We start from the raw sequence: 115343 nt of genomic DNA, 5'->3' as shown, positions 1-115343 counted from the left end.
AGATCCAAAGTTTATTATCTGGTTAGCAGAATCGCCTCGATGATCGGAAAATTAACATAACCGATTAACATTTTGATAGTCACATTGTGTGTTTAACTATTGAATATTATCGGTGCGAAAAATCTGATTACAAAATTATTTGTCAACAATATCAAGAAAGCCATTCAAATTCTTGTCATAATATTGTTTCATCTTGAAGTTTAAAAGATAATGAAAATTATTTTTACGCTCCTTAGATTAGCAGAGATTAATTGAGTGGCCTTTAATTTACCCAGACGTAAATTCAAAGTACACCTAAATTGGTCTGACAATCATTGGCAAAAAATTTTAAAGGGGAATCCACAATGATTAATCAATTGACACAAAACGCGCTAACATCAATTTCTTCAATGTTCACATCAAGCCGTTTAAGCAACTCCAAATCATCTCGGCTCGCCCGAAATCTATCAATGGCCTCACTGGTGTTGGTGATCGCTGCTTGTACTCCGGCAAAGCTCAATTATCTAATCGACCCTGAAATAACAACGGCGGAACAATTACACAGCCATGCTTCACTGGTGTCAGTGCAAGTGTTGGATAAGCGAAAGCAACTTCCCTCTCAAAAAGACAAACAAGTCGTCACCTCTGCTGCCGACAATGAAGCATTTATGCTAAAAGAAAAATTAGTTGATAACCTGAAACATCACAAATTTAAGATAATTTCCAAACCATTACTTGCCGACATTGCACTAGAATTCCACATTGAACAACTTTCAGCAACCGTTGCATCTGAACTTTTTAAGTCAAATGTCGAAGTCATTAGCCACCTCCGTCTGAAAGCTAAAAGTAAAGGTCGCACATTTGAAAAACTGTACAAAATGTCTCGAAGCCAGGAAGTTGCCAATCCAGCAAACCAAAACGATGTCACCGGTGTTGTTAACCAATTACTGAGTAAACAGCTATCAGGCATGTTCAGTGATCCAGCCCTCATTGAACTCGCTAGAGGTCAAGGTTAGTTAATAACCAAAATATGGGAGACAAATGTAATTCTGTGACATTTTACTCCCTTTTTTTCTTATCATGGTCCATAATTAGCCCGTACTGACAATTAAGAGAGAAAATCATGAAAAAAGTATTAGGAGCCTTGGCCATTGCTTCAGTAACTCTAGCACCTGCAGCCTATGCGGATATCGCTGGTTTTGAAGTTGGGGCATACCAGTGGACACCAGATTATACAGGAACTATCAGTTCTGACTCAGGTTCTGTATTAGGTAGCTCAATTGATATTCAGAATGACCTTGGCTTTGATGACGACTCCCATAATGTTATCTGGGCATCGCTAGAACATCCAGTGCCGTTTTTGCCTAATATCAAAGTTGTCTCATCAGATCTGGATAATGCGGCAAGTTCAACGCTAACTCGAGAAATTGTATTCGGTGGCGAAACTTATAGCGTTAATGAGGCGGTAAGCACAACATTCGACACAAGTAATACAGAATTCACCTTTTACTACGAAATTCTCGATAATTGGATTAATCTCGATCTCGGATTAACTCTTCGCAAATATGACGGAGAAGTCAGATTGGTGACACCAGCAACAGGTTCAAATCTGAACGAATTTGAAGAGCTAGACTTTACCCTGCCACTGCTTTACGCATCTGGCCGTATCGACCTCCCCTTTACCGGCTTTTTTATTGACGGACAGCTCAATATTATCAGCTATGACGACGACTCAGTTTCAGACACCTCGATTGCTTTTGGATATGAATCTGATTGGGGCCTGGGTGCAAAAGCTGGATATCGTATGTTCGACCTCGATGTTGAAGAAGACTCTTTTAAAGGCGATCTAGAATTTGATGGTGCCTACATTAGCGTTTTCTACCACTTCTAAGTCAATTCTCTCAATCAGCTCTGTTACCATTCTTAAGCAGAGCTGACGACCAGATTCAAAACTCGATTGTCAGAGGTTTCCAAATCAAATTTATGGAAACCTCTGAAAAGATTCTTTTCTTTTACTACGCCAACCCTTAAAATCCTCCGATGGCTGATTTACTTCAAATTAAAAACCTGTCCAAACATTACTCGGAAACTGTTGCAGTAGACAACATCAGCTTCAATGTTCCCGAGGGTTGCTGTTTCGGATTGCTCGGCCCAAACGGCGCCGGAAAAACCACCACCATCGAAATGATGGAAGGGATCTTAAAACCAACTAGTGGCGAAATTTTATTCGAAGGCAAACCGCTCGATAAAAATTACTATCAAGGCGTTGGCATTCAATTTCAACATACAGCCATTCAAGACTTTCTTACGGTGAAAGAAACGCTAAAGCTATTCGCCAACTTTTACCATAAATCATTGCCCATTGATGAGTTGATCGAGCTATGTGCACTTGAAGAAATTATCAGTCGGGACACACGCAAGCTTTCTGGCGGACAACGCCAAAGATTGTTGCTTGCGTTAGCGATGCTCAATGATCCCAAGATTATTTTTCTGGATGAGCCCACGACCGGATTAGATCCGCAATCCCGCAGAAATTTTTGGCAACTGATTAACAACATCAAATCACAGAAAAAAACTATTTTGTTAACCACTCACTACATGGATGAAGCTGAATCACTCTGCGATGAAATCGTGATCGTTGACCAGGGACATATCATTCATCAAGGAACACCAACTCAAATGCTCAAAGAACATTTTGATGGTGTGATTATTAGTTTGCCTGGAGAAATAAAAGGCGCACTGACAAATAACCAGATCGATTTCGAAACAAAAAACCATCGGGTCGAAATCTTGTCAGAAAATATCGATTCAAGTATTAAGTTTTTATTGGAACACGATATCTCCCTCGACGGCTTGCAAGTTCGTTCTCCGAACCTTGAAGATCTCTTTATTAAACTAACCGGACACCAGTTAAGAGGCTAAGTTGATGAAAAAGTTTTTAGCTATCCTTAGCGCAAGAAACAAAGAGTTCTTCCGTGATCGAGCTGCCCTCTCCTGGAACTTTATGTTCCCAGTTTTACTTTTATTCGCTTTTGGCTTTATGTTTTCAGATGAAAGCAATAGCTTGTATAAAGTTGGATTGATAAAGACTTCTTCAGAGTCAACTCAACTCCAGGCGCAAGTGTCAGAAAACAAGAAAGCATTTGAAAGTTTAAAGTTTATCGACTTTGTGGCTTATCAAGATGTTGATAAAGCGATTCAAAAAGTTGATCAACACAAAATTGATCTGTTAGTTGATTTTGCTCAACAACAATACTGGGTCAATGAAACCTCTTCTAAAGGTTATATCGTTGAACAACTGTTAATCGGTCAACACCCAAACATGCAACGCTCGCAAACTGATGGTCGCGCCATTCGTTATGTCGATTGGGTTATGCCTGGCATTTTGGGTATGAATATGATGTTCAGCTGTTTATTTGGTGTCGGCTACGTCATAGTTCGCTATCGTAAAAATGGCGTGTTAAAACGATTTCAAGCGACGCCGTTAACCGCTTTCGAGTTCTTATCTGCACAAATTGTGTCACGACTTTTAATTGTCATAGCGGTCACCAGTATTTTATTTATTGGCTGTAATTTTTTGCTCGACTTTTATGTTTTAGGCTCTGTGCTCGATTTGTTAATTGTGGCCATTCTAGGTGCCAGTAGCATGATAGCTTTGAGTTTACTCATCGCTTCTAAATCAAGCAGCGAAGAGTTTACCGGTGGTTTATTAAATTTTGCTTCCTGGCCGATGATGTTACTTTCAGGTGTATGGTTTTCACTTGAAGGAGCCCACCCAATCGTGCAAAAATTTTCTCAAATATTTCCGTTGACCCATATTTTAAATGCGTCGCGAGATATCATGACCGATGGTGCGAGTTTATATGATGTCCAATATAACTTGTTAGTTCTCGCAGCAATGACATTAATATTTTTGGCGCTCGGTAGCTGGATGTTTAATTGGGGTTCTGAGAGAACCTAACCCCATATCTTTCAGCCAGTATCTTCCCCCGATTGCAATTGCCGCGTATCGATAAAACTATTCGTCATCTCGCTTCCCATTCCAGGGAGCAACTTTGAGTAGTAATAACATGCCAGGAATGGCGCAGCAAAAACAGATAACGAAAAACGAAAAGTATCCTACAGCCTCAATAATAAATCCCGTTGTCGCACCAGCAAATGTTCGTGGAATTGTCGCGATACTGCTCAACAAAGCAAATTGAGTCGCCGTAAACTTCCGACTGGTTAATTTAGACATATAGGATAAAACGCCCACAGTCCCTAATCCAACCCCTAAATATTCCATACTAACAGCTGCAAATAAAACCCAGATATTGTTGCCAACCTGTGCCAAAACAGCATAGCCAAGAATGGTCCCAATCTGGAAAAAACCGAATATCCAAAGTGCTTTATTGATGCCCAGCCGAATCATGATAATTCCGCCTATCGCGGTTCCAATAATCGAGGCCCATAACTTGGATAATTTAGCAACGGTCCCTATTTCAGTCCCGTTAAACCCCATATCGAAAAAGAACGGGGTTTCAAGCGCAACAGCCATGTTATCACCCAACTTATACAAAACCAGAAAAAGTAATACCAGTGCAGCTTCTCGCCAACCATTTCGATTAAAGAACTCTTTAAACGGGTCAATCACCGCTTCCTGAATTGTGACGGGCTGGTAACCAGACTTGGGGAGCTCATTAATGATTAAGGTGGTAATCAGACCAACAAAAAGAAAAATCACCGCGGTCCCGATGGCCCACTCCCATGAAAACCAATCAGCAATAATGAGTGATAATCCGCCAGGAATTAGCGAGGAAAATTTATAGGCGTTAACGAATATCGAAGTTCCCATCCCCATTTCATCGTCTGTTAACAACTCCCTGCGGTAAGCATCTAATACAATATCCTGACTCGCGCTAAAAAAACCAATCGCCCCCACAACCATTGCGATCAATCCAATCTGACTTGAAGGTTGTAAAACAATAAGCAGTGACGTTAACGCTATCAGGGGAACTTGCGTCAAAATCATCCAGCCTTTTCGCTTACCCAAAAACGGTGGCGTGTATCGCTCCATTAAGGGCGACCAGACGAACTTCCAATTATAAGAAAAAAGAATAATGCCAAATAAACCAATGGTCGATAGATCAACCCCATTATTCCTTAACCAACCAGGAACTAACTGAATGAGGAGATAAAGTGGCAAACCAGATGCGAACCCGGTAAATAAGCAAACCACCATTTTTTTATTTAAAATAACTTCTCTAAAACTGACTTTATTTTTATTATCTTGCAAACTAAGCCCCTTAAGATAGTTTGATTTGGTAAATGCCCATCCTTTAAACTGTTGTCCATCTTATACATTTGTTAATTCAAATAATACTTGTTCATGAAAAAACTCAGTTTTAACATCATCGGTGCTGGCGCTATCGGCCATTTGTGGACGAGCTTTCTCATCAATCATGGTCATAAAGCGACTTTGTATTCGCGCTCGCCACGTTCGCCACAATTTCTTCAAATCCAGTCTCCTCTTGGTAATTTCGAACAAAAAATCAACTACCAAACTATCGAAGACTGGAAAGATGCAGATATTATTCTAATCTGTGTAAAGGCGCATCAGCTGGAGAAACTCTGTCAACAGTTAAGTCAAATTATGACAAAACCCTGTCATATCATACTCATGATGAATGGCATGGGCCTACTTGAAATTGTTGAACAATACCTTCCACAGATGGCGGTCATTCACGCGTCGATTATCCATGGCGCCTACATACAGGAAAACGAACTAGTCCATACCGGGAACGGAAAAACAGTTATCGGCAATATCAACTCCAACTACTCAGAACAAGAATATCAGACACTAATTCAACAGCTTAACGAAAGTTTACCTTGTGTTAGCTGGAATAACGCTCATCGCCAGGCGATGAACTTAAAGTTAGTCATTAACGCAATAATTAACCCGCTAACGGCCATTAATGGACAACTAAATTCGAGCGTTCTTTCTGATGGAAAGTTAAACGCTCAAGCTGAATCTTTGCTTAAAGAATTAACCCCAATATTGAAACTCATTTTGCCCAAGATGTCTTTTCATGAAATCAAGGAACAAGTAGAACTAGTCGCCCACAACACCCGCAATAATCAGTCTTCTATGCTCCAGGATATTCGCGCCAACAAGACGACAGAAATCGATTTTATTAATGGATACTTGATTGACTGTGCAAAAAAGCAGCAAATCGAATTATCTCAGCACGTTGAAATCATCAAAAAAATCAAAGCATTAGAAAATTAGAATATAAACAGCAAATTATCTCTTAATGTCGGGCTAATAGATGTTTTGATATTCTGCTAAACTCACATGAGGTAATTGATCACAATTCTGATCACAAACTGAGTAGAAACATTAATCTTCTGATAGGCTTATGGCCAATAATAACCATAAGAATATTTAAATAGGCGAGCTAACCTGGTATGACTCCATCTAGAATTTCGATATTAGTGACGCTGTTGATAGGCACAATTTTCACCGCCTTATTGGTGATAACTCAATCGAGCGTTTCGACCACTCCGCACAGCGATTCTGGTGCAGCAAAACTGGGCGCGGAACAGCTCGCCAACCAGATAGAACAAAATCTAACCTCACTGCAAGAATCTCTCGAATCTTTATCTTTTAATTCGTTTTGGCAATCCAATCCAGCATCTGAGTGGTCGTACTGGTTAGACTCCCAAAAAACACTATTCAATGCTGCAGGGTTGTCTCTGGTTGGTGCTCATGCCCGCAGCAATAATGTACTTTACTTTGAAAAACCTTCTCGCGCAGGACAGCTTTCAGAGTTGAAAAACCCACTTGAAAGATTATACAAAAACAAGAAAACAATCACGCTATTGCGTGAATTCAGAAATGCGCCCGCAACGATTATTCTCGTGCCAATTAAAAACGTGGAAAACGAAATAATCGGAACATTAATCGGCATTAAATACTTCGATGCAAAAACACTAAAACAGTTCCATCATTTTACCCAAATACCGGTTGCAGTAACCAAAAACAATCTCATTCAAACCGTCAGTATTGATACCTCTCCAAGCTTGCAAAATTATGATCTGGTTGAAGTTGAATGGCCTAAATCGATTAGCTCAACCATCTGGAAGTTGGTCCTTTTAGTTTCGCCACCAGCGGCCTTTTCCAGCAGTATGCTTTTTTTGGTTGTTGGCATTGTACTAACAATTATTCTCGTGATAATGGTATTAAAACAGGTTAATGCATCCAGAAAAAATGCACAGCTACTCGGTGATACATTAGACATCAACTTACCAATCGCTGAACAAATAAACCGCCTGACCACACTTCAAAACCTGACCCATGATGTAGATATCGCAGATACAATACGCTCAATACGCACAAGGTTTGAACAGCTCGTACAACAAAAGAAAACTCTCACCCTGGAAATTCGAAAATTGCAGGAGAGCGAAAAACGGTTGCGCCAAACCACCTCTTCTTTAACGAGCGAAAGGGACAGCGCAGTTGCCGCACCGAGAAGAAAATCCGAATTTCTATCGCGTATGGGCGATGAGATTACAACTCCCATGAAGTCTGTTGTGAGTATGCTCAGGCTTTTATCTGAATATGAATTTGAGTCTGAACCCAAGCAATTACTCAGCATCGCCAAACGCTCAACCAGAACGCTGGTAGATAATCTGAACAATATTCTGGATTTCTCTAAGTTAGACGCGAATATGCTGAAACTCAACCCATCTACTTTTAGCGTGCGTCAACTTATCGACGATTTGTCTTCTGAACTTTCCCACTACGCAAACGAGAAAGGTCTATCGCTTCAAGCCAGCAGCGATCCAGACATTCCGACAGAGGTGGTGGCGGATGTGACTCGAATAAAACAAATATTGCGCAACCTGCTCGGTAACGCGATTCGTTTCACCAAACAAGGTGATGTGAACTTGTTTGTCAATGCGTTTCAAGACGGTGACAAACAGCTATTGAAATTTACCGTAAAAGATTCAGGTGTAGGCATCCCACAAGATGCGCAAGATGGACTTTTCGACTCTTTGGAACAACAAACCAAGCTCACCAATAGCAGCTTCGCTGGACGGCTCAGGTTAATTGTATCTAAATACCTCGCCGAACTAATGGGAGGAGAAATTGGTGTCATCAGCGAACCAGGAAAAGGCAGCCAGTTCTGGTTTACCGTTGAACTTCAATAAGCTGTAATTGAAGTCTTAGGCTGTTGAAAGTGAAATAGAGCAGCCGACTCCCTGTTTTTAGGGTATCCAGCTTGCTGACATCAGCTAATTTCTGCAGAAATAGCAGAATCGGTTCAGATTTGAGCAGGTCTAGTTTGAGCTTCTGGAGTACATCCAGGGGTTTGAACTTCTAGAGCGAAGCTAAGCAATATGGGAAAAGTGCTTTTAATTAACGGATTCAGACAACAGCGACTGGATTTCCTGCCGCAACTCGCCTAGCGGCATAGGTTTACTAAAAACCTTGTCAGCGCCCATTCCGCTAGCAAATTCAAGGTAGCTTTCAGGATCAGAGGAGCCGCCGCCGGAATAGGCAATTATTTTGATACCAGGGAATTTTTCGCGAACTTCAGAGATTAATTCTAACCCCTCTTTATTTGGCATTAGAATATCGGTAATCATCAGATCAGGCAATTGATGTTCAAAATATTCGATTGCCAACGCGCCATCCTGCGCTAGAAGCACATCATGCTTATCGAGCTCAACCACATCAGTCAGAAGGCGTAACATCTGTGGATCGTCGTCAACGATCAATACCAATGCCATAACTACAACTCCCTAAAATTCCTTGTATGCCCTTTTTGAGCATGTCCCGAAAACCGCATCCTATATTCTCATTATTATTTAAATTTTTCAGATTTCAAGTTTATTCAACCAACTGGATTATATCCGAATCACCAAACAAATTAAATCCACTGAGATTATATTTATTGTTAAAATGGGACAGATTAATAATAATAACAATGAATTACAGTTAAAAAATCTCAATAATTCAACAATAGGAAGAGGCTTGCTTTATCGCATAGCCAAAATAAAATTAGTTTAAAAAATATTTATTCTTATGAGTAAAAATCTCTGAATGAAAATGATAATAAGCTCGGTGTTTTCCCTGCCCGGCCCCACTCATATCAGGCAACTCAAGATGAGAAAGCCCGCTCATTCGTTAATTTTTATTCATTCAAAAATAAATGGCTTCGTATATTTCCAGGAAAATACAAAGTTATTTATTTCACTAAGAGATAGTTTACCAAATAGCAGGTGAAATAAAGTGATAGACATCAACATTGTCTACAAAAACCCAGACTTTCTAATTGTTAGCAAACCAGCCAATATCTCAATTCAAGATAACGACGATAACATTGGCTTTTTCAATCAGCTAAAACGTCAGCTAGAAACTGAGCTTTGGCCGGTCCATCGTTTAGATCAGATGACATCGGGTTTGCTAATTTTAGCCAAAAATAAAACGTCAGCGAACCACTTCGGCCAACTGTTTGGGCAACGAAAAATCGACAAGGTTTACATTGCATTGAGTGATAAAAAGCCCAAAAAGAAACAAGGGAAAATTAAAGGTGATATGCAAAAAAGCCGCGATGGGAGTTGGAAGCTAAGCCAGTCATTAAACAATCCAGCATTAACCCAATTCTATACTCGCTCCCTGCTTCCGGGCCAACGCTTTTTCTGGGTCAAACCGCAGACTGGAAAAACCCACCAAATCAGAGTTGCATTAAAATCTCTAGGCGCTCCCATTTTGGGAGATCAAAGGTACGGCGGTACTCAATCTGACAGAGGTTATCTTCATGCCTACCAACTAAGTTTTACCTGGAAAGGCGAACTTATTAATTGTCGCTGTGCGCCTGACACAGGTCAATTTTATCTTGTGCCAGAGCTTAACGATTGTATCGATTATTTTGACCAATTATTTTAAAGTCAGGAATAGTAATTTATCACTGCGTAATCAAGTGCGAATACCGATTCCTTTCGATAGCAAATAATAGGCAAGTGAGAGCAAGCCAACAATAAACAGACTGATCAATATCAAAGCGTTAGTTATATTAATGTCAGAAAAACCGAGGAAGCCGTATCGAAAAGCATTCACCATATATAAAATGGGATTAGCGAGCGATACGGTTTGCCAGAATTCAGGCAGTAATTTAATCGAATAAAAAACGCCACCAAGGTAAGTTAATGGCGTCAAAATAAAAGTCGGCACAATGGAAATGTCATCGAACTTTTTCGCGAAAATCGCATTCACTAAACCACCGGTTGCAAACAACATAGAAGTCAGCGTAACCACGAAAATAACCACTGGCCAACTGTTTACCTGAAAGCTGACAAATTGAGAAGCGACAATAGTGACAATAACGCCTGTTAATAATCCGCGGCTGACACCGCCAAAAATATACCCCAGCAAAATGTATACGGTTGGTACGGGGGAAACTAACATCTCTTCTATCGAGCGCTGAAACTTGGCACTAAAAAATGAAGATACTACATTGGAGTAAGAGTTAGTGATCACCGACATCATGATAATTCCAGGCGCAATATATTCCATATAACTCACACCGCCCATTTGACCAACCCGCTGACCAATTAGCTGACCAAAAATAACAAAATACAATGTCATTGTGATAGCCGGTGGCAGCAACGTTTGTACCCAAATTCGAAAATAGCGAGTGATTTCTTTAATGCAAATACTTTGCAATGCTATAAGGGATTCTCGGTTAAACATGACTAGTTCTCATTATTCTTTTCTGTTAATTGAACAAACAATTCTTCCAGACGGTTCGATTTGTTACGCATACTCAAAACTTTTATTTCCTGCTTCGTCAACCACTCAAAAACATTATTTAACGCCGCAGATTTAGGAACATCAATTTCTATGCTCGAATCATCCCTATGCCGGAAACAAACTTCGTCAATACAAGGAAATTCTTGCGGCGTTTTGTCAACATCGAGAACAAAAGTCTCCCGATCAAGTCGCGAGATCAAATCTTTCATAGTCGTATTCTCGATAATTTCACCATGATTAATAATCGCAATATTACGGCACAATTGTTCGGCTTCTTCCAGGTAATGCGTGGTTAAAACAATGGTTGTTCCCTGTTTGTTTATTTTAGTGAGAAACTCCCACATCGAGCGGCGAATTTCTATATCAACGCCAGCAGTCGGCTCATCTAGAATGAGAACTTTTGGTTCGTGCATGAGTGCACGAGCAATCATTAGACGCCGCTTCATTCCGCCCGAGAGCTCTCGAGCCTGAGTGTCACGTTTTTCCCACAATGCCAGTTGCTTTAATATTTTTTCCGCGCGTTCATTGGCAACAGCTCTGGTGACTCCATAGTAACCAGCCTGGGTTACGACAATCTGGCGGCACGTTTCAAACTGTGAAAAATTAAACTCCTGTGGCACTAGACCAATGCAGCGTTTAGCTGCCTCTAACTCAGAGTCAATCGAATGGCCAAACACTTTAACCGTTCCCGAAGATTTATTAACCAGCGAACAAATAACGCCGATGGTCGTTGATTTACCTGCTCCATTTGGTCCTAACAGCGCAATAAAATCCCCTTTTTCTACACTAAATGAGATCCCTTTCAGGGCTTCAACCCGATTGGCATATTTTTTCTTCAAATCGATTATTTCAATGGCTTTTTCTGTCATAGATTATTCCGAAGGAGCAACGAGTTCTTATTGATGATATTTTGATTTGGACTAACGTTTGTAGCCCCAGGCGTGGCCGAGCTGGTTGTCAATGCCTAAATGATTCAATACACGTGCCGAGACAAAATCAGCAAGGTCGTCGATACTTTCTGGTTGACCATAAAGTCCCGGTGCAGCAGGCATAATGGTAACGCCAGCTTCACTAAGCGTTAACAGATTTCTGAGGTGAATGGTAGAAAACGGCATTTCTCTCGGTAATAAAATTAATTGTCCTTGTTCCTTAATCACAACATCTGCCGCGCGCTCTAACAAGGTATTACTCGCACCGGTGGCTATCGCAGAGACGCACCCCATACTCGCTGGACAAACCACCATTTGCTTAGGCGCGGCCGAACCGCTAGCAACCGGTGAATACCAATTTTCTTTTGAATAGACTTTTATAACATCACTGGAGCACTCACAAAGCTCAGTTAGTAATTGTTGAATTTTTTGCGGTGCTTCAGGAAGCTTAAGATCGATTTCCGTTGCCATAACAATTCTCGCGGCATCGGAAATCATCAAGTGGACTTCTTGATAATGAACCGTCAGATTTTTCAATAAATTAACGGCATAAATAGCACCTGACGCGCCGGTAATACCTAAAGTAATTCTCTTTTCCTGACTCAAACAATTTACTCCACGTCGCCGGCTAATACTTTTAGTAATCGATCATGAATACCGCCGAAACCACCATTACTCATAATCAAAACACTATCGCCCGGTTGAACTAATTTGCGCAGCTTTTCAATAATGAGTTCAGGAGACTCAAGAGCGATAATATTATCAATATTTTCAAAATTAAACTTCCAGTCAAAACTTTTAGGCATATGAAATAAAGAGACATCAGCTGATGACACAGCGTCAACTAGCGTATTCTTATGAAATCCCATTTTCATCGTGTTTGAACGCGGATCGACAACAGCAATAATTCGTCTTTTTCCGACTTTATCGCGCAGCCCTTGTAACGTCGTTTTGATCGCCGTAGGATGATGAGCAAAATCATCATACACCGTAATATCATTCACACAACCTTTCACTTCCATGCGGCGTTTTACATTCTTAAAACTGGCTAAAGATTTAATCGCATGCTCCGGCAAAATCCCTACATGATGAGCCGCACTAATTGCAGCAAGAGCATTACTCACATTATGATCACCAATTAACTCCCAGCGAAGCTCACCCACATTTTCTCCCTTAAAATAAATTTCACAATGGCTTCCATCTTGTGAAACTTTTTTCGCACTCCATTCGCTTGTTGTATTACCTTTTGACAACGCAAAAGAATGTACCGGAGACCAGCATCCTTTTTCGATGACTCGGTCAAGTGACTCTGAAACAAAAGGTCTGATAATCAACCCATTTCCAGAGACTGTACGCACAAGATGATGAAACTGAGTTTCGATAGCTTCTAAATCTTTAAAAATATCCGCATGGTCAAATTCAAGATTATTTAAAATGCAGGTTCTAGCGCGATAGTGAACAAACTTTGAGCGTTTATCAAAAAACGCTGTGTCATATTCATCGGCTTCAACGACAAAAAACGGCGAATCCGTTAGTCTGGCTGAAACGCCAAAATTCTCCATCACCCCACCAATCAAGAATCCTGGGTTATATCCATTGGCCTCAAGAATCCAAGTGATCATGCTTGCAGTGGAAGTTTTGCCGTGAGTACCAGCGGCGGCGATAACCCACTTGTCATGAAGAATATTTTCGTTTAGCCACTGTGGACCGGAGCGATAGCGCTGATTGGAATCTAGCAACGCTTCAATGACCTCGACACCTCGCGACATCGAATTGCCAACCACCACACAATCAGGTTCACTTTTCAACTGGTTTGCGTCATACCCTTCGTGCAGTGTTATTCCCAACAATTCAAGTTGATCACTCATTGGCGGATAACAGTTGCGGTCAGAGCCTGTCACTTTAAAACCTTTCTCAACCGCAAGACGCGCAATACCGCCCATAAAAGTACCGCAAATACCAAGAATATGGATGTGCATGAAGAATTGCTCGCTATTAACTGTTTAATATCAGATTTTGGGGGGAATTGTAGCACGGAAATATTACCGGGCTAACCGATGTAAACCAATTAATAGAAAGTCATAGAAATCTACAATCAATAATCAAATTTTAGCGGTATAACCAATTTAACCCGAGTCAATCTGGTTGGACACTCCTTAGTATTTTCTTCTAACCCGAAAAATACGCCTTAGGTCACATAATTGGCTATTTAGTGGCACAGGCTAGCGAGCATTGATATTATCAAAGTAGGCATTTGTTCAATCAATAGGCATTCACATACCCTATTACCTAGAGGACAAGCATGATTTTCGATAGTTTGATCATTAGAAATTTAATCTGTAACGTATTGACATTTAAGAACAAATGTTCCAAAGCGCGAAAATCACTCCACTTCTCTCTTTTATCTATTCAAAAAATAAAAACCAGTCTCAGAGGTCACTATGAAGCCATTATTTAAGACAGCAGCACTGACAAACAATAATTTTAAGCAATTTATTGCGAACATCGCTTTCATCATAGGTTTGCTCCACCTGGCATTTTCCGCACACGCCCGGCAATCGCTGGAAGCGGAAGAAAATAAGCATTACTTTCTGCTTGAAAAAACCTACATCGTCCAGTTAGATGCTTCGCCACTGGCGAGTTATAACGGCGAAATTAACGGATTGCCCGCAACCAACCTGCAAAACAATTCAGTTTCAAAAGTTGGACTTCCGGGAAAAAAGCTTGATGTTAACAGCAAAGCGAGTCAAACCTATATTCGCTACTTAAAACAACAGCAACAAGATATCATGTCAAATGCTGCCCAACACCTGAAACAGGATCTCAATATCGGCTTTACTTTCCAGCATGTATTGAACGGATTCACTGTGAACATCACTTCCAGCCAGGCGGCGCTCCTACGCTCATTACCTGGTATCAAGTCAGTTATTCTGGCCCCGAAAATCAAAGCCGAGACTGATCGTGGACCATTATTAATAAACGCACCTGCTGCTTGGGACGCTTCAGCAACAGGAGTTGCGGCACAGGGCGAAGGTATTGTTGTGGCCGTCATAGACAGCGGCATCAGACACGATCACCCTTCTTTTGCACAGGTTGACCCAACCGACGGTTACATCCATGTAAACCCATTAGGTAACGGTGTCTTCCTTGGACATTGCGCTACCAACGCAGGATATTGCAATAATAAACTAATTGGCGCATATAACTTTGCTGACGGTGTGAACGACCCTGAAGACTCAGACGGTCATGGGACTCATGTTGCTTCCACCGCAGTTGGCAATCGGCTTTCTTTTGACTTAGGCGGAGGGAATTCACTCGACTTATCTGGCGTAGCGCCTCGCGCCAATCTTATAGCCTATCGCATATCTGGCGATGACGGAATTGCATCGGGCGGCGCATCGGTGGCGGCCATTAATCAGGCAGTCGCTGATGGCGTTGATGTGATTAACTATTCTTTTGGTGGTTCCGCGTTTAATCCCTGGTCTGCGTCAGATTCGCTGGCCTATCGCAACGCCAGAGCAGCCGGTATTATCGCCATTACATCTGCTGGAAATGATGGCCCCAATCCAGAAACTGTAGGCTCTCCCGGCGATGCGCCCTGGATAACATCGGTGGCCGCCAGTACGCATGATCGTGGTGCATTCCCAACCAAAACACTCTCTAACATGAGCGGTGGTTCTACAACCCCGCCAGGCACAATTAGTGGTCGTAGTTTAACAGCTTCGATAACAGCCCCCATCGTCTATGCCGGTAACTTTTCAAACGGCGACACTAACCCGGAACAATGCCTTAACCCGTTTCCACAAGGCACATTTAGCGGACAAATTGTTGTTTGCGATCGCGGCGAAATTGCCCGAGTACTAAAAGCCCAACATGTCGCTGCGGGTGGTGCTGGCGGATTTATTCTGGCCAATATACAAGGCGGCAGTAATTTTTTAGCCGATGATATTTATGTGGTTCCTGGTATCCATATTAATGCTAACAACGGCGATACCTTAAGAACCTGGTTAGCATCGGGCTCCAATCATATGGGGACAATCAACGGCACCAACGGCGCTGTAGGTGTTGACCCTTCAGCCGCAGATATAACAGCAGCCTTTAGCTCTCGTGGCCCTAACCCGACGGCAAATGGCGTGATAACCCCCTCGGTTGCCGCACCAGGCGTTAGTATCTTTGCCGCAGGAATTGGTGATGTTGATTATGCCTTCCTTCAAGGTACCTCAATGGCAAGCCCTCACGTGGCAGGTGCTGCCGCGTTAATTAAACAATTGAAACCTACCTGGACTGCAGGCCAAATTCATTCAGCCTTGATGTCGACAGCGGTGACCAGTTTAGTCAAAGAAGACGGAACCACACCTGCTGACGCCTTCGATATAGGTGGTGGAAGAATTGATATTCAAGCTGCAGCAAACGCTGGTTTGCTGATGGACGAAACTATCAATAATTTTACCGCAGCCGATCCCTCAAACGGTGGCGATCCGCGGACCCTTAACTTACCAGGAATGACCGATCCTGAATGTAATGTATCTTGTAGTTGGACGCGAACAGTTTCCGCTGCAACGGCAGGAACCTGGAATGCCAGTTTTGTCACTGACACAGGACTAACTTTAGGTGTCACACCAGATAACTTTACGCTCGCTCAAGGGGCGACGCAAAATTTGTCAATCACAGCTGATATTAACGGTGTTGACGGAGACTGGTTATTCGGTAGATTAGTGCTAACTCCCACCAACAATTCTATTTCCACAACCCAATTTCCAGTTGCCGTTAAAGTCAATAATAGCAATATGCCTGAAGCCTTTACCCACTCCTCGCAACGAAATTCAGGCCAGCATACGCTTCAAAATATCGTCACGATTACATCACCGACGCTAGAAGCGGCAGGCTTTATGGTAGAAAGTACGCCGGTACAAAAATCACTGGCCGCAGACTCGGATAATAGTTCGGCATTTGATGACCTCACCGATGGTGTAACTTTTGAGCTCATTACCGTCGCTGCAGGCAGTACGCAATTATTTGCCCAGACTTCCAATTCAACGGCAGCCGACCTTGATCTCTTTATCGGCAGAGATACCAATGGTGACGGGCAACCGCAGGAGTCAGAAACGTTAGCCTCAAGTACTTCATCTGGCGCAGATGAGCGAATCCAACTCAACAAACCCGTCGCAGGGAACTACTGGATTCTGGTTCAAAACTGGAGCGGCGCAGCTTCAGGAAACGACACATTTACCTCCATTAGCGGCGTAATTGGAAATAGCCCAAGCCAGAACCTGACAATCGATGCACCAACATCTTCAGATGGAACGACTCCCTTTAACCTGGGATTAAACTACTCTGCCCTCAATACAAACGGCGCGCAATATTTCGGCGTGGTAGCACTGAGTCGCGGTTCAAACATCGGCGATATTGGTACTGGCTCATTTGTCCTAAGCCGCGACAATAATGATGTGTCGATTAGCACATCTGCGAGTAGCGTTGTTGTTGGTAGTAATCTTCAAGTTACTGTTACGGTATCACCAAGCTCCAACGAGCAACGTCAATATACAACGACAATTACACTGCCTTCCGGCATCACCGCAGACGCAACGAGTTTGACTAACGGTGCAACAATGAGTGGTAGCACTATTAGCTGGAACACAACTGTCAGCGGCAGCAACGCAAGTTTTCAGTTTAACTTACAGGCTGATGCCTCTGTTGCGGGACAAACCGTCAATCTATCCGTTGATCATAATGTGGATTTACCTAATGCTCAGTTAGAAAGCGCGACAACCTCGTTTAGCGTTCAAGCTCAAAGTAGCGGCGGCGGAAACACCGGAGGAAGTAGCAGTTCAGGTGGTGGTGGCGCGAGCTTGTGGTTGATGTTAATTATTGCCATTTGTGCAGGTAGATCGAAATCCCTTCGATTTCTGCGAGGCTTACGTTAAAGCCACCCATTAGCTATTATCAAAAAAATAAAGAGAGTGCTGTTCAGCACTCTCTTTTTATATTTCATACCTCTTACTCTTTCATAAAAAAATACTTCTCACCGCTTGCCGAATTGATTGAGAGTTGAGTCGATAAAAACTGACATAAGGAGTTATTGCAGGCCGATTAGGCGCTCATTGCAGCGTATAGTAGGCCTGTGGGCATAATGGGCGACCACATCAGACATTGAAATAGCCGATTTTATACTGTCATTTTATATTGATTCGGCTCTATAATACGCCAACAAAAATTTTCAATCTCAGGAGCTCTTTCATGGCTGCCAAAAAGCAAAATGCTTTTTATGCTCAATCAGGTGGTGTTACATCGGTAATCAATGCGTCGGCTTGCGGCGTTATTGAAACAGCCCGTCAACACAAAAAGGTAATCGGTAAAGTCTACGCGGGGCGCAATGGTATTATCGGCGCTTTAACCGAAGATTTGATTGATACTAGTAAAGAATCTAAAAAAGATATCGCAGCTTTAAAACACACTCCATCCGGTGCATTTGGTTCTTGTCGTTATAAACTAAAAAGTATTGAAGAAAATCGTGCTGAATATGAAAGACTTATTGAAGTTTTTAAAGCGCATGATATCGGGTACTTTTTCTATAACGGCGGTGGCGACTCAATGGACACGGCACACAAGGTTTCTCAATTAAGCGAAACGATGGGTTACCCCATGACTTGTATCGGTATTCCTAAAACAGTCGACAATGATTTACCGATTACTGACAACTGCCCAGGTTTTGGTAGCGTGGCAAAATATGTCGCGGTTTCAATTCGAGAAGCCGGGTTTGACGTGGCGTCAATGGCGAAAACTTCAACCAAAGTTTTTGTCATGGAAGTAATGGGACGACATGCAGGTTGGATTGCTGCAGCAGGCGGTCTGGCGGCAGAGAAAGAAGGTGACTCACCACACATTATCTTATTTCCTGAAATTGCATTTAATAAAGAAAAATTTCTCAAGAAAGTGAACCGATGTGTAAAGAAATTTGGGTACTGTGCAATTGTCGTTTCTGAGGGTGCCAAGTATAAAGATGGCACTTTCCTGGCAGATGCAGGTACCGTTGATGCATTCGGTCATAAGCAACTTGGTGGCGTCGCACCCGTTGTAGCGCAAATGGTTAAAGCGGAACTAGGCTTTAAATACCACTGGGCAGTTTCGGATTATCTTCAACGTGCAGCACGTCATATCGCCTCAGCAACCGATGTGGAACAGGCCTACGCAATGGGACAAGCAGCGGTCGAATTTGCAGTCGCAGGCAAAAATTCCGTCATGCCTACTATCGTTCGAAAAAATACTAAATCTTACAAATGGAGCATCGGTGAAGCACCATTATCTGCGGTAGCAAATGTCGAAAAAATGATGCCGAGAAAATATATTTCTGCCGATGGAATGCACATCACTGACGCGTGTCGTGACTATATGTTGCCATTGATTAAAGGCGAATCTTATCCTCCATACAAAAATGGTTTACCGCAATACGTCACCCTTAAAAATGAACCAGTAAAAAAGAAACTTCGTAAAAAGTTCGAAATATAATTTTCTAAACATAAAAAAACTCCGCTCACCTGAGCGGAGTTTTTTTCCTGCAGACGAAGGATTACCTTCATTTTTTTCTTTCGCGTTTACTCGCCAGCTAATTTAAATTCTAGTGTCACGCTCTGATTAAAAGTTGAAACCGCTGCACCATCTTTTTTCTCAGGAGTGTACTTCCATTTACGTAACGCTTTGCGTGCACTCTTTTCAAAGTATCCTTTTGGTTTTGCTTCAACAACCTTAATATTTACCGGGTCACCATGGGGATTAACATCAAAGGATAACGTGACATAGCCTTCAATATTATCTGCTGCGGCTTTCATTGGATAACTCGGTTCAACTCTGACTTTAGGCGCTAAACCACCATCACCATTAACAGCCGAACCGACTCCCATAGCATCACCAACAAGTCCAGGTTTAAAGGAAGCCTTAAAACCTTTGATTCCGCCTGTTGAGAATGCTACCTTCATCGGTGTTGCCTTCTCGGGCTTCGATTCGCGTACAGTTTTTGTTAGTTTTTTTACCGGCTTTAATTCTGGCGGTTTTTTAGGAGGTCGTCGCGTTATAACTTCAACGGGAGTATCCTTAGGAACTGAAATGATATCTATCGGAACCGGTGGTTCTGAGTCAATGGCATGTGCTTCCTGATCAATCAAGCTACTCATCAAACCGAAAAGAAAAAAAGAAAATACTACAGCTACTCCAAACGCAAATATTTTTTTCATAAACCACTCCTGATATTTTGTTAGCATTTGTTACAAACGCGATACGTCAAAATAGGGGTTTTAATTTATGAATTTTTATTTTTTTATTTTTTGTGAAGAAGTTTTTACCACATCTGTGTAGTCAGGTACTCGCTTTTTACGAGATTATTAAAACGCTCAATAAGACGCGCTTTGAATCGAGTATCCTTTTGCGCATTGATTGCTTTGACTGCAGTAAACAGAGATTGTTTGTATCCCTGTTGTCTATTTTGCAGCACAATAAAAGTAAATTCAAAAGCGAGCCCGATGACTTGAGCGGCGGGCAAGATTTTGTCATTGCTTAACCCTAAAGGTAATCCGGTCCCGTCGTGACGTTCTGAAGACTGTAATACAAGTTCCGCGGCCACGCTCCAACCGGACATTCTGGAAAGCAAACCTGATGCAAAAAATACTTGCTCAATAGTTAATTGGCCTGGTTCCTTTTCCACCGCGATTAACCGAGACAATCCTAAAAAAATAACCGCGGCGCTTAGCTGGTCCTCATCAACACGACGTCCAAGTTTTTCATTAAGTTTGAGTGCTAACGTGTTACAGATAGACATAAATTGTTCGTGTAGTGGATCGGCGTGAGCCTGTCTATCCGAAATAAATTCGAAAAACTCTGAGTCGGTCGCGTCAAGAAAACTAAAAGCCCGGCCATGCTCTTCATTGATGGCAACCAGATCTAAGTTAAAGTGACCGTCTTGAACTGCGATAATCGCTTTTTCTGTGATAGCAAGACGTTGACCTGATTGGTTGTTCTCGATTTGATCAATAATTTGTTCAAGACGCTCTAAAACATTTTCGTCGACTTCAGCTTTTTGAACTAACGAATCCAATTGCTTTTCAATTTCACTGACAGCTACTACCGCAAACTGTCCATAAATATCATCATAATCGATTGTTCCGCTTCGAATATCTGAAAATAAATCTTCCAGTTTGTGGCTTGCATCTACAAACCTTTCGAGGAACACCATATTGCAATTGCCTTTCACCGTGTGCAAGGCACGAAACATTCTGTCAATCACACCAGCATCTGCGCCAGACTCTAAAATTGTCGCGCATTCATTAATGTCCTTTATGGCTGCTTTAACGTCCTCATAAAACTCTTGTTTGACTTCGTCTTCTAGCTCATTGAAGGATTCATAACTCATCAGATTTACTCAAATTTCTACCCGGTATTTTTTATATTTATTCACTTCCTACCCAAACTATTTAGGCATATACCCGTACGACCCGAAACTCGGCTTGTTGTCTCATGTTAATGAGTTGAGCACAAAATCAAATTGCACTCTCTCAAAGTATGGCAAAAATAAAGAAAAAATGTGAGTTATTAATGACATAGCAACAAAAAAGGGCTCGTTCGAGCCCTTTTGTACAGCCGGGAGTGACCCCAGGAATAGCAACTATGAAAGTAACGGTGCGATCACCAGACTAACAATCGCCATCACGTTAATCAGTATATTCATCGCAGGACCCGAGGTATCTTTGAACGGATCGCCGACGGTATCACCAACCACCGCCGCTTTATGAACATCAGATCCCTTGCCGCCAAAATTCCCTTTCTCAACATACTTCTTGGCATTATCCCAGGCGCCACCGGCATTGGCCATCGTTAACGCTAACAGCACACAAGTAATCAACGCTCCCGCTAACATTCCGCCCAGTGCTTGAGCGCCCAATCCAAATCCGATCACTGCTGGCGCAGACACAGCGAGCGCCCCAGGGATTATCATCTTTTTTAGTGCCGCTTGAGTCGCGATATCCACGCACTTGGCATTATCCGGCTCGGCATTACCTTCAAGAAGGCCCGGAATTTCCTTAAACTGCCGACGTATTTCTTTGATCATATCAAATGCCGCGCTTCCGACTGCTCTCATTGTGATCGCAGAAACCAGGAATGGAAAAATGCCGCCGATAAACATGCCCATCAATACTAACGGATCGTTTACTTCTAATTTAAATCCATCAATATTTTTCGAAACAGTCTCAATGTATGCGGCGATGATAGCCAAAGCAGCAAGACCGGCAGCACCAATAGCGAATCCTTTACCGATTGCAGCGGTGGTGTTCCCTACTTCGTCTAACCCATCAGTAATCTCTCGAACGTCTTCGCCGAGCTCAGCCATTTCTGCTATTCCACCGGCGTTATCAGCAACCGGGCCATAGGCATCAATGGCCATCGTTATACCAACTGTTGCTAACATTCCAACGGCACCGATTCCAACACCGTAAACACCGGCACCTTCAAGTAACTCCGCGCTGGCAAAAATAATTCCGGCAATAGTCAACACAGGAATAACCACAGATTCCATGCCAACAGCTAACCCGGCAATCATGACCGTTGCCGGTCCTGTTTCACCTTCACGGGCTAACTCTTGAACCGGCTTACCGCCAGTATAATATTCTGTGACCAGGCCAATCACACTACCGCCGACAGCACCGCAAATGACGCAATACCAGATATTGACGGAAAGTCCCAACCAGTCGATTAACACGTACGCAGCGGCAATTAAAAGTAAGGTTGCGCCAAGTGTCCCCGTTCGAAGCGCTTTTGCTGGTTCGGCATTTGAGGCTAACTTGACGATGACAATGCCAATGATCGAACAAATCAGCCCTACTGACGCAAGCGCTAATGGAAGAAACATCAAGGCCTCTCTATTGTCACCCCCCGTCAATGCAGCCACAGTTGTCCCGGCCATTGTTGACGCAATGGCAATTGACGCAATCATGGAGCCACAGTACGACTCAAAAATATCGGAGCCCATGCCTGCCACATCACCGACATTGTCACCGACATTGTCAGCTATTACCCCAGGATTTCGAGGGTCATCTTCAGGTATGCCTGCTTCTATTTTTCCAACCAGATCAGCCCCGACATCCGCGCTTTTGGTGAAAATTCCACCGCCTACTCGGGAAAATAGCGCAACCACTGAAGCCCCCATACCGAATCCGTGAATCGCTTCCGCATGTTCTGGGTTTCCACCGAAAACATAATACATACTGCCCAAACCAAGCAGTCCCATTGATGCCACAGCTAACCCCATCACGGAGCCACCATAGAATGCGACGGTCAAAGCTGAGGCCGCCCCCTTTTCCGATGCTGCGACAGTGGTTCTGACATTTGCACTAGTCGCGGTGTACATACCGATATACCCGGCAATAGCAGAACTTAATGCACCAACCACAAACGCGGTGGGTGTATGCCATGAGCCAAAACCAATAAATAATAAAACAGTTAGAACAACTAGAAACCCACCGAGAATGGTATATTCGCGACGCATAAACACCATCGCACCATCATGAATTGCTGCGGCAATTTTTGCTGTTTTGCCTTCACCACCAGAATACTTTTGAATAAAAAGGTAAATCACAAAGGCTGCAACCAGCCCTACCACGCCTAATACTGGCGGTAATTGAACAAGATCCATACTTCCCCCAAACAGTTAAGATGATATTTCCGAGCCAACTTTCTTTAACTTTGGTTTAACTCTAATCTCTTATCATTGACCTCAAAACAGTCTGGTGACGACTTGAAGCCATTGGCCGCAGTAAGAAAAGTTAGCAAGACAAATATTGTTGTTTACAGGTATCAGCGATACCCCACTACTTACGGGCGAACCAACTGCATGACAGGGATCGTTAGATACGGTGCCTCCTAAAAATCAACAACCGTATCTCTCGGTAGCCCATCTGCCATAGGTAAAAGTTTTATAAATCAGTATTGTTCGACTGAATCAGGAAAAAACTCCTGCTTCTGTATAACAGTAATTAAACGAGAGGTAAATAAGCGAATAGTCGTTATTTTAAGTTATTGATTAATAAGCTGTTTAAATAATTTTCGCTAAGAGTTTATTTTGCGGTGCAGTATCGCTATAATACGCGCCAAAATTTTATCTTCAAAAACAAGTACACCAAAATGAGCCTGAACAAAGTACCCGCTGGTAACGATTTACCGGAAGAAATTAATGTAATTATCGAGATCCCAGCACACGCAGATCCAGTTAAGTATGAAGTAGACAAGGACTCAGGGGCGATTTTCGTTGACCGTTTTATGGCCACCTGTATGCACTACCCAACTAACTATGGTTATGTGCCACACACATTATCTGAAGATGGCGACCCGGTTGACGTTTTAGTACCGACACCTTTCCCGCTTTTAGCTGGTTCGGTTATCAAGTGTCGTCCAGTCGGCGTATTAAAAATGACTGATGAATCAGGTACTGATGCAAAAATATTAGCTGTTCCGGTTCGCAAGTTAACGCCTGTTTACCAGAATGTAAAAGAGCACTCTGACTTACCTGAGCTTCTACTCAACCAAATTCAGCATTTCTTTGAGCACTACAAAGATCTTGAGTCTGGAAAATGGGTTAGAATTGAAGGTTGGGGTGACGCAGCACAAGCGAAAGCAGAAATTACCGATAGCGTTAATCGTTACGAAGAAGCACCTGAAAAACCCGCTTTCTAATAATAGAAAATCAATAAAAAAGGCGATTATCTAATCGCCTTTTTTATTGCCTAAATTTTAGTCGAAAAATTATAGCATCACTTACTAGTTACCACTTTCACTCGTCGGTTGGTTCATGACCAACTTACCATATTGTGATTCGATATTATTTTGCATTAACTTCATACGAATCTTAAACTCACTTTTAATCGTTGAGAACATTGGGTCTTGTCTGGCAGTATCAAACGAAGGATCGGCATCAGCCCACCAAAAGTCTACAAAACCTTCTTGGACCGATTGCCTTAACAAGGCTAACGCGTTTCTCTGCTCACCCTTTAACGCAGCCAACGCAGACTGTAAATATCGAATCGATTGCGAATCAAAACCTTCTGCTTTTAATTGCTGAACTTCACTATCAACCACGCTGAGATAATGCTCTGACTTAAGTTGATTTCCAAGCGCTTTATAGGTTCGGGCTAAAAATAGTTGAATGCGAATTGTATCTTCATCAACGCGCTCCGGGTTCTTGGCACGGGCTAACGCTAATGACTCAGCTAAATCTTCAAGTGCAAGTTTCCACTTTTCCTGCTTCATCAAAGCTAAGCCTCGCCACAATCGCTGTCCCCAATCTTGGGTCGATTCCTCAAAACTCTCAACCCAATTGTAATAAGCTGGCATGTCGTCGCTAGCAATCCAGATAAACGCTTGCAACCAGTCAAATTTGTTACCGAAATCATGCTTACCCATTTCCAATTTTTTCAACTGATCGATATTTTGCTGGGCCAACTGGAATTCTCCGAGCGGGATAAATATTCGACTAGAATTGATTAACCAGGACATTTCATTATCACCCAATTGGGCAAATCGACTGTACATGCTGTAGGCTTGATCCAATTGGCCAACATTGTAACTCACCTCGCCGGCAATACTGTATGCGGCAGGATAGTTAGGATTGTTTCTCACAACAGTATTAAACACGTCCATGGCATCTTTATAATCCCCATATCGAACCAGGTCTTTAGCCCTGTTATATCCAACGACTGCAGCGCGTGGGTCAATTTCATAAGCTTTTTTCCGCAGTTTTGCGCCATCGGAAAAATTCCCTTCTTCTTGTAATATCGAGCCATACCACATATAGGCTTCGGCAATCGAGGGGTTGATATCAATAGCCCTCAGCAAATGGACTTTCGCAATTTCGAGCTCTTCTTTTTTGCCTTCCTTCTTTTTCGAATTTGCCATTTGCCAGTACATAAGCCCTTTAACTGCATGCGCCGCGCCTAGTTTAGGATTTAACTGTAATGCCTTTTCAACAAGCGGCTTCGCTTTCTCAACCCCTTCATCTTTTTTGATATATCCGTAGCTGACTTTTAACAAATGGACTTCCGCTAACATTGCCATCGCTTCCGCATAATTAGGGTCAATTTCCAGTGCTTTTTCAAAGTCTTTAATCGCGTTTTCAAAATCCGTTTTTCCACGATTGCGTAAAAAAGCCAAACCACGGGAATACTCGGCAAACGCAGCAATATTCTGGGTGCCAATTTCAGATGTCTCAGGCTCGGTTTCCCCAAGTAGACTCACTTTTAATTCATTGAGCACTGACTGTGCGATTTCATCTTGCACTTTAAAAACGTTACTTGTGGTACGGTCCCAGGATTTTGAAAAGACATGAACATCTTCGTCCGCTTTAATCAACTGAGCAGTTACTCTAATGAGGTCACCAGAACGTCTGACACTCCCCTCCAGCACATATTGAACGCCTAGTTCATGAGCGATTGTCTTAATATTAATATTGGTTTTTTTGTACTGAAACGATGATGTTCTTGCGGCAACCCGCAGCTTTTTATTTCTCGCCAATACATTGAGCAATTCTTCAGACAAACCGTCGGCAAAAAACTCGTCTTCGTTTGAGTCGCTAAAGTTAGCAAAAGGTAGAACCGCAATGGTTTTTTGATCTTTTTGCGGCGCGATCATTTTCTGCAAATTTCCAGGTTCAGCAATACTCGCTTGCGCTGGTTCACTTGCACTGTTGTAGTAAAGGAAGGCCGCTCCAATTCCAAAGAGCGTAATTACCGCAAGCTCAGCGAACCTGGCTCGATAATTCGCGGCAGTGAATTCACCATCCGCATCTCCCCTTTCAACACTGGCAACACGCTTACGCTCAATTCGAATATCAAGCATCCACCCAGCAATTAATGCGACGGGAAAACCGGCAAATGCCATCAATACCATCGACGACATAACCCAATCAGCTATACCCAGAACGGGCAGCAGAATATCGGCTATTTGGATAATACCCCATGCAATAGCAGCGTAGAAGGTCGCTGCCTTAAAGATCTTTCGAGTTTTTACTTCTTCCCAAATACCCGGCATGAGAATTCCTGACCATAAAGCTCATAAGAGTCTGATTTATCTATCATAACCTAAAGGACGACAAGTTCAACGAAATTGGCGGATTTTTGCCACTAACAATCCCATTTTTATTTCGCGTTAACGAAAATAATGAATTCCGCGCTCTCTTAGGCATTTTCGATTCAATACTATCAGATTCAAGGTTGTATAATGTTTTTGTACTATCTTTTTGTTTCTAATATTAATACTTAATTAGTCTGACTAATTCAAAGAATTAATTAGTTTTCAGCCCGATATTGCCGCTCACCGTTGACATGCGAATGACACCACTACCGTTACCGGCGGTAAAACGTAAATTATGTGAGTTGATAAAGGTACTCTTGGGCCTATCTTCAGAATATTCGTTGACGATATCACCACCAGGTGCAGTCTCCATAGAAATTCTGGCATTCAAGCCACCTTTGACGTAATAAAAAGCTTCGCCTGAAACGCTACTGAGTTTAAGTTCGCCTTCTTCCAGCAAACTGCCATATATTCTTGTGTCTCCAGAAACCGTTGAAACACTCGCAGATTCGATTTGTTCTGATTTAACTACCAAATCTGCGGACACGCCGCTAATACTTAGCTTCTTGCAACTTACTTTAGCATCGAGATCGCCGCTAACAGTAGACACCTCAAGACTGCCGTCAATATCATCCAGTTCCAACTCACCGCTGACACTATTAATATAAGTTCTGCCCTGCGTGTTCTTTACTTTAATATCACCGCTCACTGAATTAATATCGACTCCACCATTAATTTCTGCGACGTTAACATCAGTCGCGACGCCGGAGAATATCAGCTTTGAACCGACTGGGATCATAATTTTTAGCTTTGAACCTTCACGACTTCTTGAGCCAGAATTTCTTGGCAGTTTTACTTTAATAAAAGTGTGCCCACCTTCAGACTTAAACACAAACTTCTCTGTTAAATCGTCCAAAGTACCAGAAACTTTAACCTGGTTTTGCTGCCAACCTCGTATTTTTATGTCACCACGTACATTGTGAACTTCAACAATGCCTTCGGCCTCAACATCAAGACTTTTATCAACTTTGTCGCCGGCCATCGCCAGTGAACAGAAACCGAAGAAAAATAACGGGACAAATAGTGGAGCCAACTTCTTCATATTTTTTCCTCACTAAACACATCTTGATTTAATTTCGCCAGCTGGGACAACACTGTCAACTCCTGTTGATAGGTCGCCTTTAACAACTTTGGCAGTCCGGGATTGTCAGGCTGCTTTACAATCGCCGCTTTCAATTCTTTAGTCGCTTGTTCAATAATCAACAAATGGCTTTTTACTTCAGAGAGCAGATCAGAGTTTGTGTGTGACGAATTTAAACCAATCTGCGTAATAAGCGCCGACTTTGCTAAACCGTACTCAAGCTCCATTGCTTTAATCTGTAGCGGAATCACCTGCTTCGCCGATAACACTCTCTGACTATCGGCATAAACCCGCTGCGCAGTCTGTAGATTTTTCCAACTATAAAATGCCGAACTAAAACTAATCGCTAGGGTAGCTGCAATTGACCAGGGTATCCAGCGCGGAGTGTAAACTTTTGTGTCCTGTTTTGGCAACCTGGCTGCAATTTCAGGCCAAAGATCCCTTGAAGATTCCGTTTGTTGTGGCAACTGTTTGATCGCTGCCGCCAACTCTCGTTCTTTTTTCAGGTCGACTGTGGGTTCGTCTTCCATTTTCGGTCTCCTGCGTTAAAACACTTACGACTATTCATTGAGTACTGGTTAATTGAGTACTGGTCGCAAGGGACATTCACTAACCGGCATTTTTGATATAGCTGAATCAATATGACCAGGCCTTTATTAACGGCTAACGTATTGATTTCGCAATAACGTGCGGGCTCTGGATAGCTGAGCTTTGGATGTTCCTTCCGCAATACCCAGCATTAACCCAATTTCACGATGCCCGTAGCCTTCAACATCGTGCAACACAAAAACATTCCTGGCGCCATCAGGTAATTTTGTAATTAATCGGTCCAAATCCATTTTATGCTCAGCACCTAATTGGCTAAAAATAGTGCTGTCATCAAACTCTACCGCTTTTTGCCAGACTTTCTCACTTTTTAAACGTAACCTGTCGATCACCAGACGAGAAGCAATCTTTCTTAGCCAGGTGTAAAAACCACTTTCCTGCCGAAATTCAGGCAATGCTAACCAAGCCTTCACATAACTTTCTTGTAGAATTTCCTCTGCAATTTCAGTTGAACCAGTCATACGACGGCAAAACATCAATAGGCGTTGATAAAACTCCCGATACAGTTGCTCGAATGCACGAACATTGCCTGCTTTTGATTCTATAACCCAGTTGGAAACTTGCTCCAGCCGATTAATTTCGCGGTTTTCTATTTCCTGCTTTTTCGCCTGCAATGAATGTGCTCGCTTGTCACTTTTATCATATTTACTCAACGCTATTACTCTAATTGACGACAAAAACAAGCGAATGGTTTATATCAATTTTCAAAAAAGCTGAATAAATCAACAATCTGACTTATCCTCTAGATAAGAGTTCACGTAAATCAATTAACCCGGCATTGGCTCTACTAATATAAGAAGCCATTACTAGTGAATGATTGGCGACAAAGCCAAAACCATCGCCATTTAATATAATTGGACTCCACACAGTCTCTTGCGTAGATTCTAATTCGCGAATAATCTGCGCAAAACTTGCCTTAGCATTTTTCTTTTCTAACACCGGCGCAAAATCAACCTCGATAGCTTTCAGAAGATGAATGAGTGCCCAACAGGCGCCACGAGCTTCATAAAAAGTATCATCAATTTCTAGCCAGGGGGTTTTAACTGAAAGGTTCGATGCGCTTTCTGTTGATTGCGATGCAGCTGTGTCGCCAGATAGATCAGTGTTGATTCTTTCCTGACCAACTGATGCAGACAATCGCTGTGATAAACCACCAAGCCTTTTTTCAACCAGGGTTAACCAAGCTCTCAGATTATCAGCCCGGGCGTAAAATTGTGCATCGGGATTATCAAGCTTGCCAAGCTCCTCTCGATAAGCAGCCAATTGCGCGATTCCTTTCTCATATTTACTCTCTGCCGCTGGCCATATCCATAGCGTATGATCATTATTTAACAATGGCTCTGCTTCTTTAAGCAATGAATTTTCTAATGATTGCGATTGAGAACGGCTAATATGGTTTCTCAACGCTGACACCATATCTCTCACCTGAACCAATACGCCAAACTCCCAATTAGGAATATTATCAAGAAAAACTGATGGCGGGAGGACATCATTACTAAGAAAACCACCGGGTTTGTTCAGTAGTGTGTTTGCAATCTTTTCTGTTGTAATAACAGTAGTATGACCGACAATCAGTTGCTTATCCTGGCCATTAGTCCGGTAGGCACCGGCGTCATTAACACTGAATTGATCAGGTTCTGAGCTCCAGTACATTCCAAGTAGGTAAAATAAAATAAAAACCAACAAGACACTGTAGCTGATTAACCTCGTCAAAGAAGCAGTTTCCTGATCGCTTTGAGAATCTTGGACGACTTCTTCCTCGCTAACTGCGGCTTTCTTATTCCAAAATTTCAACATGGCTTATTTCCTTGGTCTGTCAATAATTTTTGTGGAGCAAACGTATCGAGTTTTAATTCATTCGATGCTTTCAATCTGGTGCTATGGCGTTACCGTAAAACTCTCTTTAATATCTTGTTCAAAGGTAAGGTGAACTTCAAACGGTTTAGTGATCAGCCCTTTGTCAATTCCCATTAACATTATATGGTATCCACCGGGGACAAATTTCAAGGATTTTCCGGACTCTATTTCCAACTTGTCGACATGCTTCATTTTTGCCACGCCATTCTCTACTTTTGACTGATGAATCATCGTATGGTGGGCAACATTTGTGCTGGCATCGAGCAGCGCAACTTTTGATTTTCCAGTATTGGTAATTGTCAGGTAAATCGCCGCTGTTGGGCTGACTGATGGAACTTTCGGCATCACAACATCTGAAATTTCTATAGATTCATGATTTCCAGCCAGCAGTTGAGCAGTTCCAAACATTAAAAGGATGGTGAGCAATAATTTCATTTTGTTCATTATTTGAGCCGCTATAGTGATGATTGATACAAAGCCAGTTAGCCTTGCTACTTGATGAAAGATAGTTGATTTTACCAACATAAGTCGCAATTTAGGATAACTATTTAACAAAAAAGCTCCTTTAGGTGAATCTAAAGAAGCCTCTTAGTAAATCCATAGGAGTATTGAAATTACCTGACTCGGATTTAATTATTCGCGAGCCAGAATCTTTATTTGAGTTAGTAAAAATAGCGTCACAGACTCCTAATTCAGGGCCTAGTAAAACAGTGCCCCTGCAATCACGTAAGCAAAAAATGTAGGTACAGTAAAGGTCAATAAACACAATACTGCGACCACTCTTACCAGCGTAACATCCCATCCAAACTGACGCGCTAGCCCAGCGCATACGCCCATTATTTTACTGCGAGCTCTTGGTCGCTCTCGATAACTGTCGTAACTTCTTCTGTCATAATACCCGCTGTCATAACGTCGATAGTGGCTATATTTACTCATATTCGTTCTCCAACCCCTGTCTTGTTTAATCGTTCAACTTGTTCCAAACAACTCTGCTTATCTAATCGGCGGACAATGGAAGTCCACCGATTGCCTCATCATTAAGACGCTTTCTTATTGATTCTGGCTTTTAGCTCAGCTAATTCAGCGTCGAGTTTTTCATCGTTTCCAAGAGCATCAATCTGTTCGCTTAAACTAGCATTACGTCCTAAATCCATGGCCTCAACTTCCGCCTCCAGTTCATCCATGCGTTTTTCAAACCGCTCAAATCTGTGAAGTGCTTCGTTTATGGCGGAGTCATCAATTTGTTTTCGCATTTGAATAGTAGACTTAACCGTTTCATGTCTTGCTACTATCGCATCACGACGCGCAATCGCCTCATTTAACTTAGATTGAAGCTTGCTGATATCCTGCTCCAACCTCATTAATGCAGTATCAAGTTCCTTTAGCTCATTTGTCTGGGCTTCAATGGCCTGCTCAACTCGGCGCTTTTCCTGAAGGGCTTGTCTGGCAAGATCTTCGCGATCTTTATTTAGCGCTTTTTCAGCCCTGGCTTGCCAAAGCTCCACTTCTTCAGCCATATTTTTTAGCTGTCGCTGCATATCTTTTTTATCCGCGATGGTTTTAGCGGATTGTGTTCTCACGTCAAACAACGTCGTTTCCATTTCGGCGATAATCATTCGAACTAGCTTTTCTGGATTTTCTGCTTTGTCCAACATGGCTGAGACATTGCTATTGACGATATCTGAAAAACGCTTAAATACGCTCATTTGATTCCTCTCTATTTAAAAGCTGCAAACTGAAATACCCCACAACCAACGGACTAGTTTAAATTGTGGTTTGCTAAGTTCTTTTCACAGATCGTGCCAAGACTAACCAAAACCATCATAAAACAATGATTTATATGGGAATTTTCATTTTTGGCACAATAATTCAGAGAGATTTTAAGACCAGTAAAAAATCGGCAGGTAGGCATACGGACTAAAAATTAGTGAAATTGACAATACCACTAACCCAGTTGAATCACACCAACGAAAAAAGAAAACAATGTTGTCTCAAGGGCTAAATAGCAGCGCCTTCTACCAGTTTAAGCGCCTGTTCAATAACTTCGCATCCGGCATTTTCCTTATGGGCATTTTCACTTAAATATCGTCGCCACAATTTTCCTCGCGGCTGGCCATGGAATAGCCCAAGGATATGCCTGGCTATATGCTGTAACCGGGTTCCAGTGGCTAATTCTTGCTCAATGTAAGGTAACAAAGCCCTGGCAACCTGTAACCTCGAAAAAGGTTCTGACGATTCACCATAAAATTTTGAGTCAACTTCTGCCAAAATAAATGGATTGTGGTAAGCCTCTCGCCCAATCATCACGCCGTCAACATGTTGTAAATGCGCTTCAGCCTCTTGCAAGGTTTTGACTCCGCCATTAATAATGACTTCTAAATTGGGGAATTCCTGTTTGATTTGATAAACTTTTGGGTAACACAGCGGTGGAATTTCGCGGTTTTGCTTCGGGCTTAACCCAGATAATATAGCCTGACGTGCATGTATAATAAATGTCTGACAACCAACCTCTGCGACAGTCTTAACAAAATTAGCTAATGACTCATAGCTATCCTCATCATCTATACCAGTACGATGTTTTATTGTTACCGGAATATTTACTGCGGCAGACATAACGCCGATACATTCGGCCACCAATTCAGGTTCAGCCATCAAGCATGCGCCGATTTTTCCTGATTGAACACGATCAGAGGGACATCCAACATTCAAATTAATTTCATCATATCCATAATCTTCACAAATAACCGCAGAGCGGGCCAACTCTTTTGGATTTCCGCCACCTAATTGTACGGCAACAGGATGTTCGTCTGATCTAAATTGCAGATATCGTTGAGCCTCTCCAAATAAAATGGCCCCCGTTGTCACCATCTCTGTATAGAGGACTGCTTTTTTAGTTATCTGGCGCAGAAAATACCGATCATGACGATCAGTCCAATCCATCATGGGGGCAATAGAAATACGTCTATCTAACATTAATACGAAGTACCGCAAGCAAGTTTGAAGAGGCTATTTTATCAATTTCATGACCACTTTGCTTCAAATTTACCGCCTGCTTGAGCATATTTTTTCTTTAAACCCAAATATTTTCACTAATTAATTCAATCAGTTAAAAAAAAATAAATAATTTTTGAAAAAAATAGTTAAGCATTTTGAGATGTTGCCGATACATCTTGTATCAACTGAACATCACATCCAATCGTTTCATCAATAAGAATCTGGATTTGAGGTTCAAAAGCCAAGGCTGGCTGTGTCTTTCGAGTTAAAACTAAAATCTCGCAGATACCGATCAAGGAGTTTTTTTATTGGCTGTTTTATTAAGCCTTTAATCATATGAGGAGCTAAATCATGAAAGCAAAAAATTCGAAGTTATCTACGACATTCAAAAGCGCACTTTTTTCAGTAGTAGCAATGAGCGCAATCAGTTTTTCCAACGTAACCCAAGCCAATGACGTAGAACGTCTAGTTGCTAGCCTTTGTGAAGCGGCTAAATCAGATGATCGAAGCGGTATGCGTAAAAAGTTGAAATCAGCTAAGTTACGCCTTAGAAATATTTATGACGGAATCCACTGCGGACCTATGGGCAGCCTTTTAAGAGTTGCTACCAAATCAGGTTCCATCGAAGCAGCCACATTTATTGCAACTAAAATCGGCAAAAAGAATTTAGCCGCTGCAGAATCTGATGGCAAAACTATCGTCCAATATACAGAAGAGCTTGTTGCCGCTGGCGACTCAAGTAAACAAGCTTTTGTAGACCTGTATAACTCAAAACTTTAATTCCTGTTTGACAAGTTGTTGTCGAAGAGTTAGCTCCTCTCGAAGCAAAGGAGCGGCTGCGGCCGCTCGTTTTTTTGCAACGAACAAGAGTTAACTTTTTGTTTTACGGTTAATAAAAAAATTTTAAATTTCTTCTAAAGTTTTTTGATAACCAGCCGAAAAATACCGCGTATTAAATATTGGCTTCAATCAAAGTCTGGATTGATTCGCGGTTTTACACAAACGAATTTATTAACACCCGAGAAGGTAACTCTTGGGTTCTTTTTTACTGGAGTACTACTGAATGAATATTGTTAAAAAGATTAGTTTTTCTGCTATTGTCGTTGCTGCTACATTAGGACTTTCTGTATCAGATACTAAAGCAGATAGCCTTGATCGTCTTGCTGTTAGTCTTTGTGAATCAGCTAAGTCAGACGATAGAAGAACTATGCGTAAAAAGCTGGACACTGCGCGAATTCGTTTGAAAGCGGTTTATAGCGGTATTCGTTGTGGAGCGGAAGGTAGCCTTTTACGAGTTGCTACTAACGCTGGTTCTATGAACGCTGCAAAATATATTACGGCGAAGATCAATAAAAAGCTGTTGACCAAGCCAGAAGATGACGGAATCACAATTATCCAATTTGCTGAAAAACTAGTGTCCAATGGCGACGCCAGTAAACAAGCTTTTGTGGATATGTACAACTCTAAAATCTAATTGATTAAGTGTTGTAAGTTTTGAAAGGGTAGCTCTCAGCTACCCTTTTTTGTTTATCCCATTTTTTAATTTCAACTATATTTTTTGGAAACTCTTCCAACTTCAATTGAGATGAAGCCCCCTAACCTAACAGACATCTCGTCTTAAGCTAATTGTCACCTCGACCAACTCGGAGAGCTCTCCTACAGACATTGAACAACTACCAACTTTCACCATCTCGCGACTAAGTACGGCGATTTAAAAATGGGTTAACTTTAAATTTTTAGCATTGTGCAATCTTTAGGGGATCTCTCCACTTCGGTCGAGATGACAGGCGTATCGCCTTGTGAGAATATGCAAATACCACCTAAATTTAAACGTCTCAACCTAACTGTTATCTCGACCAACGTGGAGAGTTCTCCTGCAGACATTGAACAACTAGCGGCTCTCATTATTTCGTAACTAAGTATGGTGTTTTTAAAAATGGGTTAACTTTAGATTTTTAGCATTACGCAATCTTTAGGGGCACTTTCCACTTCGGTCGAGATGACAGATGTATCGCCTTGTGAGGATATGCAAATACCACCTAAATTTAAACGTCTCAACCTAACTGTCATCTCGACCAACGTGGAGAGATCTCCTGCAGACATTGAACAACTAGTGGCTTTCACCATCTCGCAACTAAGTACGGCGATTTTAAAATGGGTTAACTTTAAATTTTTAGTATTGTGCAATCTTTAGGGGATCTCTACACTTCGGTCGAAATGACAGGTGAGGACTATGGTCTTATGGGGAAATGCTGATGCTACTTCAATTTAAATGTTTAAGATTGAGTTTATATTTTCTCAAATAGTGTTTTTGATATTCAAAAAAAAGCTCTCGACTTTTGAGAGCTTTTTATATTGATCAATCTTAAAAATGTCGATCAGTATTTTCATTTAAGATGCTAATACTTGAAGCGACTAACAAGCTTTTGCATATGCTCTGCAAGTCTCGCTAACTCCTGACTCGCTTCCAGATTTTCACTTGCTCCCTGTGCCGTGCTGTCAGCCATTTCCGAAATGGAAGAAACATTTTGATGCATTTCTTGAGATACAGAGCTTTGCTCTTCCGCGGCGCTTGCAATATGCGTACTCATATCATTAATAACGCTAACCGCCTGAGTGATTTTTCCTAAAGTTTCTCCAGCTGTCGCCGTTTGTTCAACACTATTTTGAGCTTCTGAACGACTCGACTCCATTACTGTAACTGCTTCTCTGGTTCCTGTTTGCAGTCTTTCGATCATTTCTTGAATTTCTGAAGTAGATTCCTGGGTTTTGCTAGCCAGGGTTCTCACCTCATCGGCCACAACAGCGAAGCCTCTTCCCTGTTCCCCCGCTCTCGCCGCTTCGATAGCCGCGTTCAACGCGAGTAAGTTAGTTTGATCTGCTATCCCTCTGATAACATCTAACACCGCACCGATATTGGTACTATATTGATCGAGTTTATCGATAACCACTGCCGCACTTTCAATTTCACTCGCTAGTTTGTTGATCGTGCTAATACTATCTTGTACCACCGATTGCCCGTCGACAGTTTCTTTGTTGGCTTTTTGAACTTCAAGTAGCGTGTTGTTTGCACTATTTGCCACCTCATCAACTGTCGCCGTCATTTCTGTCATCGCCGTTGCGATCATATCAGTCTGTTCTTTTTGATAGTTGATATTCTGGCTACTTTGACTTGAAATGGCAGCGGTTTGTTCAGCCGATGCAGAAAGCTGTTCAGAACTGGAACCAATTTCTTTGAGCATACTCCGCAGAGCATCTATCAGATCATTAAATCCGTTAGATAACTTACCGAGTTCATCTTCACTATGCACTTCTACTTTCTCGGTCAGATCGCCTTTCGAAAGTTTGGTGATGACTCTCAAGACTTCATTCAACGGGCTAGTTACACTTTGTAATACCCAATAGTTAACACCAGCCGCAACTAAAATAGCGATAACAGCAAAACTGATCAGCAGTGTTCGACTCGAACTCACCTTATCGCCAGCATCTTCTTTAATCGATTGGGTAAGTCCTTTCACTTTAGAAAATACATTATTCAAGTGCGCTTGAGCATCGGTGGCAGAAACGTCGGACTCAACCAGTTGCTGTTTAGCCTGGGCTCGAATATCTAATTGAAGCGCATAGGTTTCAAGGATATTCCCACTATCATTGGTAAGTTTTCTGAACTTGTTTATTGCTGCTTCTGTATCTGCATAATAATCGTTGTTAGTGGCTTGGGAATTTCCCTTTACTTGCGAAAACTTACCGTCAAAATCTTTAACCAGCGCAGTAATGTCTCGAATTGCGGAGTCAACAACCGTTGGGTCAGTGCTAACGAGAACATCTGTTACTGTTACCGTTGCTTCGCGCACCATGTTTGACATACTTTGCAAAACAGAAGCAGTGTCTCCGCTGCCTAAATCTTCAGAAAAGTCATAGAGTAGAGAATCAAGCTCATCTGCAACATCTTCGAACTCACCACGCATACCGCTCACGTTGTCACCTAAAGATAAATCTCTACGGTGTTTCTCAAAAACTTGTGGTACAAGCTCCGAAAACTGGGCAATGGCTTTCTTACTTTCATCCAGCGAAGACAACACTTCAGGGTATTGTTGTGCGGCTAAAGCTAACGATTGACCAGAAGACTTGTTGCTTTTCATCAAGCTTTGGTAGTTGGCTTCGAAATCAGTTAGCTCTGAAGTGACTCTCGACTGATGAAAACGATTAACTTCAACTGTTGCTTTTAGCAATGACGAGACATTTTCACTACCGGCGATCAACATCGGGGTCGATTTATCTGTTACGGCAGTAAGCCCTTCGTCTATACTGCTAACCCCACTCAGTCCGGTAAACGTCAGTGCAATTAAAAGCACAATAACCAAACCTGAGCCGCCAGCGATTCTTGCAGTAACAGTTAAATTCATTGTATGCCTCTAGTTATGATTCTTAATTTAATGACCGCAAAAACGATCGCTTCAAAAATATACCGAAATACGATCGTCACACTCTCACTAATCATAGACAAAAAAATCTCACTTTGCCTAATTTATTCTCGCTAATCGATTGAATTCTTTAGTTTTTGTCTGTAATTACAAAAAAAAATTGAGAAACTTATATTAACAGGTATATCTGTCAAAATGTTAAATGGCTAATTAATTCTCAATCGTTTTTAAACTGACCAATCTCTTCATCGTACTTTAACTAAAATGAACCACAATCTCTCTTGAATGCGGCGCATGTCTATGCTCCCAGAGATAAACACCTTGCCAGGTTCCCAACAACAGCGCTTGATTATCGAAAGGTACTGCGAGATGAGTAGCAGTTAAGACCGATTTAATATGTGCCGGCATATCATCACGCCCCTCAAATGTATGCGTATACAAGCTGTCGCCTTCTGGAACTAATCGATTAAGCCAATTTTCAAGATCATCTTTAGCCGTTGAATCAGCATTTTCCTGGATTATCATGCTGCAAGAGGTATGGCGAACAAATAAAGTACACAAACCGCTGTTAATATTAACTTCAGATAAACACTTTCTCACTTTATCCGTGAACTCGTATAACCCCTGCCCTCTGGTTTTAACAGTTATTCGTTTAATCATAATATCAATTAACCTTCGTCTGGATTTTTAGTTACCCACTCAAACTTGACTCTTGATGTCACTCCACACAAGAGTGTGTAGGGAATAGTGTCAGAACAATCGGCGATCGTTTCGACAGGTAGTCCTTTCCCCCAAAGTATTGCCTTATCACCGATAGACAATTGATCGTCATTTCCCAGATCAACAGTAAGCATATCCATTGAAACTTTACCGACCAATGGGTACTTTTTGCCATTAATCAGCACCGGAGTGCCTTCTCTTGCATGTCGTGGATAACCGTCTCCGTAACCAATCGCAATAACACCAACCCGAGTCTTTTCCTTCGCTCTCCAAGCGCTACCGTAACCAACCTTGTCACCGGGAGAGAGATTTCGAATTGCAAATAGTTGAGACTGTAACGTCATCGCCGGTTTTAACCCGTGAGTTTGCCCCTGATAACCTACCATTGGCGAGCAGCCATATAAAATAATTCCCGGCCTGATCCAGTTAAAATGGCTTTCAGGCCATGCAACAACGCCCGCAGAATTGGCCATTGAGCGCAATCCTGTATAAGATTGAGTGGCTTCTTTAAAAATACCAATCTGTGCCTGGTTCATCGGATTGGTAATATCGTCAGCGCAAGCTAAATGTGACATTAAGTTAATCGAATCGATCAACACACTGTTGGACAGTTGGGAATAAGCCGCAGAATAATCGTCGACTGTAAACCCTAAACGATTCATTCCAGAGTCCAACTTAAGCCAGACCTTAAGTTTTTTTTGCGAATATTGTTCAGGTTTCAACGCGAGAATCGAATCAATTTGGGATTGTTGGTGAACAACTGTTTGTAAATCGTATTTGAGTGAAAGTTCAAGTTCGTTCTGGCTGAAAAATCCTTCGAGTAAAATGATTGGATTCTTAATCTGAGCTTCACGTAATTTGATCGCTTCATCCAGGCAGGCAACAGCGATTGCTTCCACGTCTGTTAATGCTTCTGCAACCTGCACAATTCCGTGTCCATAAGCATCAGCTTTGACCACGGCCATGACGCCTGTTCCTGGCGCGAGCAACCTGACTACCGATAAATTATGTTGAATTGCCGCAAGATTAATAACCGCTTTTGTGGAACGCATAAAACTCGATTTTCAAAATTTGATATTTGTTGGTTAATAGTTAGTTTACCGAATGGTCAATATCTAGACCTCTAAAGCCGCTCCAATTGTGCAAAGACTTCGGAACTTAATATTCTTCAAAATTGTTCGCCGCAAGATTAGCAAAGCGGTTATGATGCCCCTGAAACGCAAGTCTGACACTCCCAATAGGGCCATTACGTTGCTTACCAATAATCACTTCACCAATGCCTTTATCTTCAGTTTCCGGATTATAAACTTCATCACGATAAACGAACATGATGATATCCGCGTCTTGCTCGATCGCGCCCGATTCACGTAAGTCGGACATCACCGGTCGCCGGTCTGCTCGTTGCTCTAATGATCGGTTTAACTGCGACAAGGCGATTACTGGAATGTTCATTTCCTTCGCCAAAGCTTTTAAAGAGCGGGAAATTTCAGAGATTTCCAGCGTTCTATTATCAGATAAACCAGGCACACTCATTAATTGAAGATAATCAATAACCACAAGCCCGACATCGCCATGTTCTCTCATTATCCGGCGTGAGCGAGATCTCACTTCAGACGGCGACAATCCGGCAGAATCATCAATGTACATTTTACAGCTGTTTTTCAGTATATTAGTCGCCACCGACAGGTTGTCCCAATCGCGGTCATCAAGTGCACCAGTCCTCAATCGCGTTGCATCGATTCCGCCGATAGAAGCAAAGGAACGCATCAACAGCTGATTTGCAGGCATCTCCATACTGAACACTAAAACTGATTTACCGCTATGAATGGATATATTTTCAGCGATATTCATCGCAAATGTCGTTTTTCCCATCGCCGGTCGTCCCGCGACAATGATCAGGTCTGAGTTTTGCAACCCATTGGTTTTCTTATTCAGATCCGTAAACCCGGTATCAAGCCCGGTTATGCCGCCTTTAGAGTCCACCGCAAACTGAATTTTATCTAAGGTTTCTTCTAGAAATGTCGAGGCAATCTGTAATCCGCCATCATTGTTTTCTCGTTGTTCAGCAATTTTGAACACTTTTGCTTCAGCCATATCAAGCAATTGGTCAGAATTACGTCCCTTTGGAAAATAGGCGGCGTCTGCAATTTCATTAGAGACAGAAATCATCTCTCTTAATACCGCGCGTTCTCTGACAATATCGGCATAAGCGCCTATATTTGATGCACTCGGCGTGTTTTTCGCCAGATCAGCAATGTAGGCTAAGCCGCCGATATCATCAGCCTCTCCTTCTTGCTCTAAAAATTCATAAAGTGTCACAACATCCATTGGACGCCCGTTTTCAGCGAGATATCGTTGTGCTTTAAAAATTAATCGGTGCTCTTTGCGATAAAAATCTTCCGGCACCAACTTCTCAGAAACCTTTTCCCAAGACTCATTATCTAATAACAGTCCCCCTAAAACCGATTGTTCGGCTTCCAGGGAATGGGGCGGCATTTTTATGTTATTAACTTGCGGGTCTTCAAGCATTCAAATAAACCTAAAATTCGTATAATTCGATTGAAATAGCAGGCACCGTGAAATCGGTTAATTTTGCTAGCCGAAAAAAAACACCTCACACTAGCCAGTGCGAGGTGTTTTATTCTGTCATTTGCACCACATTAACGCAACGCAAATGCTTCAAATCTTGATGATTTGATTATTCAGCTTGCGCTGCTATAACAACTTTCAATGTTGCATCTACATCGGTGTGTAAATGAATATTGATGTCGTACTCACCAGTTACACGAATCGCGCCGTTAGGCAAACGTACTTCATGTTTTTCCAGTGCCACGCCGGCAGCAGACGCTGCGTCAGCGATATCACGAGTTCCGACAGAACCAAATAACTTACCTTCGTCACCTGCATAGGCTTCGATAGTAACAGTTAATTCAGCAAACTTCGCTGCACGTGATTCAGCTGCAGATAGCTCATCTGATGCTTTCTTCTCTAATTCAGCACGACGTGCTTCGAACTTTTCGACATTATCTTGAGTTGCTGGAACCGCTTTACCTTGAGGCAGAAGATAATTACGACCATAACCATTTGCTACAGTAACGCTATCACCCAGTTCGCCAAGATTGCGGATTTTTTCAAGTAGAATGACTTTCATTAGTCTTTCCCCTATTCGTTAATCGTTGCTTACTTATGCGCGTCTGAGTAAGGCAATAAAGCCAGAAAACGAGCACGTTTAACCGCTGTTGAAAGCTGGCGCTGATACTTTGAGCGAGTTCCTGTGATACGACTTGGAACAATTTTACCAGTTTCAGTGATATAGCTTTTTAAAGTAGCTAAGTCTTTGTAATCGATCTCAGTAATGCCTTCAGCAGTGAATCGGCAGTACTTACGACGTCTGAAATGTCTAGACATGGGATAATCCTCCGTTACTCTGCTTCAGTTGATTCAGCAGTGGCTTCAGCCGGTTTTTCGCTAGATTCTGATTTCTCTTTAGCCGCTGGCTTATCAGAAGAATCAAAACGTTTAGCAGCTTCTTCTTTCGCTTTCGCTAGTGGCGAAGGCTCAGAGACTGCTTTCTTCATCTTAATTACAAGATTGCGTAATACGGCATCGTTGAAACGGAAAAGGTTTTCCAATTCTTCAATTGCAGAATACTCACACTCTACATTTAATAACACATAGTGTGCTTTATGAGCATTATTGATGGCATAAGCCAATTGACGGCGTCCCCAATCTTCTAAACGGTGGATAGTTCCACCTGCGTCAGTGATAACAGCGCTGTATCTTTCGATCATTGCTGGAACCTGGTCGCTTTGATCAGGGTGCACCAGAAATACGATTTCATAGTGTCGCATTAAAGATCTCCTCACGGTTTCCAGTCACCAAAGCATTTACCAAAATTTGAATTTAGTTGTAATAACCATCCAAACTTTCAAATATCTTTAATAACAAGGAGTTAGGTCAGTTTGTAAAGTATACTCCAGAGATTTAAGCAAAGCCTAAACCTTCAGGCGTAATTCAAGAGCGCGCGATTATACGAGGCTTAGCCTTGAATTGCAATGGTTTTACTGGCTCAGCGATAAATAGCCGCGGTCGGTTACGGCTTGATTTGCTCCCTGGCAACCTGCTCAATTGCCTTGGTCAAACAGGAAAGCTGATCAGGCTCGATAATATAGGGCGGCATGATATAAAGCAGCTTACCAAAAGGCCGGATCCAGACACCAAGCTCAACAAAACGCGGTTGAACTTTATGCATATCAACCGGCGACTTTAATTCTACGGCACCAATAGCGCCTTTTACTCTGACATCGGCCACTGACTCTAACTGTCGGCAAGAAGCTAATTCAGCTATTAACTGCGCCTCGATTTGTTTGATTTTCTGTTGCCAAGGTGAAGCCAACAACAATTCAATATTCCTATTTGCGACAGCACATGCCAGCGGATTTGCCATAAATGTCGGTCCGTGCATCAAGTTACCATCGCCATAAGAACCAATTACATCTGCAACATTTCGAGTTGTAATGGTCGCTGCCAACGAGAGATACCCGCCAGTAATCGCTTTACCAATACACAAAATATCTGGGCAAATTTGAGCTTGCTCATAGGCAAACATTGTTCCTGTTCGACCAAACCCCGTGGCTATTTCATCCAAAATGAGCAAAACATCGTGTTGTTCACAAAGACTTTTAACCTGCCGTAAAAACTCAGGACAGTAAATTCGCATTCCACCAGTCCCCTGTACAATTGGCTCTAGAATGACTGCTGCTATTTCATCGGCTCTTGATTCCAACATCTGCCGAAACTCTGCAATATGCGATTCATTCCAGTCCTCATCGGAGACACAACTCGGAGATGGCACGAATAAATGTTGTGGTAAAGTTTCACTAAACATCGAGTGCATACCTGTTTCAGGGTCGCATACAGACATAGCTCCCAAGGTGTCACCGTGATAGCCGTTGCGAATCGTCAGAAATTTACTCTTCTGTTGCCGGCCTAGCGAATACCAATATTGCAAAGCCATTTTTAGCCCAACTTCAACTGCAACGGAACCCGAATCGGCCAGAAATACGCAATCTAATTCTGGTGCAGTCAGGTCAATTAACTGACGTGACAATTCGATAGCCGGTTGGTGGGTTAATCCACCAAACATGACGTGAGACATTTGTTGTATCTGCTCATGGATTGCCTGATTAAGTTCAGGATGGTTATAGCCATGAATCGCAGACCACCAGGACGCCATACCATCAATCACTTTCTTCCCATTACTCAAAGTTAAATAAACACCCTGTGCAGACTCTACGCCAAAGACTGGCGTCGGTTTATTTAAGTTAGTGTATGGATGCCAGATATGATTACGATCAAATTGCAGTTGTTGCTGAGAAATTGTCATATGAAATGGGCCAGAAAATTGCTACATAAAGTTCGTTAACCAAGGTTTGACAAAAGTAGTCTAAATCTTGACTAACAAAAAAATCGATGCAGAAAATAAAGTGGATGAATGAAACACGAGAGTTTAAGCCTCTTTAAAGGGTTAAGCAATCGCATTCCACGATGTAATTCAGGGCAATCAAAATGACCACTTAGACAAAGGACGCTCAGAACATTACACTAAAGCCAGTTCATTAATAACCGTGCTGATTAACCACCACCACACCACTAACAAACATAACGAACAAAAAGGGAGCATCCATGAATCATATTTTAAATATACTCACCTTTGGAGTCTTGTTGTCTACCAGTGCGTCAGCCTATGAAAAATGCCAGTTAATTGACAACGTCAAAGGATATACACCAACCAGCAAGTCTCAACAGCTACAGCAGTTCAATTGGTTAGCCTTTGAAAACGGCAAAGTTCTCGCAACAGGAAAAAAAGGTACGCAAAGTAAATATAAGCACTGTTCTCGTACAGACGGCCAGGGGCGATTTATGCTGCCAGGTCTTATCGACGCTCACGGTCACGTTTCTTCACTTGGGAATGAAATGCTCAGAGTTAAACTTCGTGGAACGACATCAGAGCAAATCGCCGTTGAAAAAGTCAAAGAATTTGCTGACAAAAATCCGGGGGCCAAGTGGATTTTAGGCCGAGGATGGAACCAGGTATTGTGGTTAAACAAGGAATTCCCCACTAAAAAATCTCTCGATTCAAGCGGAATAAAACGCCCTATTCTGTTACGCCGAATAGACGGTCATGCTGCCTGGGCTAACAGCGCAGCTTTAGCGGCAGCGGGTATTAACAAATCGACCGCCGACCCACAGGGCGGAAAAATTATTCGAGATGAAAATGGTGAAGCAACTGGTGTTTTAATTGACAACGCGATTGGGCTAGTTGAAAAAATAATCCCAGCCGCTTCTCCACTGGAACGAGAATACGCTTTCGATAAAGCCTATGAACATCTTCTATCACTTGGTGTAGTTAGTGTACACGATGCAGGCGTTAGTCAGGCGGATCTTGATTCTTATCTCAAAAGAAGTCGTGAAAACCGTTTACCAATAAGAATCTATGGGATGCTATCCGGTTCTAGTCCCAATTTAAGCCAATGGCTGGACAAAGGAATTATTCAAGATAAGCAAGATTTTTTGTCTATTCGAAGTGTAAAGTTATATTCTGACGGCGCATTAGGTAGTCGTGGTGCCGCACTGATAAAACCCTATTCAGATGATCTCGACAACAAAGGTCTACTATTAACCAAACCTAAAAAACTTGATTTACTGGTTAATGAAATTATCAAAAAAGGGTTTCAGGCGAACATCCATGCAATCGGTGATCGCGGCAATCGGCTGGTACTGGACGCCTTCGAGAAAGCGTTTAAACAAGTCGGCGGAAAACACTTGCGTAATCGCATAGAGCACTCACAAATAATATCACTCGCGGATATTCCTCGATTTAAAGAGTTAAATATCATTGCATCGATGCAGCCAGTACACGCCACAAGCGACAAAAATATGGCTGGTGCTCGACTTGGTAAAGAAAGACTGAAAGGTGCCTATGCCTGGCGAAAACTACTGCAACAAGGCACAATCATCGCTTCCGGCTCCGACTTCCCGGTAGAACTTGCGAATCCTTTTCATGGGTTACACGCCGCGGTAACACGTCAGGACCAAAGCAATATGCCTTCTGGTGGATGGTTACCTGAAGAACGTATGACTCCACAACAGGCACTCAGAAGTTTTACCCTGGATGCAGCTTATGCCGCCCATCAAGAATCAACATTAGGTTCTCTGGAAGCAGGTAAATGGGCTGACTTTATTTTTGTTGATCAAGATATCATCAATGGAAAGCCAGAAGATCTTTGGAAAACTCGCGTACTGGAAACCTGGATTGCAGGAACACAAAGATATAAGCAATAAATACCAATAAGCTAAAAGTAGCATCGATCAATTTAAGCGAAAAAAACAATACAGAATCAGGTTGGTGAGAGTTTTTTCAACCTGATTCAAACCTCTACGATACTCATCACTGATCATTTAGTTGCTTTTTACCATCTCAATATTTTAATAAAAATAAAACCATTACCTTTTCAATAAAAAGAAGAGCAAACCACAACAACAATTAAAAGCATCAGTTTTTTAATAGTTTTCAATCTAATAAAGAGAAGTTAAATTTACACCATTTGAGATAATGGTAAAAATCTATTTCCACGAGCTATACTACATAACAACTAGTTATCAAAATTGTTGCAATAGTTACGTTTTTTCGCCCCCTATTTCGGTTATCTTATTAAAGTGATATGAAAATAATAATTCAAAAACTAATCACAAATAATTGACAACAAATAATAGAAATAAAATAGATAACAAAAAACTTCTTAAAGAAGTTATTAAATACAGAGTCGTTGCTTAAATAAAAGTCATTATTTAAATAAGTATTGGGCCAAAAGTAACTGATTCAAAGCCAAGGCTTAACATTAACACATGGAAATGATTTTGTACGTAATATCACGATGCAAATAATAGTAAAATCAAAAACTCTGATTTTTTTTGCCCGCTTTTTGACAGCGCTGTCCTTTCTTGTCTTTTCTTACTCAAACGCAAGTGAAAATGCATATATTCCTCTCAGCATTGATCAGGGTTTATCACAAGCAACCGCAAACACCATCGTGCAAGACAAGTCAGGTTATATCTGGATAGGCACTCAAGACGGATTAAATCGCTACGATGGATATCGATTTACTCAATATAAGCACGACCCCAATAATGCAGCCAGTTTATCCCATAGTTTTATCAATAAGCTGGTGGCAGACGAAACCGGTAATTTATGGATATTAACCGCGGCAGGTATTGACCGTTATGATCATGAAACTGAATCCTTCGTTCATTATCACGACAAGCGAAATAGTGAGGACTTTTTTAATAAGCTTTATTTGTGGTCAATGAGAAATGGTAAAAATAATAATCTATGGATTACTTCTGCTAACGGAATCATTGAGTTCAACAAAAAAACAGGAACCTACCACCACTTTGAAGCTGGCAAAAAATATGGTTTAGTCACGAAAAACACCTATGACATTGGTATTTTTGACCGTGAGAAGACATTTGATAAAACTCACTTTGACAACAGCAGCAACAATATTATTGCAACTGATAATGGAATTTTTAAACAAGTTAAAATTCAATCGAAGAACGCTGCAGACTCACCTTCAATAACACAGTATCGATTCAAATCGGTTACGCTCAAACATTTGACGAACTCAAAAAAAGAGCCCAAAGTTCATTGTATTTCAAACCAGAAATTCAACCTGTTTTTTGCCTGTAGTCGTGATGGACTCTATTTTAATCATAAAAATCAATATCACTATATTTCAAACGCCGAGCTAGGCATTAACGCACATGCTCATCGGCTTTTGATAACAAACACTAAAGAACTCTGGATCGGCACGGTAAATGGCCTCTATATTAAGTCGCTCGATCTCGACCACTTGTTAAACTCTTTACAAAAAAGACAAGGTGTAACGTTACCCAATCAAGCCATTCACTCATTATACGAAGATAACTCTAATGTTATCTGGGTGGGGACAAATATTTCAGGTGTCGTAAAAATAATTCCAACTGCGCGAACTTTTAACCATTTCAGTGCAACCACTCAGTCACATCAACAATTATCCAACAACTCAATCACCAGTGTTGCACAATCACCACAAGGTGACATCTGGGTTGGTGACTCAAAAGGCGGAATAAGTATTATTTCAACGAACAACCAGGTGGCTCATTTGTCACTCAAAGATAATCAGGGCACAACACTTTACAATAATATATTAGGTTTTGAATTCGATCTTGAGGGCAATATCTGGATTGCAAATACGGCTGGAATTTCAAAACTGTCTGCAGACAAAAAACGTCAGACAACTTATCAACTACAAGATCCAAGCCTCACGCAACAAACATACGCGACGCAAGTTTTCAAAACAAATGACAGTAGGCTTTGGTTAACGGGTTTAGAGTCAGGTCTTAATCAATATTATCCAACGCTCAAACAATTTATTCCGATAAGGCCGCTCAACTGGCCAGAGAAAAAACCATTTGCTGCATTAACCTATACGGCAATGGTCGACAGTGAAACTATCTGGATGGCGGGATTTCAAGGGACTTTGTACAAGTATAATCTGTTTACCCGTTCGGCGAACCAATATCGAATGAGCGACGAAAATAACCATAAGTTGGGTGTCAGTCAAATCTATGGAATGGCTAAAGATAACTCAAATAATATATGGGTTGTTGGCATGGGCGGTATTGGTAAATTTTCAATAAATGATCAAAAATTTACTTACCTGGCCAGCTTGAAAGGTTTTTCATCACAAACATATTATTCCGTGACAAAAGATAATCAGGGTTATATGTGGACGACATCGGGTGACAAACTAATAAGAATCAACCCACAGGACTATTCCAGCCTTTCTTTTGACAGGGCAATGGGAATGCCGATCATTGAGTTTTCTCCAGCATCACACATAGACGAATCCGGTAACTTATGGTTAGGCGGTTTAAATGGACTGGTGTCTTTCAATCCTCAAGCTATTACTGTTCCGCAGAAAAAAACAACGCCGATACTCACTGGTGTTGAGAGCAAATACATATCGGAAAAAGAGCCAACCCAAAATATCTGGTCACGTATCACTCTTGGTACAAAGTCTTCACTGATTGTGAAGCCAACAAAAAGTACCTTGAGGCTTTCATTCGCTTCTCTCGATTCAAATTCTAATTCGAGCATTCGTTACCGTCACAGACTGACAAACTACGACGAAACCTGGAATACAACGATTGCTGGAAATCCACGGGCAACTTACACCAGAATTCCCCATGGCGAATATTCTTTTCAAGTCGCCACGAGTTTTGATGGCATAAACTGGAGCGAACCAACCAATATACTCGATATTGAAGTTTTACCTTTTTTCTGGCAATCACTTTGGTTTCAATTGTTGATCGCCTGCCTATTGGCAACAGCTCTCAAACTGATATTCCTTTGGAAAGCGAGACGAATTCGTTCCCACGCCAACAAGCTGGAAAAAATAGTCCAACATCGAACAGAAGAAATATCAATGCTGTTGGAGCAGCGAACGCGTTTTTTCACCTTTGTTTCGCACGAATTGAAAACACCGTTAACGCTGGTTCAAGATCCACTCAATAAACTGGTGAATAATCCCGACGATAATAGTAACAAACTACTCTCTACCGCACTGAGAAATGTTAACAAGATGTCGAGCATGGTCAACCGACTTTTAACGAGTGTTGATACCATCGACATTCAACAAAAGCAAAGACTCCGAATCAACCAGAAAATACTGGAAGCAGTATCACAACTATCAGAGTTTGCTCAACAGTACCGCATTTCTCTCATCACAAAAAAATTATCTAAGTGTCACGTCGATGCGACGGAAAGCGATATTGAAGCAATACTCTACAATTTACTCAGTAATGCCATTAAATATAACAAAAGCAACGGAAAAGTTTTTATCTCCTGTTTCGAATGGCGGCAACAAGTGATTATTAATATTGCTGATCAAGGTTCAGGTTTTGACCTGGAAAAAACTATTCGGAAAAATAGTTTGAGATCAGACAAGACACAAACCTCAATCGCTAAACCGGATCTCACTGTCAGCAGCGGCTATGGGTTAGAGCTAGTGAAACAATCGGTTTCGCTCCTCAACGGAAAAATGAAGGTTAAGTCGAGAAAAGGCATGGGAAGCGTAATATCAGTCATCTTGCCTCGCTCAATAGCAACGTCAAAAACAACTGAGATTGAAGCGACTCATCAATCGACCAACAATAATCGCACTGAGCATCGTAAACTCATTTACTCTCAGACCGGTTTACCGGATGACAAACCGATGTTGTTTATCGTTGAAGACAATGATGAGCTACGCGAATATCTATGTGAGATGTTTAACAATCAATATCAGTGCACACCATTTCCTGATGCGGAGTCAGCCTACCTGCACGCATCGGAAGTTATTCCAAACATCATTATTTCTGATGTAATGCTTCCAGGGATGAGCGGCATTGATCTCTGCCAAAATATTAAGTCCAATCAAAAAACTTGCCACATACCGCTACTTTTATTAACCGCAAAAGCCGATCAAACATCGATTATCTCGGGACTAAGGCACCAAGCCACCGATTACCTGACTAAACCATTTAACACTGAAGAGCTAAAACTCCGCGTCGCCAACTTGCTAAGCCTCGCCACACAAATGTATCAAGCCAACCAAAAAGTCTCGCTTAAACATTTATATACCAACGAGGATAACTCCCCGGAAGGATTAGGAGAAAAGGATCGTTTGTTCATGCATCGTTTCTTTGATGTTCTCGCGGTCAACTATTCTGATAGTTTTTACAATCTTGAACAGCTTTCGTCACATATGTATATGAGTAAAAAGCAGCTTTCCAGAAAGTTAAAAGCCATCTGTAACAAGTCGCCGATGGAATATCTTAAAGAATATCGACTGGAGCGTTCTATCGAACTGTTAGCGAAAGGCGCGCAGCTCAGCGACATCTCCATTGAGTCTGGTTTTTCGTCTCAAAGTTACTACTCGACCTGCTTTAAAAACTACTTTGGACGCACGCCGAAACAACTGCAAATTTCTATTCTAAATGACAAAAGGCAAACTTCTAAAGCCAGCTAGTTTGCAATCACTTTATCAACTATTCTAATTCAAAATATTTCCTAGCATATAAACCCTGACATAAGTGTTAAAACACGCCAGATTTCTTGGTACTTTTTAACAACTTTTTACTAGTTGGCGTTTATTTAAAAAAAAACGGCTCGAATTCAAAAAGATTAAAGCCCCTTATTCAGTAGGATTGAAGACGGTTTTGAGAGCAAACCAATACCAAGAGCAAATTGAACAACAATAACCAAAAAAACAAACCGGGCTTGCCAAAACAGGCCCATTAGAAAAACAATCCAAATAAAAACGAGGGTTAGGAATGACACAAAAAAAACAGCAAACTCCGCTAAAATTTAACCGCGTCGCTATTGCACTGGGGTGTGCATTGGCAATAACCGGAACGGTATCAAATATATCAGCGGAAACATTGAACAGAAACTCAACTGATGCCCAACAACAGCAACGATTTATTGTCAAGTTAAAAGATCAATCAGTTGCCGCAGCAACTCAATCAAGCACCAGTTCTACCCAAGCCTACGACGCAAAAGTCAGACTATTCGAATCCACCGCCGCAATGGTCAATACTCAGGTCATTCGATCGCTGGATAGCGTTAACGCGATGGCAGTGATGTTAGACGCCGATCAAAAGACAGCGCTGTCTAGAAACCCTAACGTCGAATATGTTGAAATCGATCCGAAACGCTACTTAATGGCCGAGACGACTCCATACGGGATCACCATGGTTCAAGCACCGCAGGTTTCCGATTCAAAAACCAGTAACCGAAAAGTTTGTATCATGGACACGGGTTACACACTTAACCATCCAGATTTGCCGAGTTCAGGAATCACTGGCGATGACGGTCATGGAAGTAATGATACGGGCAACTGGTATCAAGATGGCCATGGCCACGGAACTCATGTCGCAGGAACAATTGCAGCACTTGGCGGAAACGGACAAGGTGTGGTTGGCGTCAATCCTTCAGGTAACTTAGGTTTACACATTGTTAAGGTATTTGACGATTCCGGCAGCTGGGCATACGGTTCAGATCTGGTCGCGGCCATTAACCAATGTACTGCCGCAGGCGCAAACGTAATCAGCATGAGCCTTGGTGGTAGTAACTCATCAAACGCTGAAAGATCGGCATTCAATTCAGCAAACAGCCGCGGCGTTTTAAGCATCGCTGCAGCAGGTAATGCCGGCAACAGTAGCCTGTCTTATCCAGCGTCTTACGATTCAGTAGTGTCTGTTGCCGCTGTTGATAGCGCAGGTAACAAAGCGTCATTTTCTCAGTACAACAGTCAAGTAGAAATATCTGGCCCGGGCGTTAACACTAACTCAACCTGGAACAACAACGGGTATAAATCCATTAGCGGTACTTCAATGGCCACACCACATGTTTCCGGTGTTGCCGCACTCGTCTGGAGCCACTACCCAAGCTGTAGCAACCAGCAAGTTCGCGACGCAATGAACCAAACCGCTGAGGACAAAGGTTCTCCCGGTCGTGATACCTCGTATGGTTACGGTATCGTCAAAGCAAAAGCTGCATTAGACCGATTAGCCAGTGTTTGTGGCGATGGTGAAAACGTTGCGCCGAATGCGAATTTCAGCGTAGCAGTAAATGGTAACACCGCGAGTTTCACTGATAGTTCTACTGACGACAAAGGGGTAACAAGTCATAGCTGGACATTTGGTGACGGTTCATCTTCTTCAGACGAAAATCCGGTTCACTCTTATAGTACAGACGGACACTATCAGGTGACCTTAACAGTTTCTGACGCTGAAGGATTAACCGATAGTCACACAGATACAGTCACAATTGGCTCAACCCCGCCTCCTCCCGGATGCGACGGACTTGAAGCCTGGAGTGCGACTAAGTCTTATAAAGCTGGTGACAAAGTGTCATACAACAACTATGAATACACCGCAACCTGGTGGTCAACTGGAGCACAGCCCGACATCTTCAGTAATGTTTGGAGAAAAGGCGATAAGTGTAGCGGTAGTGGCGAAAATCAACCACCAAGAGCTTCGTTCAGCTACTCAACAAATCAACTGAGCGTTACCTTCTCAGACTCTTCAACAGACGACAACGGCATCGCGACTTATGCCTGGGATTTTGGTGACGGTAATAGTTCATCTCAAGCTAACCCAAGTCATACATACGCCGCCTCAGGTAGCTATCAAGTGACATTAACTGTAACTGATGCAGGCAACCTGCGAGACAGCTCGACTCAGACGGTGACCGTTTCAGAAGTTGTTGATGGTTGCGATGGTTTAGCAGCCTGGGAAAGCAGCAAGGTTTACCATAGCGGTGATGAAGTTTCTTACAATGGCAACAAGTATCGCGCTAACTGGTGGTCTCGAAATGATAATCCTGAACAAAATTCAGGACCATGGCAGGTGTGGACAAAATTAGGACCTTGTCGTTAATCGTTTCAGCTCCTTTTTAATCCAGCCAGTCACACTTCTTGGTGGCTGGTCTGTTTTAAAAATGATTATAAGATAAAACTTTCAACAAAATGATTAACCTGAGTTTGGGATAAAGAGAACTCAGGTTAATTACAACAACAAACTTAATTACCCGCCAGCTCAATTCAACTCTTTAAGTTTTAATGTTTTCTATGAGTGGACTCGTTGCCGCTAAAATGGGTTCAAATTCAAACTGGTTAATCAACACATTCAAGCTCTCCGCCAATGGTTGATTCTGCGCTTTGATTTCTACACTCAATCGTTCAAGTCCATTGACATCACCACTTAAAGCGGCAGCGTGAAGCGCTTTAAGTTGCTCAACTGATAAACAGGTTAAGTCTGCCGGACATAATGATTTATGTGTTTCCAGCATTGGCGCCTGAATCTCTTCATAGCGAAACTCAAGCGCTAAATGAGAAGCCATCGTCTTAAACAACTCGCCGCTTTCAAACGGCTTACGAATAAAATCATCACAACCGGCACTTAACACAACGGAGCGTTCTTCCTCAAAGGCACTCGCAGTCAACGCGATAACAACTGTTTCTCTACCTTGTGCCGTTTGTTTAATCATTCGAGTTGCATCATATCCATTGAGTACCGGCATATGCATATCCATCCAGATCAAAGCAGGCTTCCATTCTCTCCACCTCTCTACAGCTTCAGCGCCGTTATTGGCTTCTTTAACTTCAAAACCAATGTCACCTAAAAGGCTTGACAGTAACTTACGATTATCAGGGTTATCATCGGCAATGAGTATGCGATAGCTTGGTTGCCCTTCTGCCAGCCCAACAACTCGCCGATTGGAAATGGCATTGATAATCTCTCCCGTTTCAGTTTCCTCAACATCAATGTCGAAGGAAAAAATAGTACCTTTGCCAACTTCACTATACACACGAATTTCCCCTCCCATTAAACAAACAAATTCAGCGGAAATGGCCAGTCCAAGTCCTGTACCTTCTCTTTCTTCACGGCCGACCTCAGCTTGTGTAAAAGGTTCAAATAACGCTTTCTTGTCAGACTCAGCAATGCCAACCCCTGTATCTTCAACTTCAAAATGTATTCTTGGTTCAGTGTTTTTATAAAATGTAGCGCGTAAAACAATTTTTCCTTCACGGGTAAATTTTACTGCGTTTGATACCAGGTTTATTAAAACTTGTCTCAACTTACGTTCATCGGCTTGTACATACCTGGGAACATCAATTTCAAATATTAGTTTTAACCCTTTAGCACTCGCACGCAAACTGAACATTTCTTCAATGATGCCCAACAAATGATGTAAATCAAACTTCACTACAGCGAGACTTGTTTTTCCGGCTTCTACCTTAGCCATATCCAACACATCGTTAATCAATTCGAGCAGGTGATTACCGCTATGTTGAACCGTGTTTAGGTAATCAGCCACATTAGCAGGTAGTTTTGGTGCGCGTTGCGAAAGTTCTGTGAAACCAAGGATAGCATTAAGCGGCGTCCTTAATTCGTGACTCATATTAGCGAGAAAAGTGCTTTTGGCTAAACTGGCTGCCTCGGCGGCTTCTTTTTCGCGATTTAATTGAAGGGTTTTTTCCTCGACCAAGTTTTGCAGGCGAATTTTTTCACGATAAACTTTAAGTTCTCGCCACTTGAGCGTCCCCCAAAAAAAAGCAAAAGCTGACACGATATAAATGAAGTAAGCCCAACCCGACTTCCAGGGGGCAGCTTGTACCGAAATGTTAATAAAAACTTGATTCTCCGGTGAACTCCATACGTTGTCACTGTTAGCCCCTCTTATTCGCAGTTTATATTTTCCACCAGGTAGGTTAACGTACCTTCCGTGACGAATTTTGCCGGCATCAAACCAGTTATCATCATACCCTTCCAACTTGTACTGGTATCGATTCTCCACCGAATTAATAAAATTGAGCGCAACATATTCAAATTCAAACTGATTATGTTTCCAATCTAGCTCCAAAATTTTCAGTCTTTCCAACGCGGTTTCCGTCGAGAGATTTTTGCCTTGAGACTTTAATTCGGTAAGATAAACAATTGGGGGTTTTACGTTAAATTTGAGTTTGTCCGGATAAAAACTATTTAATCCTTCATAACCAGAAACCCATAAACGACCATCCCTCCCTTTACCGTAACTGGACGGAAAAAACTTTGTGCTATGCAACCCTGCAGTCTCGGTAAACACTCTCTCCACTTTCTGACTTACCGGGTTAAAAAGAATGAGCCCGGCGGCGCTACCAATCCAAAGTTTTCCTTGATTGTCTTCCATAATAAATAATAGCGATTGAGTGGGAAACCCATGAGAACGACCAAAATGAGTGAAACTTTTTTGATCTTTATTTAACATGCTCAAACCTTTCTCGGTAGCCACCCAAATTCGATTTTCTTTATCTTGCAAAACATCTGGAACGGTATTGGAACGTATTGAGTCAGGATTATTTTCGTCAACCATATAATGCGTAAATACCTCATTACGCTTATTAAACTGTTCAAGTCCACCACCTAGTGTAGCAATCCACATAACGTCGGAATTAGTTCGATCAATGATAAAATTCACCGCAGTCGGCGCCGTCAGACTGTTCGGATCATTGGGGTCTGCAGAATAAATCTTGAGTTGCCTGGTAAACCGGTTAAACCGATGAAACCCCATATCCCAGCCACTCGCCCATAATATGTCAGCATTATCCGGATCTTCGAGAATCGTATAATAGCTCGTGTTAGTTGCAAAAGTTTCAACGACTTTGCCAGTAGTCGGATCAAACTCGGACATGCCTGAAAATGTAGCCACATAAAACTTTCCATCACTCGTCTCAATAAAACCTGTTGGATAGTCATGAGGAATGGTTGTTGGATCGCCGGGAATATGCTTATAGTGGTAAAATCGATTCTCTGAAACTCGTAACCTGTCCAGCCCATTACCATAGGTACCAATCCAGGTATTACCATTACTATCTTCAAATATTGGAAACGCCGCCCGCGTACCTAACGAATTGGGATCATCAGGATCATGCTGATATAGCTCAAAATTAAAAGGTTCTTCTTCTACGCGATAGACCTCACCGGTCGCAAATGCAATCCAACCGAAACCATCACTATCTTCAAAATAGCCGGAGACTGTATCACTAGCCAAAGAAAATCGTTGGCCTGTTTTGTGACGGTAATTTTCAACCTGTTCTGTATCAGGGTTAAAGCGGATAAATCCCAACGCTTTTCCATAGGTTATCAATACCAATGCACCTGACTTAGTTAAATAACTTTTAGCAATTCCCATCTCTGGAAAACCTTGTGTGGTTTTGTGGTTGTATCGTCGATATTGTTTGGTCGTCGAGTTGTATTTAATCAAGCCATTCGCACGAGTGCCGAGCCAGAGATTTTGCTGTTTATCAGCAACAATCGATGTAATGTCATCAGCTGGAATAGAATTCGGATCTTCCGGGTTGTGTTGTATACGAGTGAACTGGTATGTCTCGAGATCTAAAAGTGTCACCCCATGTTCTCTTAGCGCTATCCATAATCGATTTTGATTATCGAGGTAAAGGGAACTAACGGTGTTTCCGGACAAGCTATTTTCATCGTCAGGATTGTGCCAGAAGCTCTTAAAACTGTCTGACTCAGGATCATAACGACTGAGTCCATGAGACGTTCCGATCCAGATATAGCCTCTGTTATCTTCCAGAATTCCGGTAGACGCGTAAAACAGAAATTGATTGTTAGCCAGAGAATTCTCTGGATCCTCGTTGTCTCTTATATAGTGATAAAACTGGTTAGTTTGCTTGTCGTAACGGTTTAAACCATTTCCAGTTGCAATCCAGAGTTGCCCACGACGATCGACGTATATCTCAGACACAAACTCGCTTGCGACTGTACCATCTTCCGGGAGAAACTGTTTAACATTAGTGCCGTCGTAACGAATAAGTCCACTGTTTACTGATCCAAACCACAAAAAGCCCTCTTCGTCCTGAACATTACTCGCACCAACAGCACTGGAAATAGAAAATGCCGGGTGAAATCGAAGTTTTTGCTGTGCGCTAACCGCTGGAGCGACAAGTAAAACCAGGATTGGGATTATGACTAAGAGTCTGTGTTCAATCTGCATTAATCTTTTAGCTTACCTACATTACCTGTACTTATGCGCAAATTTATCCTTGAGCAAAAGCACTCAATAACTAAAATTTAGGATCAAAAAGACAATCTGGCAATGCTTATGGCAAAGAATGGGAATTTATTGCAACACACCATGTTTAGTTAGTTCTAACTTAAGAGGTTGTAATTCCTTTTCATAATTACGCCACTTTCCCACCGATGTCCCGTAAATTGGGCTTCTTACCTGACAGGCACTCGCTGTAGTGACAGTAGCGTCATTTTGATAAAAGTGCAGGCACTGCTCCTCCCATGACAATCCACAGTGGTCCAAAATACGGCGACTAATAGTCTCCTGATGATTGACTAACTCTTCATATTTAACCACCAACAAAGCATTACCTAACACTTTTTGCCAATGTTTTATCAACCTGCGCCAGGCTGAATAATAAAGCGCGAGATCACGTAAATTGTAGGTAAACGGATAAGCACCAGTAAAAAGCATTTTATACATAGCGTAACAAGAATCCATCGGTTCTCTGATCAGCACTATCATTTTTGCATTTGGCAATGCACGGCGAATAAGACCAGCATACAAATAGTTTAACGGTAATTTATCAACAAAATGCGGAGTGTGACCTGTTTGTGGGCGAGTACCGGCAAGGTATGCTTTACCTAATTCAAAGGGGTCGATATGGAGGCTTTGTTGAACAAATTCCTGCTTTGAAAAGTGACGCCCTTCACGAATGTTCACCAAATTAACGGCTGCCTGTGGAAAAGCGTTAAGTTCTCCTGCAGCGAAAACCTGGCTGTGACTAGCAATAATCCGCTCTACTAAAGTTGTGCCGCTGCGTGGCAATCCAAAAACAAAAATAGGTTCCGAATTCTCATAACTCGACTTTTCATTTGAATTAGAATTATTGATGCTTAATCCCTCAACATTATGGTGAGTAATAATTTTATCGATAGTTTCAACGTCGCCCAATGCATCATAATCCATCGAATTTCGTTGCAAGTCACATCCTTTTTCTAAATATTGAAAAGATTGAGAGTAGTCTTCCAGATCTTCTAATTCTTTCGCCGCTGCAAAGTACAGCTTTATTTTATCTTTGACATTAATATCTTTTCGATTTATTGCCGTTTTTATTTCGTCAACATGATTATTTTCAAGCGTTTGCTGGCGTAAGGAAGCACGAACGTAGTATGCATCAGCATCTTGTGGGCGAAGTTTTATCACTTGATTCAGCCTGTCCTCAGCCTCAATAAATTGGCCGTTCATTCGCTGCGAGGTAGCCAGGTTGTAAAGTATCGCCGGGTTATCCGGAAGCAAACGAGCGGCATTCTCAAACAAAGCTAACGCTCTCGATGCTTCGTCACAACCGGTAAATAGCGTCGCCAGACCATCTAACAACCAAGGGGAAGACGGGCTTAACTTAAGTGCTCTTTCGGCCAGACCTAACGCAGCAGCACGATTTCCCCGGTGCACTTCAACCATTCCCAGCCCGATTATCGCGTGCAGGTCATTTTGATCCAATTCCAAAATTTTTTTATAGGCTTGGGAACAGATATCCCTGCGATAAACTCGTTCACCAAATTCTGCAAGCAATCGCCAAACTTCTTTATCTTCAGGGCGGTCTATGAGCAGTTGCTCTATCTCTTTGGAAGCGACTTGATTTTTACCATTTAAGATAGCTTGTCTAATTAGCTTATATTGATCCAAGTTCGCCCCTTGTAAACACATTGCTTTTCGTAAATCGTTGTTTGAATGATAGATTTAGGTAACAATAAAAAATATGGGGTTGACCCTGATGGAAAAGCTCGTTTTTAATCTCGAACACAAATAACTCGTTTTTATTTATTTCCCTTTTATCTAAACATTAGCAAAGAGCAATATTTTACGCCACTGCCTCAACCTGGCTACTCAAACATTCTGATAAAAAGCGCCTGTGTATTACCCATTTTTGATGGATTAAACCAGCCGACTTTTTCATACAGAACTACCTGAGCGGTGACAAACAAATCAACTTTTAAAAATTGACTTACCGGTAGGCAGTAACTATCTTTTACTAAAATGACTAACAAAGACTGGTGCTGGCTATGGAAGATGCACAAGTGTCAAAGGCCGAATTTCCCAATAAGAAACTACCTGACCTATTCCAGAGAAAACTCATCACTTTGTTAATTGGCAGTGCGCTCGGTCTGTCATCCTACCCCCATGCTTGCGCTAATGAAGAAGAAGCCGAAGAAGAATATGGGCACATCGTCGTTACAGCAAGCAGACGCGAACAATCAGTCCTGGATGTTCCCTACAACATAAGTGTGCTAGAGGAAGATACCTTAAAAAATGCTGGTGTCTCCAGTCTTAATGATTTGCTTAAAGTTGTTCCGGGATTATCATCAGTTGATTCGGGTCCGGCGATCAGAGGTGGCAACAATCGATTTACTCTGCGCGGTTTAAGATTAGGTCCCCCAAGTGGCACCACTGAAATAAATACACCGGCAACACTCGCAGGCGCTATCTCTACTTACTATGGCGAAACACCAATTTTTATTCCGTTGATGATACGCGACCTTGAACGTGTTGAATTGTTAAAAGGCCCGCAAGGCACACTTTATGGGTCGGGCTCTCTTGCCGGCACCATTCGGTTTATTCCGAATAGCCCTGACTTCGAATCCAGTTATAGCGAATTGAGTTTCGGTGTTGGCTCAACCCACAGTGCGGACAATCTCAACCACACTTTCGACAGCATTTTCAACCTGCCACTAACCGATAAACTAGCTTTGAGATTAAACCTTTCATATGAAAGACTTGGCGGATTCATCGATGCCGTTGGGCTCAATGCGAGAGAAGCCCCAAATGATCGCTTATCGCCAGTGAGGCTGGCCTTTCCCAGTGATCCCTACAGCGCCGCGCTAGTGACAGGCGAAAAAAATACTAACAATTCAAAACAGTGGCAAACTCGCGCCTCGCTCCTCTGGAAAGCAACAGATGATGTTGATATTCAAGTTGACTATTTCCATAATGAAACTGATGTTGATGACCAACAGTTAAGTAATCCATTATTTACTGCAACTCGTTACGACTTTGCCCAGGGATCAAATTTTCCATCATCAAACACAGCAATTTCTTTGCCTGATGGCGGTGATTTAAAAAGCCTCTTTCTGACCAAGCAACCCTATAATTCGAAAGCCGATCTGATTAGTGCAGAAGCAACCGTTGACTTTGGCCTGGCTTCTTTTAAATCTATTTCTTCGGCGTACCAAAACAAAACTTTTGGCGTCACGGATTTCACATCATTTTTCTTTTTACCGGTTACGCCTACATCACAAATCAGTTTTCTTTCGTACTATTCATTTTATCCCAGACATAATTCGGTGCAGCAAGTTTTCTCTGAAGAAGAAGCATTTATCCAGGAAATTCGTGTGATATCTGACTGGGATAAATCATACGATTATGTTCTAGGTTTTTATTACAACGACCAGTCAACTAAAACCAAAGGCACATCTTACTCCCCGGGGATTCATGCGTTTACCGAATTCGCAATTGGGCCTGTGTTAAATCCACAACTCGTTGATATCACATCAATTAATAATCGTGATTATGATTTCACTGATCAAGCCATTTTTGGTGAACTTACCTGGCATATTAATTCCGATTGGCAAGTAACCAGTGGGATACGTTCATTCAAACAAGAGTTAACCTTTCAGTCACTTGAACTTCAACCGCTGTTTACGTTACCCCAAGATGCATCCAATTTTGATGTAACCAATAAATTTGATGATACAGTTTTCAAACTGAATACATCTTACCGTCTTGCAGAGCATAATTTATTTTATGCGCTGTTGTCGGAAGGTTTTCGACGCGGCGGTGTCAATGGATTAAACACACAAGGACCTTTCGCATCTTTGCCAGAGCGCAATGTATTCGTCCCAGATGTCGCAACTAATTTCGAAGTCGGAATTAAAGGTCTAATGCCTGACTGGAGTTTATTTTATAACTTTTCTTTGTTTAATATCGAAGTCGAAGATCTTCAATTTCTTGACGCCACTCCTGCAGGATTTACGGCGGCTTTTAACGCCGGAGACGCTCGCTCAAAAGGCGCTGAGTTTGACTTTTCATGGAACGCTACTGACGCGATAAGCTTAGCCTTGAGTTATACCTACACCGATATGCAGTTAACTGAAACTACTGAAATTCTTGATTTACCTTTCGGGGGAGGGCCAAATGCAGATCCCGTCGTAGCACTCTCATTACCTAAAGGAACCAGAGCACCGGGCGTTCCAAAACAAGCCATTTCGCTTGGTCTCGATTACGAAATTCCCTGGTGGGGAGAAAATAAAAATTGGACTGTTAACTTTCATCTGAGCGGTATTTACAAAGAGTCAAGTCCCGGTGCTGCTGACGTCAATTCAAATTTGTTCTGGCAAATTCCTGCTAGCTTTGTCGCTAACGCCAGACTCGCAATCGATAACGGAGACTCCTGGCGAATCGAACTGTTCGGAAACAATATCAATGATGAACGAGTATTCAGCGGTGGATACGGCGTTCAAAATGTTACTCCCTGGTTCGGTCAGCATCGTTACGTTAACCGCCCAGCAACATTTGGCATTACATTCTATTACTTCGGTTTTTAATCCGTGCTGGCTGTTCATTCCTGTCGCGGGTTTAGATTATTTATCCTCGCGACTTTTATGCTTCGACTGTTTGGTCACTTCTATAATTGGCTCAAATTCAAACTGGCTGATCATTAAATCTAGTTGTTTAGCTAACTCCGGACTCGTTAACGCGACTTCTTGACTCAAATGTTCTAACCGATATACATCACCTCTCAATGCAGCATCGTGCAAATTTTTTATTTGAGCAGAAGACAACCCTGACAGATCTTCTTGTGTGATCTTTTTTATTTCAAATGAATCGGGGACAACCGTGGTTTCATATTCAAATTGAACTTTTAGATGTTTTGTCATCGCTTCAAACAACTCTTCAGCACGAAAAGGTTTACGCAAAAAATCATCACAACCCGCTCCCATTACCATCGAGCGTTCTTCTTCAAAAGCGCTGGCAGTTAACGCAATGACAAGCGTGTCCTGACCTTTAGTTGTCTCTTTAATCATTTCGGTGGCGCCATAACCATCTAACACTGGCATTTGCATATCCATCCAAATCAAATTGGGGCTCCATTCATTCCAGATTGCAACCGCTTCTTTACCATCACTCGCACCTCGCACGTTGAATCCGATATCGGCCATCAGATTTACTAGCAGCTTACGGCCATCGTCACTATCATCAACAACCAGAATACGATAGGCAGGTTGGCCTTCCGCCAACCCAATAACACGACGGTTGCTAGAATAGGAAACTACCTCATCACTATCCACTTCTTCAATATCGATTTCAAACCAAAACCGAGTCCCTTTACCCACTTCACTCTGCACCTGGATCTGTCCGCCCATCAGCTCAACAAATTCTTCGCTGATGGTTAATCCCAAACCGGTTCCTTCTCTTGCTCGACGACCAGACTCAGTTTGCCCAAAAGGTTTAAATAATAAATCCATATCAGATGCTTTTATTCCTGGCCCGGTATCTTCTACCTCAAAACATAATTGAAGTTTCGGATCGCGCACACACTCTACCAATAATGATACGCCGCCATCGCTAGTAAATTTCACCGCATTAGACAGAAGATTAATTAACACCTGGCGCAACTTTCTTTCGTCAGTTTTAATCGAACGAGGAACATCTTCAGCAACTTCAACCTTTAACCAAATTCCCTTGGTTTGGGTTCTTAAGTTAAACATATCTTCAATAGTATGAATGGTTAGCAGCAGGTCAAAAGCGTTGGGCTCAAATTCTGTTTGACCAGCCTCAATTTTGGCCATGTCCAGAACATCGTTAATTAACTCAAGCAAATGCTCCCCACTTCGATGTATCGTGCCGAGGTAATCACCGACATCGCCGGGTAGCCCGGGTGTTCGCTCAGACAGTTCAGAAAATCCCAATATAGCATTCAGTGGCGTACGCAACTCATGACTCATATTCGCTAAAAAAGAACTCTTGGTGCGGTTTGCAGTTTCAGCTTCATCTTTAGCTTTAGCGAGTTCATTGGTTCTCAATCTAACCTGTTCTTCCAAAATCTGCTGACTTTGCTTTAACGAGTTAACACGCCAACGATAAACGCCATAGATCAACATCCCGAACGAAAATCCGGTTAAAATTCGAAACCATAATGTTTGCCAGAAAGGCGGGTGAATAACAATGTGAATTGATTGCCCCTTTTGATTCCAGACATCATCATTGTTTGAAGCCAAAACACGAAAAACGTATTTCCCTGGATCGAGATTGGTGTAACTTGCAAACCGCTGTCCACTATCCACTTCGTTCCAAAGAGTCTCAAAACCTTCAAGTTTGTATCGATATCGATTTTTCTCTGGCGCAACATAACTTAATGCAGAAAACTCAAATGAAAAAATGGTGTCTTGATAAGACAGCTCTAATTGCTCGGTATTTTCAATCGCTTTTGAAAGTACTGAATTTTGACCGATGGGGACTGACTGGTTAAATAGTTTAAAATCAGTTATCACGACCGGAGGAAGAAAATTATTTTTCTTAACTCTTTGAGGGAAAAAACTATTAAAACCGTTGCGCCCACCGAAAAAAAGCTCTCCGCTCCAACCGGCATGGCCAGATGCCTCCTCAAACTCTCGATCTTGCAACCCGTTAAAAGAGTCATAATTAGTAACAGCTTCGGTTTGCAGATCAAGCATCGAAATGCCTTTCGGGGTGCTCAACCATAAGTTACCCTGAACATCGGGTAAAATTGACTGAACCAGTTTGCTGGCTAATCCATTTGATTCGGTAAATACAGTAAAAACTTCATTGATGGGATCAAATTTATTCAGCCCACCTGACGTTGCCAGCCATAAAAATCCATTATCATCCTGATAAATACTCCTGACGACATCACCCGCCAGGCTGTTAGGATCACCAGCCTGATGCACGTAGGTTTTAAACTCCTCTTTTCTCGGGTTAAAGCGCGCTAAACCGCTCCCGGACCAATTCCCCAACCATAAAAAACCCACTCTATCGAGGAAAATAGTTCTGACATTATTTTTAATGCTACTGGGATTTTCCGGATCACGTAGAAAATGTTTGAAAGTTTCCGATTTTGGATCGAAACGATTTAGCCCACCGTCTCCTGTGCCAACCCAGAGAATACCGTTACGATCTTCTTTGATCGCCAATACTTTATTGTTACTCAAACTCTGCGGATTATCTGGTTCATGGCGATAGTGTTTAAATGTCTCTGTTTCCGGATCAAACCGACTTAAGCCTCCTTCAACAACACCTATCCAGAGAATACCAGCAGCGTCTTCAAGAATAGCAGAAACGAAAACACCGGCAGGCAAACTGTTAGGATCTGCTGGGTCATTTTCATAATGAGTGAATTGGCCGGTTTTGCGATTAAACTTATTCAAACTTGGCTTATAATTGCCCAACCACAAGTTATTATTTATGTCCTCATAAATCGCGCTAATCCGAGGATGGTCCAGGCTATTAGCGTCGAATACATTAGGTTTATAATAATTAAATTGTTTTAAAAATAAGTTAAAACGGTTAACCCCCCCATCCTCAGTTCCGATCCAGATATTCTTTGTTCGGTCTTGAAAAATCGACGCAATATTATTAGAACTAATCGTCGATGAGTCCGATGCTACATGCCGGAAATTGATAAACCGATTAACCGTTCGGTCATACCGGAATAATCCATTTTTCAGCGTAATAATCCAGAGTATCGCTTCACTATCTTCTAAAATGCCGATAGGAATAACATCTTGTGACACCCCAAAATGGTTACCACCGTAGGATTTAAATTCGGCGGAGCTATGGCGGAAACTATATAGACCGCTTGCTGTCGCAAACCAGATTAGCCCGGTACGATCTTCATGTATCAGTGAATGTCCGGAATATCCACTCAAATCAACATCGGTTTCAATTTCAGGTTTAAAGTGAACAAATTTCTTAGTCTCTCGATCAAAATAGTTAATGCCATTGTCGTGAGTAGATACCCAGAGACGCCCGCTTGAATCTTCTTCGATGTCAATTACCATATTGCCACTAATACTGCCAGGTTCATCAGGATTCGATTGATAATTGATAAAAACGCCGGTGCGCGGATTAAATTGACTTAAACCTTTGCCAAAGGTCCCTATCCATAATATTCCTGATTTATCTAAATAGAGACTACGAATATTATCGCTACTGATAGTCTCAGGGTTATCAGGGTCATGACGAAAATGGTAGAAGCGCTCACTATTGGAATCGAATCTGTTGAGACCGCCTCCGAGTGTGGCGACCCAGATAATCCCATCTTCACCAACTCGAATGTCACTGACAGTAGAATGACTGATACTGTACTGGTTGTCTTTATCGGGGCGATAAATTTTAAAATCGTATCCATCGAATCGATTAAGACCGTCCCAGGTACCAAACCAGATAAACCCTTTTTCGTCTTGAGCAATTTTACGTACTGCATTGCTCGATAAGCCTTGTTCGGTTGTATAGCGGGTAAAAGAAATGTTGTTATCGTTGTGTATTGCTTGTGCCGATACTAAATTAAGCGGCCATGCAAGTAATACTAAGATGGATATTTTGAAAATGTTGAAACGGGGGACACCAACCGCACCTGCAAGTCGATCCATCCGGCACTTCCTGGTCAACAGGTGTCGAATCAGCATTTGATAAAACACTTGGCTCACAAGCGTTCTCTGTAACGGGATTCTATTAGCTTCACAAAAATCAATTCTGATTATTAAAAGCGAAGCGGCGAGTTCCGAAATTAGCCCAAAAACCTTTATGGTTTTGGCCATGTTTTCTCCGCTCTTTAGTCACTATAGAAAAAATGCTGGCAGCCCGATATTTGAGCTGGATAACCATTTCATGGTAAAAAAAATGGTCGCTAATAAATAAGCGACAAACAGTGACGCCGCTACCCATTAATATTCTTAACAATTTTTTTCTCCGACCGATGAAATTTTCGACGTAATTCATTGCCGTATATTTTTGCGCACTCTCCCGTTATGTTGAACGTTTAACAAAAGTTCAACTCACACATATCTCAATTTAGAATGAAATGCGCAATCTAGCAACCCCTGCTCGAAATATGCGCTGTCAAAATGATACTCGACCGCTTTTTTAATGCAAAAGCACTATTTAGTAGCGCTTTTCTTTAATTTGAAACAAAACATCAATAAACGAATTCGCTAGTCATATTTTAGTACAAGATCAGAGCAACATCTCACCCATTGTTCGGGATGTTTTTTTCATTATCGTTTGGCGCCTGCGTTAAGCTGATGATCGGTTCAAATTCAAACTGGCTAATCATCCGCTCTAATACGCTTGCCAGCTTTTGGTTTTGCGGCCAAATTTCACTGACTATTGTTTCTAGCAAACCGACATCTCCGCATACTGCCGCATCGTGTAACCTCGACTTTACTTCGGGAGTTAAATGAGCCAGATCTTCAACTTTGAGTGGTTTGACACCTGTCGAAACGGAAAGCGCAGAATCTTCATAGATAAATTGCACCCCCAAATGCGTGACCATAAGCTCAAACATCTCTTCTGTGCGAAATGGTTTACGCAAAAAATCATCACATCCAGCACTTAAAACAATGACTCGTTCTTCCTCAAATGCACTAGCTGTTAAAGCGATCACCACAGTGTCTTTACCTGATTGTGTTTTTTTAATTTGCTCTGTCGCTTGATAACCATCCAAAACAGGCATTTGCATGTCCATCCAGATAAAATCAGGTCGCCATTGCTTCCACACTTTCAATGCTTCTTCACCATTAGCGACTGACCGAACATCAAAACCAACATCACCCATTAATTTCATCATAAGCTCTCGTCCGTCAGCATTATCATCTGCGACTAAAATACGATATTGTCGCTGTCCATCAGCAAGTCTAATCACTTGTCGTGGCATAACGTAATCAGCATTCTGGTTTAGTTCTATCACTTCAATATCAATCTCAAACAAAAACTTTGCACCTTTGCCGGGCGCACTTTCTATTGCTATTTTTCCTCCCATTAATTCAACGAACTCCTGACTGATCGCAAGACCAAGCCCAGTCCCTTCATTGGCCTGACGTCCAGACTGGGTTTGTAAAAACGGCTTAAACAACAAACTCGCGTCGGCGTCAGTGATACCCGGCCCAGTGTCTTCAACCTCAAACGCTATGCGCGAGCTTGGCTGCCGCTTATAGGCAACTCGCAAAATGACACCGCCTTCTGTCGTGAACTTAATTGCGTTTGAAAGGAGATTAATCAACACTTGACGCAGTTTACGCTCATCGGTTTTAATTGTTCGAGGAATTGTTTCAAGACCTTCGAATCCGAGAGAAATTCCTTTCGACTCAGCCCGCAAAGTAAACATATCAAAGATGGTGTACAACATTGCCTGTAGCTCAAAACTTTTCGTGTCAAAGGTTGTTCGTCCTGCCTCAATTTTTGCCATATCTAGTACATCATTGATCAAATCAAGCAGATGCTCACCGCTACGATGAATAGTTTGCTGATAATTCACCACATTTTGAGGAAGCCCTGAAGTGCGCCTGGACAGATCAGAAAATCCCAAAATCGCATTCAACGGTGTGCGTAATTCGTGGCTCATGTTGGCAAGAAAAGTACTCTTAGTTCGATTAGCTGCCTCCGCGGCGTCTTTCGCACGAGCGAGTTCTTCAGTTCGTACTTCGACCTGGTGCTCTAACATAAACTGATGCTTTTTAAGCGAATGAACTCTCCACGCATAAACGCCATAAGCAAACAAACTTAATAGCAACCCAGTTAAAATGCGAAACCAGGTAGTTTGCCAAAATGGCGGCGAAATCATAATTTGAATGGATCGCCCTTGTTCATTCCAAACACCATCGTTGTTCGATGCCAGTACCTTAAAAACATAGTTTCCTGGATCAAGGTTTGTATAAGTAGCGAAGCGTTGTGCACTGCTGACTTCATTCCACTCAACTTCAAATCCTTCTAGCTTATATCGATATCGATTTTTTTTCGGCGCAACGTAACTTAGGCCTGAAAACTCAAAAGAAAAAACAGCATCTTGATAGGAAAGTCTCAGCGAGTCAGTGTAAACAACAGAACGGGTTAACATTGATTCTTCAGCAATTGGAACAGGAGTATTAAAAATTTTTAACTCTGTAATAACAACCGGTGGAATATTTGAATTATCAGCAATGTTCTCTGGATAAAAACTATTAAAACCATTGCGACCACCAAAGAAAATTTCTCCATCCCGTCCCAAAAAAACTGAAGCAGCCTCAAACTCTTTACCTTGCAAACCGTTAGAGGCGTCGTAGTTTTTAAACGTCTCATTTTGCAAATTAAGTTTTGAAAGACCATTTGGCGTGCTCATCCATAAGTTGCCAAAATTATCAGGCACTATCGCATGAACCAGTTTATTTGGTAAACCGTTAACCTCAGTGTAAAGCGTAAAATTCTCTTTAATAGGATCAAATTTATTCAAACCACCCGACGTCGCCAACCACAAATATCCCCCATTATCTTGATAAATGCTTCTGACAACATTACCGGCTAGACTATTAGGATTTCGCGATTGATGAACATAAGAAGTGAAAGTTTCGGTGGTTGGATCAAATCGGACCAATCCGTTTCCAGACCAATTTCCCAACCATAGAATCCCATCCTTATCGATAAAAATAGCTCTTACGTTGTTTTTAATACTCGCAACATTTTCTGGGTCACGTAAATAGCTTTTGAATGTTTCAGTCTTCAGATCAAACCGGTTTAGTCCGTGATCAGTTCCCGCCCATAAATAACCTCGCGGATCAGCAACCAGCGCAAGAACTTGATTGTTATTTAGACTGTTAGCATTGGCAGGCTCATGCCGATAGTTTCGAAACTTTCCCGTTTTTTGATTAAAACGGCCGAGGCCGCCTTCGGAAACACCAACCCAGATGTCGCCGTTGATATCTTCTACGATCCCCGAAATAAAGAGCCCGGCAAGCAAACTTTCAGGATCATCAGGGTCATGGTTGTAACGTAAAAAAAAGCCTGTATCTCTATCCAGCCTGTTGAGTCCGGGGTTGTGGCTACCTAACCATAAAATGCCGTTTCCATCCTCATAAATCGCGCTTATCCTGGGATGGTCGAGGCTATTAGAATTCTCGGGATCTGACCGATAATGAGTAAATTGTTTTAACGCGAGGTTAAAACGATTAACACCACCACCGTCAGTACCTATCCAGATGTTGCCGGTTCGATCTTCAAAAATAGTAATTATTTTATTCGAACTGATGCTGGTAAAGTCTGAGGGAGAATGTCGATAGTGAATAAACCTGTTGGCGGCCCGGTTATATTTAAACAAACCGCTCTTTAAAGTTGCCACCCAGATAATACCAAGATGATCCTCGATGACACTCACTGGTATGACATTCTCAGGCAGTAAACCGCCACCCCGATTATATGAGATGAGTTTTCTATTTTCACCGATATCAATACGGCTATTTTTTAAATTTGTACTTTCCAGGTCACTAATATCCAACGAGTATAAACCACTCTCTGCAGCAAACCAGAGCAGTCCGGCACTATCTTGCATCATAAGCGTTTCGCCGACATAACCGCCTAAATTGCGTTTGCGATCTGACTCTAATGAATAGCGCGAAAATTTTTTGGTGTCTCGATTAAAAACATTCAAACCAGTTTTGGTTGATACCCAAATTCTGTTGGAGTGATCTTCATAGATATCCAGGATCATATCGTCATTAATGCTATTGGGATCACCAGGAATATGGCGGTAATGAACAAAAGTTTCTGTCTCAGGGTTGAATTGACTGATACCACCGCCATAGGTACCAATCCATAAGATACCCGCATGATCAATCAACAGTGCACGCACGTTGTCACTTCTAATGGATTGCGGATTGTCTGGATCGTAAAGATAATGCTCGAAGCGCTCGGTCAATGGATTAAATTTATTCAGCCCACCACCTAGCGTTGCCACCCAGAATATGCCGTCGGAATCAATTTCAATGGCGCTCACTGTCGAATGATTGATGCTATCGGGATTATTTTTGTCAGGCTTATAAACCTTAAATTCATACCCATCAAAACGATTGAGTCCATCCCATGTTCCGAACCAGATAAACCCCAGATCATCCTGAACAATCGATCGAACTGCATTACTAGAAAGACCTTCTTCACTGGTATAACGCGTAAAAGTGATATTGGTATCGTCGCTCTTAACTTGCCCTAGTCCATGGTTAGTCCACAAGTCACCGCTAAATAGCAAAAGCGAAAAAATGAAAAATACGAGAGGTTTAGCGATTAATATACGACACTTGAAATACCGCAACCTTCGGTAATAGTAAAAAAGCGTATCTTGTGAGGTTAGCATTCTAATTATCAAAGATCAGCGACAGGCGTTTGCTGAAATAGCAAAAGACTTAGCTGGTAATTAAGAAAAGCCTGATAAAAATGCACGATGGTTACCACCCAGGTTAACTTGCCACCTTCACCTGCTCTGGTACTTCCTGAGGAATAGTAATAGTGAACTCAGCACCTTTTTTCAACTCACTAGAAACGGAAATATCGCCGGCAAGAACCATTGTGACAGTATTAAAGACGACATTGAGTCCCAGGCCGGCATGAGTCGCACTTCCGCGCTTTGTCGTGGTAAAAGGTTCAAATATATGATCGATTAACTCGGGGTCGATCCCCTGACCATTATCGGTGACTTTAATCAAAACTTTTTCATCCGCCGCCGTCACCTCAATTGATACCTGTCCCTTTTGTTCTGGTTTGAATGCGTGCGAACTGGCATTTTCAATAATTTGTGCAAGCACTCGATAAATAGCGTCGGGATACGATTGCATAGTGAGTTTTAACTGACACTTAACGTCGATTTCAATGCCCTGAGCGTGTCGCTTTAACAATGGTTCTGACTCACTGATAAACTCAAACAACTCAAATTTTCGACGCGTTAATCCTTGCCTGTCAGCGGCGGTTTCTTTAAAACGCTTAATTAATTTAGAAGACCTGTGTAAGTTACGTAAAATCAGATCAGTACTTGATTGAACATCATCGAGAAAACTCGTCACTGTTGAGCGCTTCAAGGTGTCACTCTGAAAAGCGTCTTTGAAATCATTGGTTTTGTCTGCAAGCGCTGAAGTCATAAACAGGCTATTTCCTAGCGGCGTATTAATTTCATGGGCAACGCCTGCAACGGTTCCACCTAACGCCGCCATCATTTGTTGTAATACTAGCTGTTCCTGAGTATCTCTTAATTCTTTATTGGCGCGCTCGATCTCCGTTAATGCTTTCTCTAACTTTTGAGTACGAGTTCGTAAGTCAAGTTGGGTTGCCACTCGGGCTAAAACCAGCGCCGGTACAATTGGCTTAACGATATAGTCCACTGCGCCAATATCAAACCCCCGCTGCTCATCCTTAACACCATCTAGTGCGGTCAGAAAAATAACCGGCACTGCCTCTGTCTCGGGCTGGCTCTTGAGTTTTTGACAAACCTCATAGCCATCCATACCGGGCATCATTACATCCAGCAATACCAAGTCAGGTTCTTGCTGACTAGCTCTCATAATCGCATCAGGTCCACTTTTAGCAAAAATAAGATGATAGTTGTGAGGAGCCAATACTTGTTTTAGCAAATTTAAATTATTAGGCTCGTCATCGACGATCAAAATAGTCGGTGCAGCATTCATTAGTTTATTTTCCAGGTTGCCTTCCAATCGCTCAATGATCTTCCAGATGCATAAGCGGCGCTTTTTTTGTTTTATCTCTAACAATTTAGGATCAAAATGCCATTCTCGCAATATTGATAACAAGATGTTTGCAGGGAATTCAATACTCGAAAAAATAGAAGAAGTCTGAACTTTGTCGCTTAAGTGTTTGTGGAAACAGCTGGTTAGCTTAAAAAAAGTCAATATCAGCGCCAAGAAAGTCGACTATCTTGCTGTTTTTAAAGACTTATTATTTTTAAAGACTTATTATTTTTAAAGACTTATAGTTTCTAAAGACTTACTGTTTCTAAAGGCTTATTACTTTTAAAATTAATTTAAGCATCGACTAAATCGCTCTTTACTGAATTCCTTGGCAAGATTTTAAATCCAGCAGAGCGATTTGCCTGAACGCCTCAGGTAGCCTAAACATCAGCTGACTAATCCTTGATCTCCAATCCGCCCTCCTCGTCGAGGTTACTATCTCCTGATTCAAGCTGCCCCTCAGCTCTTTCGTGAGGAATTTGTGGAGACTTAACTTGATCGATTGCAGCTTTAGAATTAGCAGATCGCGTCTCCTGATTCACTTGAAAAATGTCACTGGCAGAAGCCAGATCTTTATCGTTGACCGAAGCGATGGTTTGCCGATCACCAAGGAACTCACGCATTTCCCCGGTTATTTTATCAAGGTCATCATCAGCCTTATGCATTTCCAGAATACGCCGATAAAATTCAAGATTATTGCTACCGCTTTCGGCAAAGCAGCTGGTCACAATTCGAGACGTCACTATCCATGGCGTAAGACTAGAGCGCACCACAACATTTTCTGATCGCGTACTATCGTGGATACTGGTGCCGGTGCTTAACTTTGATTCAGCGTAAGTACCCTGGCACTGGAAAAATACAATCAACGATTCAAAATGCATCTCAGCCCAAAAAATATGCGCTGTGTTGCTAATGATTCGACCAAAGACCCAGATTAACATCGGAAAAACCAAGGCATCAACTGCGGCAAGCGGCGCGCTTTTAACCTGTGTCACCGGTTCAATAGCTTGATAAAAAAGCACCGCCGCTACAACCAATAAAATTTCACCAATTAATGTCCCGGACAGTCGCAAAGTTTTAAAAAAAGGCGTGCCGGGCACCTCTTTGAATACCGGTTGTGTCTCCTGAATCATTTCTCCAGAAAACTTGCCTTTGTCATTACTGCCCTGTTCAATTAAATTGGCATCAAAATCTCGATAGACTCGATTAGGAATTTCTTTATAGCGGCGATTAGCCATAACAATATTTTCGAAATTTATAAAAATTTCCTGTGGATGAATGCTCTCTTGCCAATTATTTCTAAACTCTGAAACCTGGGTTTTAGGGTCCGCTTTACTCGCTCGACAATAAGTTAAAATTAAGCCATAGGCGGCGGCAACCAGACCAAGTGCAGACATGGTTGCAATATAAGTTCCTGCCGACAAGGGTAACTCGGGCAGGTTATTCACATTATGGTGGAAGTAACTTAATCCAACCGGCGCTAAAATCGAAAACACAACCATCAGTATCACACCTTTGGAACCAGCACCGCTGACGCTCACTTGAACAATTCTTTTTAACGGTGAACGGCGACTCGCCCAAATCAGGAATAAAAACACAGCCAGAACAATACTCAGCCAGTCAAGCACAGGCGTATTACTGATTTCGGTTAAACCGGTAGAACCTGAAAACCATGCCAATCCGTAGCACAAAAAAGCAAGCAAGGTGTAAAGCAGCCCACTGGATAACTGCTGTGCGGCTGTTCTGATAGGATAAGGCATAAACAGCAACCTGGGCATCAATGTGTGAATCAAACGCGCTAACCACCCTATCGGCTCCACAAATGTCAGGTTTTTTCTCCCCATCAGCATTTGCTCTAATTCTTTGTCGCGATAAGCAATATAATTTTCTCGCGTGTGGGCTTCGCTTTTACTGATGTTTCTAGCCAGGCTTGCAGGAACACCGCGACCGACAAAAAATCGCATCATTTTAAAAAGACCGCGTCCGGCAGCTACGACGCCATTTCCCAGCAACAAAACACCAATCGCCAATGATAACCATCCAGCTTCTTTCGCACCATCGGCAACTAAATCTTTCACTGCCAGTAGCGCAACCACGCCCAAAACAGTCACAATTAATCCGCGCAGGGTAAGAACTAGCCCTTCGAATTTAAAAGGGTTTTTAATCCCGAGTGTATCCGAACCATATTCAAATGCCATTGTGTACCTCTTTTGTTTTTATCCCTTTTTCCTGTAAGCGATTTAGCGACTGGTTATTCTACCAAACCATGTTGGGCGAAATAGCGCTGACAGCAGACTATCTCAGTATAATAAGACTAGCCGGATTCTACCATCGGTAGTGGAATTCGATTTCAGCTCATTCTCAAACGCTGACATCAACCCGGCGAGATCTTAAAGCAGTAAATAATGGAAAAACTATCTATTTTTTTAATAAAATGCCCGACATGGTTTCACCATCAATATTTCCCCCACTGATGATTATGCCAATTTTTCCCCGTGGTTTAACCACACCGCTTAACAATGCAGCTAACCCCAATGCCCCCGATGGTTCTACTACTAATTTCATACGATAAAAGAAAAAACGAACAGCTTCTTTAATTGCTTCTTCGGAAACCGTCTGCATGTCATCAACATATTCCTGGATCAACGGAAAGGTTAACCCACCTAAACTGGTCGTTCGAGTGCCATCAGCGATAGTCGGTGGATTTGGCTTTGAATGTAATTTTCCAGTTCTAAAGGATAAAGTCGCGTCATCACCCAATTCCGGTTCTACACCAATCACTGAGCATTTATGACTTAAGTGCTTAGCGGCTACAGCTGTTCCACTTAATAATCCGCCACCACCACAAGGTGCTAAAATTAAATCTAGATCGGGCTGACTTTGCAGAAATTCATAGGCAACGGTTCCTTGCCCTGCAATCACCGGCTCATAATCAAATGGTGGAATGAGGGTCAATTCTCTGCCCGATAAGATCTCCGCGGCGACATCTTCACGGATTTGGGTTTGCGGATCATACTCTACGATTTTCGCACCATAGCCTCGCGTTGCAGCTAATTTGATTTCAGGTGCGTTATTGGGCATGACGATAGTAGTGGCAACACCTAATAAATTTCCGACGCAGGCGACTGCCTGAGCATGATTTCCAGATGAATAGGCAATTACACCGTTTCGTTTTTGTTCTTCGCTCAGCTGAGAAATACTATTGAAAGCGCCGCGAAATTTAAATGCCCCAACCCGCTGAAAGTTTTCGCACTTAAAATAAATTTCTGCATTGAGTTGACGATTTAAAGTAGAACTTGAAAGAACCGGGGTTTGATGGGCATATCCAGAAAGGCGTTGAGCGGCCGTTTTTATCTGTTCGAACATAAATTTCTCCCAAAAAAAAATGGCGGCATGCAAAACTTTTATTGTTTGTTTTCTATGTTTCTGTTCGACCATGGTTAGGTAAAACGATAAACAAGTCAAAAGCGTCGAATGCCAACTCGACGCCATTTTAATCTCGACATTGATATAAGTCTAATACTTTAGGCAACCTCTTTTGTATTCTCTTTTTTATCGCCCAATATCAAGTCTGCGGTTTTTATCATAGTCTCTATTTTGATAAGCTTTTCGCGATAGGCTAGTCAGTGGAAGTCAATCTGGATTGGAAACTAACACTAAGACCTGACGGTGCCTGAAGATAATAGATTCTTTCGCCATGGGCATCCATTGGCCCCTGAGGATGCAACCCTGCCTCACGAGCATTTTCGGCAACACGATCCGCATCCTCAACCACCAGCTGTAACATTATCCCTTCAGGCATTTGTTCCGATGCTTTCCAAACCTCTACCCAGGAGTCACTTTCACCCACCGGAAACACACCACCGGTAAACTCCTGGTTACTCTCAAACGTGTTTTTAAGCGACAATCCTTTCTGAAAAAAGTCGAGCATTTCCTGAGCCTGTTCATTAACTGAGCAAAATCGAATACCGAGTAAATTCATCATAGCTTCTCCCTTTTTTGTCTCATATCGATGCCTGGTTAACTTGTTTTACCTTGCTTGATTGCGCCAACGCGGAAACAATTGAAATGATGAAGCCGATAGCAAACACAGTGACGAACATGACGAAAAAACTAACCAACGGATTCATAAACATCTCTTTTTGCTGCTGCAGATCGGCTATCTGCGTATCAATTTCCTGTTGCGTTCCACCACCATTGCGAATAGTTTCAATATAATAATTAAAGTATTGGTCCATAAAGTCTGGCACCAGGAAAGTCACATAAATCCAATTATAAATACCAAACATCAGCCCAGCTATCGCGCTAACCCCACAACCAATTAACATGATCTGTTTAGCACTGATGCTCTCATCTGGATGATTTTTTTTATATTCATTCACCGCCATAAAAATCACTAGTAAAGACAGTATCATGGTGGAATAACCGATGATCTCTCCCATGCGATAACTCTCAGGTCCGGTCCCAATAATCATCGAGCCGAGCACGGGAATTAGCACAATTACCCCACCGGATATCAATCCATATTTAAGAATTTTCTGTTGCATATGAGCCTCTTTGTTTCTACCGCTGATAAGTGATCTGAATCGTCAAGTTAGCAGTTTTATCGAAGATTACGCTATCACCCAAACGGGTGAAAAAGAATTTACTTTATAATTCTCAAAGACTTAGCTTCAGCGACAGCCTGAGTTCGATTATTGACATCTAGTTTGCCAAATAGACTACTCATATGAGTTTTAACCGTATTCGGAGAAATATCCAGGCTTTTTGCGATTTCTTTGTTGGTATAGCCATGGGACAGAAAAAGTAAAATTTCCTGCTCTCTTTGACTAAACTCGGCAAGTCGTTCCAGGTCAATTTCGGGCTCGTCGGCAGGGCTTGCTTTCAGCAAAAAATAGCGGGAAACAAAAAATCCCAACAATAAAAATATCGTCGCAATAATGACCAGGTAGGTTTCTAGTGTCATCTTATGACTAAAAAATTGATACTCAAGAAATTTGAATCCGCTCAGCGCGGCAAAAAGGATCAGTGCGTATTTAAGAATTAACCGCCACATTACAAGCTTTGCAAAATAGCGATAGTTGACGGCGTTAAGGGCTGCGGTAACTGGTGCAATTTTACCCAACGTACCTGCGCGCATAAGTGAGGTTCTCGGTTACTGACTTCGCCGCGCCAATCAGTCACGCGAAACACAGCATGTTGCACATTTTGTTCGTTATCATACAAAGTGGTTAAAAACTCACCATCTAATACTTGAATCCCGACTTCTTCAAATAGTTCCCTCCGCAGTGCATCAATGTCATTTTCTCCCGGTTCAACATGACCTACCGGGAGCGCCCAATAATCAGGGTAATGTTTGGTGTTTTTACGTAAACAAAGAAGTACTCTGCCTTCTCGTTGAATTATTCCGGAAACAATCTGCAATCTTTCACTCATGCTTTGTGTAGATAAGTTATTTTTATAGTTAGCGGGTTTTATTGTAAATCGAAAACAGGAAAGAATCTAATCGCCAATTATTTTTAAGGTCTCCAGCTAAGTTACATCTCTAGCGCAACCGCCGCACTCACAACCCCCAAAGTTTTTTCTATTTGTTCAAGTTTTTCAAAAGGTTCGTTGTCCATTACGCAAATATGGCCGGCCAGGTTGCCATCATGGTCTTTGAAACTCAGTCCGATATAGTCCTCAACTCCCAGGTCCTGCAGGTATGCATCTTGCGGAAATTTCTCCGCGACCTTTTCAAACATAACACTTCCCTCAGATTGAACGACCACATCGCAAGGCGTATCCGTCAGGTCATATTCAAAGCAATCAGTAAACTTTTCATCTTCCCACATGGCTTTCAATTCCACCCGCCGATTCGATACCAACATTCGACTAATTGAGATCCATTTACAACCAGTAGAGACTGCAAGACCAGCAACCGCGGCGTGATAAATATCGATACCTTTGTCTAATGCAGCCCAGGTTACTTTTAACGCCGCTTCTTGCGGATCTTTATATTTTTCTACTTCGAGATTAAGACTATGGGGAAACTCAATGTTATTTACTTGACGATGTTGCGCATTCAAATCGTGAATTCCTCAACCAATCAATTAAGCCGTTATTTTGAAACTAGACCAATCGGTGAGAAAACACAATCGGCCATTCAACGGTTAAGGCGAAAACAACAGGTTAGCAAAACAAATCCGTTCAATTATCTCAGGTTTCAAATTATTATTAACCTCAGCTGCACACTTTCAATCACCGGTCGAGTTAATCCCACTAGTCAGCTCTTCTTGCATGGCATGATTAGTTTTTACGATTTCTATTACAGAGGTTGTTGAGATGGATGGTGTTCTTGGCAAATAGACGACTTGGCAAATATCGGAAAACTCATCAAACTTTCCTTTCCAATCGTCCCCCATGACCAAAATATCTGCTTGATGTTTTATTAAATATTCCCGCTTAAGCTCTAGCGACTCTTCCAGAAAAACCTCGTTAACGCCTTTGATCGAGTTAATCATAAACATTCTTTCTTCTTGCGTATAAATCGGCGAACGTCCCTTTTTTGCGAAATTAAGTTCATCGGAAGATACTCCGACTATCAGGCGATCGCCTAACGCCTTGGCGCGATTCAAAATCTTAATATGACCAACATGGGGAATATCAAAAGTTCCAAAAGTAACAACATTCATTTAACTAGTCCTTAAGAAAACAGCATAAGTCAGGAAAAAAAGCCAGGATGCCCCAAGCAAAATCCACGGCAAAAGAACGCCTTTACGCGCTTGTGGAATTTCATTATCTGTAGGTGTTTCCGGTTGCTGATTGTTTTTATCGTTACGGACTTTTCGCAACTTCTTATCCAGTTCTCTCGCTTTTGCTTTTTGTTGTTTTTTATAATGATCAATCCCTTTCTGTATTCCCTGCGCAATCAACCTGGTTTGCTCCTTGGTCTGCTTTGGGCGCTGGGTGGCTTTAGCGATCTTGTTCGCTTCAGCTTCAGTTTCGGGTGAAACTTTCTTATTATATTTTGCCATCTTGTTAAATTTATCTAACTAATCAATCGGTGTAGCCTAGCATACCAGTCAACCTTTGGTTAATAGACAACAGTGAAATTACCGCTATTTATTGAAATCTGCCGCAAAGTCTAATGCCTGCCTACGCTCCCCCAAAAGCTCGATTTCCAGGCCAACTTGCGCTATTTCAGGTGACGAAAGGCTCAAGTTTGTTAGATATTCCTTCTGTTTTATATTCAACCAGTTTAAAATCCACCTACTTTACAGTTGAACTATCCATTAGCTGGTGCCGAACAAATACCTTTTTTACATTTCTCAAAACTATTCCTTTGAAATACTCCGGCCATTGCAGGAAGCAATCAGGGTCAGAGGAGACGAGTGCGCCTGGTTTGTAGAAGGCTCTCACGTTAACCAGGAATATTTTCATGATAACGAAGTTCGATTAAACACGATAACAGACGCAATTAAGTACAACCCTCAAGCGGTGTTTGTTCCTGGAAACGTCGTACCGAATTTTATACCAGGCATTAAAGTACAGGTATTTCATGGCCTTGAGTGGAAGAAAAAAGGACACTTTAGAATTCGCGGTTATTTCGATTTATACTGTACTCACGGCGAAATAACTACCAGCCGCTTTAATCAACTCGCTTGTCAACACGGGTATTTTCACGTCGCGGAGACCGGCTGGCCTAAACTGGACCCGCTTTTTCAAGTACCTCCGTTCGAACTTGACACCCAATTGCCCGTGGTCTTGTTTGCGCCGACCTTCTCTCCGAATTTAACTTGTGCTGTCGCCTGCTTCGAAGAAATTAAAAAATTGGTTGATACCGGTGAATATTATTGGTTGGTTAAATTCCACCCGAAAATGGCGCCAGAGTGGATTGAGCTCTATCGTTCTATTAAGGCTGACAATTACCAGATCGTTGATACTGATTCTGCGTTACCACTACTAAAAAGAGCTGATATTCTTCTTTCGGATACATCATCAATGATTGGAGAATTCCTGCTATTAGATAAATTTGCGGTCACCTATAAAAATGCCGACCCAGGGGATTATCTAATTGATGTACAAACACCAGAAGCTTTAAAAGACGCACTAGCAAGAGCGCGCACCGCCCCTGCCGACTTATTCAAACGAATTAAAGCCAATAACCAGCGATTACATCCCTATTGTGATGGTCAATCGTCAAACAGGGTGTTGGACGCAGTGAATCAGCTTTGTGAGAAACCCGCTAAGTTACGCAAAAAAAAGCCGCTTAACTTATTACGGACTATTGAATTACGAAAGAAGCTCAGTTACTGGAAACTCTAGCGTTCAATCTTAGGTTAAACCAACATTATTCAACCTTTTAACAAGTACACCATTAATGAAGATTTTTGTATTTGCCAGCACCTATGCCTCACTTAATAGCTACCGCCCGGAAGCCGAAACATTCATGGGACTGGCGCGGCTCGGCCATGAGGTAACGGTCATGACCAAAGCCAATCCCGAACAGGTTTCTCGCTACCAAAGCGCCGGCGTAAGAGTCATAGAAGGCGAGCCCAAAAAGAAGATCTGTATTGAATCGATAAAAAAAATTCGCAAAGAACTTTCTGAAAACGACTATGACATTGTTTATGCCACTAATTCTAAGACGATTCCAAACGCTGGTTTTGCCTGCATCGGTTTCAAGGTAAAACTTGTGGTTTACCGCGGTACAACCGGCGGCTTATATCGTCATGACCCAACCGCTTATCTCACCATTCTACACCCACGAGTGGACGGCGTAGTCTGCGTTTCTAACGCAGTAAAGGAAGATGTTCGACAACGGGTCTGGAAGAAAAAAGACCAAGTTGTCACAATTTACAAAGGCCACAACATTCAATGGTATCAAGATGTAGTGTCGGCCGATTTGTCAGAATTCAACATTCCCAAGGAAAGTTTCACCGTTATTTGTGCCGTCAACGCCAGACCAAGTAAAGGTATCAGCGTTATGTTGGAAGCAGCAAACCTGTTGGCAGACTTACCCAATTTGCAATTGTTATTAGTCGGCAGAAATATGGATAAAAAGCCCTATTCTGATTTAATCGCTAACAGCAAAATGCGCGATCGAATTCATCTGACTGGTTATCGCCACGACGTACCCGAGTTAGTTAAAGCGAGTAGTGTTTTGGTGCAACCTTCAATTAGTGGTGAAGGACTCCCCCGCGCAGTTATGGAAGCAATGGGCCTGGGTACGCCGGTGGTCATCACCACGACTGGCGGCGGAAAAGAAGTGGTCGACAACGAAAAATCGGGCTTTGTTGTGCCGGTAAAATCGCCACAAGCAATCGCTGAAAAAGTGAGGTATTTATACCATCACCCTGAAATTGTGCAGATGATGACACAGCGATCTGAAGAAAAAATTCGCGGCGAACTTTCAGCGGAAAACACAGCAGTTAATTACGCCCAATATTTTAAAAAATTAATATTAAATGATTAGAGCCAGGTAGATTAACGATTGTTAACCACTCATTGAGCTTATTATTTTTAGAATATCATTTTTATCATTTGTTAACATTCTCTACCAAGGTATACTTTAATAAAGAAGGTATCAGAGCCTTTTGTCGTAATAATAGTAGTGCTTATAAAATAACCAACGAGTTAGTTCACAAATAATTAACAAAACAGTTGGCAAGATAGATTATTTTCTTCTGGAGTAATAGTCCGTGCATAAGTATTTATTTTTTGTTGCTCAAAATTATAGCTATGCGATTCTTCGCCCTCTACAACAAGCGATCAAAGAAAGGGGAGATGAAGTCGTCTGGTTTTTATACGGCAATCAAATTAATACGGACTACCTTCTTCCTGACGAAAAGCGTCTTTTTACTGTTGAAGAAGTCATCGCTTATCACCCAGATGCTTCCTTTGTGCCGGGCAATATGATCCCCAGTTTTATTTCAGGCTTAAAAGTTAGCGTCTTTCATGGCTTCAATGTGGGAAAACTAAACGGGCGCGGAAAAAACGATCATTTTAATATTCGCGGGTGTTTCGATCTTTATTGTACCCAGGGCCCCAATACCACCATACGCTTTCAACAATTAGCGGAGAAATACGGCTATTTTAATGTTGTTGAAACAGGATGGCCGGCTCTCGATCCGCTATATTCAAAGCAAATAACGCATCGTCAGAATACTTCGTTAGACACCGATAATGAAAAACCGACAATATTAATGTGTTCAACTTTCTCTCGAAACTTAACCTGCGCCCCGCACCTCTACGAGGAAATCAAAAAACTCAGTCAAAATGATCAATGGCGTTGGCTGGTGCAGTTTCATCCAAAGATGCCGGACTCAATCGTCTCCCAATATAAAGCGCTTCAAAATGAAAACCTGACTTTTATCGAAACGGATAATGTACTTCCTTTGCTACAGCAAGCCGACGTCATGTTATGCGATACTTCGTCAGTTATGCTAATGTTTATTTTACAGAACAAACCGGTGGTAACCTTTAAAAATATCTCACCCGGTGCTCACTTGATTGATTTTTCTCAAGCAGAAGAGTTAGAACAGCATTTAAACTATGCACTAAAACGCCCACCTGAGTTGATGGAGGAAATACAACGCTTTGTTGAAGAACTTCACCCCTATCAAGATAGCCAGTCTTCACAAAGAGTATTAGACGCAGTAGAAGCGGAGTTAAAGAAAACCAACCGAACACGTAAGAAAAAGCCACTGAATTTGTTGCGTAATTTTAAAATGCGCAAAGAATTAAACTACTGGAAGTTTTAACAGGGTTTACCTATCTAAGAGACAACTTTACTTCTTGCTGTCGTTTAGTTTTTATCATTCTGGTGAATACTGGTCGCAGCTACTCTATTCTTGAATTATCGGCGAGCAAATCGAAATCCGTAACCATTCGTTCAAACGACTCAATCACAGCATCTAGTTCAATGCGTTCCATTAGATGCTCTCCTTTCACTCTTTTGCCCCACCGATGCTCTTGTGAGGTAGCGCCGCTCTGCTCTTTGAGTAGTTGCTCATAACAAGAGACAACATAATTTTGATAGGCATAAGGTCCAGTTCTGTCAGGATTGCTATGAACGTAAAGACCAATCACCGGCGTTCCCACGGTAACAGCCATATGGGCAGGCCCGGTATCTGGTGCCAGAACCATTTGAGCTTGTTTAAGTACGACCAACAACTGCTTTAAACTGGTTTTCCCCACCAGGTTGATCGGGTCGCATTGGCAATGAGATTCAATCTCGGCGGCCAGTTGTTTTTCTATTTCCGTCGGCCCACCGCAAATAAGAACAGCCAGCCCTTTTTTATTGGCATAATCAGCAAACTGCGCATATCTCTCCGGCAACCAATTCCGTTCAACTTTACTGGCCGCCGGCGAAATCACAATGTACTTTCCAATGTGACCTAACTGGGTTTTCTGCCATGTAATATCCTGTTGTTCAATCGGCATTTGCCACTTCAATTGATATTCGTCCGCAACCCCGATAGCTTTAGCAAACCCCAGAAAACCATCAGCGACATGGGGCCTTACCTGCCCAGAAATTTTTCGATTAGTAAATATCCATTGAGCTTCTTTTGCTCTACTACGATCAAAGCCCCACTTTTCTTTTGCTCGAATACACAAGGTTGCCAGGCTCGCTCTTAGAGCAACCTGCATGTGTAAAAGCACGTCGAACTGCTTGTCTTTTAGTTGTGCTTTTAAATCAAGATATCCACGGAGTCCTGCTTTCTTATCAAATATTACAAAATCGACTCCGGGCAAACCTTTGAGCAATTGCCATTCTACCTTACCGATCACCCAGGTAATTTTGACCTCCGGCCAACGCTGTTGAATCGCCTGAACGCAGGCAACCGCGTGACAAACGTCTCCAATGGCTGAAAGTCGCAGGATGCAGATCGAATGAATTGTCTGGATTTTGCTTAACATGGAATTGATCGGTTTCACTAAAATTAGATTGATATCAAAGCTGTTTAGTCGAAATACTGTCAACTAACAATGACTGGCTACAACAACAGGCCTAATTGAAAAATATTATCGTCGCAGCGAATAATCACAGCAAAAATCTACCGTTTATTTCTATCCATTGCTATTCTAAAGTAAAATACCATCGGCCTCCACGTTAACGAGAAATTCGTATTGCCTATTTCAATTATTAAGCAAGAAAACAATCTATTGTTGTTGCCTGAAATTAATCAGCAGTTTAGCAAAATGCTAAAAAGTGACTGGTTTGATATCAACTTTTGGCAACATCAAGACGCTGTCACCGGCCAATCTCGCGGTAGAAATATCACCTGGTTTGTGGGTCACCAGGACGACGAATGGGTATTGCGCCATTATTATCGGGGTGGCATGGTTGCTAAATTACTCGGCGATAAATATCTCTTTTCTGATATTAAGAATACGCGTTGTTACCGCGAATTACTTTTGCTGGAGCAGATGTTTCTACAAGGGCTACCCGTACCAAAACCGATTGCTGCACGAGTTACCACTCAGAATATTTTTTATCGCGCCGATCTGCTAATCGAAAAAATCCCTCATGCTGAAGATCTCGTTCAAAAATTGACCAAAGAAAATATTGCTGAAGCCATCTGGCACTCAATTGGTTCAATGATAGCCAAATTTCATGAAGCCGGTATTTTTCATTCCGATCTAAATGCGCATAATATTTTATTAGATAACAACAATAAGGTCTGGTTAATTGATTTCGATAAGTGCGAACAACGAACTGTTGCCTATTCCTGGCAACAAGCCAATCTTCAACGCCTGCAAAGATCCCTGGTTAAAGAAAAAGGGTTGCACAGAAATTTTGCATTTGACGATCAATGTTGGCGTTGGTTGATTGGCGGATATGAATACTTTTATCAATTATCTTCCGACGGAAATCAATAATCAGTTAACCAGTTAAAATCAATTTGCTATTTTTGATGATTCAGTGGAGATTGAGTAACTCGCGGCTTAAACTCGACAAACGATCAACACAACCGCGATTGGCTGCCATAATTTGGGCCGCTTTTGCTGACAAATCTATCAGCCGCTCAGGATGATTTAGCAGTTGATGTATATTGTGTTCTAGTTCGGCGGCATTTTTACAGGAAATTAACACACCCTGTTCATCTAAGATCTGGCAAACATCGGCGAAATTATAATAAGAATGACCGATCATCACAGGCGCGCCACAAGCGATTGCTTCCAGTGGGTTTTGCCCGCCTCGCTCAATCAGACTACCGCCAACAAATACGATATCGGCGATTCCACAAAACAACATCATTTCCCCCATAGTGTCACCAACCACTATCTGGGTGTTATTGTCAGGCTGCCGGGCTTCGCTGCGAGAAATAAAATTTAATCCTGAGTTTTCACAGGCATTCTTAAAGTCTGCAAATTTTTCCGGGTGGCGTGGAATACCAATGAGTAACAGATCGGGCATTTTTGCCAGTAACTTTCGATGGGTTTCAAGAATTTGCTCAAACTCGCCTGGATGGATGCTAGCGGCAACCCAAACCGGTCGACGCTCAGCCCACAGCTCTTTTAACTGTTTTTGCCGTTGCTTGAGTTCTGCCGGCACCTGCAAATCAAACTTAATACTACCGATTTGTTTTACTTTTTTTTCTTCAACCCCCAACGCAAGAAAATTGTTCACGTCACTTTTATATTGCGCGGCGACCAACGACACATTATCAAAAAGCGTCTTGGTCAGCGCTGGATGTTTCGAATATTTTTTCATGGACTTCTTTGACAGACGAGCATTCGCCAACAACACCGGCACTTCTTTTCGTTTTAATTGGTGCAGCAGATTGGGCCAAAGTTCTGTTTCCATTAATATCACCAAACGGGGGCGAAGCGATTGAATAAACCGTTGACAACTTCCCGGCCAGTCAATAGGCAAATAAACTTGCTGAATTTGGGTCTCATCTGCCCGCTTTCCACTAGCCTGTTTTTCACCGACACTTTTTCCAGAAACCTCCTGACAAAAAGCCTTTTGACCAAAAACTTCTTCGATCACCTTTTTGCCGGTTGGAGTTGTATTGGTAATCGTTATTGGTAATTGTGGATAGTCAGCAATAAGTTGTTTGATTAACGGAATTGCCGCTCTCGTTTCACCAACAGAAGCACAATGGACAATAATCCCTCGCTGCTCTACTTTCGACAAAACGCCCAGACGCTGCAAAAAACCTTCTCGGTATTCCGGCGCTTTAATCGCACGCCAGATAAAATAAAACCAGATTAATGGCGAAGCCAGGTAGAAAATAACGGTATAAATTGTCCGATTCAATAGAGGCTCTCTTAAAATGGTCTTCGTGGGTGTCTTTTCTTACAGTGGTCTTTTCTTACAGTGTTTCTTACAAACTCTCTTAACGACGCCTTCTCACCCCAAAATGATAAGGGACTAAACAATCACGTCAAGAAAATTACGTGCAGGCCATAATATCGGCATGCTTGCGAGGGCTCAACCAATTAATACCGGTTAGATGGGGCTTTGCTTAAGATTATTTTTAGCCCACTGACCACGCTCAAATTCAACTTAAGTGGAAACTTCGCTATCAGTGGGGAAAAATCAGGCGATTACTTATCTGAAGACGAACTAGACGTAGATTGAGAGCTGCCAGAATCTGATGCCTTCTTTTTATTCTTAAAGTCGGTCTCGTACCAACCGGTACCTGTGAGTCGAAAACCGGCAGCAGAAACCAGTTTTGAAAGCTCTGGCTCGTTACATTCAGGGCAAACCTTCAAGGGGTCATCGCTCATTCGCTGTAACTTTTCCATTCGGTGGTCACAGGCAGTACATTTATATTCATAAATTGGCATAACATTATTTCCGTTCAAAACACGTCGACTTCTCGCGCTAAATATAAGGTTTTTTTGAAAAATTAAAAGGGCTAAGCCTTATTTTTATGCATTTTTCTAGTGAAATTCCTTTCTGCTCTGACGAGACCTGCGTTTTCACTGTTAAATTGCATGTTTTACGTTAAAATACGCGCCAGTGTTATCATTCTCAAAGGAATGGGAGCCCAGGCTACCATTTCGGAATTTAGCCGAGAAACCCGGTTAAAGTGCCAGTAAAACCATAAAACTTAACTGAAAGAGTACTATTTAATGAGAACCAGCCAATATCTTTTAGCCACTTTACGAGAAGATCCCAGTGATGCTGAACTTATCAGCCACAAGTTAATGTTGCGGGCAGGACTAATCCGCAAGCAAGCTTCCGGACTGTATACCTGGTTACCCTCGGGTTTAAAGATATTGAGAAAAGTAGAGAAAATCGTCCGTGAAGAAATGGACGCGACAGGTGCCGGCGAAATTCTGATGCCAATGGTGCAATCTGCAGATCTGTGGGAAGAGTCTGGTCGCTGGCATGATTTTGGCCCAGAGCTACTGCGAATTAAAGACCGCCACCAACGGGATTTCTGCCTGGGACCAACCCATGAAGAAGTTATCACGGCAATCATTCGCGACGAAATTCGCAGCTACAAGCAATGTCCCGCAGTTTATTACCAAATTCAGACCAAGTTTCGTGACGAAGTACGGCCGCGCTTTGGGGTTATGCGAGCGCGAGAATTTCTGATGAAAGACGCCTATTCTTTTCACACCGACGACAAATCGCTACAACAAACCTACGATGTGATGTATCAAGCATACACCAATATATTCAAGCGCCTCGGCTTGAAGTTTCGCGCTGTAATTGCCGACACTGGCGCTATTGGTGGCAGCGCCTCGCATGAATTTCATGTTTTGGCAGACTCAGGAGAGGATGCTATCGCCTTCAGCACTGAAAGTGATTATGCAGCCAATGTTGAAAAAGCAGAGGCGCTCGCCCCTCAAGGTAGCGCGCCTGAAGCATCCGAGTCCTTAGACAAGGTAGCCACGCCTGACGTAAAAAGCATTGAAGAAGTTTGTCAGCAGCTCGGCGTATCGGCAGAGAAAACGGTTAAAACACTGTTAGTTAAGGGCGCTGAAAAAGATCATCCTGTGGTCGCCGTCTGTCTGCGCGGAGACCATGTTCTGAATGAACTAAAAGTTGAAAAGCATCAATTAGTCGCCTCACCACTAACCATGGCTGATGATGCGGCAATCAAATCAGCCGCAGGTTGTGATGCAGGTTCTGTCGGCCCAGTTGGACTGGATATTCCGACAATTGTTGACCGAGAAGCCGCGGTGCTCGCTGATTTTGTTTGTGGCGCCAATGAAGATGGTTTCCACTTAACCGGTGTTAACTGGGGTCGAGATGTTAATCTGGGAGAAGTTTTTGATTGTCGTAATATTGTTGAAGGTGACACCAGCCCGGATGGCAAAGGTACATTGACCATCAAGCGGGGAATCGAAGTCGGCCACATTTTCCAGCTTGGCACTAAGTATAGTGAAGCGATGAAAGCCAATGTCCTCAGCGAAAATGGTAAGTCAGTTACGCTCAGCATGGGTTGTTACGGTATTGGCGTCTCCCGAATTGTCGCTGCAGCTATTGAGCAAAACCATGACGAGTATGGCATTATCTGGCCAGATAATATTGCACCGTTTCAGGTTGCCATCGTGCCGATGAATATGAAACGCTCGCCTAGAGTTGCCGAACACGCAGAAAAGCTCTATCAACAATTAACCGACGCAGGTATCGAAGTCCTTTTCGATGATCGCAAAGAAAGACCCGGCGTCATGTTTGCGGACATTGAGCTCATTGGCGTCCCACACCGCATCGTTATTAGCGAACGAGGCATTGATGCAGGTACCTTCGAGTACAAGCATCGTCGACAAAATGACAAAATTGATGTCGAAATTGATAATGCCTTCGCTTTCCTTCAGCAAAAAATGGATTAGAATCATATTATTGAAAATAATTGTACGATTAAAATTCCAGAATGACGCTATTGGGAGAATCATTTGATTTGCTTTAACCATGATGTTGCCGTTTAATGTGATGAAAAACTGGATATTACTCAGCTTAGTGATAACCAGTCACTTGCTTAGCCCCGTTTCATTCGCGGCTAAGCAAGAGAAACCCAATGAAGAATTCAGAACCAGACTGTCGGCGGCAATTGCAAAAGCCGGTGATTCTTTTGAAGACCGCTTTGATGCGGAGGTCTGGCTTCTTGAACAATCTACCCGGCTGGCCAAAGCCGCACCACATATCCCACAGGATGAACGATTTACTATACTGAGATTAGTTCATCAGGAAGCCAGCAAGTTTTCACTCGATCCTTTATTAGTGCTTGCACTCATTGATGTCGAGAGCGACTTTGACCACTTTGCCGTTTCTAATGCCGGTGCACGAGGATTAATGCAGGTCATGCCTTTCTGGAAAGTTGAGTTAGGCAAACCTGACGACAATTTATTTGATATCGAAACCAATCTTCGCTACGGCTGCGCAATACTCAGCCTTTACCTGGAAAAAGAAAAAAATGATACGACTAAAGCGCTGGCAAGATACAACGGCAGCCGCGGTCAATCCTGGTATCCGATGCGGGTGTATCGTTCCATGAGAAAAATCTGGCACTAAAACCTGGTATCAAATCTTGGTTTCGTCGGTTTTTATCGAATAAGTCATTGAAGAACGAACCCATAGAATAAACTTCATAGGTATCGACAAAAATATCTGTTATGAGCAATCTGTTATGAACAAGATATGCTACACGGATCCTGACATGCCAAAAACAGGCCTGGTTTTAACCGGAGGCGGTGCACGTGCGGCGTACCAGGTTGGCGCTTTACGTGCCATTTCCGATATTATTTATCGCTCGGAATGCGGCAACCCTTTCCCAATCATTACCGGAACCTCTGCCGGTGCCATCAACGCAACAGTGCTCGCCGCTTATGCCAGAACACCACGGCTTGGTATTCGAAGTTTACAAAAGGTCTGGGAGGGATTTAGCGTCGACCAGATATTTCGAAGTGATTTCCTCGGGGTGATGGGCAATACCGGTCGCTGGATCCGCTCGATATTTTCAAATCGATACCACCATACCCATCAACTGGGTTTGTTTAATAATTCACCACTTGTTGATCTGCTCGGTCATGTGATTCATTACCAAAATATTCAAGAGTCGATTGATAGCGGCCAGCTACATGCATTATCTGTTACCGCATCCGGCTACACCTCAGGACAGTCCATTTCTTTTTTTCAGGGAAGAGAAGATATAAAAAGTTGGCGACGCCACCGTCGCTGCGGAACTCGCACCCAAATCAATCGAGAACACTTGTTAGCATCTTCTGCAATCCCACTAATTTTTCCAGCGATTAAAATTAATCGAGAATATTTTGGTGATGGCTCAGTTCGCTTCTTAGCGCCAATCAGTCCCGCAATTCACCTCGGCGCAGATAAGATCATTATTATCGGGGTTGATCCAGTCAAAGCTGAAATTGAAAAAAGACCTGATGTTGTTCGGTATCCTTCTGTTGCCGATATTGCCGGTCATGTTTTAGACAGTGTTTTTATCGACAGCCTTTCGAGTGACATAGAACGTATTCGACGAGTAAACAAAACCATCAAATTGATCCCACAGGCGGTAAGAGAACTGCAAAGTAATCTACGTCCGATTAAAACATTTACTATTTCCCCCACCCAAGATTTAAGTTTGATAGCAGCAGAATATTTTCATGAGCTACCTAAGCTAATGCAGTTTTTTTTCCGGCGAATGGGAATTGGCTCAGATGAAGGCTCAACAGTTTTAAGTTACCTGCTATTTGAGTCAGCTTACACCAAGACCTTAATCTCACTGGGCTATAGCGATGCTATCGGTCAAAAAAATGACATAAAAGAGTTTTTCGAACAGGGTTAATGAAATAATTGGCAAAACATAAGAGATATTGTCATAAATGCGTCATATTAGGTGCGCACAATCCCGCCAATGATAACAATCCCACGGAATAACAATCCCATGTCAAAAAAAATTACAATTCTATTAGCAGTAATAATTGCAATTGTTGGTTCATTTTTCTGGCTAAAAAATCAACCCAACAATAATACAACGACTCAGTCAGAAGCGAACGAAAGTCAACCCATTGTTGAAACACTCACTTTGAAAGGTTCTAATACCGTTGGAGAAAGTTTTGCGCCATTATTGGCCGAAGGATATCTGCAAAGCATTGGCGCAATATTAATCAAGAAAATCAGTAGAGAAAGTCCAGTCGAAAAATATGTCGAAGGCTTGCTACCAACAGAAAACAAACTGGTTCGTATTGATATTCGTGCTCATGGTTCAAGCACTGGCTTTAAAGCGCTTAACAATCATAACACTGAAATTGCGATGAGTTCCCGTGCCATAAAATCGAAAGAACACGATGGTCTTAGCAATCAATTTGGACAAGTCAATGAGTTTCCAATTGCATTTGATGCACTGGCTATGATTACCCATCCAGACAACCCGATTGATCAGTTAACCACAGAACAGATATCACAAATATTTTCCGGTGAAATAAATAACTGGCAACAACTAGGTGGCAATGATCATGAAATTTCTCTGTTCAGTCGTGATAATAATTCTGGAACCTGGGATACTTTTAAAAGTTTAATATTGAAACCCTACGACAAAAAACTTTCTGAAAAGTCAGCTCGATTTGAGTCGAGCATCGAATTAGTAGACAAGGTTACGACCACGCCAGGCTCTCTTGGCTTTGTTGGCGTTGCTTATGTCAAAAACGCCAAGTTACTAAAAGTTTCTCGTGACCAAAATTCGATCGCAACGAAACCCACCGGTTACACCATCGGTACTCAATCTTACGCCTTGTCTCGAAAACTCTACTTCTACACCACAGGCACAAAGCATTCTAAATTAGCAGAATCATTTATAGATTTTTCTACCCAAAACTCTGGCCAGAAACTCACTGAAAAAGTGGGATTAATTTCTTACTATCCGACCCACTACCGCCCAGAAGTTAGTGATAAACAAGCACCAAGTCGATATCGCGAACTGATTTCAATGGGTAGAAGAATTACTGTCGACTTTCCAGTTAATATTAAAGTCGAAGATACCGCCAAAGAAGAAAGAGACTTCGAGCGGCTTAAAAACTTTATGGTACAGAACCCGTTAAGTAAGATTGTTTTGGTCGATTTTTCAAGCTCGGCTCGAGTTTCTCAAATTAAACAACAACTACAGCAACGGGAAATAGAAGTATTAGATACACTGGAAATCGACTACCTCGCCAAGGAGAGACAAAGCATCGAAGTTTGGGTGCTTTAGTTCAACCGTTAATCAATCGACAAGATCAGTGATGGTGACTCATCGTTATCATCACTGAGAAAATTTCGACACACAAAAACGCCCGGAACTGCGGCGATATCATTATTGTAATAAACAACAGGCAACCATTTTCTTCGCCAGGGCGGAACACCCAATTCCTGATAGATCTTTTTTAATTGCGTCGATTTATTTCGATAAGCTGGTAAACATTTCTCTCCACCACGGCGACAGTCTAGCCATACTTTCTCGTCTGGCCTAGGTGGACGCAATCGATTGTTAATTAGATTATCGGATAAAACACCTGGCAAAATTAGCGTTGCAGAAACTTTCACGCCATTTGATAAAATGACTGGTTCTTGCAGGTTATCCCACTGAGCCTTATCAAATTCTGAGTCAGGTTCTGTTTTGTTGGTCAACATCAATTCACCGTTGAAACTTCTCGCAAAGCAGCCGGCAAAATCTACCATAATTGAACCAGACTCCGCGGCCTTGATTTGGCTGAGCAACTCATCAATCTCGCTAACTGACGGTGGAGAATCGCCAAACATGTTTCCCCAGTAATGCAACAGATTTTTTTTACGGGCGATGGAAAGTTTTGCTAGTGAGTTAATATTCAATTGATTTTCTCGATTACCCACTTGTTCAAAATCTACTTGAGCCAAATCCTCCAGCAATTGATATTGCTCCGTCACAATCTCACTAAAACGACTTAAGGTTTTCGCATAGGCCGGCCATTTGGATCCAATGATCGGTAGCACCTTGTGGCGTAAAAAATTTCTTGAAAATGCCTCTGATTCGTTGCTTGGATCATCAATCCAGGTTAGTCCCTGCTGGCGCGCATAATCAACAATCTCCTCACGAGAAAGTGTTAACAACGGCCGAAATAAATAACCTTTACCCAACGGACGCTTTTCGGGAATAGCTCGGGCACCAGATAAACCACACCCTCTTAATAATCGAAATAACAAGGTCTCAGCCTGATCGTCGCGATGATGCGCCATTAATAAAAATTCACCGGCGGCGAGACGACGCTTAAAAAATTCATATCGCCCGGCCCTGGCTGCAGCCTCAATATTAGATGCTCTTTCTTGCTCTGAGAGACTCAGACGCGTCACACTCAGCTTAACGCCATATCGCTCACAGTCATTTTGGCACTGAGCCGCCCAATCATCGGCTTGTGGCATCAAACCATGATTAACATGAACAGCCGATACGCTAGACAATAAGCCAAGTTCTCTTAATCGAACCATGGCGTGTAGCAAAACTTTGGAGTCTACACCGCCGCTAAAGGCAATTTTTATTTCGCCTTTCAAATCAAGAGCAGACTCAATGCTAACTGATTGCAGTTTATCGAGGAGGTGGCATTCCAGTGAAGTGAGAGCGCTATTTTCCATCATCTATTTCACACGATGTGAGATATTTTTTAGCGAAGGGAAACTGGCGGTTGCCACCAAGGTTTGTTCGATGGCAACTACTGGTATTGTTATGAAAACTTTTAATTGAGCAAAATTAATATTTAAATCTCGTAATCAGATTTTATTTTTACCGACTTGTTTACGCTTGATCAGCCCAATCATCCTGAACGCCAAATGACATTAGTCTTTCATATCTTTGATCAAGTAACTCATCCAGTGATAAATCTTTTAAATGCCCTAAGTCAGTCATAATTCGTGATTTCAAGTTCATCGCCATACTTGGATGATCTCGGTGAGCCCCACCTTCCGGCTCAGGAATAATAGAATTAATCAGGCTTAGTTCTTTTAGTCGATGCGCAGTAATCCCCATCGCGTGCGCCGCATCGCTCGCTTTCTCAGCGCTTTTCCACAAGATTGATGCACAACCTTCGGGAGAGATAACGGAATACGTACTATATTGCAGCATGTTCACGCGATCACCAACGCCAATCGCTAATGCGCCGCCGGAACCACCTTCTCCGATAACGGTGCAAATTGTCGGCACCTTTAATTGCGCCATCACTTTCAAGTTTCGTGCAATCGCCTCAGATTGACCGCGCTCTTCCGCTCCAACGCCGGGATAAGCCCCCGGTGTATCGATAAAGGTAATAATCGGCCAGTTAAATTTTTCTGCCATTTCCATCAATCGAAGCGCTTTGCGATATCCTTCCGGTCTCGGCATACCAAAATTTCTTGCAACTTTTTCTTTGGTATCGCGCCCTTTCTGGTGACCAATCACCATCACAGGCTGTCCATCAAGTCTTGCAGGCCCGCCAATTATTGCCAGATCATTGGCAAAGGCTCTGTCGCCAGCCAATTCATCAAAATCAGTAAAAATGAGGTTAATATAATCTTGGGTGTAGGGGCGCATTGGATGACGAGCAATTTGAGCAATTTGCCAGGCATCCAGGTTTGAAAAAATTTGATCGGTCAGTTCTTTGCTCTTCTTTTTCAAGCGGTCAATTTCTTCGCTGATATTGATTTCACTATCATTACCAACCAACCTTAGCTCTTCTATCTGAGCTTCCATTTCAGCAATCGGTCTTTCGAACTCTAAGAAATTCATAATTATTAACTTCTTTTTTAATTTTCAATTAGTTATTTAAGGGCCTGATGAGTTTTCAGTCTAAAAAACTCAGATTAAAAAGCTTGAGATTCGCATTCTAACCGCTTTTTTCAAGGAGATAAAATTTATCTTAAACTCATAAGACCATTTGTTTCATTTAACAGTGAAACGATGGTTACTTTCATGACAAAATTAGTACTTTATGACCCTGTTAAACTTGGCTTGAACTCGGCAAGAGCAATAGCCTGTTCAATAAACAACCAGCAACTTTATTTAATCCTAACGAATAGTTCTAAAATAACCGCAAAAATAATGCCTGGTTCACATTCTATGAATGAACAACTTTGTATCATTGATCGGCTTAACAATCTGAACTCAAAATGAAAAAATTCGACTGGTTCCGGAATTTTTAATTTAATGAGAGCAATCAGGTAAATTCCATTTTATTGAGCTATATTTTAAATACGGTTGGCACAAAGCATTGTTGTTAATGTCTAGAAAATTAAGAACACTTCTCAAGCAAAACCGTAACCTTGAGGAAAAGATTTTTTACGAACCCAGGGAAACGGATTGGCGCGAAGAACTGATAACCTCGCAGGAACTATCGGACGCGCTTTCATGCCTTTCAAGTCAGATAATTGAGAGCCAATCTGATGAACTTTGCGTTCTTAGAATGCTCAATGATGTGAAAAACATCACCGGCCGCCCGCTCCCAACTTACGAGAAAAATGCACTGCAAGTTGTTGAAATTCTTTTTAATTATCTCAGAGAGCACTCGAATTTCGACCCCAAATACTATCACATTCTTAACAGCCTGCAGCTGGCGTTCACCAGACTATCTTTAAATGACTTGAGCTATCTGGATAATCCTAAACACGTCGCCGTTAAGTTTCTGGAGAAGTTGACGACCCTTGGTTATCACTTCGATAAAGATGCTGGCAAGCTTGCTCAGTATTTTATCCATGCAATTGAATTACTCATTGACCGCTTGGCAAACCGAGATCACGTTACTAATCAAACATTTATGATGGCCGATCAAAAACTGGATGAGTATTTCGAAGGGTTTAATGATAAAGCGGCAGCTAATGTGAACAAGATTCTGGCAGACATTGAAAAACAATCCCGCGAAGCACAAGCGAATGAATATACCGAGCAGCTGATTAAGAGCAAAACCCAGGGAGATGAGATGCCTATCTTCCTGTTGGATTTTTTCGAAAATCACGTCAGTCCAATACTTTATGACACCATCGCAGAGCACGGTGTTCAAAGTAAGCAAACACAGCAGCTTCTAACGGATATTGATACTTTAACCTGGAGTATCACCTGCCCATTTGGTGACCCTGACTACAATAAGCGATTTGAAGCAGACGTTTCAGACATGATGAAGCGTATCTACCAACTCTTTGAAAAATATAATAAAGTTAACAACTATATTCAGGACTTTTTCATCGAGACAGAAGATTTACATGCCCGTAAACTCAACGGTCAACGAGTTAATTATGATGTCATGATTTCTGCGGATATTTTCGCGGACGAAGAATATGAGTCAAATGACATCGACAGTTGGTATCAACCGCCGCAAGACAGTACTTTTTTTGACCTTGAATCACTCGAAGAAGGCAAATGGTATCATTTAACCCACGAAGGCGAAGAAATTAGAAGTAAGTTATTGTTAATTAACGGACTTTCTAAAGAACTCTATTTCGTTAATTTATCGGGCGAATTGGTAGTGAAAGTGAGTTTCGATGATACAGACTATTTATCGCAAAACCTCAAACCAACTCAAATCGATGAACAAATCAGATACCAACATGCTACCAAAGCCCTGGTAAGGGAGCTTACCTGTCGTTTGGATATTCTTAAAAATGAATACCGGATCTTGCTCGATAGACGAGCAAGAGATCTTGAGGAACAAAAGAAACAAGAAGAAGAAGCTCGAATTGCCGTGCAACGTCAGATCGCTGAAGACCGCCGCCAGCAAATTTTAAAACGCCAGGAAGAGATCAAATTGGAAGCTGAGCGCCAGGCTGAACAAAGGCGTCTAGAAGAACTCGACGCTAAGCAAAGATTTCATATTAAAGGTATTTATCGTAAGTTAAAGCCAGGCGCTGTCATTGCCTACAAATGCGAATCGGGTAAATGGAAAGAAGCATCATTAACCTTAATTTCTAAGACAACCCAACGCCATATTTTCTCAGATAACAAAGGTGACAAAGTTCTGGAACCTACCAAACAGGAAGTTTTAGAACTGATTGAAAAACAGCATCTGAAAGTCCTGAAACAAGCCGATAACGGCCCAGACCCGTTGCAATCACTGGTGAAGGAAAGACGCCAAAAACTATCTCAAATGTAGATTGATTATTATACTTTCGCTAAGCACATCAACTCATAAAAACCTGTGGGTGGTGGTAAGCATTGGGACTCAACTAAACCGTGATTAAACCAAATTAAATTAAGATCCGCTTTTTTCCCGCCGATATCAATAACAGATCAGTTAGCCATTGATACAAAAAAATCATGAAAACCATGCATTTAGCCGAGAAAATCGAGAATTTACTCATGAAAGCCGAATATCTGGTGCGGATAGCAATTAATAGCGCTAACCTGAATTTGTTCAGAAGGCAAAGCAAATCACAACTAGGATTGGTGCTTAAAATAGCCTTACTGTTTTGCAGTTCTGCTGCATTTGCTCAGCAGGAAAATGAAATCAATCTGAACGCCCGTTATTTCGAATATCAACAGGCAGCCATGTTTAGTCATTTACAATGGCCAGAATCTCTGACGAAAATTAGTGTTAATTTACTACCGATTAAAAACTATTCGGGTATTCCAATAGAGCAAAGAGATGAGAGACCCGAATATTTTTACCATGGCAAATTGCCATTGGCGATGAATAATATATTTCGAGATGCGACGCTCGCCAGCCGTTACTTTGTGCCAACCAATAACAAAGCCGACTATCAGATGGAATTGATTCTGGACAGTTACCAACTCCCGTTTCAATACGCTCCCGACGACCAGTGGTGGAAGAAACTCCATGGTCAGGCAGACAGATGGTTGCAAACACCAAAAAACGCCAGTATTACGATGACAATAAAAATTACCAGCGGTAACAAAAAAATAAAACCCTGGATGGAAAAAGTTCAAATGATGCTTTCAAATTGCGACTTGAACACGCTCCCGCAACCCCAAAGCTGGATGAACAATCGCGATCAGATTACACAGAACTACCTGTCAACTACACCAGGACAAACCTTTTTGGCAGCGGCTAATTTTCTGATACTCAAGTCGATCAATCGAATTCACCAACAACCGCTTCTTGGCCAGATAAAGCATAAGCATGGAAGTACATTGCATTTAATCAGCAATGAAACCAACTTCACCATGGGAGAGACTTTAAAAGTTTATTACCAAGACGCCGACAATGGAAAATCAGGTTTGAGTGCAGGTACAATAAAGGTCATTAACACCGATAGAAATCACGCCATCGCTTACCCAGTAACTTTACGTGCCGACCACTTGAAAGTTGGCGACTGGGTCGAATTAAAATCACCCGCTCCTTACTCAAAACCTTTGTCAAAATTTCGTTCAGCTAGCCAGTGTGCGGAAGTTGTTGTCGCGGAAGTCGCTGACGCAAATGAGGGCTAAATGAGCCTAAAAACAAAATCGTATTTTTTCTGTCTTAATAAACCCTGTAATTAAAAACCGGTGAACTCAAGCTGGTTGGCCACAAACGGGGCAACCCGCCCGCTGCTTAAACTTAATACTCCGCCACTCCATGTCCAGCGCATCAAATAGCATCAGTCGGCCAGAAATTGGATTACCCGCCCCGGTGATTAATTTAATCGCCTCCATCGCTTGCATAGAGCCGATAATTCCCACCAGTGGTGCAGCAACTCCATTTTGACTACAAGTTTGGTCATCAAAGGTATCTTCTTCATAAATACATCGGTAACACGGCATCTCAGGCTGCATCGTAAAAGTTGAAAGTTGACCTTCCCAGCGAATCGCCGCGCCTGAAACAAGTGGAGTTCGAAGTTTAAAGCAAACTCGGTTAAGCATAAATCGAGTAGAAAAATTATCGCAACAATCGACCACAATATTTGCTTTGCCGACAATTTCCGTTAAAGCTTCTTCATCTAGTCTGGCATTGATTGGGTTGAGTCGACACTCAGGATTAAGTTTTTGAAGCGTATCTTCTGCAGACTCCACTTTATCTTTATCGATAGCCGATAGACGATGGATAATTTGTCTTTGTAAATTGGTCAGGTCAACTTTGTCATCATCGATCAAAGTGAGTTCGCCGACGCCGGCTGTTGCCAGGTACATTGCAACAGGAGAGCCCAAACCGCCAACGCCAAGCACAACCACATGGGAATCGAGTAATTTTTGCTGTCCGTCAATATCAATTTTCGGCAACATGATTTGACGACTGTATTTTAACAACTGGTTGTCGGTAAGCATTTTTTCGCCCTCAAGCTCGTTTTTTCAACCTCAAACAAGATCTACTATCTGACATACCCAAAGAATAAATCGACTACGACAGACTCCCCAGAGTCACCCTGTCTAAACCAGCAAGATCCTGCACAGTTATGACGTCTCGATAACTAGCGTCAATTAATATTTTTCTCACCTGATCACCCTGTTCAAAGCCGTGTTCTAACATTAACTTTCCGCCGTGACACAGATAACCAACAGCATTGCTTACAATCCTTCTAATATCGTCTAAACCATCTCCGCTGGCAACCAAAGCTCCATCAGGCTCAAACCTCAAATCACCGCGCTCAAGGTGTGGGTCTCCCTCCGCAACATAAGGTGGATTTGACACAATCAACTCGAAAGACGATTCGTCGACATTGTTCAGCCAGTCACTTTGGAAAATAGTCGCGTTTTTAATCTGATTTTTCTCGGCGTTTCGCAGCGCTAGCTCAACCGCCTGTTGATTATAATCACATGCGTATACTTTATCCGTTGGCCTTTCAGACGCAATGGCTAAAGCAATTGCACCGGTTCCAGTTCCCAGATCGAGGACTTTCGCCGTTTGATATTGCGATAAAAAGCTTAACGCTTGCTCTACCAGTAATTCTGTTTCCGGTCGAGGAATTAATGTCGAAGGGTTGGTTTCAAGCAATAATGTCCAGAAAGCCTTTTCGCCGGTGATGTAAGCAATGGGTTCTCCTGATTTTCGCCTTTCAACCATTGCTCGATACTCGGCTTCCTGCTGATTCGATAACTGATAGTCCGGCCAGGTTTTTAGCCAGGTAAAATTTTTATTTAATAATTTTGATAATAAATATTCAGCGTCAACAGCAGGCGACTCTGAGAAGAGTGAGTTTTTTGCTAACTCAATAGCGTCGCTAATGTTCATTTTTTGCAGAAGACTTTTCTGAGTCGAGTGGTTGCAAAGTCGTTAAAGAATAGCTGAGGGGATTACACAAACACATTGCAATTTTTTGGTCGTAATAGGCCGCTTCATTTACGAAAGCGACATGGGCATCTGCTCCCTCGTAGAGAATATCTTCACCAAAAAAATCTTTAAAAATTGGCGTACCGGCGGATATTTTGCTGTAATCATTGCCAATTAGTTCGGGGTGAACAGTTGCACAAATTTCTTCTGCACTATCAGTTGGAAAATACAATTTGGAAAAGTAACTCATGACTTCAAGCTCTTCCCCTAATTCTGGCAGTGTGCCCTGATTGTACAAGTTGACAAATTCTAAAGTTTTTCTCAACGCCAGATTGGTTTTCTCAAAAATAATGCCATCCAGGCTCCCCTGAGGAGTTGGACCGACTTCAATCACAATTCCTTTTGGTGCGATAGAACATAGAAAATGGTGATCATCCATCAACTGAGTTTCTGAAGTGATAACCACATCCGGCAACTCGCTTTTCAAATAAGCAGCGAGTTTAAGATGAAACTCATCCATCGTAATAAGAACAATATTAGTTTGCATTTTTGCAGTGCTGGTATGCAAATCGACAATAAAGTCAACTCGCGAATCTCCCTTTGGACCCAGCTGCTGGTTAATTTGTTTTGCTAAAACTTGCTCACGATTTTTTTTATCAGAATCTTGTAAATCGCTTTGTTTGAAACAGCGATTAAGATCGTGTTCCAGGTAGCGTTTGTTATCTTTAATCGCCGCCTGATTAGCAAGTAAAAACTCAATTTGAAACTCAGGGTACTGAAGAAATAATTGATTTTTTTGCCAATGTTTTACGGTGAAAATACCAGTGAGTTCGTTACCATGGGTACCACCAACCACCGCGACTGCGCCTACTTTTTCTGCGCTAGGCCTTTTAGTTTCAGTCAACTTATTTTCAGGCAGTTTTGTTTCAGAAAGTTTTCCGTAAGACATATTTCCCTCAGACATTGCCACTCACTTTGTTGCTAGCGCAGACACGTTCACCCATTCGCAAGCTTATTCTTGCTCGGAAAGACTAGCGAGTTGATCAGCCTGATGCTCGCCGACCAGCGGCTCGACGACTTGAGCCAAATCCCCTTGCATGATTTCATCAAGCTTATACAAAGTTAAGTTAATTCGATGATCAGTCATTCGACCCTGCGGGAAATTATAAGTACGAATTCTTTCTGAACGATCACCACTGCCAACCAGATTACGGCGTGCTTCAGCTTGTTCATTATGAGCCGCAGTTTCCTGGGCAGATAACAATCGAGATTTTAAAACGCTCATCGCCTGCGCTTTATTTTTATGCTGCGAACGGCCATCCTGACATTCAACCACAACACCGGTTGGTAAATGAGTGATTCTAATTGCTGAGTCTGTTTTATTAACGTGCTGACCACCAGCCCCCGATGCACGGAAGGTATCAATCCGTAAGTCGGAAGGATTGAGCTCGATATCATCCAGCTCATCAGCCTCGGCCATTACCGCAACCGTGCAGGCAGAAGTATGAATTCTTCCTTGCGATTCTGTTTCCGGCACCCGTTGAACCCGATGTGCACCCGATTCAAATTTCAACTTGGAATAAACCGCATCACCAGAAATTTTGCAGATGATTTCTTTATATCCCCCTTGCTCGCTGGGGTTTTCGCTCATCACTTCAATTTGCCAACGGTTTTTCTCTGCAAATCGGCTGTACATGCGGAATAAGTCACCGACGAAAATAGCCGCTTCATCTCCACCAGTGCCAGCTCGAATTTCAAGGAAAATATTTTTATCGTCGTTCGGATCTCTGGGCAGTAATAATTTTTGTAATTCAATTTCCACCGGCTCGATCAACTTTTTACTTTCCTTGTAATCTTCCTCAGCCATTTCTCGCATTTCCGGATCAGAATCCTTAAGCATTTCTTCCGCAGTGGCGATATCTTCAATGATTTGGTTGTACTTGTTGAAAGTCGATACCACTTCTTCTAATTGAGCGTATTCTTTGGAAAGCTCACGAAACCGGTTTTGGTTGGTGATCGTTTCAGGATCACCTAATAAATGACCGACTTCCTCATGGCGCTCTGCCAATCCTTCCAGTTTACTTAAAATCGATTGTTTCATCTGTTACTTTTAACTCATTGGTAACTGTTTTAATAAAAACAGGTTTTCTGAAAGTTTATGCGCCATCACAGCCGCATTCAACTGAAATATTTTATCAAGGCCCATAAAATAAATTATCAATATGATTCAGCGATAAGACAATGTCTATTTGCGCTAAAATCTGACTATTCTTCATTACGAGGCTTTAGTGAAAAAGCATCAGCAACAATCTCCAGCACCTGTTGCTTATTTTCCTCTCCCGCCTGGCGAATTAACTTACTGGGCGAATGCATAAATTTTTGGGTCAAACGATTCGCAAATTCCTGTAACACGCTTTCAGTATCCTCGTTTGAATTCAACTTTGCGATTGATCGCGCTAACTCTGTGCTTTTTATCTCATCAATTTGTGCCCTGAAGTCCTTTAATAAGGATACCGCAGAAAGTGATTGTAGCCATCCCATGTACTTTTGACTATGCAGGCCGATTATATCTTGCGCTTCACTGGCAGCCTGTTCTCTGATCTTGAGGTTTTCTTTAATCACATCCTGCATATCGTCGACAGTATACAAATACACGTCGCTCAACTCCGCCACTTGCGGCTCAATATCCCTGGGCACAGCAAGATCAACGATAAAAACGGGCCGGTGTTTGCGAGTTCTTATTGCTTTTTCCATGAGCCCTTTACCTATAATTGGCACGGGGCTAGCGGTTGAACTGATAATAATATCCGCAGATTCAACTAATTCTGGTAAGGCATTCAAGCTGTATGCTACCGCACCGAACTCACTCGCCAAGGTTTGAGCGCGCTCAACGGTACGATTTGCCACACTCATTTGGACCACTCCCTGCCGAGCCAAATGTCGAGCCGCCAGTTCAATCGTTTCACCTGCACCGATGAACAAAGCTTTAACCGGTGCGAAATCCGCAAAAATACGTTTCGCCAGGGTCACTGCGGCGTAAGCGACTGACACGGCACTTTCCCCGATCTGGGTATCCGTCCGCACCTGCTTTGCTAGTGAAAATGTTTGTTGAAACAACCGATTAAGGTAAAAACCTATCGTGCCCGCGCTGTTCGCGTATCCATAAGCATCTTTCACTTGCCCTAATATCTGTGGTTCTCCCAAAACCATTGAATCAAGTCCACAAGCCACACTCATAATATGATTAACCGCAGACTCTCCAGAGTGAGCATATGAAAATTCCTCGATACTACCTATGTTGAGTTGATGATGCTCAATCAACCAATCGGAAATTTGTTTGAATTTTGCGCTAAGCAGCTCAGGTTTCGCGGATAAATTCTCACAACAATAAATAATTTCCATCCGGTTACAGGTGGAGATAATCGCCACTTCTTCGAGCTCTACATCGTCCTTTAACGCTAATAAACTTTCACCCATGCGATCCGGTGCAAAAGCAACCTTTTCACGCACCTCGACAGGCGCAGTTTTGTGATTTATTCCAAAAATAGAAACCGGCATGATTTTTATCGGTTAATGTTGAAACAAACGGACGAAATGAGAGTCTACCGACTCTGACAAGAGTATATTTTGGAAGTTATTCAGTCGAATGCTGTTAATTTGAACATTGTTAAAGGCTGTCGTAAGTAACATAATCAGGTCGGCGGCAATCTTCTTTAAAATTGTGCAACGATTATTAAAATAGCCATTTTAGTCAAAGCCATCTTAATAATCACTGATTTATGATGACTGGCTCACGTTTGCCTCAAATAGTCCGCATCAAATAAAATGATGTAACAATATAAAATCAAACTTGAGAGCAAAGCCATCATTATCGAAGTAAACTCATTTATACTGAAGAAATAACACTGCATATAGCCCGACATAGTTGCAGATTATCTACAAATTATCGGTGCTCGGCAAAGCAGTATAATAAGTCGTGCACTTTGGTATTGTTGTCAAAGCGCAGATTGTACCTGAATTGCCACAAATTTGTATCAATAACCTACTTACAATGGCAAAATTAGGTGGCGGGATTAAACATTTAGTAGAATTAACATTGTGATGAGGTTTGTCGATTAGTGAGCAAAACACAAAACTTTCAAGCCAAAAACATGTGAGAAATACAGCAAAGTACAGCGGCGATTCACTTGATAACCGTGTTTTCAGACTCGATTCACCCAGTTGTATAAAGAGGCAAATTTGAGCCAATATATGAAAGATATTAAACAGTCCAAACTGACTAAACTAACTTTACCCGGCATCACCTTAAGTTTAGGGTTACTGCTTTCAGCTTGCGCAGGGCAAACTAACCCACCTTTTAAAACCGCCCATAACAGCTATGATTTGTCTGGTATTCAGACTTTAGACGACCGGCAGCGAGCAGACCTATATGAAACTATTATCGCAGCTGATATGGCAGAACATAACTCTGACCACCTTACTGCGATGAGTTACTATCTTTACGCAGCGGAATTATCTAAAAATCAACAGCTTATCCAAAAAAGCATCGACGCTGCCAGGGCAGCGAAAGATTCTCTCGGTTTAGAACAGGCGGCCAAAATTTGGCTTTCCGCCGACACAGATAACCAGCAGGCCTATATTATCCTGTTAGAAGCGCAGCTGAACCTGAATGATACAGCTGGCGGCTCAGTTACGCTGAAAAAGCTATTTGAATTAGAAACAGAGCCTCAGGCACGCTATGAGATCCTCGAATCAGCAGTTATCAATCAGGATCCTCGCTTTTCCTTCAGCTTCTTACGCAGTTTTAAAGACCAGTTTCCAAAAGAACCAGCAATTCCGACAGGACTGGGGAAGATCATTTTTAACCTGGCAAACGCCAACAACCGGCCTAGCAACATGCTAGAACGGGCAATGATTGCTATAGAGCAAGCCCTGACAATTGATCCCTACTTTGTTCCGGCAATACGTATTAAATCGCACACCCTCTATCAATTAAGAGAAGACGCTAAAGCGGTTAGTTACCTCTCAAACCTGTACAAACAATCGCCTGACTCAAAACCAATTAGTCATATGTTGGGACAACTTTACTATGACTTGAGGAATTTTAAGGCGAGCGCCAACCATTTTACTGGTTGGATCAAAGAGCACCCAGAAGATCTTGAGGCACGCTATTATCAAGCTGCCAGCTACTATGCTATGGGTCAATATCATCTGAGTCTGGCAGGTTTTCAAAACCTGCTTGGACAAGATTATGAGAGTCAAACAGTCGCTTTTTATTGTGGTGATTCTGCCAATAAAACCGGTGAGAAAAGACAAGCAATTGCCTGTTTTCAGCTGGTTACAGAAGGTAAGTTTCAGATTAATGCAAAAATACAACTTGCCAAACTACTCGCTGAAAGTGGCAAAATTGAACAGGCATTGAGCACTATCACAGACCACACTTCTCTCAATGAAGATGAAGCAGTTCAGCTGGTTGGCGCGGAAATCGATTTACTCAACCAATACGTCTCTGTCGAAAAAGCAAAAGAGCGTTTAGAACTGGCCATGAAAAATAGCCCGGACAACCTGGCGCTGCTGCTAAAGAAAATAGAACTCTATCAATTGATTGATGATCCTGAGTCACTTATTAAACTCCTTTCTCAAGCTAAGCAATTAATTGAACCCGGCACAAAATTAGATCGCTTTAATATGGCTACCGCCGCACTGTTGCGAAACAATGGGCATTATCAACATGCAGTTTCCTGGCTAAACCAGGCAATCGAAGCCAAGCCTGATGATAAAGATCTGCTCTACACTCGGGCGTTATACAAAGAGCCCTTGGGTTTGTACGATGAAATGGTGAGCGAATTTAAGTATTTGCTTAAACTCTATCCGGAAGATCACAACATCCAGAATGCCCTTGGTTACACTTTGGCTGATTTAGGTAAAGAACTTGATTACGCGCAGCAACTTATCGAAAACGCATTTGCAGGGTTGCCTGATAACCCGGCAGTAATTGATAGTAAAGGCTGGCTCGCATATCGTCAGGGCGATCTGGAAAAAGCCAGTATGTATCTTAAAAAGGCCTTTGCGATGTCGCCAAGTGCTGAAGGCGCGGCTCATTTAGGTGAAGTTCTGTGGCAACAGGGCAAGCAGGCGCTCGCAAAGCAGGTATGGCTTAAAGGGATTAATCTGGATAAGGACAACAAAGTGCTGCAAGAAACCTTAACGCGGCTAAAAGTTGAAATGTAACCAGAAGAGTTACACACGCTAGATTTTGGTTTATTTTGACTTCATTCAAGTCTTTACAATAACCAATAACAAAATGATTAAGACTGGAAAATGACGGAAAAACTTAGAACACTGGCTGCGATAATTGGTCTGACACTGCTGGTTGGCTGTCAAACAAATCGGCCAACCAATGGCCTTGGCGGCCCGGCTTCTTTAGAAACATTAAATCACTGGGAGCTCAAAGCCCGCGTAGCGATTAAAACACCCGAAGAAAGCGTTTCAGCAACCCTGGACTGGCAAAAAAAAGATTCCGATTTCGACTTTCATATTTATGGTCTTTTCGGCGCAACCTACGCGCACCTAATACAAAAAGGTCATGAAGCGACACTAAAGCTTCCTGAAGACCGGGTGCACTATCATCAAGATGCAGAACAACTACTTTATCAGTCGTTAGGATGGGACTTTCCAATTGATGCCTTGTCTTTCTGGATCAAAGGGCTACCATCAGGAAAGTCGGGGGAACAATTCTCCAGAAATGACGAAGGCGAACTCCAACAACTCACTTTTAACGGCTGGCAGGTTAATTTCTCTCGCTACCAGACATTTTCAGGTTATTCGATGCCAAAAATGATAAAAGCGAAACATCCTCAGCTTGGTTTAAAAGTAGTGATAAAAGATTGGGAATTTTTACCGACGAATTAGAACAGGTATATACCCGTGCTAAGTTTTTAACCGTTAATCCAAAGCAAAGATAATGAATAACCACTTGCCTTCAAATAACGATGCTTCTTTAACAACCTGGCCTTGCCCGGCTAAACTCAACCTGTCCTTGAAAATTGTCGGCCAGAGAGACAATGGATATCATAATTTGCAAAGCGTCTTTCAACTACTTGATTATGGCGATAAGCTGAATATTGAAGTGACTCGAAACGGCCAAATTAATTTTACCTGTAGTGCGCCGGAATTAAGTGGAACAGATAACCTGGTTATTAGAGCCGCCAAAAAACTTCGGGAATTTGCGATCAACCAACTCGATAATCAATCGGGTAAGCAATTTGCTGAAAAAAATTGGGGCGCATTCATTCATCTCGATAAAGTTTTGCCTGTTGGCGGAGGCGTCGGCGGTGGTAGTTCTAATTGTGCAACGACATTAGTTGCGCTAAACCAGTTATGGCAGCTGGAACTACCCCTGAAAACTCTGGCTGATATCGGCCTTTCACTCGGCGCTGATGTACCAATTTTTGTGATGGGTAACAGCGCTTTTGTTGAAGGTATCGGTGAAATATTAACCCCTTTTGAACTGCCGAAAACCTGGTATTTAGTAGTTCAACCTGGTTGTCATATATCCACCGCAAAAATTTTTTCAAATCCCTTATTGACAAGAAATAGCAAAGCCATCACAATACGCGACCTCAACGCACTGGAGCTACCTTTTCAAGGTACAAACTGCATGCAAGACATCGTATGCGATGACTATCCAGAGGTTAGAAAAGCATTAGAATGGCTAAAACAGTTTAATTCTTATGCACGAATGACCGGAAGTGGAAGTTGTTTGTTTGCACCCTTTGACAATGAGCAAGAAATGCGTAAAATAGCGTCCCGATGTGAATGGCCATGTTTTGAGGCCAGTGGAGTTAACATTTCACCACTTCACGCCGGAATGTGAAATTCGTACTAGACTGATAGTACAGCACTGATGTTACAGTGCTAACATAACAGGGGTATCGCCAAGCGGTAAGGCAACGGGTTTTGATCCCGTCATGCGTTGGTTCGAATCCAGCTACCCCTGCCATTTTATTTTCCTTTATATTGATTTCCTATATATCGATCAAATGGCTAGTATTTTTCAAATAATAAAAGCACAACTAGCTATCCTGATATATTATTCTTATTCAACAGTTTATTTTTCTCGCTCTCTATTTAATTCCAGGTTAAGACAATTGGGGTCTAGTAATGTCTGATATGATGCTCTTTAGTGGAAATTCCACACCAGAATTAGCCAACAAAATTGCCAATTTTTTAGATGTTGAAATTGGCAAAGCGAAAGTCGGTCGATTTAGCGACGGCGAAGTCGCAGTTGAAATTCTCGAAAATGTCCGTGGAATGGATGTATTCATTATTCAATCAACTTGTGCCCCTACCAATGAAAGCCTGATGGAGCTTGTGGTTATGGCCGATGCATTACGTAGAGCGTCTGCAGGCCGCATAACAGCAGTTGTCCCCTATTTCGGTTATGCCCGCCAAGATCGACGTGTTCGTAGCGCCAGGGTTCCAATTAGTGCCAAAGTCGTTGCAGACATGATGGCAGTTGTTGGAATCAACCGAGTTTTAACTGTTGACCTTCATGCTGACCAGATTCAGGGCTTTTTCGATATTCCGGTTGATAATGTCTACGCAACACCGGTACTTATTGAACACATTCAGAATAACTGGTCAGGCGATGAAATTGTTGTTTCTCCTGATGTTGGCGGTGTGGTTCGAGCGAGAGCCGTTGCCAAACGCCTTAATGACGCGGAATTAGCGATTATCGATAAACGTCGCCCAGAAGCAAACAAATCTGAAGTTATGCATATTATCGGTGATGTTGCCGGGCGCGAATGTATTATCCTCGACGATATGGTTGATACGGCAGGAACACTTTGTACCGCTGCAGGTGCACTTAAAGCCAACGGTGCTAAGAGCGTATTAGCCTATGCGACACACCCTGTTCTGTCTGGCAAAGCAATTGACAACATTAATAACTCGGTTCTTGATAAACTGGTTATCACCGATACAATACCTTTAAGCGAAGAAGCAAAGAATTGCGAAAGAATTACCGTGTTGACGCTTTCCGAAATGTTAGGTGAGTCCATTCGACGTGTGAATGAAGAAGAGTCTCTTAGCTCCATGTTTATGGATTAAGTCACTCATTTAAATGATTTTATTATTAAAGGCGCTAAACAGCGCCTTTTTTATTATTTTCTATTAATAAGAGCATATTCAGGTTATTTTGAGTAACCTGCGTTTAAGCAAACCAAATCTAAACGCTTGTGAACGCCCTTAACACTTGCACTTCTACCCCTCCCTACTTTATAATTCGCCGCCCTTTTTGCAAAGGGTAATCATCGCCTGTCAAACGATTGACGGCGATCCACTCCTTGTACTGGTCGCGGACAAGGAAAAATATTGTTTTTTGGAGAGTTACAAAATGAGTGATTCATTTGAATTAAATGTAGAGCTTCGAGAAGATCTGGGGAAAGGTGCGAGCCGCCGCCTACGTCGTCTTGAAGACAAAATTCCTGGCATTGTATATGGCGCAGGTAAAAAACCTCAGCCTATTTCTATCAGCCATCCTGAAATTCTCAAGCACCTTGAAGAAGAAGCTTTTTACTCGCACATCCTGACCTTAAAATCAGGTAAGAAAACAGAAAAAGTGATTCTTAAAGATCTTCAGCGTCACCCTTTCAAGCCAAAAGTTAACCACGTTGACTTTTTACGCGTTAAGGCAACAGAAAAGCTACACACTGCTGTGCCAATTCACTACTTAAACGAAGAGAAATGCCCTGGTGTTAAAGCCGGTGGTGTTGTAAGTCACGCTTACACCAGCGTTGAAGTAGCTTGTTTACCGAAGAACTTACCAGAGTTCATCGAAGTTGACCTGGCCGATCTTGAAATGGATCAAGTAGTTCACTTGTCAGACATCAAGTTGCCAAAAGGCGTTGAAATCGTTGAGCTATCTCAAGGTGACGACCACGACCAAGCTATAGTGACCATCCATAAAAGCCGTGGTGCGGCTTCTGCCGGTGGCGATGCTGAAGGCGACTCAAGCGAAGAAGCTGCTGAGTAGTCTTCTTAACTCTTAGGTTGTTGATTATTAATTAACAATCTAGAGATCAATCGATATGGCAAATATCAAACTTATTGTAGGGCTCGGAAATCCGGGCCCTCAATACTCTCAGACCCGACACAATGCTGGCGCTTGGTATGTCGAAGCCCTGGCAAACGATTACTCTATCCCGCTGCAACTGGAAACTAAATTTTTTGGTCACGTTGGGCGAGGCTTAATTGGCAACCAAGATTGTCGATTACTCATTCCGAATACTTTTATGAATTTGAGTGGCAAAGCCGTTGGGGCTTTAGCAACTTTTTATAAAATTTTGCCCGATGAAATCCTGGTCGCTCATGATGAACTGGATATTGATCCTGGCACTGTAAAATTAAAGAAATCAGGCGGCCACGGCGGCCACAACGGCCTGAGAGACATTATTAAGTCATTGGCAAACTGCCGCGATTTTTACCGGCTAAGAATCGGTATTGGTCATCCTGGCAATAAAAACCAGGTACATAATTATGTTCTGGGTAAGGCATCTCCAGATGATCAGCGTTCAATCGATGAAAGCATCGATAAAGCATTACGCCATACCAGCGATATTATTACCGGCCAGCACGATAAAGTCATGCAAAGCATGCATGCATTCAAAGCATAGATCTTTATCACACAGCCGTATTTTTAAAACAATTGCGTTGAGCATTTAATAAAGTTCAGGGATTTTATATGTTCCCCTGAATTCATAACTGATTTTTAGGAGTAACACCATGGGTTTCAAATGTGGAATCGTTGGCCTACCCAATGTAGGTAAATCGACTTTATTTAACGCACTGACCGACGCAGGCATCGATGCTCAAAACTATCCTTTCTGTACTATCGAGCCAAATACAGGTGTCGTGCCAATGCCTGACCCTCGCCTTGACGCACTCGCAGAAATAGTTAGTCCTGAAAAAGTCATACCAACCACTATGGAATTCGTTGATATCGCCGGCCTGGTAAAAGGCGCTTCCAAAGGTGAAGGTTTAGGTAACCAATTTTTAGGCAACATTCGTGCAACTGATGCAATAGCCCACGTGGTTCGTTGTTTCGAAAATGATGACGTCATTCACGTTGAGAATAAAATCGATCCTCTGGATGATATTGAAGTTATTAATACTGAGCTAGCGCTTGCTGATTTGGAGTCAGTAGAAAAGCAGATATTGAAAAACACTAAAATTGCTAAAAGTGGCGATAAAGACGCTAAAGCGATGCTGGTTTTATTAGAAAAATGTCGCGGGCTGCTAGATGGAGGCCAACCGATTCGAGCGGGCGACTGGGATAAAGACGAATGGGCAGTTGTCAGCAAAATGCAGATGATTACCAGTAAACCCACCATGTACATCGCAAATGTAAGCGACAATGGTTTTGAGAATAATCCTTACCTCGATCAGGTTGCCGAATTAGCAGCAAAAGAAAAAGCGAGTATCGTCGCTGTATGTGCGTCTATGGAGTCTGAGTTAGCTGGATTAGATGCAGAAGAACAATTAGAGTTTCTAGAAGAAATGGGGTTAAATGAGCCGGGTTTAAACCGAGTAATTCGTGCTGGTTATGACTTGTTAGGCCTACAAACCTATTTCACTGCTGGCGTGAAAGAAGTTCGCGCATGGACAATTCCAATCAACGCGACTGCGCCACAGGCTGCAGGTGTCATCCATACTGACTTTGAAAAGGGTTTTATTCGAGCCGAGGTTACCAGTTATGATGATTTCGTTAATTTTAAGGGCGAAGCAGGCGCTAAAGAAGCCGGCAAATGGCGCTTAGAAGGCAAAGAGTACATCGTAAAAGATGGTGATGTGGTTCATTTTCGCTTTAATGTTTAACCAACAACAAAAGTAGTAAAAAATAACTAAAATAAGTGTAATACTGTTGACAAATGAGCCGCTAATCTTCAGAATACGCGGCTCTTGAGTCTTGACCAAAATTTCAAGAAATCAATACCAAATCGATTATGGCAAGGTAGCTCAGTTGGTTAGAGCACATCACTCATAATGATGGGGTCGGTGGTTCAAATCCACTCCTTGCTACCATATTAAAAAAGCCCGCTATTTTAGCGGGCTTTTTTGTATCTATTCGATTGTCTAACTAATCTAAGTTACTTTCTTTTCTCTTTCCTACGTCGTTCAATTTCTTTCGCTATATTTTCACAGCCAGTCGCAAATACCGGTGACTTTTTGGGGATACTATCGCAATGACGTTTCTTTTGATTTAACTCTGCATCTGACATTTTGCTGTATTTACTTTCTGTGCAAGCAGTAGCCAACATTCCGACCGACACTAATAAGATAATCTTTAGCTGATTCATACTCACCCCAAACTCAAATTTGCTTAGCTAAGCATAGTCGTAACTTTAAAATAGGAAAAGAATTATTGTCATCAGTTCACTACTCATTGCTGCATTGAGTGTAATAGCAAGCCTTCCTTTGGCAACGCCAGACAATGCACCAACAATCCCCGCCATCCCATTGTAGTAAAACCTCCGCAAGACTCATTAATGAAATCTGCAACAAGCGTAAATAGAGATAAAGCCTTATCACGCTCCACTCAAGTATTGGCATTAACAAACTCTGATGGTGAAAGACCGTACTGAGCCTTAAAACACTTGCCGAAATAACTTTGTGAAGAAAAGCCGACCTCATAGGTGACGAAATTTGATGGTTTTCCATCAATCAACAAAACCTTAGCTTTATCTAATCGAAAACGCCGCAGATACTCTCTTGGAGTCAAATCTACAATGCTTTTAAGCTTACGGTGAAATTGGCGCTCACTCATTGAAATTTTCTGAGAAATATCGCTTACTTTAATTTCACTGTTTGTGTAATTATTCTCAAGCACCTCATTAAGTTTTTCTAAGAACAGTTGTTGTTCTTTATCTTGGGAGCTTCCTGTTCCAATTTCATCAGTAATTGGGCTTTTTTCTGGCTGCTTAAAAGCCAGTTCAGCAAAGCGTTTTTTAAGAATATTACGAATATCTAATAGATTTTTGATTCGTAACAATAACTCATCAACACTAAATGGTTTCGTTAAATATTCGTCAGCTTTTTCCCTCCAGCCTTTAAGTCTACTTTCTAAATCTCCTTTCGCAGTGAGAAGAATAATAGGAATATGATTGGTAATATTACTCTCACGCAACTTTTTAGTAACCTGATAGCCATCCATTTTGGGCATCATAATGTCACTGATAATAACGTCTGGTACGTGCTGTAGAGCGAGCTCAACTCCTTCTAAACCGTTTTTGGCGATTAATACATGGTAATTTGGTTCGATACTCTCTCGAACATATTCGAGCATATCTAAGTTATCTTCTATTATTAGAACGGTGTTTCTTGTATCTTCAAATTTTATCGCCTTTTTTCCTTCGCCTAATATACTTTCCTGCGAAGTGATACTCATTAACTCCATTACCGCTAACTCTTCGTTTACTTGACTTTCAGTAGCTTCAAAAGAGGTTTCATTAACGATAGGTAAAAAAGTAGATATTTTGGTTCCCTTGCCAACTTCGCTCTCAAGTTCGACGTAACCGCCATGAGCCTCAACCAAATCTTTCACTAAAGCTAAGCCGATACCAGCACCAACTATGTGCTCTCTCTCTGTATCAATTACACGCTGAAACCTTTCAAAAATATCAGCTTGTCTATCTTCAGGTATACCAACCCCAGAATCCTTAACTGTAATCAATAATTCATTATTAGTTGTTCTTAATGAACTAATTTCGACAGTACCGCCGCCAGGCGTATATTTGATAGCGTTGGAAATTAAATTTAAAATTATTTTGTCGAATGCATCCGCTGTAAATTCAAAATAAACTTTTTCAAGCCTGTCAGCCTTTAATACGATATTCTTCTCATTGGCAATATGCTGAAATGCTTCAGTGGCCAACCAAATGATTTGAAAGAAATCTTGAGGGGTACGATTTACTATTGAATTAACACGGAAAGTTTCCATATTCAGCATTTGGTCAACCATACGTAATAATCGATAGCCATTGCGTTGAATAATATTGAGTTGTTTGACATCTTGTTCTGCGCCCTTGGATAACAGACGCTGTACAGGCCCTAAAATTAACGTTAGTGGAGTTCGAAACTCATGGGAAACATTGGCAAATTCATCATTTTTTTTAGTCAGTAATAACTCAACCTTATTTTTTTCTTGTGCAAGCTCTGCTGTTCTTAACTGCACAGATTTTTCCAACGATTCAGCTCTTTTAGTTAAACTGCGAGTCCTAAATACGATTATGAAATAAATAGAAAAAAATACAGATAAAATGTAAAGAATATAAGCAATATCGGTTTTCCACCACGGTGGAGAAATATTTATGTCAAATTTCGATACTTCCCCCCAATGACCTGCGTTATTCGTGCTGCTGACTTCAAACGAATACTCGCCTGGATCCAAATTAGTAAATTGCACTTTTCGATCCCCAATATTTAGCTCTCTCCATTCATCATACAATCCTAGAAGCCTATATCGGTATTTGGTAGATTTTGGTAAAGCTGTACTTTGACTAAAAAACTCGAACTCTACTATATTTTGATTATGCTCTAGTGTATTTTTTTCTTCCTCAAGGCTATCAAAATCAAATTCTTCATAGTTTACCTTAACACTAGAAATAGTCGTTTTCGCAGGGGTTTGTGTCTTAATATCGAATTGAGAATCAATAAGTACAAGCCCTTTTTTACTTCCGAAGAATGCGCCATTTTCTAGAAGAGCCCCTTTAGCTCTACCATAAACGCCAATATCTGGTAAGCCATCGTCACTATTAAAGGTTCTTATTAAATTACTCTTTCTATTCCAAGAATTTATATTACTGTTTTCTCCTAGAAGCCAAAAATGGTCCTCTGATTCACTAATCAGTATGTCATAAATGGGCTCATTTAATGGAGTGGAAATGGTCCTACCTTCTCCAGTAGTGGGGTCAAACCAAGATATGAAAGGCTCAGCATGAGTTATCCAAATTTTATCTGAATATATGCCTTTGCTGACTGCCCACATTGAATCTTCTCTAAATGGATGCGGATTGTTTCTCGGGCTATCATTTCGAAGCAGGTAAGTTCTTTTTAAAGTTCGGTTCTGAATATCAAATTCTCCGAAGCCATCGCTCGACTTAATATAAGTGAGCTCTTTTCCATTTTTTGAAATTGCTAAATTCATCCAATCCCATGAGTGAAGCTGTTGTTCAGATAGCCTTTCTTCTCTACTAAGCTGCTTAGATTTTGGATCTAGTTTAAACATT

The 115343-nt window shown here is 42.0% G+C and carries 86 protein-coding genes and 2 tRNA genes (1 of these 88 running past the window's edge); 36 read left to right on the top strand and 52 right to left on the bottom strand.

Translation table 11 applies throughout. The features are described from left to right. The 5 genes from FLL46_RS25365 to FLL46_RS25345 form a co-directional block, all read left to right on the top strand. Positions 1 to 43, top strand: the 3' portion of a protein-coding gene (locus FLL46_RS25365; RefSeq protein ID WP_142935011.1) for a methyltransferase. It extends 1232 nt beyond the left edge of the window; 43 of the gene's 1275 nt are visible here — the last part of the coding sequence; its start codon lies off the left edge, out of view; the stop codon is at positions 41 to 43. Between the two features lie 301 nt (positions 44 to 344). Next, positions 345 to 995, top strand: coding sequence for a YajG family lipoprotein (locus tag FLL46_RS25360; RefSeq protein WP_142935009.1), 651 nt, complete (start codon positions 345 to 347; stop codon positions 993 to 995). A gap of 107 nt (positions 996 to 1102) precedes the next feature. After that, positions 1103 to 1870, top strand: coding sequence for a TIGR04219 family outer membrane beta-barrel protein (locus tag FLL46_RS25355; RefSeq protein ID WP_142935007.1), 768 nt, complete (start codon positions 1103 to 1105; stop codon positions 1868 to 1870). 149 nt (positions 1871 to 2019) lie between these two features. After that, positions 2020 to 2901, top strand: coding sequence for an ABC transporter ATP-binding protein (locus FLL46_RS25350; RefSeq protein ID WP_142935006.1), 882 nt, complete (start codon positions 2020 to 2022; stop codon positions 2899 to 2901). 4 nt (positions 2902 to 2905) lie between these two features. After that, positions 2906 to 3940 carry an ABC transporter permease gene (locus FLL46_RS25345; RefSeq protein ID WP_142935004.1) on the top strand — a complete coding sequence of 345 codons (1035 nt, stop codon included), beginning with the start codon at positions 2906 to 2908 and terminating at the stop codon, positions 3938 to 3940. Between the two features lie 57 nt (positions 3941 to 3997). Here FLL46_RS25345 and FLL46_RS25340 read toward each other — a convergent pair whose 3' ends face one another. Beyond that, positions 3998 to 5254, bottom strand: coding sequence for an AmpG family muropeptide MFS transporter (locus FLL46_RS25340; protein ID WP_246119403.1), 1257 nt, complete (start codon positions 5252 to 5254; stop codon positions 3998 to 4000). A 93-nt stretch (positions 5255 to 5347) separates the two neighbouring features. Between FLL46_RS25340 and FLL46_RS25335 the strand changes: the two genes are divergently transcribed. Both FLL46_RS25335 and FLL46_RS25330 read left to right on the top strand, forming a co-directional pair. After that, positions 5348 to 6247 (top strand): ketopantoate reductase family protein, encoded by a 900-nt coding sequence (locus FLL46_RS25335; protein WP_142935002.1) that lies wholly within the window; start codon positions 5348 to 5350, stop codon positions 6245 to 6247. Between the two features lie 179 nt (positions 6248 to 6426). After that, positions 6427 to 8172, top strand: coding sequence for a sensor histidine kinase (locus tag FLL46_RS25330; protein WP_142935000.1), 1746 nt, complete (start codon positions 6427 to 6429; stop codon positions 8170 to 8172). Positions 8173 to 8376: 204 nt separating this feature from the next. Here the strand turns inward: FLL46_RS25330 and FLL46_RS25325 are convergent, their stop codons facing one another. After that, on the bottom strand, positions 8377 to 8754 hold the full coding sequence (locus FLL46_RS25325) for a response regulator (protein WP_142934998.1): 378 nt from the start codon (positions 8752 to 8754) through the stop codon (positions 8377 to 8379). A gap of 502 nt (positions 8755 to 9256) precedes the next feature. On the opposite strand from FLL46_RS25325, the gene FLL46_RS25320 reads away from it, so the two are divergent. Continuing rightward, positions 9257 to 9913: a TIGR01621 family pseudouridine synthase gene (locus tag FLL46_RS25320; RefSeq protein WP_142934996.1), complete on the top strand. Its 657-nt coding sequence runs from the start codon at positions 9257 to 9259 to the stop codon at positions 9911 to 9913. Positions 9914 to 9943: 30 nt separating this feature from the next. Here FLL46_RS25320 and FLL46_RS25315 read toward each other — a convergent pair whose 3' ends face one another. The 4 genes from FLL46_RS25315 to mpl are packed head-to-tail and all read right to left on the bottom strand — an operon-like array spanning position 9944 to position 13685. Further along, on the bottom strand, positions 9944 to 10717 hold the full coding sequence (locus tag FLL46_RS25315) for an ABC transporter permease (protein WP_142934994.1): 774 nt from the start codon (positions 10715 to 10717) through the stop codon (positions 9944 to 9946). Between the two features lie 2 nt (positions 10718 to 10719). After that, positions 10720 to 11646 (bottom strand): ABC transporter ATP-binding protein, encoded by a 927-nt coding sequence (locus FLL46_RS25310; RefSeq protein ID WP_142934992.1) that lies wholly within the window; start codon positions 11644 to 11646, stop codon positions 10720 to 10722. A gap of 51 nt (positions 11647 to 11697) precedes the next feature. Beyond that, the gene (locus FLL46_RS25305; protein WP_142934991.1) at positions 11698 to 12312 is read right to left on the bottom strand and encodes a flavin prenyltransferase UbiX; all 615 of its coding nucleotides are present in this window, start codon (positions 12310 to 12312) and stop codon (positions 11698 to 11700) included. Between the two features lie 5 nt (positions 12313 to 12317). Further along, a complete protein-coding gene (mpl, locus tag FLL46_RS25300) occupies positions 12318 to 13685 on the bottom strand; it encodes a UDP-N-acetylmuramate:L-alanyl-gamma-D-glutamyl-meso-diaminopimelate ligase (protein WP_142934989.1) in 1368 nt (455 codons plus the stop codon). A gap of 462 nt (positions 13686 to 14147) precedes the next feature. On the opposite strand from mpl, the gene FLL46_RS25295 reads away from it, so the two are divergent. Together FLL46_RS25295 and FLL46_RS25290 are read left to right on the top strand one after the other, a co-directional pair. Further along, the gene (locus FLL46_RS25295) at positions 14148 to 17630 is read left to right on the top strand and encodes a S8 family serine peptidase (protein WP_142934987.1); all 3483 of its coding nucleotides are present in this window, start codon (positions 14148 to 14150) and stop codon (positions 17628 to 17630) included. A gap of 313 nt (positions 17631 to 17943) precedes the next feature. Then, on the top strand, positions 17944 to 19212 hold the full coding sequence (locus tag FLL46_RS25290) for a 6-phosphofructokinase (RefSeq protein WP_142934985.1): 1269 nt from the start codon (positions 17944 to 17946) through the stop codon (positions 19210 to 19212). Between the two features lie 86 nt (positions 19213 to 19298). Here the strand turns inward: FLL46_RS25290 and FLL46_RS25285 are convergent, their stop codons facing one another. The 3 genes from FLL46_RS25285 to FLL46_RS25275 form a co-directional block, all read right to left on the bottom strand. Continuing rightward, positions 19299 to 19934 (bottom strand): energy transducer TonB, encoded by a 636-nt coding sequence (locus FLL46_RS25285; protein WP_168204321.1) that lies wholly within the window; start codon positions 19932 to 19934, stop codon positions 19299 to 19301. A 104-nt stretch (positions 19935 to 20038) separates the two neighbouring features. Then, positions 20039 to 21106, bottom strand: a complete 1068-nt coding sequence (locus tag FLL46_RS25280) for an Hpt domain-containing protein (RefSeq protein ID WP_142934982.1) — start codon at positions 21104 to 21106, stop codon at positions 20039 to 20041. Between the two features lie 252 nt (positions 21107 to 21358). Continuing rightward, complete coding sequence (locus FLL46_RS25275) at positions 21359 to 23383, bottom strand: sodium-translocating pyrophosphatase (protein ID WP_142934980.1); 2025 nt, start codon at positions 23381 to 23383, stop codon at positions 21359 to 21361. Between the two features lie 488 nt (positions 23384 to 23871). Between FLL46_RS25275 and ppa the strand changes: the two genes are divergently transcribed. Beyond that, complete coding sequence (gene ppa / locus FLL46_RS25270; protein WP_142934978.1) at positions 23872 to 24420, top strand: inorganic diphosphatase; 549 nt, start codon at positions 23872 to 23874, stop codon at positions 24418 to 24420. An 84-nt stretch (positions 24421 to 24504) separates the two neighbouring features. Here the strand turns inward: ppa and FLL46_RS25265 are convergent, their stop codons facing one another. The 9 genes from FLL46_RS25265 to dusA form a co-directional block, all read right to left on the bottom strand. Next, positions 24505 to 26769 (bottom strand): tetratricopeptide repeat protein, encoded by a 2265-nt coding sequence (locus tag FLL46_RS25265; RefSeq protein ID WP_142934976.1) that lies wholly within the window; start codon positions 26767 to 26769, stop codon positions 24505 to 24507. A 253-nt stretch (positions 26770 to 27022) separates the two neighbouring features. Further along, positions 27023 to 27913 carry a DUF4097 family beta strand repeat-containing protein gene (locus FLL46_RS25260; protein ID WP_142934974.1) on the bottom strand — a complete coding sequence of 297 codons (891 nt, stop codon included), beginning with the start codon at positions 27911 to 27913 and terminating at the stop codon, positions 27023 to 27025. Continuing rightward, positions 27910 to 28482, bottom strand: a complete 573-nt coding sequence (locus tag FLL46_RS25255; protein WP_142934973.1) for a hypothetical protein — start codon at positions 28480 to 28482, stop codon at positions 27910 to 27912. Before FLL46_RS25255 ends, FLL46_RS25260 begins: the two co-directional genes overlap by 4 nt. 126 nt (positions 28483 to 28608) lie before the next feature. Continuing rightward, positions 28609 to 29211 (bottom strand): RNA polymerase sigma factor, encoded by a 603-nt coding sequence (locus FLL46_RS25250; protein ID WP_168204320.1) that lies wholly within the window; start codon positions 29209 to 29211, stop codon positions 28609 to 28611. An 82-nt stretch (positions 29212 to 29293) separates the two neighbouring features. Further along, entirely contained in the window at positions 29294 to 30355 is a 1062-nt protein-coding gene (locus FLL46_RS25245) for a DUF2333 family protein (RefSeq protein ID WP_142934970.1), read from the bottom strand. Between the two features lie 81 nt (positions 30356 to 30436). Then, entirely contained in the window at positions 30437 to 30970 is a 534-nt protein-coding gene (locus FLL46_RS25240) for a copper chaperone PCu(A)C (protein ID WP_142934968.1), read from the bottom strand. 144 nt (positions 30971 to 31114) lie between these two features. Then, positions 31115 to 31351, bottom strand: a complete 237-nt coding sequence (locus tag FLL46_RS25235) for a PspC domain-containing protein (RefSeq protein ID WP_142934966.1) — start codon at positions 31349 to 31351, stop codon at positions 31115 to 31117. A gap of 101 nt (positions 31352 to 31452) precedes the next feature. Beyond that, positions 31453 to 32121, bottom strand: a complete 669-nt coding sequence (gene pspA, locus FLL46_RS25230; protein WP_142934964.1) for a phage shock protein PspA — start codon at positions 32119 to 32121, stop codon at positions 31453 to 31455. Between the two features lie 292 nt (positions 32122 to 32413). Further along, on the bottom strand, positions 32414 to 33388 hold the full coding sequence (dusA, locus tag FLL46_RS25225) for a tRNA dihydrouridine(20/20a) synthase DusA (protein ID WP_142934962.1): 975 nt from the start codon (positions 33386 to 33388) through the stop codon (positions 32414 to 32416). Positions 33389 to 33760: 372 nt separating this feature from the next. On the opposite strand from dusA, the gene FLL46_RS25220 reads away from it, so the two are divergent. Both FLL46_RS25220 and FLL46_RS25215 read left to right on the top strand, forming a co-directional pair. Then, entirely contained in the window at positions 33761 to 34189 is a 429-nt protein-coding gene (locus FLL46_RS25220; protein ID WP_142934960.1) for a DUF3718 domain-containing protein, read from the top strand. Between the two features lie 283 nt (positions 34190 to 34472). Further along, positions 34473 to 34883 carry a DUF3718 domain-containing protein gene (locus tag FLL46_RS25215; protein WP_142934958.1) on the top strand — a complete coding sequence of 137 codons (411 nt, stop codon included), beginning with the start codon at positions 34473 to 34475 and terminating at the stop codon, positions 34881 to 34883. A 925-nt stretch (positions 34884 to 35808) separates the two neighbouring features. On the opposite strand, the gene FLL46_RS25210 is transcribed toward FLL46_RS25215, so the two are convergent. From FLL46_RS25210 to bioA, 8 genes are all read right to left on the bottom strand, one after another. Beyond that, a complete protein-coding gene (locus tag FLL46_RS25210) occupies positions 35809 to 37812 on the bottom strand; it encodes a methyl-accepting chemotaxis protein (protein ID WP_142934957.1) in 2004 nt (667 codons plus the stop codon). Between the two features lie 273 nt (positions 37813 to 38085). Beyond that, a complete protein-coding gene (locus FLL46_RS25205) occupies positions 38086 to 38490 on the bottom strand; it encodes a secondary thiamine-phosphate synthase enzyme YjbQ (RefSeq protein ID WP_142934955.1) in 405 nt (134 codons plus the stop codon). An 8-nt stretch (positions 38491 to 38498) separates the two neighbouring features. Then, positions 38499 to 39602, bottom strand: a complete 1104-nt coding sequence (gene alr, locus FLL46_RS25200; RefSeq protein WP_142934953.1) for an alanine racemase — start codon at positions 39600 to 39602, stop codon at positions 38499 to 38501. A gap of 106 nt (positions 39603 to 39708) precedes the next feature. Then, positions 39709 to 41079: a replicative DNA helicase gene (gene dnaB / locus FLL46_RS25195; protein WP_142934951.1), complete on the bottom strand. Its 1371-nt coding sequence runs from the start codon at positions 41077 to 41079 to the stop codon at positions 39709 to 39711. 169 nt (positions 41080 to 41248) lie between these two features. Next, positions 41249 to 41701, bottom strand: a complete 453-nt coding sequence (gene rplI / locus FLL46_RS25190) for a 50S ribosomal protein L9 (RefSeq protein ID WP_142934949.1) — start codon at positions 41699 to 41701, stop codon at positions 41249 to 41251. Positions 41702 to 41730: 29 nt separating this feature from the next. Next, entirely contained in the window at positions 41731 to 41958 is a 228-nt protein-coding gene (gene rpsR / locus FLL46_RS25185; RefSeq protein WP_142934948.1) for a 30S ribosomal protein S18, read from the bottom strand. Positions 41959 to 41972: 14 nt separating this feature from the next. Continuing rightward, the gene (gene rpsF, locus FLL46_RS25180) at positions 41973 to 42401 is read right to left on the bottom strand and encodes a 30S ribosomal protein S6 (protein ID WP_142934946.1); all 429 of its coding nucleotides are present in this window, start codon (positions 42399 to 42401) and stop codon (positions 41973 to 41975) included. A 242-nt stretch (positions 42402 to 42643) separates the two neighbouring features. Then, the gene (gene bioA, locus FLL46_RS25175; RefSeq protein WP_142934944.1) at positions 42644 to 43936 is read right to left on the bottom strand and encodes an adenosylmethionine--8-amino-7-oxononanoate transaminase; all 1293 of its coding nucleotides are present in this window, start codon (positions 43934 to 43936) and stop codon (positions 42644 to 42646) included. A 299-nt stretch (positions 43937 to 44235) separates the two neighbouring features. Here bioA and FLL46_RS25170 point away from each other — a divergent pair, with 299 nt between their 5' ends. The 3 genes from FLL46_RS25170 (at position 44236) to FLL46_RS25160 (ending at position 53076) form a co-directional block, all read left to right on the top strand. Continuing rightward, positions 44236 to 45894, top strand: a complete 1659-nt coding sequence (locus FLL46_RS25170; RefSeq protein ID WP_142934942.1) for an amidohydrolase — start codon at positions 44236 to 44238, stop codon at positions 45892 to 45894. Positions 45895 to 46487: 593 nt separating this feature from the next. Beyond that, the gene (locus tag FLL46_RS25165; RefSeq protein WP_142934941.1) at positions 46488 to 50663 is read left to right on the top strand and encodes a hybrid sensor histidine kinase/response regulator transcription factor; all 4176 of its coding nucleotides are present in this window, start codon (positions 46488 to 46490) and stop codon (positions 50661 to 50663) included. Between the two features lie 304 nt (positions 50664 to 50967). Further along, positions 50968 to 53076 (top strand): S8 family serine peptidase, encoded by a 2109-nt coding sequence (locus FLL46_RS25160; protein ID WP_142934939.1) that lies wholly within the window; start codon positions 50968 to 50970, stop codon positions 53074 to 53076. A gap of 172 nt (positions 53077 to 53248) precedes the next feature. On the opposite strand, the gene FLL46_RS25155 is transcribed toward FLL46_RS25160, so the two are convergent. Beyond that, positions 53249 to 57196, bottom strand: a complete 3948-nt coding sequence (locus FLL46_RS25155; protein WP_142934937.1) for a hybrid sensor histidine kinase/response regulator — start codon at positions 57194 to 57196, stop codon at positions 53249 to 53251. A gap of 126 nt (positions 57197 to 57322) precedes the next feature. Further along, complete coding sequence (locus tag FLL46_RS25150; protein ID WP_168204319.1) at positions 57323 to 58900, bottom strand: tetratricopeptide repeat-containing sulfotransferase family protein; 1578 nt, start codon at positions 58898 to 58900, stop codon at positions 57323 to 57325. Positions 58901 to 59277: 377 nt separating this feature from the next. On the opposite strand from FLL46_RS25150, the gene FLL46_RS25145 reads away from it, so the two are divergent. Beyond that, positions 59278 to 61815, top strand: coding sequence for a TonB-dependent receptor (locus FLL46_RS25145; RefSeq protein ID WP_142934933.1), 2538 nt, complete (start codon positions 59278 to 59280; stop codon positions 61813 to 61815). Between the two features lie 36 nt (positions 61816 to 61851). Here FLL46_RS25145 and FLL46_RS25140 read toward each other — a convergent pair whose 3' ends face one another. The 12 genes from FLL46_RS25140 to FLL46_RS25085 form a co-directional block, all read right to left on the bottom strand. After that, positions 61852 to 65880, bottom strand: coding sequence for a hybrid sensor histidine kinase/response regulator (locus FLL46_RS25140; RefSeq protein WP_168204318.1), 4029 nt, complete (start codon positions 65878 to 65880; stop codon positions 61852 to 61854). A gap of 596 nt (positions 65881 to 66476) precedes the next feature. Then, entirely contained in the window at positions 66477 to 70604 is a 4128-nt protein-coding gene (locus FLL46_RS25135; protein WP_142934929.1) for a hybrid sensor histidine kinase/response regulator, read from the bottom strand. Positions 70605 to 70707: 103 nt separating this feature from the next. Continuing rightward, entirely contained in the window at positions 70708 to 72147 is a 1440-nt protein-coding gene (locus FLL46_RS25130) for an ATP-binding response regulator (RefSeq protein WP_142934927.1), read from the bottom strand. A 233-nt stretch (positions 72148 to 72380) separates the two neighbouring features. Then, the gene (locus tag FLL46_RS25125; RefSeq protein ID WP_142934925.1) at positions 72381 to 74183 is read right to left on the bottom strand and encodes a hypothetical protein; all 1803 of its coding nucleotides are present in this window, start codon (positions 74181 to 74183) and stop codon (positions 72381 to 72383) included. A 220-nt stretch (positions 74184 to 74403) separates the two neighbouring features. Further along, complete coding sequence (locus FLL46_RS25120; RefSeq protein ID WP_142934923.1) at positions 74404 to 75351, bottom strand: threo-3-hydroxy-L-aspartate ammonia-lyase; 948 nt, start codon at positions 75349 to 75351, stop codon at positions 74404 to 74406. A 253-nt stretch (positions 75352 to 75604) separates the two neighbouring features. Then, positions 75605 to 75970: a VOC family protein gene (locus FLL46_RS25115; RefSeq protein WP_142934921.1), complete on the bottom strand. Its 366-nt coding sequence runs from the start codon at positions 75968 to 75970 to the stop codon at positions 75605 to 75607. Positions 75971 to 75989: 19 nt separating this feature from the next. Then, positions 75990 to 76532, bottom strand: a complete 543-nt coding sequence (locus tag FLL46_RS25110; RefSeq protein WP_142934919.1) for a DUF4199 domain-containing protein — start codon at positions 76530 to 76532, stop codon at positions 75990 to 75992. Between the two features lie 98 nt (positions 76533 to 76630). After that, entirely contained in the window at positions 76631 to 77125 is a 495-nt protein-coding gene (locus FLL46_RS25105; protein WP_142934918.1) for a response regulator transcription factor, read from the bottom strand. Further along, the gene (locus FLL46_RS25100; protein WP_142934916.1) at positions 77041 to 77421 is read right to left on the bottom strand and encodes an NUDIX domain-containing protein; all 381 of its coding nucleotides are present in this window, start codon (positions 77419 to 77421) and stop codon (positions 77041 to 77043) included. Before FLL46_RS25100 ends, FLL46_RS25105 begins: the two co-directional genes overlap by 85 nt. A 101-nt stretch (positions 77422 to 77522) precedes the next feature. After that, entirely contained in the window at positions 77523 to 78053 is a 531-nt protein-coding gene (locus FLL46_RS25095) for a hypothetical protein (protein ID WP_142934915.1), read from the bottom strand. Positions 78054 to 78221: 168 nt separating this feature from the next. Continuing rightward, entirely contained in the window at positions 78222 to 78659 is a 438-nt protein-coding gene (locus FLL46_RS25090; protein WP_142934913.1) for an FAD synthase family protein, read from the bottom strand. After that, a complete protein-coding gene (locus FLL46_RS25085; RefSeq protein WP_142934911.1) occupies positions 78660 to 79001 on the bottom strand; it encodes a DUF2956 domain-containing protein in 342 nt (113 codons plus the stop codon). It lies immediately after the preceding gene. 265 nt (positions 79002 to 79266) lie between these two features. Here FLL46_RS25085 and FLL46_RS25080 point away from each other — a divergent pair, with 265 nt between their 5' ends. From FLL46_RS25080 to FLL46_RS25070, 3 genes are all read left to right on the top strand, one after another. Beyond that, positions 79267 to 80292 carry a CDP-glycerol glycerophosphotransferase family protein gene (locus FLL46_RS25080; protein ID WP_142934910.1) on the top strand — a complete coding sequence of 342 codons (1026 nt, stop codon included), beginning with the start codon at positions 79267 to 79269 and terminating at the stop codon, positions 80290 to 80292. A 55-nt stretch (positions 80293 to 80347) separates the two neighbouring features. After that, positions 80348 to 81442 (top strand): glycosyltransferase family 4 protein, encoded by a 1095-nt coding sequence (locus FLL46_RS25075; RefSeq protein WP_142934908.1) that lies wholly within the window; start codon positions 80348 to 80350, stop codon positions 81440 to 81442. Positions 81443 to 81668: 226 nt separating this feature from the next. Then, positions 81669 to 82730 (top strand): CDP-glycerol glycerophosphotransferase family protein, encoded by a 1062-nt coding sequence (locus FLL46_RS25070; protein WP_142934906.1) that lies wholly within the window; start codon positions 81669 to 81671, stop codon positions 82728 to 82730. Between the two features lie 79 nt (positions 82731 to 82809). On the opposite strand, the gene FLL46_RS25065 is transcribed toward FLL46_RS25070, so the two are convergent. After that, a complete protein-coding gene (locus FLL46_RS25065) occupies positions 82810 to 83889 on the bottom strand; it encodes a glycosyltransferase family 9 protein (RefSeq protein ID WP_142934904.1) in 1080 nt (359 codons plus the stop codon). A 210-nt stretch (positions 83890 to 84099) separates the two neighbouring features. Here FLL46_RS25065 and FLL46_RS25060 point away from each other — a divergent pair, with 210 nt between their 5' ends. Further along, the gene (locus FLL46_RS25060; RefSeq protein WP_142934902.1) at positions 84100 to 84852 is read left to right on the top strand and encodes a 3-deoxy-D-manno-octulosonic acid kinase; all 753 of its coding nucleotides are present in this window, start codon (positions 84100 to 84102) and stop codon (positions 84850 to 84852) included. Between the two features lie 40 nt (positions 84853 to 84892). On the opposite strand, the gene FLL46_RS25055 is transcribed toward FLL46_RS25060, so the two are convergent. Both FLL46_RS25055 and FLL46_RS25050 read right to left on the bottom strand, forming a co-directional pair. Further along, entirely contained in the window at positions 84893 to 86236 is a 1344-nt protein-coding gene (locus tag FLL46_RS25055) for a 3-deoxy-D-manno-octulosonic acid transferase (RefSeq protein WP_142934900.1), read from the bottom strand. Positions 86237 to 86526: 290 nt separating this feature from the next. Beyond that, the gene (locus FLL46_RS25050) at positions 86527 to 86769 is read right to left on the bottom strand and encodes an FmdB family zinc ribbon protein (protein WP_142934898.1); all 243 of its coding nucleotides are present in this window, start codon (positions 86767 to 86769) and stop codon (positions 86527 to 86529) included. 288 nt (positions 86770 to 87057) lie between these two features. On the opposite strand from FLL46_RS25050, the gene FLL46_RS25045 reads away from it, so the two are divergent. The 4 genes from FLL46_RS25045 (at position 87058) to FLL46_RS25030 (ending at position 92129) form a co-directional block, all read left to right on the top strand. Further along, positions 87058 to 88770: a proline--tRNA ligase gene (locus FLL46_RS25045; RefSeq protein ID WP_142934897.1), complete on the top strand. Its 1713-nt coding sequence runs from the start codon at positions 87058 to 87060 to the stop codon at positions 88768 to 88770. 79 nt (positions 88771 to 88849) lie between these two features. Next, positions 88850 to 89449, top strand: coding sequence for a lytic transglycosylase domain-containing protein (locus tag FLL46_RS25040; protein WP_246119402.1), 600 nt, complete (start codon positions 88850 to 88852; stop codon positions 89447 to 89449). Between the two features lie 115 nt (positions 89450 to 89564). After that, positions 89565 to 90728, top strand: coding sequence for a patatin-like phospholipase family protein (locus FLL46_RS25035; protein ID WP_142934893.1), 1164 nt, complete (start codon positions 89565 to 89567; stop codon positions 90726 to 90728). A gap of 99 nt (positions 90729 to 90827) precedes the next feature. After that, entirely contained in the window at positions 90828 to 92129 is a 1302-nt protein-coding gene (locus tag FLL46_RS25030; protein WP_168204317.1) for a PstS family phosphate ABC transporter substrate-binding protein, read from the top strand. Positions 92130 to 92137: 8 nt separating this feature from the next. Here FLL46_RS25030 and tilS read toward each other — a convergent pair whose 3' ends face one another. Together tilS and accA are read right to left on the bottom strand one after the other, a co-directional pair. Next, the gene (gene tilS / locus FLL46_RS25025; RefSeq protein WP_142934889.1) at positions 92138 to 93526 is read right to left on the bottom strand and encodes a tRNA lysidine(34) synthetase TilS; all 1389 of its coding nucleotides are present in this window, start codon (positions 93524 to 93526) and stop codon (positions 92138 to 92140) included. 157 nt (positions 93527 to 93683) lie between these two features. Next, positions 93684 to 94649 (bottom strand): acetyl-CoA carboxylase carboxyl transferase subunit alpha, encoded by a 966-nt coding sequence (gene accA / locus FLL46_RS25020; RefSeq protein ID WP_425456762.1) that lies wholly within the window; start codon positions 94647 to 94649, stop codon positions 93684 to 93686. Positions 94650 to 95139: 490 nt separating this feature from the next. Here accA and FLL46_RS25015 point away from each other — a divergent pair, with 490 nt between their 5' ends. Both FLL46_RS25015 and FLL46_RS25010 read left to right on the top strand, forming a co-directional pair. Beyond that, positions 95140 to 97002, top strand: coding sequence for a DUF1631 family protein (locus FLL46_RS25015; protein WP_142934885.1), 1863 nt, complete (start codon positions 95140 to 95142; stop codon positions 97000 to 97002). Between the two features lie 164 nt (positions 97003 to 97166). Continuing rightward, the gene (locus FLL46_RS25010; RefSeq protein ID WP_168204316.1) at positions 97167 to 98297 is read left to right on the top strand and encodes a hypothetical protein; all 1131 of its coding nucleotides are present in this window, start codon (positions 97167 to 97169) and stop codon (positions 98295 to 98297) included. A gap of 66 nt (positions 98298 to 98363) precedes the next feature. Here the strand turns inward: FLL46_RS25010 and FLL46_RS25005 are convergent, their stop codons facing one another. The 5 genes from FLL46_RS25005 to hemA all read right to left on the bottom strand — a co-directional run bounded on the left by FLL46_RS25005 (position 98364) and on the right by hemA (position 103614). Beyond that, positions 98364 to 99113, bottom strand: coding sequence for a HesA/MoeB/ThiF family protein (locus tag FLL46_RS25005; RefSeq protein WP_142934882.1), 750 nt, complete (start codon positions 99111 to 99113; stop codon positions 98364 to 98366). Between the two features lie 73 nt (positions 99114 to 99186). Next, positions 99187 to 100017, bottom strand: a complete 831-nt coding sequence (gene prmC / locus FLL46_RS25000; RefSeq protein ID WP_142934880.1) for a peptide chain release factor N(5)-glutamine methyltransferase — start codon at positions 100015 to 100017, stop codon at positions 99187 to 99189. Further along, complete coding sequence (locus FLL46_RS24995; protein ID WP_142934878.1) at positions 100007 to 101020, bottom strand: aspartoacylase; 1014 nt, start codon at positions 101018 to 101020, stop codon at positions 100007 to 100009. Before FLL46_RS24995 ends, prmC begins: the two co-directional genes overlap by 11 nt. A gap of 48 nt (positions 101021 to 101068) precedes the next feature. Then, positions 101069 to 102157 (bottom strand): peptide chain release factor 1, encoded by a 1089-nt coding sequence (gene prfA, locus FLL46_RS24990; protein ID WP_142934876.1) that lies wholly within the window; start codon positions 102155 to 102157, stop codon positions 101069 to 101071. A 164-nt stretch (positions 102158 to 102321) separates the two neighbouring features. Further along, complete coding sequence (hemA, locus tag FLL46_RS24985; RefSeq protein WP_142934874.1) at positions 102322 to 103614, bottom strand: glutamyl-tRNA reductase; 1293 nt, start codon at positions 103612 to 103614, stop codon at positions 102322 to 102324. A gap of 693 nt (positions 103615 to 104307) precedes the next feature. Between hemA and FLL46_RS24980 the strand changes: the two genes are divergently transcribed. From FLL46_RS24980 to FLL46_RS24940, 9 genes are all read left to right on the top strand, one after another. Next, on the top strand, positions 104308 to 106287 hold the full coding sequence (locus FLL46_RS24980; RefSeq protein WP_142934872.1) for a tetratricopeptide repeat protein: 1980 nt from the start codon (positions 104308 to 104310) through the stop codon (positions 106285 to 106287). A 90-nt stretch (positions 106288 to 106377) separates the two neighbouring features. Beyond that, positions 106378 to 106968: a lipoprotein insertase outer membrane protein LolB gene (lolB, locus tag FLL46_RS24975; RefSeq protein WP_142934870.1), complete on the top strand. Its 591-nt coding sequence runs from the start codon at positions 106378 to 106380 to the stop codon at positions 106966 to 106968. A gap of 52 nt (positions 106969 to 107020) precedes the next feature. Next, entirely contained in the window at positions 107021 to 107932 is a 912-nt protein-coding gene (gene ispE / locus FLL46_RS24970; RefSeq protein WP_142934868.1) for a 4-(cytidine 5'-diphospho)-2-C-methyl-D-erythritol kinase, read from the top strand. Positions 107933 to 107983: 51 nt separating this feature from the next. Continuing rightward, positions 107984 to 108058, top strand: a tRNA-Gln gene (locus FLL46_RS24965). Between the two features lie 161 nt (positions 108059 to 108219). Continuing rightward, on the top strand, positions 108220 to 109167 hold the full coding sequence (locus tag FLL46_RS24960; protein WP_142934866.1) for a ribose-phosphate pyrophosphokinase: 948 nt from the start codon (positions 108220 to 108222) through the stop codon (positions 109165 to 109167). Positions 109168 to 109453: 286 nt separating this feature from the next. Continuing rightward, positions 109454 to 110092, top strand: coding sequence for a 50S ribosomal protein L25/general stress protein Ctc (locus tag FLL46_RS24955; protein WP_142934865.1), 639 nt, complete (start codon positions 109454 to 109456; stop codon positions 110090 to 110092). A gap of 55 nt (positions 110093 to 110147) precedes the next feature. Further along, a complete protein-coding gene (gene pth, locus FLL46_RS24950) occupies positions 110148 to 110732 on the top strand; it encodes an aminoacyl-tRNA hydrolase (protein WP_142934863.1) in 585 nt (194 codons plus the stop codon). Between the two features lie 109 nt (positions 110733 to 110841). Further along, positions 110842 to 111933 (top strand): redox-regulated ATPase YchF, encoded by a 1092-nt coding sequence (ychF, locus tag FLL46_RS24945; protein ID WP_142934861.1) that lies wholly within the window; start codon positions 110842 to 110844, stop codon positions 111931 to 111933. A gap of 130 nt (positions 111934 to 112063) precedes the next feature. Beyond that, positions 112064 to 112140, top strand: a tRNA-Met gene (locus tag FLL46_RS24940). A 65-nt stretch (positions 112141 to 112205) separates the two neighbouring features. On the opposite strand, the gene FLL46_RS24935 is transcribed toward FLL46_RS24940, so the two are convergent. Beyond that, the gene (locus FLL46_RS24935) at positions 112206 to 112415 is read right to left on the bottom strand and encodes a hypothetical protein (protein WP_142934860.1); all 210 of its coding nucleotides are present in this window, start codon (positions 112413 to 112415) and stop codon (positions 112206 to 112208) included. Positions 112416 to 112654: 239 nt separating this feature from the next. Beyond that, the coding region (locus FLL46_RS24930) for a hybrid sensor histidine kinase/response regulator transcription factor (protein WP_142934858.1) at positions 112655 to 115343 on the bottom strand (2689 nt) is incomplete at its 5' end.

Origin of the sequence: Aliikangiella coralliicola (genome assembly GCF_007004725.1) — a bacterium.
Taxonomy (GTDB): Bacteria; Pseudomonadota; Gammaproteobacteria; order Enterobacterales; family Kangiellaceae; genus Aliikangiella; species Aliikangiella coralliicola.
The sequence above is the reverse complement of the archived record's forward strand: the minus strand, read 5'-3'. Positions and strand labels throughout refer to the sequence as shown.

Excerpts from the sequence above, each read along its gene's own strand:
- FLL46_RS25315 (WP_142934994.1), bottom strand. The coding sequence starts at position 10,717 with ATGTTTAACCGAGAATCCCTTATAGCATTGCAAAGTATTTGCATTAAA.
- ychF (WP_142934861.1), top strand. The coding sequence starts at position 110,842 with ATGGGTTTCAAATGTGGAATCGTTGGCCTACCCAATGTAGGTAAATCG.
- FLL46_RS24980 (WP_142934872.1), top strand. The coding sequence starts at position 104,308 with ATGAAAGATATTAAACAGTCCAAACTGACTAAACTAACTTTACCCGGC.
- FLL46_RS25310 (WP_142934992.1), bottom strand. The coding sequence starts at position 11,646 with ATGACAGAAAAAGCCATTGAAATAATCGATTTGAAGAAAAAATATGCC.
- FLL46_RS25015 (WP_142934885.1), top strand. The coding sequence starts at position 95,140 with ATGTCTAGAAAATTAAGAACACTTCTCAAGCAAAACCGTAACCTTGAG.
- hemA (WP_142934874.1), bottom strand. The coding sequence starts at position 103,614 with ATGCCGGTTTCTATTTTTGGAATAAATCACAAAACTGCGCCTGTCGAG.
- FLL46_RS25290 (WP_142934985.1), top strand. The coding sequence starts at position 17,944 with ATGGCTGCCAAAAAGCAAAATGCTTTTTATGCTCAATCAGGTGGTGTT.
- FLL46_RS25170 (WP_142934942.1), top strand. The coding sequence starts at position 44,236 with ATGAATCATATTTTAAATATACTCACCTTTGGAGTCTTGTTGTCTACC.
- FLL46_RS25330 (WP_142935000.1), top strand. The coding sequence starts at position 6,427 with ATGACTCCATCTAGAATTTCGATATTAGTGACGCTGTTGATAGGCACA.
- FLL46_RS25160 (WP_142934939.1), top strand. The coding sequence starts at position 50,968 with ATGACACAAAAAAAACAGCAAACTCCGCTAAAATTTAACCGCGTCGCT.
- FLL46_RS25115 (WP_142934921.1), bottom strand. The coding sequence starts at position 75,970 with ATGATGAATTTACTCGGTATTCGATTTTGCTCAGTTAATGAACAGGCT.
- FLL46_RS25010 (WP_168204316.1), top strand. The coding sequence starts at position 97,167 with ATGAAAACCATGCATTTAGCCGAGAAAATCGAGAATTTACTCATGAAA.
- bioA (WP_142934944.1), bottom strand. The coding sequence starts at position 43,936 with ATGACAATTTCTCAGCAACAACTGCAATTTGATCGTAATCATATCTGG.
- FLL46_RS25295 (WP_142934987.1), top strand. The coding sequence starts at position 14,148 with ATGAAGCCATTATTTAAGACAGCAGCACTGACAAACAATAATTTTAAG.
- prmC (WP_142934880.1), bottom strand. The coding sequence starts at position 100,017 with ATGAACATTAGCGACGCTATTGAGTTAGCAAAAAACTCACTCTTCTCA.
- FLL46_RS25155 (WP_142934937.1), bottom strand. The coding sequence starts at position 57,196 with ATGCAGATTGAACACAGACTCTTAGTCATAATCCCAATCCTGGTTTTA.
- tilS (WP_142934889.1), bottom strand. The coding sequence starts at position 93,526 with ATGATGGAAAATAGCGCTCTCACTTCACTGGAATGCCACCTCCTCGAT.
- FLL46_RS25205 (WP_142934955.1), bottom strand. The coding sequence starts at position 38,490 with ATGATTAAACGAATAACTGTTAAAACCAGAGGGCAGGGGTTATACGAG.
- FLL46_RS25220 (WP_142934960.1), top strand. The coding sequence starts at position 33,761 with ATGAAAGCAAAAAATTCGAAGTTATCTACGACATTCAAAAGCGCACTT.
- FLL46_RS24955 (WP_142934865.1), top strand. The coding sequence starts at position 109,454 with ATGAGTGATTCATTTGAATTAAATGTAGAGCTTCGAGAAGATCTGGGG.
- FLL46_RS25105 (WP_142934918.1), bottom strand. The coding sequence starts at position 77,125 with ATGCGCGCAGGTACGTTGGGTAAAATTGCACCAGTTACCGCAGCCCTT.
- FLL46_RS25135 (WP_142934929.1), bottom strand. The coding sequence starts at position 70,604 with ATGCTAACCTCACAAGATACGCTTTTTTACTATTACCGAAGGTTGCGG.
- FLL46_RS25360 (WP_142935009.1), top strand. The coding sequence starts at position 345 with ATGATTAATCAATTGACACAAAACGCGCTAACATCAATTTCTTCAATG.
- rplI (WP_142934949.1), bottom strand. The coding sequence starts at position 41,701 with ATGAAAGTCATTCTACTTGAAAAAATCCGCAATCTTGGCGAACTGGGT.
- FLL46_RS25100 (WP_142934916.1), bottom strand. The coding sequence starts at position 77,421 with ATGAGTGAAAGATTGCAGATTGTTTCCGGAATAATTCAACGAGAAGGC.
- FLL46_RS25235 (WP_142934966.1), bottom strand. The coding sequence starts at position 31,351 with ATGAGTAAATATAGCCACTATCGACGTTATGACAGCGGGTATTATGAC.
- FLL46_RS25120 (WP_142934923.1), bottom strand. The coding sequence starts at position 75,351 with ATGTTCGAACAGATAAAAACGGCCGCTCAACGCCTTTCTGGATATGCC.
- FLL46_RS24995 (WP_142934878.1), bottom strand. The coding sequence starts at position 101,020 with ATGTCTGAGGGAAATATGTCTTACGGAAAACTTTCTGAAACAAAACTG.
- FLL46_RS25260 (WP_142934974.1), bottom strand. The coding sequence starts at position 27,913 with ATGAAGAAGTTGGCTCCACTATTTGTCCCGTTATTTTTCTTCGGTTTC.
- FLL46_RS25040 (WP_246119402.1), top strand. The coding sequence starts at position 88,850 with ATGATGTTGCCGTTTAATGTGATGAAAAACTGGATATTACTCAGCTTA.
- FLL46_RS25090 (WP_142934913.1), bottom strand. The coding sequence starts at position 78,659 with ATGAATGTTGTTACTTTTGGAACTTTTGATATTCCCCATGTTGGTCAT.
- FLL46_RS25275 (WP_142934980.1), bottom strand. The coding sequence starts at position 23,383 with ATGGATCTTGTTCAATTACCGCCAGTATTAGGCGTGGTAGGGCTGGTT.
- FLL46_RS25335 (WP_142935002.1), top strand. The coding sequence starts at position 5,348 with ATGAAAAAACTCAGTTTTAACATCATCGGTGCTGGCGCTATCGGCCAT.
- prfA (WP_142934876.1), bottom strand. The coding sequence starts at position 102,157 with ATGAAACAATCGATTTTAAGTAAACTGGAAGGATTGGCAGAGCGCCAT.
- FLL46_RS25210 (WP_142934957.1), bottom strand. The coding sequence starts at position 37,812 with ATGAATTTAACTGTTACTGCAAGAATCGCTGGCGGCTCAGGTTTGGTT.
- FLL46_RS25050 (WP_142934898.1), bottom strand. The coding sequence starts at position 86,769 with ATGCCAATTTATGAATATAAATGTACTGCCTGTGACCACCGAATGGAA.
- FLL46_RS25140 (WP_168204318.1), bottom strand. The coding sequence starts at position 65,880 with ATGGATCGACTTGCAGGTGCGGTTGGTGTCCCCCGTTTCAACATTTTC.
- FLL46_RS25165 (WP_142934941.1), top strand. The coding sequence starts at position 46,488 with ATGCAAATAATAGTAAAATCAAAAACTCTGATTTTTTTTGCCCGCTTT.
- FLL46_RS25325 (WP_142934998.1), bottom strand. The coding sequence starts at position 8,754 with ATGGCATTGGTATTGATCGTTGACGACGATCCACAGATGTTACGCCTT.
- FLL46_RS25065 (WP_142934904.1), bottom strand. The coding sequence starts at position 83,889 with ATGTTAAGCAAAATCCAGACAATTCATTCGATCTGCATCCTGCGACTT.
- FLL46_RS25005 (WP_142934882.1), bottom strand. The coding sequence starts at position 99,113 with ATGCTTACCGACAACCAGTTGTTAAAATACAGTCGTCAAATCATGTTG.
- rpsF (WP_142934946.1), bottom strand. The coding sequence starts at position 42,401 with ATGCGACACTATGAAATCGTATTTCTGGTGCACCCTGATCAAAGCGAC.
- dusA (WP_142934962.1), bottom strand. The coding sequence starts at position 33,388 with ATGTTAGATAGACGTATTTCTATTGCCCCCATGATGGATTGGACTGAT.
- FLL46_RS24960 (WP_142934866.1), top strand. The coding sequence starts at position 108,220 with ATGTCTGATATGATGCTCTTTAGTGGAAATTCCACACCAGAATTAGCC.
- dnaB (WP_142934951.1), bottom strand. The coding sequence starts at position 41,079 with ATGCTTGAAGACCCGCAAGTTAATAACATAAAAATGCCGCCCCATTCC.
- FLL46_RS25030 (WP_168204317.1), top strand. The coding sequence starts at position 90,828 with ATGTCAAAAAAAATTACAATTCTATTAGCAGTAATAATTGCAATTGTT.
- ppa (WP_142934978.1), top strand. The coding sequence starts at position 23,872 with ATGAGCCTGAACAAAGTACCCGCTGGTAACGATTTACCGGAAGAAATT.
- FLL46_RS25085 (WP_142934911.1), bottom strand. The coding sequence starts at position 79,001 with ATGGCAAAATATAATAAGAAAGTTTCACCCGAAACTGAAGCTGAAGCG.
- FLL46_RS25215 (WP_142934958.1), top strand. The coding sequence starts at position 34,473 with ATGAATATTGTTAAAAAGATTAGTTTTTCTGCTATTGTCGTTGCTGCT.
- rpsR (WP_142934948.1), bottom strand. The coding sequence starts at position 41,958 with ATGTCTAGACATTTCAGACGTCGTAAGTACTGCCGATTCACTGCTGAA.
- FLL46_RS25075 (WP_142934908.1), top strand. The coding sequence starts at position 80,348 with ATGAAGATTTTTGTATTTGCCAGCACCTATGCCTCACTTAATAGCTAC.
- mpl (WP_142934989.1), bottom strand. The coding sequence starts at position 13,685 with ATGCACATCCATATTCTTGGTATTTGCGGTACTTTTATGGGCGGTATT.
- FLL46_RS25145 (WP_142934933.1), top strand. The coding sequence starts at position 59,278 with ATGGAAGATGCACAAGTGTCAAAGGCCGAATTTCCCAATAAGAAACTA.
- FLL46_RS25255 (WP_142934973.1), bottom strand. The coding sequence starts at position 28,482 with ATGGAAGACGAACCCACAGTCGACCTGAAAAAAGAACGAGAGTTGGCG.
- ispE (WP_142934868.1), top strand. The coding sequence starts at position 107,021 with ATGAATAACCACTTGCCTTCAAATAACGATGCTTCTTTAACAACCTGG.
- alr (WP_142934953.1), bottom strand. The coding sequence starts at position 39,602 with ATGCGTTCCACAAAAGCGGTTATTAATCTTGCGGCAATTCAACATAAT.
- FLL46_RS25285 (WP_168204321.1), bottom strand. The coding sequence starts at position 19,934 with ATGAAAAAAATATTTGCGTTTGGAGTAGCTGTAGTATTTTCTTTTTTT.
- FLL46_RS24935 (WP_142934860.1), bottom strand. The coding sequence starts at position 112,415 with ATGAATCAGCTAAAGATTATCTTATTAGTGTCGGTCGGAATGTTGGCT.
- pth (WP_142934863.1), top strand. The coding sequence starts at position 110,148 with ATGGCAAATATCAAACTTATTGTAGGGCTCGGAAATCCGGGCCCTCAA.
- FLL46_RS25110 (WP_142934919.1), bottom strand. The coding sequence starts at position 76,532 with ATGCAACAGAAAATTCTTAAATATGGATTGATATCCGGTGGGGTAATT.
- accA (WP_425456762.1), bottom strand. The coding sequence starts at position 94,649 with ATGAATTTCTTAGAGTTCGAAAGACCGATTGCTGAAATGGAAGCTCAG.
- FLL46_RS25245 (WP_142934970.1), bottom strand. The coding sequence starts at position 30,355 with ATGTTGAAATTTTGGAATAAGAAAGCCGCAGTTAGCGAGGAAGAAGTC.
- FLL46_RS25125 (WP_142934925.1), bottom strand. The coding sequence starts at position 74,183 with ATGGCATTTGAATATGGTTCGGATACACTCGGGATTAAAAACCCTTTT.
- FLL46_RS25350 (WP_142935006.1), top strand. The coding sequence starts at position 2,020 with ATGGCTGATTTACTTCAAATTAAAAACCTGTCCAAACATTACTCGGAA.
- FLL46_RS25035 (WP_142934893.1), top strand. The coding sequence starts at position 89,565 with ATGAACAAGATATGCTACACGGATCCTGACATGCCAAAAACAGGCCTG.
- pspA (WP_142934964.1), bottom strand. The coding sequence starts at position 32,121 with ATGAGCGTATTTAAGCGTTTTTCAGATATCGTCAATAGCAATGTCTCA.
- FLL46_RS25345 (WP_142935004.1), top strand. The coding sequence starts at position 2,906 with ATGAAAAAGTTTTTAGCTATCCTTAGCGCAAGAAACAAAGAGTTCTTC.
- FLL46_RS25280 (WP_142934982.1), bottom strand. The coding sequence starts at position 21,106 with ATGAGTTATGAATCCTTCAATGAGCTAGAAGACGAAGTCAAACAAGAG.
- lolB (WP_142934870.1), top strand. The coding sequence starts at position 106,378 with ATGACGGAAAAACTTAGAACACTGGCTGCGATAATTGGTCTGACACTG.
- FLL46_RS25045 (WP_142934897.1), top strand. The coding sequence starts at position 87,058 with ATGAGAACCAGCCAATATCTTTTAGCCACTTTACGAGAAGATCCCAGT.
- FLL46_RS25265 (WP_142934976.1), bottom strand. The coding sequence starts at position 26,769 with ATGCCGGGTATTTGGGAAGAAGTAAAAACTCGAAAGATCTTTAAGGCA.
- FLL46_RS25355 (WP_142935007.1), top strand. The coding sequence starts at position 1,103 with ATGAAAAAAGTATTAGGAGCCTTGGCCATTGCTTCAGTAACTCTAGCA.